Source organism: Paludibaculum fermentans (genome assembly GCF_051172195.1).
Classification (GTDB): Bacteria; Acidobacteriota; Terriglobia; order Bryobacterales; family Bryobacteraceae; genus Paludibaculum; species Paludibaculum fermentans_A.
On sequence record NZ_JBPJAQ010000001.1, the window covers coordinates 3,965,081 to 4,080,423 of the forward strand.

The following is a 115,343-nucleotide window of genomic DNA, read 5'->3' on the forward strand; positions in this document are numbered from 1 at the left end:
GCGCCCACGGAATTGCGAGAGCGAACGGGTGACCGGCTCACCCGGCACCTGAAAGCTGATATCGATGGGTTCCTTCGCGTTCAGGAACATCAGGCTCTGGGGGTTCATGAGGGCCCAGATGAGCCCAAGCACCACGATGGAAGGGATGATAATCGCGGCCGCCCAGAATCTGGGGGAAATAGGTTGCGGTTCGAGCTGGTTCACCAGGGCGTCCTTTACTGCAGCCGCGCCTTGAGCCGTTCCTGATCCACGAGTTCGTCGAACACAGCCAGAACCTGCCGCCGGAAGTGATAGACCCGCTTAATGTTTTCGCGGAACTCGCCGTCGTAGTGCGGGTGGGATAGCCACTTCTCAAAGGTGGATTTCGGGATTTCGATATCGCGGCGCAATTGTTCGGGCGAGTGACCGCGCAGAAAGAGGCCATAGAACATCGCGGCTTCGCGCTGGACGGCGAGCGGATCGAGGTCCTCGTACCACTGGAGCACCGGAGGTTGGAGCGGCGCACTTTCCACGGCTGGTTTCATCCCTCTCCAAGAAAACCCGAGTATAAACGGGGTGCGCCTCTGTGAGCAAGAGCGCCGTAAAGCTGAGGCAGACTCTAATTGGATGCAAAGTTTCCGCCGATAGTTTCCTGGGATCCTATATGCGCGTTTCCACGATCGTCATTGGCGCCGGCAGTCTGCTGGCTTTGCTGGTCTGCTGTGTCCCGGTGGAGGCAGCCGATGTGCCCAAGGCACCGGCGGCCCAATCCAAGGCTCCGGCGTTGCCGGTAATACCCTCCGCAACCGCGGCGAAACCGGCCGCTGCCGCGGCCAAGACGCCCGCAACCGCCGCTGCTCCGGTGAAGGCTGCGGTAGCCGCTCCGAAACCGTCCGCGCCGGTGGTGAAGCCTCAACCAGCCGTTCCCGTCACTCCGGTGGCGAAGGTTGCGGATTTGAACCTCTGGCAGTATGTGCACCCGTCCACGAACATGCTGGCCGGGCTCGACTGGCAAAAGGCGAAATCTTCGGCCACGGGCCGGATGTTCGCGCGGCAGTTCGCCGCACAGGCGGGCAAGCTGCAGGGTGCTGGACAGGCGATGGCGCTGCTGGATAGCGTGGACCGGATTCTGATCTCGACCAATGGCCAGTTAGCCTCCGAGTCCGGCCAGCCTCCTGTCGTCGTGGCGCTGGAAGGGCACATCGACCGGGCGCAAATGAAGAAGATGATGCCCCCTGGAACCGCACTGGAGCGCTTCAAGGGAGCGGACCTGCTGGTTCCCCCGGCCAGCAAGGAACCTGAGATGCTGGCGGCGCTGGTGAACGACCGGCTAGTGCTGATCGGCGACCGCGACTCGCTGGGCCGTGTACTGGAAGCCGGGTCCGGGACGCGGAATGTGGAACTTCTGGAGCGCGCGACCGCCCTGTCGGCGCAGTGCGAACTCTGGCTGGTGTCAGCCGTGTCGCCCTCGGTGGCCGCAGGCGGATCGATGCCTGGGATGAAGCAGTGGGACGATGTGGAGTCGATGGACTTTGGCATCGCTCTCCAAAAAGGCTTGGGGATCCGCGCGAACCTGGTCACCAAGAGTGAAGAATCGGCCAAGGGGCTGGCGACAATGACCCAGCTGATCGCCTCGATGGCCAGCCAGCAGTCGAAAGACTCGCCGGAACTGGCGAGCATTGCGCGCAACATGATGGTGAAGACCGATGGAATGAAGGTCCAGATTCAACTGGACGTCCCACTGGCACAGTTGGAACGCGGCATGGTTCAGATGCGCGCATCAGCGGCGACGACCGGCAAGCGGACGCTGGAATCGTTCCTGGGCATGCAGCCCAGCGGCCAGCTGCCGCCCGGCCTGCGTTCCGCCGTCAAGGGCCTGCCCGAGAGCGCAGCCATGACGCCGGTGGTGATGTCGGCTCCGCCGGTGCCGTTGGTGCCCCAGAAGCGGACCATCCGGATCAGCGGCATGGAAGACGGCCCGAAGGAGATCACGTACATGACCGGCGGGACGAAGAATTAGTCCAACTCCGGCCGTGGTTCGGGCAATCCAACCTCTACTCCAGGCCGTTAAAAATTGCTAATATGCGGGCATGGTCAGAGGCGGATATTCTTCGTTATTAGCGGGGATCGTCCTGCTGTCAAGCAACGCGGCGATTTCACCGGTCTGGGCCCAGGAGGCGGGGTCCGAGCCGGTATTCAAGGTCTCAGTCGTCTCCAAGAACACCAAAGCAATCAATTACAAAGTCCTTGGCGGGGCGACACGGGTGGACCTGACGGGCACCGCGATTATGCCTGGCGCTTCGGGCAAAGCGAAGGTCGAGAGCAAGCAGAGCCGCATCGATATCGATGCGAATGTCGAGAATCTGGACTCGCCCTCGAAATTCGGCTCCGAGTATCTCACCTACGTTCTGTGGTCGGTTTCCCCGGAAGGCCGGGCCACGAACCTGGGTGAAGTCCTGCTCGATAAGGGCAAGGGCAAACTTTCTGTTTCCACTGACTTGCAGGTATTTGCACTGATCGTGACAGCGGAGCCGTACTTTGCAGTGCGGCAACCCAGCGACCTTATCGTGCTGGAGAACGAGCTGCGCAAGGACACCAAGGGCCAGGTGTTCATCGTCGACACCAAATACGAGTTACTGCAGAAAGGGCAGTATTCGCGGCTGCCGAACCCTCTGGCGTTGACGGTGGATACGAAGACTTACCCATTGGAGCTGTATGAGGCGCGGAATGCCCTGTTCATCGCCCAGGAGTTTGGGGCGGACAAGTATGCGGCGGACGTCTATTCGAAGGCGAAGGGCGCGCTGCAGATGGCGGACAATGCCGTGCAGCGGAAGCTGACGAGGGGAGACATCGCGACCTCGGCTCGGCAGGCCGTGCAATTTGCGGAAGACGCCCGGGAGTTGGCGATCAAGCGCCAGCAGGACGAGGCGCTGGCGAACGAGCGGTCGGCTGCGGCGAAGCGGGAGTCGGATGCGAAGGCTCGGGCCGACGAGCAGCAGCGGCAGCGGATGCAGGCTGAGGCAGACCGCCAGGCGGAAGAGGCTCGGCGGGCGTTGGCTGACAAACAGCGGATTGAGGCTGAGCTAGCGGCCACGAAGGAAGCGGCGCGACGGGCTGAGGCCGAAGCGGCCCGGTTGGCGGCGGAGGCTGCCCAGCGGCAGTCCGACGAAAATCGTGCCAAGGCGGAACAAGCCAGGGCGGCAGCAGAGGCCGCGCAGGCGCAGGCCCAGGCGGCCCAGGCAGCGGCGCTGGCTGAGCAGGAAAAAGCTCAGAAGGCAGCCGAGCAGGCGGAGCGAGAGAAGGCCGAATTGCGCGCGAAGCTGCTGCAGCAGTTCAACCAGATTCTCGAAACCAAGGACTCCGAGCGGGGCCTGGTGGTGAACCTGGGTGACGTCTTGTTCGATACGGGGAAGTACACGATCCGGCCGCTGGCGCGCGAGAAACTGGCGCGGCTTTCGGGTATCGTACTGGCTTACCCGGGCCTGAAGCTGGAGTCGGAAGGCCATACCGACAACGTCGGCGGCGAGCAGTTCAACCAGAAGCTGTCGGAGCAGCGGGCGCAGACGGTACGCGATTACCTGGTCTCCCAGGGCGTGCCAGATGCGAACGTCACCTCGACGGGCAAGGGGTTCAGCATGCCGGTGGCTTCGAACGATTCGGCTGCGGGCCGCCAGAAGAACCGGCGGGTGGAGATCATCGTTTCGGGCGAAGTGATTGGAACTAAGATCGGCAGCAGGTAAGCTGGGTTCTTGCCGTTCCAACGTGATGAGTTAGTCGAGTACATCCGGCGGGCAGCCCGTCCGGAAGACAAATATGGCCATCAACCGCGGCTCTACAGCCTCGCCTGCGAGGTGGGCCGCGGTTTGGCTTTTGATGACGATGTCGTCTATGCGGCGGCCTGGCTGCATGACCTCGGAGTGTTCGTCGGGCACCGGCCCGAAGACCCGGCTTTGCTCGCACATTGGGATCATGTGGCGTATACGGTGGACCGTGTGCCTGGGATCCTCATTAGGGCGGGCTTTGAGGCGACCAAGATTCCGGCGGTGCTGGAAGTCATCCGGACGCACCAGCCGTTCGATGAGCCGGTGACCGTGGAAGCGACCATCGTCCGTGATGCCGATATTCTTGAGCAGTTGGGTTCGATTGGTATTCTGCGGGCTGTGGCAAAAGTCGGGCGGGATACCCGCTACCCGACGTTCACCAGCGTGCGGGCCGTGCTGGAGAAGGCGATGAAGACACTGCCTTCGCAGCTCCGGCTGGAGTCGTCGAAGCGCCTGGCCGAGGGCAAAGTCCGGACGCTTCAGGTTTTCCTGGAGTCCCTGGCTATCGAGGACCAAGGCTCGTTGTATTGACCGGCGCCGCGGTTGTTTCCGCGATTACCGTCGGCGGCGTTAGCAAGCCGTAGTCCAGGATGTCGTAGGCTTTGCCGGCTGGCTGGTGTTCGGGGAAGTCGGCCCAGGCGGCGGGCCAGGCACGCATGCGGGGCTTCACCGGATTGTGGAACGGCCCGAAGGTGTTGCGCGGCGTCGAGACGACCTTCAATGCCACGGTATGTTTGCCGGGGGTTGCCGGGATCGAGGCGGAGTAGGGCGGCCAGCCCAGCACTGCAGCCGATTTGCCGTCGAGCAGGATCTCAACCAGCGACCCCTGCCACTCCTTCAATTCAACTCGCAAGGCATTGCTGCCGGCCGGCACCTCTGCCGCAGCCGTGTAGACGACTGAGCCGGAATAGAACGGGTAGCCCTGGCCGGCCCAGGCTCCCATTTCCAGTGCCTTGGGTGGAGCGATCTGGAAGCCCTGCCTGACGGGAACGGCGGCGAACTGGCCGGTGATGTAGATGTTCTCCAGTTCCATGTGGACGTCGAAGGGCTTGGCCGTGATCTGGACGAAATTGACGCCGGGCTGGACCAGGGCGGAGATGGAAGCGGACAGCAGGTGCGGGTCGAGCCAGCGTTGAGCTGCCTGGAAGTCCACTGGCCTGCCATTCAAGGTGATGCGATAGAGTTCCGGGGTTTCGATAGCGAGCCGCAGGGACGCCGTGTCGACCTCCGTGCCGACCTCAAAGCGGAAGGTGGCCTGGAAGCCCGACTTGGCATCGAAGTGGTTGCGGTCGAGCACGGAACGTTTGTACTGGACAGCATTGTCCCAGGCCGGACGTTCGAAGCCGTGATGCTGCCAGATGAGCCAGTTGGCGCGCCAGGTGTTGATGTTCTGCCAGGATTCGGCTCCCACTTTCAGGTCGCAGTAGTCGAGGGCGAGGACGTTGGCGGAATCGGCCCTGGCTTGCCACTTCGGCTTGGGGATGGGGGTACGTGTCGCGGCCACTGTTTCGACCGGCTTGGCGGCAGAGGCGCGAGCGATGAGAAGCAGGGAAGCCGCCGGAGCGAGGTCGACCGGGAAGGTGGCCTTGCCGGCGGCGGGCGTCCACTGGGCAGTCGCGATGCGGCCGCTGGTGGTGTCCCAGGATTCCAGGGAGGCGGCCTCGACGGTAGCGGAGGTCTTTACGGCGGACAGGCCGCTGTTGGTGAGGAAGAGGACGCGGTCGCCATTCGGCAGGAACCGTTCGGAGAAGCCGATGGAGGCGGGGACGGCGCTGGCGAACGTGATGCGCGGGGCGAGGCGGCGCTGGAGTTCCGCGAGCAGGGCGGGGTTCGATGCGACGTCATGCCACTGAGCCTGGTAGCGGGTTTTGAGCGCCTGGGGTGCGGTGCTGGGGCGGCCGTCGACGAAGGCGGGTGCGGGAGACAGGGCCAGGATTTCGCCTCCGGCGGCGAGCCACTGCTCCAAGACGGGCAAGGTCTGTTTGCGGAGGTTGGTAAGGTCGGGCGGCAGGATGAGCAGGTCGTAGGAAGCCTGGCCGACGGTGAGCTTGCGGTTGGCGACCTTGGCGAACCACTCGAGCATGTACTCGTCGCCGAGGTCGTAGTCGACCATGTGCCCGGCGAGGTACTGGTTGAGGGCCGCGTTGTTCTCGCGCACGCGAGTGAGTTCGGGCGTGGCGGCGCCGCGGCGGGCGTAGAGGAAGCCGCTGGTGGTTTGTTGGAGGATGAGCGCGCGGTTGTGCGGCGTGGTGAGGCTGTTCAGATACGACACGCGGGCGAGGTGATCGTTGTGGGTGCGGTAGTAAGGGAACCAGGCGGAGACGTCGCTGAAGCTTTGCGGGTGGTCGCGTTTGCGGGCTCCGCGGACGGTGGTGAAGCTGAGGTGCTGGTCCATGAAGTTGATGCCGTGGACCATGAGCCAGTCGCCGAAGCGCTTGTAGTGCTCGAAGGTGCTGTCCCAACCGGCGACCCCGTAGGCCTCGCAGAAGGCGCGGCGGCCGAGCTGATGCGACACGCTGGCCACCTGTTTGATGGTGAACAGCATGTGCGGATCCTCACCGGTGAGGCGCAGGTTGGTGCCTTCCAGCATGTCGATGCCGGGCACGTGTTCAAAGGCGTAGAGCGAGGCGTCGGCGGGCGTGATCCAGGGTGCGGGCCACTCGTGCTCCATCCAGTGTCCGGTGAACTGCAGGTTGTTGCGGTCGCACCAGTCGAACATGGGCGCCATGAAGTTCTCTTTCCAGAGGTCGTGGAGGGTCTGCCAGTAGTCGAAGCGGACCTTCTGGAATTCGCCGGTGTCCCAGTAGAGGGAGGCGATGTGATCGGCGAGGTCGTAGCCATTGCGGAGGCGGAACTGGGCAAGCGTGTTGAAACTGAGGGGCAGGGCGTTGCGGGCGTTGTCGTAGGCGCCGCCGGTGGCGAGCAGGGGTTCGTCGGTGAAGGCCCATTTGACGCTCCTGCCGAACTCGGTTCCGATTTCGCGCTTATAGGCCTCGTAGGTGGTCTTGAGGAAGAGCGGCGTGGTGCGCGGATTGGTGAGATCGACGTAGGGGAACTCGCCGGTCCAGGGGTTGCCGGAGGCTCGGCGGAGGCGGAAGGCGACAACGGATTCGCCGGTTTCGACGTCCTGTTTCGTGGAGACGCGGCGGGCGGAGGAGATGGCTCCGGCGGCGTCTTTCCGGACGGCAAAGAAGGCGACGACGAGCGGATTGGAGGAGACGACGGAAGCGGGCTGGTCGACTTCAGCGACGACGAATTGCGAGGCGGTGTCGGGCGCTTCGGCGGGGACGTGGCCGCCGGCGAAGCCCGAGGGGTAAGAGTTCTCATCGTAGATGTTGACGAGCAGGCCGAGGCGTTTGCCTTCGTCCAGGGCGACGCGCCAGAGGCGGAACCAGTCGGTGCCGAGGTACTCGGTGATGAGGCCGGGCCGAGGGTGGATGAAGACTCCGCCAAAGCCCTGTTTTTTGTAGTCGGCCAGCATCTGGCGGATGCGGGGCTCGGTCATCTCGTCGTTCCAGACCCAGAGGGGCATGGGCCGGAAGTCGGCGGGCGGGTCGGCGAAGTGCTGGCGGAGCTCCTGCAAAGTGGCGGGCGGACGTGGCGGCAGAGCCTTGGGATGCAGGGTGGGTTGCTGGGCCTGGGCGAACGCGGCCAGGAGTGGGAGAGCGGTAAGGAGATAGCGCATGACGGCCTCGGCGTTTCGATGCTATCAATATTCGGAGTAGATTGAGTAGAGTATGCGGATCCTAATCTCTTTTGTATTGGCGGCCGGATTGTGGGCGCAGGGGCAACGGACGGCGTTCGAGCCCGGGGCGGTGTGGCCGGACACGGAGGGCAAGCCGATTCAGGCTCACGGCGGCGGGATCCTGCTGCACCAGGGCGTCTACTACTGGTATGGGGAAGACAAGACGCTGGGCAACTTCAACCGCACGGGCGTGGCGGTGTATTCCTCAAAGGATCTGCTGAATTGGAAGCGGGCGGGGTTGGCGTTGCCGAAGGATGGGGTGCCGGAACTGTTCCGCGAGTCGGGTGTGTGCGAGCGGCCGAAGGTGCTGTACAACAAGCGGACGAAGAAGTTCGTGATGTGGATGCATCTGGACGATAAGCCGTATGCGGTGGCCAGCGCCGGTGTGGCCGTGTCGGATACGGCAGTGGGTCCGTTTCGGTTCGAGGGCTATTCGCGGCCGGTGAAGTTCGACTTCGGGTATCCGGAGAAGGACCGTGCGAACCAGAAGGAGTTGGGTGGGACGTACCGGGATATGAACCTGTTCCTGGATGACGACGGGCGCGCGTATGCGTTCTATTCATCGGAGGATAACTGGACGATGTACGTGGTGCGGCTGAACGCGGAATTCACGGGTCCGGAGCTGCCGGTGGTGCAGGGCAAGACCTGGCAGCGGATTATGGTGAAGGATCAGCGCGAGGGTCCGGCGCCGTTCAAGTACAAGGGCAAATACTACCTGTTCAGCTCGGCGTGTACGGGATGGAAGCCGAACCGGGCGTCGTATGCGGTGGCGGAGAACATCCTGGGTCCGTGGACGGTGAAGGGGGATCCGAGTGTGGGTCCGGAGGCTGAGACGACGTTCCGGTCGCAGAGCACGTATGTGCTGCCGGCTCCGGGCAAGCGCAAGGACGCTTTCATCTTTATGGCGGACCGGTGGAATCCGGAGAAGCTGCAGGACTCGCGCTATGTGTGGCTGCCGTTTGTGGTGCAGCCGGACGACAAGATCGAGTTGAAGTGGGCGGACCGGTGGGACTGGTCGGTCTTCCAGAAGTGAGGCGGAGCCGCGCTGAGTGGCGGCTCCGCGCAGCGCCGGTTACTGTTTTTCGAGAATCAGCTTGTTGTCCATCTCGCCCATGTCGCTGGCAAAGTGCCGGTTGACGGTGAGGGTTTTGCCGTCCTCAGCGAGCTTCCAGCGGTCGACCATGGTGAAGTCGTTGTCGCCGAATTTGCCTTTGCTGGTGATGACCAGGACGTCGCCATCCCATTTGACCGCGCTCTTCATGGGGGTGCCGCGCATGTCGTGGGTGTACTCTTTGCCGTCGGTGGTGTAATCGCGCTCGAACTCCATGTCGCCCATGTCGCTGGACTGTTTCATGGCGATTTTGATCTTGGGTTCGTCGTGCGTGACGGTTTGGGTCATGCTGCTGGGGGCCGGAAACTGGCCGAAGTCGCTCTTGGAGGTATTGAGTTTCCAGGAGCCGGTGAAGTTGGGTGCGGCGGCGGCGCAGGCGGTGGTTAAGAACGCCAGGACGATGCCGGTAAGAAGTGTACGTGTGCGCATGCAAGTTCCTCGTTTGCGGACGCGGCTATGGCCCGACGGACGGTTCGGGCTGAAGATAGCGTATTGATATTGGAGGCTGGGGTCAAACTATCGAAGGTGGGTCGGACGTCCATGGCTGAATGGGTTTGCTCCGCCACGGAGGAAGGATTGAGCTGATGGTGGCCTCGACTTCGCGGTTGCGGATGACCCGGTGGGAGAACTGGCGAATGGGTTTGTTCACTCACGGAGGAAGGATTGGGCTGCCGGGAGGGCCGACTTCGGGGTTGCGGATGACCCGGTGGGAGAACTGGCGAATGGGTTTGTTCACTCACGGAGGAAGGATTGGGCTGCCGGGAGGGCCGACTTCGGGGTTGCGGATGATCCTGCGGGAGACCTGGTGAATGGGTTTGTTCACTCACGGAGGAAGGATTGGGCTGCCGGGAGGGCCGGCACCGGGGTTGCGGATGACTCGGTGGGAGACCTGGTGAATGGGTTTGTTCACTCACGGAGGAAGGCCTGGGTTGCCGGGAGGGCCGGCATCGCAGTCGAGGATGACCCGGTGGGAGACCTTGTGAATGGGTTTGTTCAGCCAAGGATGAGGGATTGAGCTGTCGGGAAGGCCGACTTCGCGGTTGCGGCCGGCGCTGTGGTGGGCGTTCGAAATGGGTTTGTTCAGCCAAATCGACGCGTTTATCTCTAGAAGTTGATGCCAACTTACGGACTGTCGCTGACAGCTTTGAGTCAACAACCGCTTCCTGGATAGTTCGAAAATCAGGAGAGATGTGGGCGCTGAAGTAGGTGCTCAAAGACTACGAGCGCCCCGGTCTTAGGGTAGGGCGGTTTTTTTGTCAAAGATCCAATTTTCGCCAGAGGCGGTAAGCCGCCTCACGAAGGTCTGGCGGAATTCAGTTTCCCGCCACGCGTAAAAGGATCGCACGCGCTCGCAAGGGTTTTCGGATGTTGAGTACTGAAGGACTTGAAAAGAAAATAGATATATTGCGTGGTGCCCATGTGACCGCCGTTTGTTCGCCTGGGGGTTTTCGCCCTGATCAGGCGCTATTCCAGGCCGGCGTTTGAATTGGCGCGTGGTGAGGGTCCTTTGCTGGTTGCGCGAATCCGTCGGGCTGTAAAGCAATGGACGCCGGGATGTCCAGTCCGTCCCCCGGCTCGACGGAAGGCCTTCGGCCACGGTCCGAAGGGACAGTCGGATCCGTCCCGGCGGGGTTTTCTGTCTGCTGATTGCGGACTGCTTTGTCCTTCTTGTGGGAGATGGCGCACCTCTGGCCAGTTTTTGACGGGCTGGCTTTGCCGGTCTGCGCACAGTGGGTGTCAAAGAGAGGGAAAGGATCGGAGATCAGGCTGCTCTGGCCGTGTTTTTGGGTGATTACGCCCGGCCGGAGACGTGATTTTGACGTTTTTCAGCGGGACGGGTCAGGAGCCTGTCGGAAATAGATTGCGCCCCGCCGTCGATTCGCTGAAGCCTCATTGGTCTTGGCTACATCCAAGTTATATCCCCCAATGAAGAGATTTCGGCCTTGTGATCTGGATCAGCCCTTTCTCCTTCCCCCTTCCCTGCAGGACTGGCTCCCCGAGGGCCACCTGGCTCGCTTCGTCGCGAACGTCGTCGATGCCCTGGATCTGAGCCCCATCCTCGACACCCATGCCCGCAAGGATGGCCGCGGCAAGGCCGCCTATCATCCGGTTCTGTTGGTTCGACTCCTGGTCTACGGCTATGCCGTAGGCAAGCGAAGCTCTCGTCAGTTGGAACGCGCCACCTTTGACGAGGTGCCCTTCCGCTACCTCGCCGCTGACCAGCATCCAGATCACGACACTATCTCCACGTTTCGGCAGGTCCACCTACAGGAACTCGCGAAATTGTTTCTGCAGGTTCTCGCTCTCTGCCGGAAAGCAGGGATGGTGCAACTGGGCCAGATCGCCATTGATGGCAGCAAGGTCGCGGCTAACGCGAGCCAACGGAAGTCGCACAGTTACGCGAAACTGAGCGAGCGTGAGCAGCAGTGGCTGGAGACTGTGGACCGGCTCCTCAAAGAGGCACAGGCGAAGGACGAACAGGAAGACCGCGAGTTTGGGCCGGGCCGGCGAGGCGATGAGTTGCCGGAGGAACTGGCAACAGCGCAACAGCAGTTGGCTCGGATTCGCGCTGCGAAGAAGGAACTGGAAGAGGAAGCCCGGCGACGTGCCGAACAGGCCGCGAAGGAGAAGGCAGCGCAGGGTGGCAAGGCGAAGGACCAATCACAGCGTAAGCGCTGGTACCGATCAGCCAAGGGCGTGCCGTCGCAGAAGGCGCTAGGCAATCTGACGGACCCGCAGTCGCGCGTGATGATTGATGGGGCTAGCAACCGCTATATCCAGGGCTACAACGCGCAAATTGCGGTGGATCAGAAGCAGCAAGTGATCGTGGCAGCGGAAGTGACCAGCCAACAAAACGACCGGCAACAACTGGCTCCGATGGTGGATGCGATGGAGGTCAATGTCCAAGCGAAGTGCGGGTTGATCGTGGCCGACAACGGCTACTGGAATGAAAGGGTCATTGGAGAATTGGGTGAGCGCGGCGTGGACGTGATGGTGCCGCCGGATGGATTCGCGACGTGGCGGCGGACCGGGACGTTGCCGCGCAACGGAGCCAGGGGACCGCTGGCGACCAAGATGAGGGATCGGCTGACGAGCGAACCTGACGCGACGCAGTACAAGAAGCGAAGTGGGATTGTGGAGCCGCTGTTCGGGCTCATCAAGGAGCTAAGACATTACCGCCGATTTCTGTTTCGAGGGCTGGAAAAGGTGAGAGCGGAATGGCAAATGATCTGCATGGCGATGAACGTGTGGAAGCTGCACCGCCACCAACCGCAAGTGGTGCTTGCATGAGGCTGAGATAAGGCCCGAATTCTTGAAAACACCGGCCTAATTTAGCGCTCAATCGCATCCGGAGGCGCAATTGGATCGGTTGTCGGAGGGAACGATCGCCGGGAGGCGCTCCGGCCGCCGCCTGGGTCGGGTTTCGCGGTGGATTTCATTCCGACAGGCTCTCAGGCTGTCCACCGGCCGAGAATGAATTCTGGGATGCCGACCCCGTGGACGTTAGGGGAAGGCTACACGCCGGCAGTCGATAGCGCGAGACCTCCGGTGATCCCACGTAGTCGTAGACCCCAGGCACGCTGAGAAACTGCATGCACGAGAACCGGGAGACCTCGTCGCTGGCTGCACGGAAACGGAGCAGTCCGGCCGGTGAAGGCGGCAGCCGCAAGACCGGCATGAATGGCGATGAGGAGTCGGATTGCGCCGTAGTATCGATGAACCCCTCGAACAAAGCAACGGAGCAACAGGCCGAAGCCGCGGAGAGGGAGGAGAAAAGGGCGCGAACCAAGGAGAACACTGACCCGACCCACACACCACCGGCACAGGACGGGAGAGGGGTGTCACAGGGTTTGGCCGGTGTGCGCAAAGTAGCGAAGGAAAGGAAGCAGGAGCAGTTCACCACGCTGCTGCACCATCTGACGCATGATCTGCTACGGACGAGTTTTTACGCGTTAAAGAAGAACGCGGCGCCGGGAGTGGACGGAGTCACGTGGCAGCAGTACGAGGAAGGGCTGGAAGGTCGGCTTGCCGATCTGAAAGACCGGATTCACCGGGGAGCGTACCGGGCGCAGCCTTCAAGACGGATCTACATACCGAAGGCGGACGGGCGGAAACGCCCGATCGGAATTGCGGCGCTGGAGGACAAGATTGTTCAACAGTCCGTGGTGACCATCCTCAATGAAATATACGAGGTGGACTTTGGGGGATTCAGCTATGGGTTTCGGCCCGGGCGGAGTCCGCACCAGGCGCTGGATGCCTTGAGTGTGGGCATCCGCCGGAAGAAGGTGAACTGGGTTCTGGATGCGGACATTCGCGGGTTCTTCGACCAAATGAGCCACGAATGGACGATCAAATTCATCCAACACCGAGTCGCCGATACGCGCATTCTACGCCTGATCCAAAAATGGTTGAAGGCTGGGGTGAGCGAGGACGGCGAGTGGTCGGAAACGAAGGTAGGCACTCCGCAAGGGGCGGTGATCTCGCCGCTGCTGGCGAACGTGTACCTGCACTACGTGTTCGATCTGTGGGTGGAGGCATGGCGCAAGAAGGAGGCGGAAGGCGACGTTGTCGTTGTCCGCTACGCGGACGATCTTGTGGTGGGGTTTCAGAGTCGGGAGGAAGCCGAGCGATTTCTGGAGGACTTCCAGACAAGGCTGGCCAAATTCGGGCTGGAATTGCACCCGGAAAAGACGCGACTGATCGAGTTTGGCAGATTCGCTCAGAACAACCGGCAGCAGCGCGGTGAAGGCGAACCGGAGAGCTTCACGTTTCTGGGGTTCACGCACCAGTGCGGGAGCAACAGTCTCGGGCGATTCACTATCTGGCGGCGCACGGCGAGGAAACGCTTGGAGGCAAAGCTGCAGCAAGTTAAGCAGACGCTTCGCGAGCGGATGCACGAGCCGGTGCCGAAAGTGGGGGAGTGGCTCGGGCGTGTGCTCAACGGTTTCTACCAATACCATGCAGTGCCGGGCAACTGGGCGAGCCTGGACCGATTCCGCGAGCGCATCGGACGTTATTGGTGGCGCGTATTAAAACGGCGCAGCCAGAAAGCCCGAGTGAGCGCGGCGCGGGCAACTCGACTCTTCGAGCGCTGGCTGCCGCGCCCCCGGCTACTGCATCCACATCCAGCAGTGCGCTTTGACGCCAGATATCCAAGGTAGGAGCCGTATGCGTGAGCAGCGCCAGTACGGATCTGTGCGGGGGGCGACCAGCGATGGCCGTCCCTACCGCGACCCCATCCTTTGTAACAGAGGGCACATACCTTAAGGTTTTCGTCAAATCGACCGGACGGCCGGGATTGGCGCCTCCGGGGGCAAGACTACGATCAGCGATAAATCGCACCGAACCGAATCCGGCCTGCTTGGGCTGCTCCAATACCTTCCGCTAGCCATTATGATGACGGTCGCCAATCCTCGGGCATCCGCTCCCCAAGCTCTACATTCTCGCCGGCCCGCCTACGCTTCACAAAATGATCAATTTCGTCTGTCGAGTTCTCGGCCGCATCAGCAACACCCGGGGCCGAAGTGTCTAGGCGCAGCTTTGCCAGGATCGGCTCTACGATATCGAGATCAACCTCTCCGTGAAACGCAGCAAGCAAACCAAAGCCAGAAGCTACTGTCCAGAGAACCTGCGGGTCATCATGTGCCGCGAAGCGAACTAGTTGTTTCTCCGCCCATTTCCAGTCTGGATCCCAGTAAGCGGCGCTGAGAAGAGCAGCCGCCATATCCTTTGCAGTACCACTAGAGAGAGTCTGCAAAATTTCATCTCTACTCTTTCGACGCACGGGAGCATAGTTGATGTTGTGCATTGATTTGCGCTCAGTGGCTCTCCTCCGGTACGATCTTTCCCCTTTGCGTCGCCAGTCCCGCCTTCTGAAGGGCAGCCCTTTGTTCATCTCGCAACCCTCCCCAACTCGTCTGGTACGCGTGGCTTTGACCATTCGAGTCGGTTCTATACACTACGAACTTGCCAGTGGACCTGTCAATCGCTACGCTGTTCCCTGGCTTTACCTCGATAGCGCCGGATGTCGGGACGTCCTGGCGTGTCCTCCTCGCATTTTGAGCCAGGGATTCAGGATGGCTGGTTCCTGTAACTTGTCGACTTCAGGCGCACCTACAGTTTTGAGCCCCTTGTGACCGTCATGCTTCGGCCCTCGGGCCCTCAAACTCCAACTGAGGGCGCCATCTGGTGCTCGCCCTATTGCGGAGATCCTAATGCTGACGGTGGAAATAGGCCATGGCAATAGCTATCCGCCAATCCGCACTGCCGAAAATCGATGCTTTCTGGGCAAACTAGGGAGTGACAGACCAGGACGTCCCCCATCCTGCAGGACGTCCCCCATCCTGATCGGGCGCGATCCCAGGCCGGCGTGCAATGGGTGTCGGGACGTCCCTATGTGTTCTCCTCTCATTTGAGCGAGGGATTCAAGATGGCTGACTCCTAAAACTCGTCGACTTCCGGCGCGCCTAAGTCCTTTTGAGCCCCTTGACCGTCATGCTTGGGCACTTGGGCCCTCAAACTCCAACTGAGGGCGCCTTCTGGTGCTCGCCCTATTGCGGAGATCCTTGGGCTCACGGGGGAAATAGTCCATGGGGACATCTACCCGCCAATCCGCGCTGCCGAGAATCGATGCATTCTGGCCACAATGCGGAGTGACAGGGCGGGACACCCCCGGCCACGGTACTCAGGCAGGCGAAACCGGCGATACCGGGTGCGAGCGCCATCACTTGTCCTTTTTCAGCAGTGTTCCCAGGGCGCTCCGCGCGATTTCATCTGCTTGCGCCTTACCCCGAGAGGGATGATGCGAAACGTCGAGCCACACTTGCAGGATATCGGCGCAAGGTACTCCGTCCTGCATGACAGCGGCGCGGAACACCGCCTGCGGGTTCGCGGGAATGCCAATGAATGCGTCTGGACTGTGTTCGGCACCCTCGACCGAAAGCCCGAGTCTGTGCAATACCCCCAGATCGAGCCGCTCCATGTAGATGTGTGGCGGCACGCCATGCACGAAGCCGAATCCTTGCGCGTCGGCCGCGGCGAAGAGGCCCAAACACATTCTGGGCTGGTGCCGACGCTCAGCGGCCGAGCCGACGACGGACGCAACGCCCGCGGAGTAGGACTTGAGCAACGCAGCGACCGCAGCCCGATCTCGTTTCACCAACCACCGGACTGGAAACTCCTGGATCGGCTCGCGCCAGGCTGACCAGCGGCTCAGCAGTTCGGGCACCCGCACCAACTCCAACGATTCCTCGTCCGGATCAACAAGGCCGTCATTTGCCAACTGGCGCACCAGACGGAAGGCGCTCATCACGGAAACCCCGGCAGCCCTCGCCAACTCGGTAGGATTTCTGTAGCGTCCTCTGGGCGCCGATAAGAGATGATGCGGTATCGACTCCGCCAGCAGAACCTTCAGCATCCACTGATTGAGATCTGAGAATAGGTGTGGCAAGCGCTTTCCGGCAAGCTGCCGGTGTGCGCGATTCTGCTTGGACGAGGGGTGTGCATTCAGGACCTCCAGTCCGTGCCCCCAGAACGCCCTCAACCCTCCTGCATCCACGAGACCGACCACCATCTGGGGCGCGACTCGGTCAGCGTAGCTTTGCACGGCATCGACGACAGCCGGAGGAATGTGTTGGGCTCCGACGATGGCGATAGGAACGACTGCCTCAGGAAACTGTCTGGCGAATGCCTGGGCTTCCAGGATGGCTTGCGAGAGCAGCGGTATGACCCGATCGCGACGTCCCTCCGAGGATCGCTTTATTTCCACGATGAACTTGCTGCCTCCACCTTCGACGATGAGGTCAGGCTGTGGTGCGTCGCCGGGCCGAGGACGATGGACGCGCCAGGATGGACGACGAAAAGCGTCGGCCACTAGTCGGTGGATCTCCTGTTCCTCTGCAGCCATGATGCCCTCGTACTCTCATGGCCATGATGGTTCACATGGCCACGTGATTTCACATGGCCATGATAGTTGTTTGTGGCCGCTCGTGTCAAATGGAAGGGTTTCGGCCACGGCTGGAAGGCAGGGACAGTCGGCCCCGTCCCGCCGGGGTTTTCCGTCTGCTGATTGCAGACTGCTTCGTACTTCTTGTGGGATATGGCGCATCTCTGGACCCTGTTTGAAGAGTTGGCGTTGCCGGTCTGCGCGCGGTGGGTGTCGAAGCGAGGGAAAGGATCGGAGATCAGGCCGCGCTAGCTACGTTTTTGGGCGATTACGCCCAGTCGGCAGCCGGATTTTGACGTTTTTCGCTGGGACGGGGCAGGCTGTCCACCGGCCCGGCCACCCCGGCCAAACATATCCCACGAAATCGCTGTCTCACCTGTTCGCTCCCGCCGCTGGCGGATTGCCCCGTTGATCGCCGACAACAATCGGCAGTCCCACCCTCCTTGTTATTTCCTCTCTGAGTGAGGTAAACGCACTCAGACTCATGGCTCGGTATACGGCAGATGCAGAACTCGCGCCAGTCCCGTCAACTGTAATATGTTGGGCTGGATTCGAACTAATCTCAAATGCATACTGATCAGAGTTATGGCCTGCGCACATTTCGATTCGCCAACGAAAGAGAATGCCAGGATAGTAAGCGCGGACACGCTCAGGTAGACCTCGCTCTTTAGTGTTATAGTAGAGGGCATCGCTCGGAAGCACCGTATAATCCACCGCAAGCCACATTGGGGGGAGCTGATCGGGACTTAGATGGAAGTCCAAGACCCCGTTCGGAATTACACTGCTGAAGGTTGTTATAAGCTCAGCTCCTATGGCGCTCTCTCTTGCGCGCATGTTCTGATCTGAGAATGCATCTCCTAAGTCTAGTATATGGTCAACATTGAATTTCTGCCCGATGCTCTGCTCAAGATTGGAAGGGAGTTGATTCTCTCCCTTGAAATATATCCCTACATCATACTGTCCGGTGCGATGAGCAAAGCTGAGCATCGCGATAATCAATGCCCTTGCGTTTGAGTCTTGGGCGAGTCGAGTATTTGAACGAGAGAACCGGGCAGCAGTCTGAGCGTATATCTGATCGAGTCGATCTTGGGCGTTTGAGGAGTATCGACCATTCGGTCTCTTCTTGAGATACCCGCGCATGGATTGCGCCGAATCAAAAGCTCTGGCGCTTGTCCATTGTCTAGTGTCTATGTAGTAGTCTTGTAGTCGTAGGCCGGGCCATATGACACACGCAGATATTACAGAGGACGCTAATGCTAGCCAGAGAGATCTGCGCATTTTGGAGCGACGAAAGTGCTTAGGTCCACTCTTGCTCTTGGTGTCCAAAACTAGGCTGAGAATGTGGTCCTCATGAAAGTATGAATCGTTTCCCTTTTGCGCCTCTGCATGTGCGCGAGCAATCGCCGAGCTGTATAGCTGTTGCAGATCCATGAAATGGCGGTGATTATAAATGCGAATGCGATGGGATATCTCGGAAAATTTAAATGTGGCGTCAGTGTAGTCAAATAACCCCGCGTAGTCGCCATCTTTTCTAGACATTGACTCGACGGACCAGATCGGCCAAGCCCAAATGGTATTGCCGCATGCTACTAGGATTGATCGAGGAGTGACATACAAGCCTGGTTTCATAGGCCCCTTCAAGATGAAGGTTAGTTGGATCACAGCTCGCAGTAGATGATACAACCCAATAAATAGAAAGGTAATAATCAGCACCCAAGTGCCATCGTAGTCTCCTTCCGTAATCCAGAAGGCAGTCGCTGCGAGGGCGCAGACGCCCGTTGCAAAGCGAAAAGCAAGGCTTCCTGGAGCAATTGATGGATAGAACCAAGCCGGTTCTGGATTGACGTTCTTTTGGAGCCTATCGAGATAGATTTGTACAGTTGGTGATAACGTCTTCCAATTCAACGCAGCACCGTGATATGTCTTGGCTGCGTGGCGCTCCTCGTGAGGTGATGCTGCATTTCCATCGGACGCTCCACCCGCAGAAGAATATGTGCTCTTGCTGGCCGTACCAGGAGATGAGCGTTCACTCGATGAACTGGGGTGCCGATCCCGTGACCTTGGCGTGCCTGCGGAATTTCGCTCATTTTCCTCTCGATTGGCTGAAGGACATGCCTCAACAAGAGCCTGGTACGCACTATTCAGATCTCGAAGCAACTCATTGGCCATTTCCCATTCAGCGGACTGTGCAGTTCTGTCGAACCGGTCAGGATGGCAGACGCGAACGAGGAGTCGGTACTTCTCTCTGATCTCTTCTCGGGTTGCATCGCGGTGAATGCCCAAGACCTCGAATGGATCGCGTTTGGACGATGGCATTTACAACTCCGTGCAATAGTCTAATGGAATTTGTAGTCTATCGCAGGACCTGGCGTGGTGGAGAGGACGCAAGTCGGGAAGTTCCCCAGCTTTCTTAGGGTGCATTACGCGCTGACCGTCCCATCTCGATTGGCAGCGATATACTTCGAACTGTAGCCGTGCGCTCAATAAATCGGAACGCCCCTCAGCCTGAGAGCCTGTCGGAAAATGGGTTGCGCCGCACCGACGATTCGCTGAAGCCCCGCAGCGCATGGCGGTATCCGAGGCGTATTCCTGATGAAGTGATTTAGGCCTTGTGATCTGGCCCAGCCCTCTCTCGTGCCTCCTTCCTTGCGGGGCTGGCTCCCCGAGGGCCACAGGCGGTAAAGATGAGGGATCGGCAGACGAGCGAACCTGACGCGACGCAGCACAAGAAGCGAAGCGGGATAGTGCAGCCGGTGTTCGGGCTAATCAAGGAGCTAAGACATTACCGTCGCTTTCTGTTTCGAGGTGCGAAAAGGTGAGGGCCCAGAGACAAATGAGTTGCTCGACGATGAACGTGTGGAAGCTGCACCGCCACGCAAGTGGTGGTCACGTGAGGTTGAAATGAGGATCCGATTCCCGACAACTGCGGCGTAATTTGGCGCACCAGCGATCCAGGGAGCGCCGTGGCTTTGGTTGTCGTCGATATTGACCGCCGAGAAGAGCTCGACCGCCGGCTAGGCCGGGTCTCGCGTTGACTTTCATTCAGACATGCTCTCAGGCTACCCACCGGCCATCCACCTGCCAAGCAGGAGCAATCGTGTTGCGAGCTGGAGAGGAACTTCGACGGGGATTACCATGGAGGCATGCTCTGGCTGCGCGGAGTGATTCTGGCAATTGTGGGGTTGGCGGTTTCGGCTGAGACCTTTGAGGTGCGCGGGCAACTGGTGCCGGCGGTGCGGGCTTCGGTTTCGCTGCATGGCGCGACTTCGCCGTTCCAGGCTTCCACTCTGAGCGATTCCTCGGGTCAGTTCAAATTCACTAGAATCGAGGCCGGTTCGTATTCGCTGATTATCTTTGTGCCTGGGAGTGGAGAGACTCGCAAGACGATCGATATTGGGCCCAGGGTCGCGGGCAAGGGGCGGCGGGTGGAACTGGCTGTGCGGCTCGATGAGGCGAAGATGACTCCGGACCGCAGTGCGGTGGTGTCGATGCGGGAGTTGTCGATTCCCGATTCTGCGCGAGCGGAATATGTGGCCGCCGACAGGAGACTGGGCCAGCGCGACGTGGATGGCGCGATTGCGCACCTGAAGAGGGCGGTGGAGATCGCTCCGCAATTTGCCTCCGCCTGGAACCACCTGGGCACGATTGCCTATCAGACGCGGAGGTACGACGAAGCGGAGGGCTATTTCCGGAAGTCGCTGGAGGCCGATCCGCAGGCGTACGAGCCGCTGGTGAACCTCGGTGGAGTGCTGGTGACGCTGGGGCGCATGACCGAGGCGTGGAGTTTCAACCTGAATGCGGTGCTGCGGCGGCCGAACGACGCGCTGGCTCAGTCACAGATGGGGATGACGTACTTCGGGCTAGGCAAGCTGGAACTGGCGGAGCGGTATCTGCTGGAGGCCCGGCGGCTGGATGGCGGACACTTCTCGCATCCGCAGTTGCTGCTGGCCGAGATCTACCTGCGGCGCGATGAGAAGCAGAAGGCGGCGGAGCAGTTGGAGGATTTCCTGCGGCATCACCCGGATTGGCCGCAGGGCGAGGAGATGAAGCGGGGGATCTCGCGGCTGCGGGGGAGTCCGGGGGCGTGAGCGGGGTTCAGCCTCCAGCCTTCGGCTGTTTGCTGAACAGCTATCAGCTTTCAGCTATCAGCTGTCAGCTTTTTGAGCCCGGGTTGGTGCGGATGAGGCGCAAGCTGATCGCTGACCGCTGATCGCTGATCGCTGACGGCTGATCGCTGATCGCTGACAGCTTTCCTGGTGGCTTAAGCTCACTGCGGGTGTTCCTTGAGGTACTCGTCCACTGTGTAGTACGTCTTGTCCTTGTATAGGCGCCCAGCGTCTTCCACGGGTGCCGTCCAGTTGTACTTCCACGCGTCGCCGGTGCGGCGCATCCAGGCTGCCAGTTGGGATTCCAGGGTCTGGCAGAGTTTGCCGGCGGACGGGTCCGCGGCTAGATTGTGCTCCTCGCTCGGGTCTTCCTTCAGGTCGTAGAGGACCCACGGTTTGTCTTCGAAGCGCGCGTATTTGTAGCGGGGGGTGCGGAGGCCGCGCCAGCCGGCGGGCGTCTGGTCTCCGGCATAGGGGCCGAAGATCTGGAGGAAGGCGGAGTCGGGGGCACGGCGGTTTTGGCCGGTGACGAGGCTCGAGAGATCGGCGCCTTGCATGGTCTTGGGGACCGGCACTCCGCAGAGGCTCAATAGGGTGGGCGCGTAGTCGACGTGGGAGAGGAGAGCTTCCTCACTGCGGCCGGGCTTGATGCGGCGGGGGTAGCGGAGGATGCCGGGGACGCGGATCGACTCCTCCCAGGGTTTGCGCTTCAACTTGGCTCCATGGGTGCCTAGCATGTCGCCGTGATCGGAGGAGAAGAGCACGATGGTGTCTTCTGCCAGGCCCAGGTCGCTGAGCGAGCGGGTGAGGCGGGCGACCTGGTCGTCGATGGCCGTGATGGCGGCGTAGTAGGCGTTCAGCGGCTTAGGCACGTTTTCATAGCGGCGCATGTAGGCGTCCGGGGCGGCGTAGGGATCGTGCGGGGGGCCCATGAAGACGGAGAGGAAGAAGGGGCGCGTGTCGCGCTTTGTGGTTTCGAGGAATTCGAGCGCCAGGTCGGTCCAGCCCTCGGGTTCGAAGCCGCGTACGGGCAGGGGCTGGGGTGTGTCGCGGAAATAGGTGTTTTTGAAGTGCTCGTGGGAACACTCGTTGGCGGCCCAGAAGTCGTAGCCGTGACGGCGCGGACCGGGCGGGACGAAGCCGGGCAGGCGGGGTCCGCCGTCGAGGTGCCATTTGCCGATGAAACCGGTGCGGTAGCCGTTCTGCTTCAGCAGGCTGGGCAGGGTGACTGACGATTCGCGCAGGCGCAGGTCGTTGGCGACCATGCCATTGGTGTGGCAGTACTGGCCGGTGAGGAAGATGGCTCGGGCGGGGCAGCAGACGGGTGTATTGGCGATGGTGTTGCGGAAGGTGACGCCTTCGGCGGCAAGCCGGTCGATGTTGGGGGTCTGGACGACGGTGTTGCCCATGCAGCCCAGGGCCTGGGCTCGGAGTTGATCCGGCAGGACGAAGAGGATATTGGGGCGGCGCGGGCGTTGGAAGGCCGCGGCGGAGGAGGCAACGAACTGTCGGCGGGAAAGCATGGGTCTGGAACTGGCGATGAGTGTATCACCCGACACCATTCCAAGCAGGACCCCATGCCACCACGGACCCCATGCCACCACGGACCCCATGCCACCACGGACCCCATGCCACGAACGGCAGGGCAGTGTTATCCCCTGCCGTTCGTGGGACCCCCAACACAGACCGGAGGAACCTAGGTGGCCAGCACGGCCTGATAGGCCGGATGGAGCCAGGCGTGATAGTCGGCGATGCGGCCGCGTGTGGCCTGCATGTAGAGTTCGCGGATGTGGCCGGTGACGAAGCCGATGTTGCCGCAGCCGACTGTGCGGTGATCCACCATGGTGACGGGCGCCACTTCGACGGCCGTACCGGTGAAGAAGACCTCATCGGCGACGTAGAGTTCGCTGCGATCGATGGAGCGTTCGATCACATCCATGTGCATTTCGCGGCGGGCGAGCGTGATGACGGAGTCGCGGACCAAGCCTTCCAGGATGTTGTCCGATGGCGGAGGTGTGATGAGCTTGCCGTGGCGCACGATGAAGATATTGCAGGTGGAGCCTTCGGCGACGTGGCCGTTCTGATTGAGCAGGATCGCTTCGTCGTAGCCGTGGTAGTGGGCTTCGGTGGTGGCGAGAACGCTGTTCACATAGGCACCGCAGATTTTGCCGCGGGCCGGCAATGCCTGGTCTTCGACGCGGCGCCAGGAAGCGACACCGGCGTGGATGCCTTTTGCGCTGTCGAGATAGACGCCGAACGGGATGGCCGCGATGGCGAAGCTGTGCTGCCCGTCGGGCCGCACGCCTACGCGGGCCGAGGACATATAGGAGAGCGGCCGGACGTAGATGTCGGTGCGGAAGTTGTTGCGGCGGACGAGCTCGGCCGTGATCTCAGTGAGTTCTTCGGCGCTCTTGGGCGGATCGATCTCCAGGATGCGGCAGTTCGCCTTCCAGCGGTGATAGTGGTCTTCACAGCGGACCAGGAAGAGTTCCTCTTCCTCGGGCACCCAGTAGCCGCGGATGCCTTCAAAGACGCCAGTGCCGTAATGCAGGCCGTGAGTCAGGATGTTCACATTGGCGTCGCGCAGCGGGACGAATTGATTATTGAAATAGATGAGGACGTCTTGGTTGTCAAACATGGACAGGTACCTCGGGAGACAGCAGGGAAGCTCCGCGGCGCAGGGCCTGGCGATCGATTTCGATCCACTTTTCGGCCTTGACCACGCGGGGCAGGGCGTGGTCGACCACTTCCAGCGGGAGGACGCCGGTAGCGGAAAGAAGAGCGCCGAGGACGACGATATTGCCGACCTTGGTACTGCCGAGTTCGTCGGCCACGGCGAAGAAGGGAATGGCGTGCATGCGCAGGCCGGGCCGCACGCAATCGGCCGGGATGGTGGTGCCGTTGTAGAAGACCAGGCCGCCGGGTTCCACGGTTGCGATGAATTTGCGCAGAGAGGGCTCGTTGAGCGCGATGAGGACGTTGGGGCAGGAGACGAAGGGCGAGTCCACTGGCGTATTGGAGAGCCGCACATGGCAGTTCGACGTGCCTGAGCGCATTTCCGGCCCATAGCTGGGCAGCCAGGAGACTTCCAGGCCATAGTCCATGCCGGCTTCGGCCAGCAGTTGACCGAGGAGCAGGACCCCCTGTCCGCCGAAGCCGGCAATTTTGACGCGGAAATCGACGGTTTCGTGGTGTGCGGGGGCCGTGGTGCTGGCGCCTTTGTCGAGCTTGAGGATACGCGGCAGTTCTTCCAGTGCCGGCGGTGGTACGGGTGCGGGCCGGGGCTCGGCTTCTTTGGTGCGGTCGCGCTTCGGGCCCAGCGGGTAGACGGCGGCGAGGCCTTCGCGCACGTGCTTCTGCGCTTCGACGGGGTCCATTTTCCAGATGGTGGGGCAGGGCGACAGGATCTCGACCATGGAGAAGCCCAGGCCCTTCATCTGCGTTTCCAGCGCCTTCTTGATCGCTTTCTTGGCCTGCAGGATCTGCTTGACGTTGCCGAGGGCGGCGCGCTCGACATAGGCGGGCGCTTCCAGGGTGGCGATGACTTCGGAGACGTGCAGCGGGTAGCCGTCGTTGAAGACGTTGCGGCCGAAGGGTGTCGTCGTGGTGCGGTTGCCCATCAGCGTGGTGGGCGCCATCTGGCCGCCGGTCATGCCGTAGATCGCGTTGTTGATGAAGATGGCGGTGTAATTCTCTCCGCGGTTGGCGGCATGCAGGATCTCGGCGCTGCCGATGGCGGCGAGGTCGCCGTCACCCTGATAGGAGATGACGATGGCTTCGGGATGGGCGCGCTTCAAGGCGGTGGCGGCGGCGGGCGCGCGGCCATGGGCGACCTGCACATTGCCGACGTCGAAGTAGTAGTAGAGGAAGACGGAGCAGCCGACCGGGGAGACCAGGATGACGCGGTCGCGGATGCCGAGCTCGTCAATGGATTCGGCCAGCAGCTTGTGCGCGATGCCATGGCCGCAGCCGGGGCAGTAGTGCGTCTGGTGCTGCGCTTCGCCCTTGCGCTCGTAGTGCTCGTAGAAGCAATCAGCTTTGCCGTGGATGCACTTCAGTTCAGACATGGGCGAAAACCTCCTCCACAATCTCTTCGGCAGTGGGAATGTTGCCGCCGCAGCGGCCGTAGAACTCGACGGACCGGCGGCCATCCACGGCGAGCCGGACGTCCTCCACCATCTGTCCGGTGCTCATCTCGACCACAAAGAACTGGTGGGCCTGGTTGGCGAGGCGGCGCAGTTCCAGGGTTGGGAACGGGTAGAGGGTGATGGGGCGCAGCAGGCCGGCTTTGATGCCCTGGGCCCGCAGCTTTTCGACCACCGATTTGAGGATGCGGGCCACGATGCCGTAGCCGACGAAGACGAGTTCCGCGTCGTCCGTGCGGTAGTTTTCCCAACGAGTTTCTTCGACTTGGGCGCGCTTGTATTTCGCGTCGAGCTTGAGGATGTGCTTTTCGAGGTCGTCCGGCTGGAGGTAGATGGACGAGATCAGGTTGGGGCGTGTGGCGGCGGTCCCGTCGACGGCCCAATCAGGCGTGCGGGGGGCGCGCGGAGTGTTGGGGAAGTCCACCGGCTCCATCATCTGGCCCAGGCAGCCGTCGGCGAGGAGGATGACGGGGTTGCGGTATTTGTCGGCCAGGTCGAAGCCGAGGAAGGTGAGGTCGCACATCTCCTGGGCGGAGGCAGGCGCCAGGACGAGGGCGTGGTAGCAGCCGTGGCCGCCGCCTTTCACGGCCTGGAAGTAATCGGACTGCTCGGGCGCAATGTTGCCCAGGCCCGGGCCGCCGCGCATGATGTTGGCGATGACGCAGGGCAACTCGGCTCCGGCGATGTAGCTGATGCCTTCGCACATGAGGCTCATGCCGGGGCCGCTGGAGGCGGTCATGGTGCGGACGCCGGCCGAGGCGCCGCCGTAGACCATGTTGATGGCGGCGACTTCGCTCTCCGCCTGGAGGAAGACGCCGCCGGCTTGCGGGATATAGACCGCGGCGGATTCCGCGATCTCATTGGCGGGTGTAATGGGGTAGCCGTAGAATGCGCGGCAGCCGGCCAGGACGGCGCCCTTGACCAGGGCTTCATTGCCTTTGATGAGTTGCTTGGGCATGAGGAGCTCTCCTGGAGGTTAGTCGAAGGCTTTGAAGACCTGGATGGCGCCCGGTTCGGGGCAGGCGTAGAAACAGAGCCCGCAGCCGTTGCACGGCTTTTCCTCGTTGGTGGCCGGGTGGTAGCCATAACGATTGAGCTGCGGCGAGAGGGTTAGCACCTTCTGCACGCAGGCGGCGACACACAAGCCGCAGCCCTTGCACTCTTCCGGATCGATGACGACATAGCCTTTGATATCGATGGCTTCTTCAATGGCGCAGGCAGGCATGGCTTGGACTCCTCAGCAGACTGGGACCAACTTGGGCCGCAGGTAACGGGCCTGGTAGGCGTATTCGGTGAGCATCTCGCGGAACGAAGGATGCGCGATGCGAATGAGTTCGACGGCGCGCTCGCTCAGGGTTTTGCCGTGCAGATAGGCGACGCCGAATTCGGTGACGATGTAGTGGACATCGCCGCGGGTGGTGACCACTCCGGCTCCGGGGTCGAGCATCGGAGCGATGCGTGAGACCGTGCCGCGGCAGGCGGTGGCCGGCAGGGCGATGATGGGGCGGCCGCCTTCACTGTGGGCGGCGCCTCGAATGAAATCCAACTGGCCGCCAAAGCCGCTGTACAGGCGCGTACCGATGGAATCGGAGCAGACCTGGCCGGTGATGTCGACCTGCAGGGCCGAATTGATGGCCACCATTTTGCGGTTCTGGCTGATGACGAACGGATCGTTGACGTACTTGATGGGGTGGAACTCGAACAGCGGGTTGTCGTCGATGAAGTCGAACAGGCGGCGGGTGCCCAGGACGAAACCGGCGACGAGTTTGCCAACGTGGATCGACTTGGCGGCTCCATTGAGGACGCCCTTCTCGATGAGCGGGATCACCCCGTCCGAGAACATCTCGGTGTGCAGCCCCAGGTCGCGGTGGTCCACCAGGCGGGTCAGGACCGCGTCGGGAACAGCGCCGATGCCGAGTTGCAGGGTTGCCCCATTGGGGATGAGAGACGCCACGTTGTCGGCGATGCGAAGTTGAGTCTCATCCGCGGGCTCCATGTGGAGTTCCGGCAGCGGACGGTCGACTTCGACGATGCGATCGACTTCGGAGACGTGGATGAAGGTCTGCCCCAGGGTGCGGGGCATGTTGGGATTCACTTCGGCGATGACCCGGCGGGCATGGCGGGCGGCGGTGAGCGAACAGTCGACGCCGGTGCCGAAGCTCATGTAGCCGTACTTGTCGGGCGGGGACAGTTGGAGCAGGCAGAAGTCCAGCGGGCGTTCGCCGGATTCGAAGAGACCTTCGATCTCGTGCAGGAAGATGGGGAGGTAGTCGGCACGGCCATCGCGGATGGCGTCGCGGACGTTGTCACCGATGAACATGGCCACCGTGCGGAAGGATGCTTCGTACTGCGGGTGGGAGTAGTCCGCGCAGCCGAGCGTTTTCATATGGATGATCTCGACGTCTTCCAGTTCGGGGGCGCGGTCGATGAGGGCGTGGATCAGGTCTTCGGGCGTGGCGCAGCTGGCGTGGACATAGACGCGGTCGCGGGAGCGAATCTCGCGCATGGCTTCGGCGGCGGTGGTGCGCTTTTGTAGGTATTCGTCGAGCCAGGAGGCTTGTGTCTCCGGCCGGTTTCGAATTTGTGATTTTAATACCTGCATAACCTGAACACGCAGTCCCAAGTCCGTTATCGCGCGTTCGGGCTGGGCTGTCAAGTCTTTTTTATGCAGGTATTTGCGGGACTCATCCGGTGAACACCACTGGACAGTGGTGAACATTGAATAAAGTCCCGCAATCCAGTGAGATGCGGCCATCCGTACGTGGTTGTACGATTACTCGTTGCGCAAGGCGCTGAGGGGATCGATGGCGGATGCGCGAAACGCGGGCAGGGCGCAGGCGGCGGTGGTGATGACGACCAAAGCGAGTGGGACCGCGGCGAGGGTCCAGGGGGAGAGCGGCCCGAGTCCAGCTAAAGCGGAGCTGAGAAGACGGAACAGGGGGACGCTGAGGACCAAGCCCACGGCTGCTCCAGCCAAGGTGATGCGCAGGCCCTGGCCGAGGATCATCCAGAGGATGCGCGGGCGGCCGGCTCCGATGGCGACGCGGATGCCGATTTCGCGCGTGCGGCGGACGACGGAGTAAGCTATGAGCCCGTAGAGGCCGACGACGGCGAGGGCGAGGCCGACGAGGCCGGTGACGGTGACCATCTGGAGGACGATGAGGGACGGTCCGAGGACCCCCAGTTCGTAGAACACTTCGATGGGGCGTGTGTTGAAAACAGGCTGGTTCGGGTCGATATTGCGGACGGTGCGCAAGACGGGGCCGGAGATTTCGCGCGGATCGCCGAAGGTGTGGATGAAGAGCGTGAGCTTGGAGCGCGGAGCCTGGGTGAGCGGCCTATAGAAGTAAGGCTGCGGCTTCTCGGTGAGGGACAGGTATTTGGCGGTTTTGGCGACGCCGACGATCTGGACGAATTCGCCCTTCAGGCCGAGGCGAAAGCGTTTGCCGAGCGGATCCTGATCGGGGTAGAAGCGGCGCGCGAACTCCTGGTTGACCACGGCGATGCGGGCGGATTCGGCGGTGTCGCGGAGGGTGAAGGCGCGGCCCTGGAGGAGGGGCGTGCCGACGGTTTCGAAGTAGTCCTCGCCGACGATGTTGGCGGCGACGGAGACGGTGGCTTTGCCGTCGGGCAGAGGCGCACCTTCGGGGATAATTTCCTCATCGGTGAAGTTTGGCCGGAAGGGGACACCGCGGCTGAGGGCGGCGGTGCGGACTCCGGGCAGGCGGCGCACTTCGTCGGTCAAGCGACGGTAAAACACGGTGGTTTGCGCGGGGGAATAGCGGAGCAGGGACGGGTCGAACTCGACCATCATCATGTGGTCGGTGCGGATGCCGGGGTCGGCCACCATCATCTGACGGAAAGCGTCAAGGAACGAGCCGAAGGCGACCAGCAGGACCAGGGAAGCGGCGACCTGGGCGCCCACGAGGAACTGGCGGCCGAGGGCGCGGCCCTTCTTCGGCTCACCGATTTCGCCGGATTTGAGGGTGGGCGAGACTTCCATTTTGGTGGAGTGCCAGGCGGGCACGACGCCGAAGAGCAGGGCGCTGGAGATGGAGACTGCGATGCTGAAAAGCAGGACGCGCCAGTCCAATTGGGCCGAGATCGCGATGGGCGTGTCAGTAGGCAGTTGAATCGAAGTGAGATAGCGTATGGCGCCCAGGGCAAGCAGGACGCCCGCCACCCCGCCCAGCAGCGCGAGCAGGACGCTTTCGGTGACCAGTTGCTGGAACAGGCGGCCGCGTCCGGCTCCGATGGCGAGGCGGATGGCGATCTCGCGAGAGCGGGCCCGAGCCCGTGCCAGCAACAGGTTGGCGACGTTGGCGGAGGCCACGAGGAGCACGAGGCCGGAGAGTGTCATCAGCAGTGCCATGGCGCCGACCACCGGCGGGAACTGCTGGACGCGCGATTCGAGCTCCGTGCGGACGGCCAGGCGGATGCCGCGGTTGGTGTCGGGGTATTCGCGGGCCAAGGCGGCGGCCAAGGCGTCGAGTTCGGAACGCGCCTGCTGGATGGTGGCGCCGGGCTTCAGGCGGCCGCGGAGGAGGAGGGAACGGGCGGAACGGTCCTGGAGAATGCCCGCCCCGGGCCGGTTGGCAAGGCGTCCGGCCATGGTGAGGGGGAAGTAGAGGGCCGGCCGGATGAGCGGGTCCATGCCGGTGAAGCTCTCGGGGGCCACTCCTATGATTGTGAAATCAAGGCCATTTAGGCGGAGAGTGGTGCCGACGGCGTGGAGGTCGGAGCCCAACTGGTTGCGCCAGAATTCATGGCTGATGACGATGACGGGTTCGCGGTCAGGAGAGGCGGTTTCCTCGTCGCGAAACGCGCGGCCCAGCACCGGCTGAATGCCGAGGGTCTGGAAGAAGCCGTCGGTGACGACCGCGCCCATCTTCCATTGGGCGATGTCGGCGGCGGTGCGGGCGACGCCCAGTCCATAGAGGTGGTAGCCGGCGACTGAGGAGAAGGCCCGGCTGCGGGCGCGGATCTCCTGCAGTTCGGGATAGGGCAGGCCCTCGAAGGCGTCGTGATCGCTGACGCCGGTGATCTGGACGAGTTCCGAAGGATTGTGCGCGGCGATGGGGCGCAGGAGCAGGGCGTCGGCCAAGCTGAAGCTGGCGGTATTCGCTCCAATACCCAGCGCGAGGGAGAGGATGGCGGTGAGGGCAAAGACGGGCGAGCGGCGCAGGGCGCGCAAGCCGAAGACGAGATCCTGTTTAAGACGTTCCAGATTGGTCCAGCCCCACATATCGCGCGTGACCTCCTTGATGAGTGCGACGTTGCCGAAGTCTTCGGGGATGGGGCTTCCGGCCCGGGCTACCTGTGCCAAGTGGAACTGGATTTCCTCGTCAAGTTCCTGCTCGCGGCGGCGCCGATGGAGAAACCAGCGGAAGAAGCTCATGCGGGATCGCCCTCGACTCCGCGGCTCAACATATCGGCCATGGCTTTGGAGAACTGATCCCAGCGATCGCGTTCGGCGATGAGTTGCGCGCGTCCGGCGACGGTGAGGCTGTAGTACTTGGCGCGTTGGCTGTTCTCGGTGAGGCGCCACTCGGATTGGATCCAGCCGCGCTTTTCCAGGCGGTGGAGGGCTGGGTAGAGGGAACCGGTTTCCACCTGGAGGAGGTCGCCGGAGCCAGACCGGATTGAGCTGCTGATGGCGTAGCCGTGCTGCGCACCCCAGCAGAGGGTTTGGAGGATGAGCAGGTCGAGCGTGCCCTGGAGCAGCTCAATGCGATTTTGGTAGCGGTCTGGCTTCGGCATAGCAGGGGTGTAGAAAGTCTACATGGTAAGGGTGTAGAGAGTCTACAGGGTTGTGCGGGTTCGAGTGTGTATTTACAGGTGTGAATTGAACAGCCCTCGCCAGGTGGGGTCGGGGTCGAGCCAGCGTTGCGGCCGGCAAGAGGTGGTGTTGAGGCGCAGATCGAGTAGACCCGTCGCGCTGCCTCGCCCCCATGTGGTTCCGGATCCGGACGGTTGACATGTGCTGCACATGTTTTTATGCTTTTGGCATGTCCAAGATGATCCAAGTGCGGGATGTGCCGGAGGCTGTTCACGGCACGCTGAAGGCGCGTGCCGCGCGGGAAGGGATGAGCTTATCCGACTACATCAAACGGGAACTGGAGCGGGTGGCGGAGCAACCGACGATGCGCGAATGGCTGGATCGGACGAGGGAGTCTAAGCCAATCGTTGGGAAGAAGTCGGCGGCCCAGGTGATCCGGGCGCTGCGGGACGACCGATGATCGTGCTCGATGCTTCCGTCGTAGTGGAACTGGTGACGAACGGGCCATTGGCGGAGACGATTCGAGGCGAGTTGGCGGCGAGCAGTGAATCCTTCATCGTGCCGCACCTATTGGACGTTGAGGTGATGAGCGCCCTGCGGAATCTGGCCGCCGGCCAGCGGATTGACTCTCATCGTAGCGACCAATTGCAGAGTGCGCTGTCGAGCCTACCCGCTGAGCGGTATGGCCACAGGTCGCTGATTGGCCGGATCTGGGCGTTGCGTCACAACTTTACCGCCTACGACGCGACGTATATCGCTTTGGCGGAAGCGACTAACTCCACGCTCTATACCTGCGATTCGAAGCTGCGGCGCGGCCATCGGGCTCGTGTGGTGATTTTCTCCCGGTAATGGCGCCCATCTAGTGAGCGGGCGGTGGGGTTGGGGCGGTGAAGCCACGGGAGAAGGGGTGCGGTAGGCTCAGATCATGCAAAGGACGCAGCGCCTGACGGCGATTATTGAGCGGGAAGACGATGGGTTCGTCTCGTTGTGTCCGGAGTTGGATATCGCGAGTCAAGGCGAGTCGATTGAAGAGGCTCGGGCCAACCTGGTGGAAGCATTGGCGCTGTTTCTTGAAGCATCGGACCCGTCTGAGGTCGATCGCCGGTATCACGAAGACGTGCTGCACCAATCTGAGGAAGACGGGAAGGATGCAGTGATGCGCCTGGGGTTGAATAGGGACGGGCTGTAACAGCTAGGCCGGATGGGCCATCCGCGAGGTGGCGACGACGATGCCGATGTACAGCAGGAAAAGGCCGGCGAGTGCGGCTTTGTCTCGCAGGGAGAGGCGGAGTTCAGGCCAGGGAAGAGGGACTCCCCGGCCTCGGATGGCAGCGAGGGCAAGGCCGGCGACGACCGACAGGACGGTTGCCGCGGTTAGGAAGGTGGCCAGCGCGTGCGAGTTTGGCTGCTGTGCCAACCGGCTGAGTTCGAGGGCCTCGAAGTTCGACTTGCAGGCTATTGCGAACGTGAGCGTCAGGAAGATGTTCGAGTAAGCGGCACGGCGAGCGGGGTTGGGGAAGTCGGCCGCGTGCGAAAGCATGAGCATCGCCATGAGCCCGTGGATCAGATTCATCGCCGGCACTCGAAACACCATGAAGAGAGACTTGGGCGCCATTGCGATGGCTCCGCCAAAGGGGTTTCGCAGGGCGGGGAGTTCTGCCGGCATTTGTGCATAGCCTGCGGCCACCAGCAGGAAAGGCGCGGCGAACAGGAGGAGAGCCGAGGTGAGTGTAGTTCGAGACATCGGTTTGAGTAGCGTCCTGCTGCGACCAGACTAGCAGTGGGGCGAATCGGACTGGAGGCGCGGTGCACGCCAGGGATCACGGGCAGGCAACCACGGCTGCGCCAGGCTCCCGCTGTTGGGATAGATTGGAGACCGTATGCTGATCCGCTGTACTTCCCTGATCCTGCTGGCCTCGCTGGCGGCGGTTGCTTCCGATCCGACTACGGTGGAGGGCGCGTATGGCCGCCTGTCCACGGACAAGTCGGCTTACCGGCCTTTGGACGTGGTAAAGGTGAGGGTCGGCGGCCGGGCTGCGGGCGACCGGAAGTGCCGGGTGAAGGTCGCTGATCCGGACCAGAAGGTTTACTTCGAGAAGGACGTCGACCTGGACGCCAATCAGGGAGGGGTGCAGTTCTCCGCTTCGGGCAAGCTGGGCGTCCACTATGTGTACCTGTGGTGGCCTGACGCGAAGAAGTACAGCCGGTATGTGAATTTCCGGCTGGATGCCGAGACGGGCGTCGAGTCCGGCGATCGGGACTTCGACACCATCTACCCGTTCACGCATGAGCGAGTGCAGCTGGGACGGCGCGACTACATGACGAAGCGCGGCCGGTTTGTGGGCTACATTTCGGCGGATACCAACCACTTCGACGGCATCTGGCTGCGCGACTGGATCTACACGCTGCCGGCCTACAAGTATTGGGAACGCGAGATGCAGTGCGGGCTCGACCGGTTCCTGGAGGTGCAGCGGGAGGACGGGCAGACTCCGGATGGCATTGAGCGTGATGGGCGGACGTGGCGGGTCGGGCTGGAGAGCGATGTCGAGTACATCCTGACGCTGGGTGTATGGGACACGTGGAAGGCGACGGGCGACGACGCATGGCTGCGGACGGCGATGCCGAAGCTGGAGAAGGCTCTCAACTATATCCGCAGCGATGCCAAGCACTGGGATGCGAAGAACCGGCTGATCCAGCGGCAGCACAGTTGCGATACGTGGGATTACGACATCGATGGCGCTACGGATCATGGGGCCAGCCGGCATGTGATTGCGAACTGCGACCAGAGCGGGTATGCGCTGGCGTTTCGCGGGATGAGCGAGATGTACCGGTATCTGGGCGACAACGCGGCGGCGGAGCGGTGGTCGAAAGAGGCCGGCGAGTATCGTGAGCGAGCAGTGAAGATGCTTTGGGACGGCACGAAGTTCCTGCATCACGTGCATCTCGATCCCATTGAACACGGGGATTTCGACGAGACGAAGCAGCTCACGATGGGCAATACGTGGGCGATGACTCGAGGGCTGGCGGATGAGAAGCAGTCGATCAGGATCATCGACGAATACCGGAGAAGGCAGAAGGAGACGGGTGACAAGTACCCGTGGTGGAGCCTGCAGCCGGGCTATCCGGATCGCCTGGGATATTGGAAGGACAAGTACCGGCTGGAGGGTGCGTACGCGAACGGCGGGTTGATGCCGTGGGTGGGGGGCGAACTGGCGCGGGCTTCGTTTTTCTATGGACGCGAGTCGTACGGAGTTGAGCTGATGCGGCAGTACGCGGAGCATCTGCGGCGGACTGGGGGTGCGCAGGTCTGGTATTTCCCCGATGGGACTCCGGGCTACCGCACGACGAATGAGGTGAACTACGCGGGTTGGGGGATGGCGCAATGGGTGGATGCGCTGGTGGAAGGGTTGGCGGGGATCCGGGATCCGCAGGGGAAGATGCGGGCCGTGGAGATATCACCACGCTGGGCGGCAGCGGGCGTGCAGGAAGTGCGGGCGACGGCGCGGTATGGAGCGTCGGACGCGTACTTCAGCTACAAGTGGGATGCCGAGCCGGCTTCGATTGAGATTGAATATTCGGGCTCGGGGGAGAAGGCGGAATTCCGGGTTTTGCTGCCGGCGGGGTTTGCTCCACGGGCGGTGATGGTGAATGGGACGGATGTGAGGTTTGAGCGTGAGGATGTGGGGTCGAGCGTGTACATTCGCTTCCAGCCCGCGAATGGGACGCGCGGCACGATTCGCATCGGCCGCGCGTGATGGTTGTCAGGCCACGGCAGGAGCCGGTTCTGAGGGCTTCATGAAGGACTTGATGCCGAAGATGAGCAGCAGTCCGACGATGAGGTAGACGACGCAACTGGCGCTGATGGCAGCGCCCATTCCGAACGTCTCGGCGGCGCGGGCCACGGCCAGAGGGGCTACGCTGCCGCCCATCCAGCCGATGGAGTTCATCAAGCCGAGCGCCGTGGCTCGGTTCTCCGGTTTCACCACGTCGTACAGGGATGCCCAGATATTGGCGTCATAGAGCCCCTTTGAGAAGCCGAAGCCGGTCATGCCCAGGACGAGCAGTGGAACGGAGAGGGTCCAGCCTGCCAGGAAGATGAAGGGAATGCCGAGGATGAGGCCGAGGGACTGAGTCCACATGCGGCCGGCGCGGCTGCGGCGGGCAAAGCGGTCGGCCAGGAAGCCGCCGGTCATGACTCCGCAGACGGAGGCGATCTGGATGTAGGCGGTGCCGCTGAGCCCGGCCATGGAGAGGCTCATGCCGAACTTCTCGAAGAGGAAGGTGGGCATCCAGGTGAGGAAGATCATGGCCACGAAGTTGGCGCCCACGAAGACCGTGATGAGGATGGGCACCATGCGGTGTTCAAAGGTGTGGCTGATGGTGGCGAACAGGTTCTTGTCGAGCTTCAGGGCGCCGTGTCCGCCGTCTTCCCCGGGCTGCTCGGACTGGCCGCGCTTGGGTTCCTTCAGCAAGGCGACGAGGACGATGCCCAGCACCGTGCCGAGGATACCGAACAGGTAGAAGCTGGAGCGCCAGCCGTAGTGCTGGCCCAGGTGACCGGCGACGGCTCCACCGGCGATGGTGCCGGCATAGACGCTGGACTGGTGGATGGCCATGGCTCGGGAGCGGGTGTCGCGGCCGTGATAGTCGCTGACGAGGGACATGGAGGCGGGGAAGTAGAAGGCTTCGCCCAGGCCTTCGAGGGCGCGGAAGAGCACTAGTTGCCAGTAGGTGGTCGAGAAGGCGGTTGCGACGGTGACGAGGGACCAGAAGATGAGCCCGCCGATGATGAGGGTTTTGCGTTGGAGACGGTCACCCACCATGCCGGCGAAGGGGCCGGAGAGGGCGTAGACCCACATGAACGAGCTGCCGACGATCGCGAGTTGCGAGGTCGTGAGGTTCATCTGGCTCTTCAGGAGCGGGAAGACCGAGTAGATGGCCTGACGGTCCGCGTAGTTGAAGAAGCAGACGAACCACAGCATGCCGACGACGAACCATTTGTACCGAGAGAGAACCATTCTTGTTAGGAATACCGCAACAGAGGGGGGGCGTGCAGTGCGGAGCGCTTACATTGCGTCCGGGCGCGACTCGGTGTTGGGCCGGCTGCCTTTTCCTGGCAGGGCAACATCCCAGGAATCGCATCTGTTACACGCGTGAACTCTCGCCCTCTCCCCTTGTATTCCCAGGGGACGTATGCGAATCTTCCATAGAAAGCACAGGGGAGCGGGATGGACAAGACGCAACTGGAACTCGTTCGCGGAACTCTCGACGTTCTAATTCTCAAGGCGCTGGTCTGGGGCCGGCTACACGGATACGCCATCACGAGCCTGATTCATCGCCAGACCGAAGAAGCGCTGCTGGTGGAAGAGGGTACGCTGTATCCCGCGCTGTGGCGGTTGGAGGCGAAAGGACTGGTGGAGGCCGAGTGGGGCCTCTCTGAGAACAACCGGCGGGCCAAGTTCTATCAGCTCACGGCCGAGGGGCGGCGGCAGTTGCGCGAAGAGACGAAGACCTGGGAGGCGTACTCGGCGGCGGTCAGCAAGATGCTGGGCGCTACGAAGCCTCCGGTGCCGGAGAAGGCTGGATGAGCCAGATACCCATGTGGCGGCGGTGGGCGCGCATGTTTGGCGCGGACCCGGCTCGCGATGTCGAGGATGAGCTGCAGTTCCACCTGCTGATGAAGGTGGACGATCTGGTGGAGCAAGGCTGGCCTCGGGATGAGGCGCGGAAGGAAGCCGAACGGCTATTCGGGGACTTGAGGAGCGTACGAGCCATGGGGGAACAAATGGGCCAGGAGATGCAGCGGTCAAAGGAACGCCGGGATTACTGGGGCGAGTTTGCGCAGGATCTGCGCTACGCGATGCGAACCCTGCGCAAGGAGCGCGGGTTCGCGATCATCAGCGTACTGATTCTCGCTTTGGGCATCGCCGCCAATACCGCGGTGTTCAGCGTGGTGAATGCGGTGCTGTTGCGGCCGCTGCCGTTCCCCGAATCGCAGAATCTGGCGTGGCTGCGGGCGGATCGAACGATGGACGATGAGGCGAGAGCGACGGCCGGGCTTTCCGCGGTGACCTATACGGTGGCGGCGTTTGAGGAGTATCAGCGGCACAACAAGTCGTTCCAGAGTGTGACCGGCTTCAATCCCTTCTATGGAAGCAGCGAATACACCATGACCGGGCGGGGTGAACCGCGGCCCGTGGTGGCGGTAATGGTGGCCGAGAACTTCTTCCCGCTGCTTGGTGTGAAGCCGATGCTGGGGCGGCTTTTCGTACATGAGGAATGTGTGAAGGGCGGGCGGCTCGCGGCGCTGATCAGCGAATCCATGTGGCGCAACCAGTTTGGCGCCGATCCCGGGCTGATTGGGCAGACCATCACGTTGAGCAAGATGGCCGTCACGGTGGTGGGGATTCTGCCGGCGAGTTTCGATTTCGGGGCGGTGTTTGCCCCGGGGCAGAGGATGGAGTTGTTCGTTCCCGCCCCCATGGCGGAAATTCGAAACTGGGGCAACACCATCTCGATGTTCGGCCGCCTGAAGCCGGGTGTGTCGGTGGCACAGGCCCAGGCGGAAGCCGATGTCCTGTTCCCGCAATTGCGCGAGGCGCATAAAGACTGGTACAGCGACTATGCCTCCACGGTGACCGGCCTGAAGGAGTATGTCAGCGGCAAGCTGAAGCGGTCGTTGGTGATGCTGTGGTGCGCCGTGGGCCTGATCCTGCTGATCGTGTGCGTGAACCTATCGAACCTTCAGATGGCGCGGGCCGCAGCGCGCAGCAAGGAATTTGCGGTGCGCAGTGCGTTGGGCGCAGGCCGAGCGAGGCTTTGCCGACAGTTGTTGACCGAGAGCATGGTGCTGGCAGGTGCAGGCGGCTTGCTGGGGCTCGGCTTGGCCTATGGCCTGACGTTCTACTTCGCGCATCAGGATTCCATCGCCCTGCCGTTGCTGAGCAGTGTGACGTTGGATTGGGTAGCGGTGGCCTGGACGCTCGGGATCGCCGTTTCGGCCGCCCTGGTTTTCGGGCTGGTGCCTGGGCTGCGGTTGTACTCCGGCAACGTTCAGGAAGCGCTGAGGAGCAGCGGCCAGGGGATGACTACGGGCCGCCGTCATGAGCGGATGCGGGCGACGATGGTGGTCTCCGAGATGGCTTTGGCCTGTGTACTGCTGATTGGATCTGGACTGCTGCTGCGCAGTTTCCTCAAAGTGCTGGACGTCGATCTGGGGTTCCAGCCGAGCCGGGCGGCCGTGATCAAGATCGATTTCGATGATGGAGGCAAGATTGAGCGCCGCGGCCCGATCGTGCAGGAGATTCTGCGTAATATCAGGGAGATCCCGGGCATTGAAACAGCAGGCATCGTGGATATGTTGCCGCTGGGGCGCAACCGCTCTTGGGGCTTGAGGGCCAAGGGTAAGCAGTATCCCAAAGGGACGGAGATGGGCGCCATCGTACGCATTGTGACGCCGGGCTATCTCGGCGTGATGGGGATGCGCCTGCGCACCGGCCGCGATTTCACCTGGAGCGACGGGCCCAAGAGCGATTCGGTGGTGATCATCAACGAGGCGGCCAGCCGCCGCTACTGGAACGGCGAAGATCCGATGAGCCGGCCGGCCCAGATCAATGGAAGGGATGCCAAGGTGATTGGGGTGATCGCGGATGTACGGGAGAACAGCCTGGAGGACGCCGCGGATCCGGAGATGTATCTGTCAACGATCCAGGCGGATCCGGAGGGTGCGGAGCTGGTGATTCGTACGAGTCAGCCGCTGGCGTCGTTGGCGCCCGCCATCATGAGGACACTGCGAACGCTGAATCCGGGGCAGCCGGCGGCGGAGTTGCGGCCGTTGCAGCACATTGTGGATCGCGCCGCGTCGCCCCGGCGGTTCTTCGTCATGCTGGTGACGAGCTTTGCGTTGCTGGGCCTGGTGCTGGCGTCGCTGGGGATTTACGGAGTCATTTCGTATTCGGTCACGAGGCAGACGCAGGAGATTGGTATCCGCATGGCTCTGGGCGCAAGCGGTGGTCAGGTGCAGGCCAAGGTGATTGGAAACGCGCTGCGATTAGCGGTGGCGGGCGCGGTGCTGGGCGCGATGGGGTCGTTCGTGATCGCACGTTCCATTGCCACGCTGCTCTATGGGACTGAGCCCTCCGACCCAACGACATTCATTGGGGTGATCCTGATGCTGTGCAGTGTGGCGTTGGCGGCTGGTTATATTCCGGCACGGCGTGCATCGCGGATCCATCCCATGACGGCGTTGCGCGAGGGCTGAGCTGCCGGGTCGGCGTTGCGGCGGGAGCGGGGGCAGTGCTGCAATGGTCGAGGCTTTGGCTCGTCCATGATCTTCTCTCACTCGCGCAAGCTGTTTATGACCGCGGCCGTGCCGCTGGCTGTGATCCTGTGCCTGTCCACAGAATTGGCGGCCCAGCGCAAAGGGCGCAGGTATCCGGCTGGGGTCGACGGGGCAGGGAACTCACTGACCGTGGTCGAAGTGAGTCATCCGAAACAGGCGCCGAGTGAGTCGCGGTGCCTGCCTGGCACCGAGTACATCCTGGAGAAAGCGCGTGCCGGACGGGTGGTGTCGTCGGAGACGGTGGTGACGCTTTGCCAGACGGATGATCAGGCGGACGTCACGGTGGCGGTGGAGCCGAACCGGATCGAGGTGAACCGCAACGGCGGTACGCAGGCCGGGTACTACAAGACGCATGCGTATCAGTTGTCTCCGTGGCGAGCGGTGTCGATGGAGGATTGCTCGTTTTACGGGAGTGGCGAGCATACGGTGGAGCGTTGGGATTATCTCGCGTTGCGCGGGGAAGCGTGGCACCACCCCGCCGGTGGGGAGGACGTCGGCATCTGTGAAGACAGCCCCTCCCTGTTTCACTACCTGATGGTGCCGAAGGTTGTTGTGGATTCGGCTGGACTGGAGAAGGGAAGAGGTCGGCTGGGTTCGTGCGCGCTGAGGCTGGATGCCACGGGGCAGCATGGTCAGGTGGTTTGGGGGAAGGCCGATCCAAGAGATCCGCTGGAGGTGAGGCTGCTGCAGGCGGGTGCGGGTGTGCTGCTGGCGCAGGTGATCGATCCGGCAATAAGTACGCATCCCGCGAAGTCCTGGGTGACGGCCGATCACTTTGAGGTCTGGATGGGTTCGCGGCTTGAGGGCGCGGGCGAGGATAGTGTCTGGCAATTCGGGATTCCCGTGGACGAAGGCCCGGTGCAAGTGGGCTACGGCAAGCCCAGCCGGTTGCCTGCCGTGCGGCGCTGGAAGGTGAACCTGCCTGATGGGCGCGCAGCGACTATGCTGCGTGTGGAGTTGCCGCCCCAGCCCAACGAGTACAGCGACGGGTTGACGGTGATCTATAGCCAGAGCGAACAGGGCCGGGCGCAGAAGCGAATGATCGCGACCAGCCGGATGAAGCGCGGGGTGGGTTCCACGATGGGGACGAGTGGGTCGGTCCTGATCAACAACTCGGTGGACGATCACGTGACTTGCGGGTTGGTGAACGGCGCCCTGGAGATCACCGGAGCGAAGAGGAAGCCCCTGGTCGTGCCTGAGTTTCCGGTGAACCGCTGAGTCTTACTTCATGGGACGAGCCGCCGTCGCTGAAAGTATGATGGGAGCCTGGGTTCGTTGCCCGCATTCTCATCGCTAAGAGATTAACCCATGCCTGACTGCTGCCCTGGCCGTGCTGTTCCCCTTTTCTGCCTGCTGGCTTTCACAACCGGAACTCTCTCCGCGCAGTCGGCGGAGCGAGCGGCGTTGCCTCCCCTGCCCGCGCCGATTGGCGTGCCGAAGCCGGGTCCTGTGACCGATGCGCCCTATGCGCCGCAGCCAATTCTGCAGGGCGGTGTCGTGGTGGCGCTGTATCCGCCGGGATCGCCGTTTCTCAAGTTGGACCGTGTGCGCGAGGCTGAGCAGTACAACCTCAGCCAGACCGTGCCCGGCCGGATCAATAGTATCGTTAACATCCACAATCCCTCGATTGAAGTGCACCTGGTGGATCGAAGCATCAATACAGGGGCGGCCGTGATTGTGGTGGCCGGGGGTGGGCACAACACCCTGAATGTTGGGAGCGAGGCGGCCGATTTCGTTCCGTTCTTTTACAACTACGGCATCAACACGGTGATCCTGCGGAACCGGTTGCGCCGCGACGGGTACAATCCGCAGACCGATGCGGTGTATGACACGCTGCAGGCCATTCGCCTGGTGCGCGCCTACGCCAAGGAGTGGAATCTGGATCCGAACCGGATCGGTGTGATGGGCTTCTCGGCCGGCGCGGAGCTGACCGCGGCGACGGCTGTGCGATTCGAGGAGTTCGACAAAGCGAACGGAGCGGCGGGCGACCCGCTGGCCGGCATTACGTCGCGGCCGGATTTCGACGGGATCATCTATCCCGGACCTTCGCCTTTTGCGAAGAACCGTGTTGCACCGGCGATTCCGCGCAATGTCCCGCCAGCGTTCCTGGTGTGCGGCGGTTCGGGCGACCGGGTCCACGCGATCTGGGCCATGGAATACTACAACGCGATGCTGGCGCTGGGGGTTCCGAATATCGAGATGCACCTGTATGGGAATGGGCGGCACCCGGGTGATCCGCTGCCTGACGGTACGCGCATGACCGGCGGCTTGACGGATCGCAATCACACTCCGTTTGGCACCTGGCAGTTCCGGTTCATCGACTGGTTTCGCGACTTGGGGTTCCTGCAGAAGGCGGGCGTGGAGACCAAGGCCGCGCACGATGTGGCTGTGTTTGTGACGCAGCCGCCTATCGTGGAGAGGCCGCCCACGCCGCCGGCCAAGCCCTGACCTCCCTACGGGAGCAGCATCCGGACGAGGCTGTTCTTCGACTGGCTGTAAGTATGGTGGCTTTGGGAGACCATTCGAACTGTAGGAAGCAGTACGGCACCCAATGGGAGCGTTGTGGAGGACTGAAATGGTCGGGGCGAGTGGATTCGAACCACCGGCCTCCTGGTCCCGAACCAGCAGATATCAATCACGTATAAGTATCTCTCACTGAAAACACAATACTTACGCGTCTGCGATTTGGACCCTGCTTGGACCCTGCACGGCGGTTTTCCGGCCGTTGGACCCTGGCGGGACCCTGCTTTCCACGCTGGTAATCCTCATGCCCCTACGCGCACCCACGGGGTTCGCCCGCATTTTTGAAAACCTGATCAAACTGTGTTGCTCAGACAGGTTTTCGAATTTTCCTATAGGGGCACATCCCCACAACGGATCGGTGCCATGATTTGGACATGCCTACCGCGCTTCCACTGGCGCTGACGCGCCAGACGCTCCGCACGCAGATCGACCGCGCGCAGTACATCCGTCTGTAAGGGATAAGCGAAATGAAGGTTCGGGACGTAATCAAGGCGATGGAAAAGGACGGTTGGGTGATCGGCCGGACACGTGGCGACCACCAGCAGTACCTGCACCCCGGCCGCCCGGAAGCAGGAACGGTTACGGTCCCCGGCCACCCCGGAGACGATATGCCTGCCGGAACGCTAAACTCTATACTGAAGAAGGCAGGGCTGAAATGAAAGAGTATGCCGTCGTCTTTGAAAAAGCGCCGAACAATTGGGCGGCGTATGTGCCGGATCTCCCCGGTTGCGTCACCACTGGCAAGACGCTGGAGGAAACGCGCCGGCTGATCGCGGAAGCGATCGAGTTTCACATCGAGGGGATGCGACTGCACGGCGAAACCGTTCCCGAGCCGACCGCGGTGGCGGAATCGATCCCAGTCCGGGCGGCGTGAGCATGCCATCAGGGACAGGCTGATAAGCGAGAGTCAGATCATGAGCGGCCAAGAGGCGCCATCGAGTACCGCTGCCTAGTCCAATTCCGAAGATTCAGTTTCGGTCACTGATCTTGCCGTCCAGCTCGGCAAACGGAAGCAGACCGTTTTCAGAGTTATCCGGCGGCTCCGCATCGATCCCATGAAGCGCCGCAGCGCTGGTCGTCGTGGCCAACTCGTCTCGTATGTTACAGCACAGGAATCTCGCCTGATAGCGGCCGAATTGCGCTCTCTAGCTCCGCGCTCAAGAACCGGCGGCACCCTTACAACCCCGCCCGAGTATCTACCAGATGACCAGGGCGTGTTTTACCTGCTCCAACTGGAACCCGAACACGATCCGGGACGAATCAAAGTTGGGTCTGCCGTGAGCCTGCCTGAGCGGCTTCGCACGTTGCGGTGTTCAGCTCCGTTCACGATAGTCGTACAGACTTGGCCATGCAAGGTGTTGTGGGAAAGAACGGCCATCGAAAGCGTTACGGATGGCTGCAAGCAACTTCACACCGAAGTGTTTCGCACCGCTTCGATTGAGTCCGTAGTCCAACGATGCGATCAGTTTTTCGACCTAATGCCCAAGCTTCAAGGCCGGATGGCCACGGAATAACTCTGACCGCAACCCGGAGTGGTCCAAAGCACAACAAACGCGACGGCCACCCCAAGGAACCGCAATTGTAATCAGACCAGCCCCGTTACATATCCGCGCACATCACCAGACCTCCTGGTCACGGCCCAAGGGGTCGGCGAAGTCGTCGGACAGCACGTTGATCAAAACACGGCGGCAGCGACCAACGGAGTGCAAGGTCCGGGTCCGAGTAGGGTCCATTTTGAGCCTGCGTGGACCCTGGCATTAGGTGCGAGTGTCTGTAAGTGAATGAGGAATTTGGTCGGGGCGAGTGGATTCGAACCACCGGCCTCCTGGTCCCGAACCAGGCGCTCTACCAGGCTGAGCCACGCCCCGACGATCTACTGCGGAATGAGGCGCTCGGGAGGCACTCTCAACTCTTTGATTGTAGTCTGTCGTCCGCCGTACCGCAAGCTTCCTCCGGCAACAGCGGCCTGCTAACATGGCCTCATTCCTGATCTGGAGGGCCGCATGCCTACACTAGACGACTTCAAGAAGAAGTATGAGTCTGTACTCGAACTCATTCCAAAGAACAATGTCCGCCTGGACCATCTGCATGTCGCCAACGACAAGCTTGTGATCACCGGCGCCGCGCCATCGGAGAAAATTCGCAACAAAGTATGGAATCAGATCAAGACGGTTGATCCGATCTTCGCCGACCTGCAGTGCGAGATCGCTATCGACCCCAGCCTGCCGGAGCCCATCCGGACCTACACTGTAGTTGCGGGCGATTCCCTCTGGCGCATCGCCCAGAACCACTACGGCAACGGGGCTCTCTACCCGAAGATAATTGCCGCCAACCCCGGAAAACTGAAGGACGACAAGTCCGTGATCCACCCCGGCGACGTCCTCGCCGTCCCGGAAGACTAATCTTCGAGCGCCACTTCATAACGGCCGGCACGGCGCGCCCGATTCATCGACCGGTGGGGTGCGCCGGGGCTGGCCGTTGTGTTTTCAAGGGCCTGGCGACGGGCCTGATTGTGGCACGCGTATCGCCGGGCGCGCCCTCTGGCATATCAATCGGCCCGGAAATCGAACTGAAACGTCCCGTTCTGGTATGCTGGGGTTGAGCGTTTCATTCCTACTAAGAGAGAGGTTACTCCTTAAATGGCTGTCAAAGTCGCGATCAATGGGTTCGGCCGCATCGGACGCAACGTCCTGCGCGCGGGTATCAACAATCCGGGCATCGAATTCGTCGCCACGAACGATCTCACCGATACCAAGACCCTGGCGCACATGCTGAAGTACGACTCGGTGCTGGGTCCCCTGCACGCCGATGTCAAGGCCACCGAGGACTCCATCGTTGTCAACGGCAAGGCTATCCGAGTGTTTTCCAGCAAGGATCCCGCCGCGATCGACTGGTCCAGCCTGGGCGCCGAAATCGTGATCGAATCCACCGGGCGCTTCACGGATGCGGAGCAGGCCAAGGCCCACCTGAAGGGCACCGTCAAGAAGGTCATCATCTCCGCACCTGCGAAGAATGAAGACATCACCCTGGTGCTGGGCGTCAACGACGACAAGTACGACGCTTCCAAGCACAACATCATCTCCAACGCGAGCTGCACCACCAACTGTCTGGCTCCGTTCGTGAAGGTCCTGCACGAGAAGTTCGGCGTGGACCGTGGTTCGATGACCACCATCCACAGCTACACGAACGACCAGAATGTGCTCGACTTCCCGCACAAGGATCTGCGCCGCGCCCGTGCCGCTGCCATCAACATGATCCCCACTTCCACTGGCGCCGCCAAGGCCATCTCCCTGGTGATGCCCGAGTTGAAGGGTAAGCTCGACGGTTATGCCATGCGCGTGCCGACGCCCGACGTCTCCGTGGTCGACCTGGTGGTCATCCTGAACACGCCCACCACCGCCGAAGCGATCAACGCCGAGCTGAAGGCCGCCGCGGAAGGCCCGCTCAAGGGCATCCTGGCCTACACCGAAGATCCGGTGGTCTCCACCGACATGCTGAAGAACCCGAATTCGTCCATCGTCGACGGCCAGCTCACGAAGGTCATCGGCGGGACGCTGGCCAAGGTTGTTTCCTGGTACGACAACGAGTGGGGCTACAGCTGCCGCGTAGTCGACCTCTGCGTCTTCCTGGCCAACAAGGGCCTGTAAGCGGTAATAGTTTGATCCCGAAGCGCCCCGGACGGCTACCTGCCGCCCCGGGGCGTTTCCCATTTCACGTGTCCGCCCTGGCGCTCATGCTGGCGCGCGGGGCTACGCGAGTCGCATAATCATCGTTTGGTCAACGAATCATCATGCCCTTGAATGTCCGCTCACTCACGCTCGGCTTGCTGGGCTGCCTCGCGCCGGCCTCCGCCCAGACGATGGACGCCCTGAACAGCGTTGCCTGGACACAATCCTCGGTCGAGTTTCGCGGGAACGCTCTGCAGGCGTGGCACTCCGCCCGCGTTGCGCTACCGAAGGCCCTGAAGGACAAGAGGTGGACGGCCGCTGTCGAGCAGACTGGAAACTTCAGGAAGTTGCCGCCGGCGATCATTGTGGATATCGATGAGACGGTGCTCGACAATTCGCCGGGGCAGGCGCGCTTCCTGTTGGAAGGCAATGGCCGCTACTCGATGGATGTGTGGATGAAGTGGACAGCAGAGCGCAAGGCGAAGGCGATTCCGGGTGCGGCCGAGTTTCTGCGCGATGCCGCCGCAAAGGGTGTCACCGTGTTCTATGTCACCAATCGCGGCCCGAAGGAGGAGGCGAATTCCCGGGCGAATCTCGAGGCGGAAGGCTTCCCCCTGAAGAACGCCGCCCTGGGCGCCATTGGCGACACGGTTCTCACGGCTGGAGAGAAACCGGAGTGGACTTCCGACAAAGGCATCCGGCGAACACTCATCGCCAAATATTACCGGATCATCCTGCTTTGCGGAGACGACCTCAACGACTTCATCCCCGCGCGCCTGACGGTGGCGGAACGTGCTACCAAATCGAAGCCATATGATTCGTGGTGGGGTGAGCGCTGGATCATCCTGCCCAACGCGGCGTACGGATCCTGGGAGGACACTCTGTTTGGCTTCGACCGGACCCTCTCTCCGCAGGTTATCCAGGAACGCAAGGTGAAGTCGCTGCGACGCGACTGACCGTTGCCTGATATGCGCTCCAGTCGTCCCAAATCGCAGCCTGGCCTGGCAGGAGCCGCCGCCGGATGACCCGGCGTATCACACCTGGCCTGGCGTACGGTTTGCTGGCCGCCGGAGCCGCTCTCGTGTCGCTGCTGGTATCGTGGACGGCCTTGGCCGCACAATTCGACAACAACGTCTACGATTTCATCTTTCGAGTGCGGCCGACAGTGAGGGCCGATGTGGGCGCGGTGTTGCTTGCCTTGGATGAACGCACCATGCAGCGCAATGGCGGCATTGGCGGGATGCGGCGTGCCCTTACGAAAGCACTCGAGCAGATGTCGCAGGCGCCGCCGCGTGTCGTGGCCGTTGATCTTACGCTCACTGATCCGGGGAACGACGCGGAGGATAAGGCCCTGCAGGCGGCCTTCGCGAAGACGCAGGGCCTGGTTCTTGGTTGTGAGATGGAGCCGGACGCCGGCGGCTGCTCAGGCTGGCAGGATCCCGTGGAGGGTTTCCGCCTCAGAGCCGCGCTGGGCCACGTACACGCCTTGGCGGGGCCGAACGACGAGATCAACCGCCGGGTCACACTTGAACGCGCGTGCGGTCGCGAAAGGCGATGGGCCCTGTCGCTGGAAGCGTTGCGGATCTTCAGGCATGCCGATGTGATTGAGAGTTCACCCACGGATATCTCCGTCGGAGGATTCACCATTCAATCCCGCTGGGATGCGGGGCGGCCTCTCTGGGTCCGCTACCGTGACGCGGCCAAGGTCACCAGGGTTTCCATGGATGAAATCATTGCCGGCCGCGGGCTGGAGCGTCTGCGCGGACGGGTGGTCTTTGTCGGCGTCACTGCGCAGTCCGCGGTGAAGGACCGTCTCTTCACGCCTCTTTCGGGTGGGCTGCCCATGCCCGGAGTTGAGATCCACCTGCAGGCATTCGAGACGATGGCGGCTGCTGACCTGCTGTACGAGATGGGGCCGCTGGTTCCTTTGCTGCTGGCCCTGCTGGTGGTGGCCTTGTCCGCGGTCATCTTCACATTCCTGCGCGGTTGGATTGCCATAGTTTCCGGAGGAGTGTTGCTACTGCTGGCGCATCTCGCTCCGTTCGTTTTTTTCACACAGGGCCTGATCCTCGACGCTTTCGCCCCAGTAGCCGCGTCGTGGCTGGGTGTGTTGGGATGTGCCAGCTTCCAGTACTTCTATGTCCGCCGTAGGCTGACGGTGAGTGAAGCGACTACCGCCCGCTATCAGCAGGCCTTTCACTTCGTCGCGCACGAAATGCGCACGCCGCTGACGGCCATTCAGGGCTCCAGTGAACTGATGACCCGCTATAACCTGCCGGAACTCAAGCGGAAAGAGCTGGGCCAGATGATCAACAGCGAGTCAAAGCGGCTGGCGAAAATGATCACGACGTTCCTCGATGTCGAGAAGCTCGAAGCCGGACAACTCGAACTGCGCCGCGCGGTGTTTGCCCTGCAGGAGGTGGTCGACACCTGCTACCAGCGGGCGATGCCGCTGGCCGAGCGTAAACAGATACGAATCACCTCCGAGGTTCCCGAAGACCTGGTCATCAATGCCGACCGTGAACTACTGGAATACGCGATTTATAACCTGATGACGAATGCGGTGAAATACTCCGCGCCGGAAACCGATGTCCTGATCTCAGCGGCGCAATCCCCGGCTGGTGTCACAATTTCGGTACGCGACCATGGCATGGGCATGGATGCGGGCGAAGTGAAGAATCTCTTTCGAAAGTTTTACCGCACGCGTAAAGCGGAACAGTCGGGCGAGGTGGGCACGGGCATTGGTCTCTCCATCGTGCAGCAGATCATCGTTTTGCATGGTGGGCATGTGGAAGTGGAGAGCGCGCCCGGCGCGGGGTCGACATTCACGGTTGTCCTGCCCGCCACGCTACACTGAGGACTGGTATGCCCCCGGTGCTGTTGGTGGAAGACGATCCCTCGGTTCGATCGACTATCTCCACATTTCTCGAATTGGAAGGCTATGCCGTGGAGGCTGTATCCTCCACGCGTGAAGCGTTCCTGCGTCTGAACCACGCGAGTTATCCCATCGTGATCTCGGATATTTACATTGACGAGCGAACGGGAATTGACATCCTGAAGGCCGCGCGGCTGGCCAATGACACTTGCGCCGTGATCCTCATGTCGGCACGCGGAAGCATGGAAACCGTCATGGCGGCGACGAGAGGCGGCGCATTCGACTATCTGGCGAAGCCCTTTGAGCTGGATGACCTGCTGTCCATCGTGAAGCGGGCGGAGGGTGCGGCGGACGAAGAAGGGGATGAGGACATCGATCCCGACGAGCCGCTCGCGACCGAGATGATCGGCAGCTCCGCCAAGCTCATCGAAATCTACAAGACCATCTCGCGAGTGGCGCCCACTGACGCACTGGTACTGATCGAGGGAGAAACCGGCACGGGGAAGGAGCTAATTGCGCATCTTTTACACGCAAATTCGCGGCGCTCGACCATGCCTTTCCTTCCTGTTGACTGCGCCTCGCTGGCACCTTCGCTGGTGGAGAGTGAGCTCTTTGGGGCTATGAAAGGCGCCTATACGGGCGCTGACCGCGATCGTACCGGCGTGTTTGAGGCAGCCAACGGCGGCACAGTGTTCCTGGACGAGATTGGTGAAATTGATCTCAATTTCCAGTTGAAATTACTGCGATTTCTGCAGGAAAAAGAGATTCGTCCCCTGGGCTCGTCACGCCCGCGCAAGGTAGATGTGCGGATTCTCGCCGCCACCAATCGCAATCTTCGCAAGATGGTCGAGGAAGGAAAATTCCGGGAGGACCTCTGGTACCGCCTGGATGTCGTGCGCATTGGAGTTCCGCCGCTGCGCGAGCGCCATGGCGATGTACCGCTGCTGGTAGGCGCATTCCTCAAGCGCTATAACGAACGGTACGGGTTGGAAACCAGGATTACCGAAAGTGGGATGAAGGCGCTGGCCGACTACACCTGGCCAGGAAATATCCGCCAGTTGCAGCACATGATGGAGCGGATGGTGATTCTGTCACCTGGCGCCCGAATCACCGAGGACACGGTGGACGATGCCATTCGCACGTCCAGTCCCAAGGAGCAGGGCGGGGAGTCGCTGGCTGATACCGAGATGGAGCAGATCCGGAAGGTGCTTGCGGCCACTGGCGGGAACAAGAGCCGGGCGGCGAGGATCCTCGGTATTGAACGGAAGACTCTGTATCGCAAACTGGAACGGATGGGTCTCGCGTAAGGGCTGCTTTGCCCAGTCCCTGGGGGTGTAGAAATCCTCTACAGGCGACCAAGCGGGGGATTGAGAGGCGCCGGCTCGGCGTATAAAAGGCAATTCAGAGGCCGAAGTCCTGGACTCCCTACCCTTTCCAGATTTCAAGTCATTGAAAACACTAGTAATATTTGTTTGACCAAATGGAGTGATTCGGCGTTAGAATGAGGCTGCTCGGCATCAGATACGGTTTGTACCTTAGTCCGTAGACGGGAGGTCGCTTCCATGTTCGAGTCCCTCGACGAGCAGATGAAACACGACGACGAAATGGTAACCACGCCAAGAGAGAAGTATCTCAAATGGCTACTGGTTGGTGTTGTCTCCGTGTTGTTGTTCGGAGGCCTTTATATGGGCGTCCGGCTGTTGGAATAACAGTCCGCACGCGGCAGAGAGGCCTTCCTAAACGAGCAAACACAATAGCTACGATTCAAGCAGGCGGGTCCTATTGGACCCGCTTTTGCGCTAGAAGCCAACGGCTGGGGCCAGTTCGGCTGGTCCCAGTTGATTCATCACGGCTTTAACCGCTTTCGTGTATTCCCGCCTGGGATTGTACAGTTTCAAAACCTGATCCACGTTCTTCTTCCTGTACATCCGGGATTTTCCGAGCTTCGAAGCAATCCGGTAGATCCCTTCCCGCGTCGACCTGAACTTCAGCTTACAGTTGTCCCACCCGAACATGTTGTTGTTGTACGCGACTTTGCCGCCACCTGATTCAATGAAGGACAGGCTTGGCAGCAGCCGCCAGTCCAAGTCATGCTGGTCCGCGGCTGTAATAAAATCAGCGGCATAGACCTGAGCTGGACAATCGCGGTCCTGGAAGAACTGTTTGACTCGGGTCAGGCGCGGGTCGGTTTTGCTGACGGCCATATCTGCCGGGCGGGGGTCGGGGTCCGCTGCCGTTTGACCGGCCAAAAGACCCGCAATCACCACCAAGCCTCTCGATAATGCCTTTGTCATCAAAAACAAGCTCTCCTTACAGGTTCTGGTTACCAGTTCCGAACTTCGTACGATTTCGGTGTAGTTGAGCCGGGTCGCAACTCCGGCGTTTTTTTCCCTGGCCTCCGAGCCAGGTCACTGCTGCGGCGAATTCGCCGGTTCACTGCTCCGGCCGATTGGTCCGGAGTTTCTCTAGGACGGCTCACGCGTGTCGAAGGCAACAGGCGGGGTCCTTCGAATCGAGGTAGGACGCCGCGCGTTGCAGCTTCACGGGCTATCGCGGAGTGGCTGGCCGATTCCGGCTCCCTTGCGTCCTGCGCATGAGGACCATTATACCATAGGGAGGGCTCTCGTCCAGCACTCTAAGTTGTTGATTTTATTGACATTGTATTTTTTAGAACTGTTTGGTACTCCGCATTTGGGGACATCCCCAGGCCTCCGAAACGGCCTCTCAACGGGTATCGCGCCCACCCCGGTTGTGATACCGTGGGAGTTTCTGGAAGTTCACTCAGTCGTGCCCGTCGGGAGGTTCAATGGAAGCCCTTGGAATGATCGAAACGAAAGGCTTGATCGGCGCGATCGAAGCCGCCGACGCGATGGTTAAGACCGCCAACGTCACGCTTACCGGCAAGGAATATGTAGGCGCTGCTTACGTTTGCGTGACCGTCCGCGGTGACGTCGGCGCAGTGAAGGCAGCCACCGATGCCGGAGCCGCAGCCGCCCGCCGCGTAGGTGAACTGATTGCCGTCCACGTCATTCCGAACCCGCATGAGGAGACCGAGAAGATCCTGCCTGTCCCGAAAAAGAACGACAAGGTCGGATAAGCCGGCGGCATCCTTATAGAGGAAGACGCGCTGACCCGCGCGCGCTTGCATTGACGACTGGTTGTGTGGGGGAATGGCATGCTGCACGATGCGGACCTGGTCTCGGTCCAGGAGGTCCGGGAAAAAGTTGACAGAGCTTACGCCGCCTGGCAGACCTATCGGAATTTCACCCAGGAGCAGATTGACGCCGTAGTGGAAGCCGTGGCCGCCAAGGGGCGTGCTCATGCCCGGCGTTTGGCTGAACTTGCAGTTAGTGAAACCGGCATGGGCAACGTCGAGGACAAGTATGCCAAGAACATGCTGTGCTCCGACACTCTCCTGCGCGCTATTCGCGGTATGAAGACCGTTGGCGTGTTGCATGAACTGCCGGAGCAGAAGATCACCGAGGTGGGGGTTCCGCAAGGAGTCATCGCCGCTATCTGTCCCACCACGAATCCGACGTCTACTGTTTTCTTCAAGACAATCATCGCCCTCAAGTCCGGCAATGCGATCGTCCTGAGTCCGCATCCCCGTGCGAAGGAGTGCACCTGCGCCGCGGCCGCTCTGCTAGCAGAAGCCGCAGCCGAAGCCGGTGCACCGCCGGACATCATCCAATGTGCGACCAATTCCACGTTGGAAGGTACGCAGGCGTTGATGAAGCATGCCAAGACAGGTGTGATCCTCGCCACTGGCGGAGCGGGCATGGTCCGCGCCGCTTACTCCTCCGGTAAGCCCGCTTTCGGAGTCGGGCCAGGTAACGTGCCCGTCCTGCTGGATACCTCAGCCAACCTGGCGCAGGCCGTCGCGCGCATTGTCAGTGGCAAGAGTTTCGATTTCGGTACGGTGTGCTCCAGTGAGCAGACCGTCGTGGCCGAACGCGGACTGCGCGATCGCATGCTTGCCGAGTTCAAGGCCCGCAAAGCGTATATCCTCAATGACCAGGAACGCGCGGCGGTCGAACGCACGCTGTTCAGCAGCGGCACCACGGTGCGCGCCGATTGCGTGGGCAAGTCGCCGCAGACCATTGCGCAACTCGCCGGCATCACTATTCCGGCCGATGCCGCTATTCTGGTTGCCGAGATTCAGGGCGTGGGCCGCGATCATCCGCTCTCCGCTGAGAAGCTGTCACCTGTCCTGGCAATGCTCTTTGTCGATTCCTTCGAGGCCGGCCTGGATGCGTGTGAAGCGATCCTGAAGTTCGGCGGACTGGGCCATACCTGCGTGATTCATGCAGGCGACGAATCCAAAGTCCGGCGGTTTGGCCTCCGCATGCCGGCATTCCGGGTTCTCGTGAACACGGCTTCGCCGCAGGGCTCGGTTGGCATCACGACGAACGTTCAGCCTTCCATGACACTCGGCTGCGGAGCCATCGCAGGCAACATCACCAGCGATAACGTCGGTCCGCAGCACCTCATCAACATCAAACGCATCGCCTGGGCCGTGCGCGATCCTGAGCCCGCTCCGGATCAGCCGGCCAGCCTCAACATCGACAAGGCCGCGCTGGTAGCCGCGGTGGAACGTTACCTCGCAAAGCGTGGCGTAAATGTCAGCGAAGCTACGCTGTCCGCGGCGGTTGCGGCTGCTTTGCCGTCGCAGACGCCTACTGCTCCGCCTTTGCCGAAACCAACGCTCCACAGCGCCGTAGCTGGCGTGGTGGATCGATTTCTCGGTGCCAGGGAAGCTCAGGCCGCGGCTGCAGTCCAGCCGCCCGCGCCTTCCTGCGGCTGCAGTATCAAGCCAGCCGAAGCCGCATCAGCGGGACCCGCGACTGCGCCGGCACCAGCGCAGATTCCTGCACCCAAGATTGAAATCGCTCCCTTCGTTTGCGAAGCAGATGTTCGCGAAGCGATTGCGAAAAAGAAGAAGATATTCATCGGCCCCAAGACAATCGTCACCCCATCGGCCAAGGACTTGGCCGGGCCCGATGAGATCCTGGTGAGGGCCGAGCGCTAAACGCGCTGGAGAACCCATCCGTGAGACCAAACCTCGATTCGTTGACAGAAGAGATCCAGCACTACCTCGAAACCGAACACTTCGTCGTGTACCGCTCCATGAGCCGCGCTACCGACGACGGCCGCTTTGTCTATTGGGACACGGGCCGACTGCCAGACTACCACCGGTTTCTGGAATGCGCGCTGCAATTAGGTATTCGCCTCGTCCATTTTCACACCCGCGAGTTCCGCTCCCATCACCGTGAAGAGGCATTGGAACTACTGGAAGAATCCGAGATGCCGCGTGATGACAAGCGCGATCTTGAGCGGCGCATCCGTGAGCTCTCCATCTATGAAGGGTTTATCTGCGCCATCGAACTGAGTTTCGATTTCGAAGGCCGCATCTACCTATTTGAACTCCAGACCGAATGGTATGAAGAATGGCACGATATTCTCGATCGACTCGAGGATGCCGGCCCGGATGGACCTGAGGAAGCCGGCGGCTACGGCGGCTTCTACTCGAACAATTGAGAATGATGCAAACGCAGGCGCGCTGGTCACTCGCCGATACATCAGAGAAGGAAGTGGCGGCGCTGGCCGCCCGATGTGGGCTCCAACTGCCCGCGGCCCGCGTCCTATGGTCGCGCGGCTTCCGAACCCAGACGGATGTTGAACATTTCCTACATCCGCGGCTCACGGACCTGACGGATCCATTCCTGATGGCCGGCATGCAGCAGGCCGTGGACCGTATCCGCCGCGCTGTCGACCGCAAGGAGAAGATCCTGGTCTACGGCGACTATGATGTCGACGGGGTCTCCAGCGTCGTGATCCTCAGCAAGATGCTGGAGTTCATGGGGCATGCGCCTGAATACCATGTGCCCGACCGCCTGAAGGACGGCTACGGCATGCAGGTATCGGTGGTCGAGCAGGCGGCCCGCGAAGGTGTCAACCTCATCATCAGTGTGGATACGGGGATCCGCGCCATTGAGGCGGTGAAGGCGGCTGTGGCGGTGGGTGTGGACGTGGTCATCACCGATCATCACCTGCCCGAGGAAGAGATGCCGCCAGCCGTCGCCATCCTCAATCCGAACCGCCCCGACTGCCTCTACCCCAACAAGAACCTGTGCGGCGCTGGTGTGACGCTCAAGCTGATTCAGGCCTTGATGGAAAGCCTGAACTGGCCGCCCGACCGGATCGTCCGCTATTCCGATTCGTTCCTGGTTATGGTCGCCATAGCGACGGTCGCCGACGTGGTCCCGCTCACCGGGGAGAACCGGGTGATCGTCAAGCGCGGTCTCGACGGACTCTCGAAGACCCGCAACCCGGGCCTGCGCGCCCTGCTCGAGGCCAGTGGAGTGGAGCCCGGCACCGCCATGAGCGCGACTGATGTCGGCTTCCGCGTCTCGCCGCGCATCAATGCCGCGGGCCGCATGGACAACGCGCGTGAAGTGGTGGAGATGTTCCTCACCAGTGACGAGGAGCGCGCCCGTGCGATCGCCACGCGCCTCGACGGGCTCAATCTTGAACGCCAACGGACCGGTGAAGCTATCGTCAAAGCGATTCTCGAGGAGTGCGGCGAAACAGGCCCTGGCCCGGAACGTGCCGGCCTGGTCTTCTATTCCCCCGACTGGCACCGAGGCGTCGTTGGCATCGTAGCGAACCGCGTCGTCGAGCTCTTCCACCGGCCTGCGATCGTGCTGGGCCGCGATGAGAATACCGGCTTGGCGCAAGGCTCCGGCCGCTCTATTCCCGGTTTCCATCTACTGGATGCGCTGAACGGCATGGCCGAAGTGTTTATCCGTTTCGGAGGACACCGCCAGGCTGTGGGCGTCACCTTGGAAGAGGCGCGCGTCGATGAGCTCAGGCAGCGGTTCAACGCCTTCGCGAGAGAGACCCTCACTGATGAGGATCTTGCGCCAGAGCGCCTGCTGGACGCCGAGGCCACCATCGACGAACTGAACGACACCGCCGTCGACGAAATCCTGCACCTCGCGCCATTCGGACTCGGCAACCGTGCGCCGCTCTTCCTGCTGCGCAATGTGGAGATCCGCCAGACGCCCGAAGTCTTCGGCAAGGACCGCGACCACCTGCGCATTCGCATCTTCCAGGGCAACCGTTCACTCTTCGCCAAAGCCTGGCGTTTCGCTGGCCGCATTGGAGAATTGCAGCAGGGATCCCGCGTCGACGTTGCTTTGACCGTGGAGGCCGATGCGTTCAGCGCCAAGCGCGGCTACAGCCCGTGGAGCGCCACTATTCGCGACATCCGGCCGGTGGACTAGCCGGGCGGGCCGCCCCGCCGTGCGTTGGGCTCGTCAACGGTAGTCCTCATACCGGCCCTCATGGCCTGCTTCGCGGATCTCTGTGAGAAAGCGCCACACGTCCGGGCGCGATCCATCGACATCTTCAAAGCCGTACTCACGGGCCAGCTCGCCGGAACTGACTGAACGCTGGTTCCACCTGGAGCGCTTGGGATCACAAGCCAGTGCGGTCACGGCTCGCCCCACGAATCGCGGCGTCTCTGACAGTGCGAAATCCGGTGGAGCACCCGGACCAGTGCGCTCGCCGGCCTCTTTCAACGAATCCCGCCAGTTCTCTTCAGTCACTCCGAAATGTTCGAGCATGATCTCTGAACGCATCCAGCCCGGCGTGATCGCTACCGCTGTCCCGCCATGCTGGGCGAGTTCGTGCCCCTGCGAGAAGGCCAGACGGTTGACAGCGGTCTTGGCCAGATCGTAATAGACGGAGATGCGATAGTGCGTGTCGTTATAGTCCTTCGTTCCGTCAGTGACCTCCACCAGCAGTCCGTCTGGCTGGTTGATCAGCAACGGCAGAAGAAAATGCGACGTGATCAGATGAGTATCCACGGCGAGCTGCAGGATGCGCAGTCCTTTGGCCAGGTCGTGCGCCCAGATTGGCGTATTCCAGTCCGCGGGTCCGCCTTTCAGGATCTCCGCACCCCAGATATCGTTCACCAATATGTCGATGTGTCCATAGTCCTTACGAATCCTCTCCGCCAGCTTCTCGACCTGTAGGGGATCCAGGTGATCCATCGCGACAGCAACGCCCGTTCCGCCCAGGCTCGTCACGAGCTCAGCCGTCTCCTCGATCGTCTCTGGACGGTCATATTCAGACCGGCTGCCGCGCGTGCTGCGACCTGTGCAAATCACTGTGGCCCCCGCCTCGCCCAATGCTGCTGCGATGCCGCGTCCGGCCCCACGCGTTGCGCCCGCCACCACGGCCACCCGGCCCCGCAGTGCGTTCGGATTCAGCGACCAGTTCATGTCAATCATTCCGTTCCTCCACTAGTAGCAGAGATGTCCTGTGATATTCGTCAATCTCCACGGCAACAGGGAGCAGCACGGGGCGAACGTCCGGCGTGGACTGTCTGGAGACTGCCTGCGCTAAAATTGACTTCAGATGTGGTGCCCCTCGTTCTCCCATGCGGCACCGCGCCGCGCCTTCAACTGGGTCGCGCTGGCGCTCCTGCTCCTTGTATCTGCGGGCGGCCTGGAACTCCGCGCCCAGCGCCCTCTGCGCGATGAGGATATCCTTCAATACCTTGCCCAGACCACGGCGTGGTTCCGGGATGTAGCAGCGCTAGCCCAATCTCCGGACGACTCAACCCAGACCGTCCTGGCCGGCGCGCTGAAGCAGAATTCCGCGGAAGCGGTCCGGCTCGCATTCGAATTCGCCAAGGCGCAGGCCGCGATCCCGTCGTCAAGCCCAGCCGAGAATCAACCGCAGGGGAATTCCCGTGGCCGCACACTGGCGCAGTCGGCTGCAGCAGCGGCCCAGCGTGTGGAGCAATCACAGGCGGAACTAGACCGACTAAATGCGCAATTGCAGACCGCCACAGGCGCTGCCCGCGCGCGCTTACAGGCGCAACGTGACGAGGTGACCAGTGAATCGAATTTTGCCAAAGCGCGCCGCGATGCTTTGCGCACGCTCATTGGGTTTCTCAGCGCACCGGACGAAGGCGGGCTTAGCGCGAAAATCGCAGCCATGGAACGGACAATTCCTGAGGCCGGCGCGTCCCAGAAAGCGATGGCCGAAGCGGCCGCCTCACGGCCAGCCGCCGCGCTGGACTTCCATCCCGAATCCTCTGGGATTGTCGGTCTCACAGGCGAAGCCTTCTCCGTATCCCAACGGATAGGGCGCCTCGATCGCCTCGCCGAAGAAACAGAGGCCCTGCGCCAGACCGCTGAGAAGCTGCGCGGGCCGTTGCGCACTGCATTGCGGGACGTCATCCGCCGGGGCGATGCCTTGGCCCAATTACCCGAGTCCTCCAACATCGACGCGTTGAATGCGCAGCGCAAGCAGATCGACGAACTGCTGGCGCGGTTCAAGCATCTATCCGCTTCTTCTTCTCCACTCAGCGAGCAATCAGCCCAGATCAATGCCAGCCGTGGCCGCATCGCGGAGTGGCGCCGAGTGCTGGGTGAACGCTACAACTCGGCCTTGCGGTATCTTCTGCTTCGGATCGGCATGCTGTGTGTCACCCTCCTACTGCTCTTTGGCCTGTCTGAACTCGCACGGCGCGCCACCGTCCGCTACGTTCAGGACCTGCGCCGCCGCAGGCAATTCCTCGTCCTGAGAAGGATTGTGGTTGGCTGCGCGGTCGCGCTCCTGCTCACGCTCAGCTTCGTCACCGAGTTCGGATCGCTGGCGACGTTCGCGGGCTTCTCCGCGGCCGGCATCGCCGTGGCCATGCAAAGCGTTCTCGTCTCTGTTGTTGCTTATTTCTTCCTCGTCGGCCGCTGGGGTGTCCGGGTCGGTGACCGCGTCACGGTCTCCGGTGTGACTGGAGAAGTGGCGGATGTCGGGCTCTTCCGGCTCTACCTGCTGGAACTCGGCGGCGCTGGACCTGTCCTGAAACCCACCGGGCGCATCGTTGTTTTTCCGAATGCTATCTTTTTCCAGCCTTCGGCGATGTTTAAGCAACTGCCCGGCATTGACTATGTCTGGCGCGCCGTAGTGCTCACGTTCTCCGGAAGGGCGGACTATGCGCAGTTGGAGCGCAAGCTGCTGGAAGTGGTGGAGGGGATTTGGGGCGAGTATAGAGGTATTGTCGAGCGGCAACACGACAACTTCCAGTCCTCCATGCTCGTGCATACCGACGCCCCGCGTCCGGAGAGCCGCCTGCGCTTCATCGACGCAGGCCTCGAAATCACCATTCGCTATCCGGTGGAGATTCAGCGAGTGGGCGAGATCGATGACCGCATCACCAGGGCGTTCATCCAGTTGTTGGACGCGGAACCCGCGCTATCCGGCAAAGAGGATGCCAAATTTAAAATCGAGTCCGTAGCAGGGTAGGGCAGCATCCTGGTGCCGCCTCACTCCAGGTTCGGAGCTGGCAGCAGCTTTGAATCCATCCAACCCGTGGCTGCGACCTCGAATCGCCCGACAAAGACTATCCCGATGCTCGGGAGGAAGTCCGCACCTGCGCAAATCCATGCCCCCCCCACGCCACTTCTCCTTCAATTTCCCCATTAAGCCATCTTCATTCACAGGAGTTAAAAATCTTTTTATCCTTTATTCTCAACACCGGCTTCCCAAAACCATCCCATTCCTCTTGACCCACCCCTTACTCTGGAATCGCGCCGGCCACGAAGCCGGCCGTTTTCATTTACAAGGAGATTCACATCATGGCGACCGCAGCTCAGATCAACGCCAACCAGGCGAACGCGAAATATTCCACCGGACCCGTGTCCCCCGTCGGCAAGGCCCGCGCCTCCCAGAACGCCCGCAGCCACGGCTTCACCGCCCGCAACCTCGACATCACACCCGAGGACCGCGCCGAGTTCAATGCCCTCCAGGCCACACTGCGCCTCGACACCCGCCCCTTCGGCTGCCTCGAAGAGGAGATCTTCCACCGCGTCCTCTCCCACACCTGGAACCTCCGCCGCATCGAGTTCTTCGAATCGCTCATCCTTGCCGAAACGGACCCATTGGCCGAGACAGACCCCCACGCCGCCAAACTCGACCGCTATGCCCGTTACCGTCGCGACCTCGAACGCGGCCTGTACCGCGCCATCAAAGAGCTCAGCAAACTGCAAACCGAACGCGCCGCCCTCGGGCAGCAGCACCCCGACGTCGTCAAAGGCATTCGCGAGAACGTCCCCCTCGCCGAAGTCTCGCGCCTGACCAAGAACACCGAGGAACTCTTCTTCTATGAAGGCTATGGCCGCCCCCGCCGAGCCCTCGAACACCTCACCACCGGCATCGATTCCAACCACCCCGACAACCAGGACCCCATCGCCGATCTCCAGCCGGTTCGCGTTCCACGGAACGAAGCCAACCTGGTCGGCCCGGACGGACTGCCCAACCTGAACTACGACGTCGCTGGCCTCTGAACGCCACGTCCAGGCAGCGTCGCCGCGACTTGACGAATCGAAGCCAACCGGACTCGCCCCTCCGGACCGGATCTTTGACAACCTCACCTCAATCCCCCTTCCGGGGCGTCCCTTGCAGGTCGCCCGGGCGGGCCCAACCCCAGTCCCGGAACGCAAGCGGCGGGCGACCCGCGTGTCTTCCACGGAGTCCCGCATGCCCCTCCACGCCGCCGAAACGACGGAAGCCGCAACGAACCACGATCGTCAAGGAGCGGGCAACACCCCAAAAACCTCACAAACCAAGCAAACCCAAACCCCAAGCGCGGAGCCTGAGCGATGGACTCCCCAAAGGCCACCCGTTGCACTAGCCCGTTGCAGCTCCTCGACGAAACGAAGCCACAAACCCACCACACCGGGACGGCGGACGCCCTCGTCCGCAGCCCGCCCCCTGGCCGACCCATCAGGCCCTTCTACGGCCTCGGCCGTTCATGCAGGATCATCCACGACGTGCCAAACCTGTCTCGCAGCATGGCGAACCGGAAGGCGAAGAAGGTCTCCTCCATCGGCATGAAGACCTGGCCCCCCTCGGACAGCAACGCGTAAATGCGCTCAGCCTCTTCCGTGCTGTCGACACTGAGGGAAAGATAGGCGCTCCGCATGGGCTGAAAGCGGTCAGGCGGTACATCGGAACCCATCAGTTCCGTCTCCCCGATGTCCATTCGGGCATACATGATGGAATCACTCCACTCTGGCGGAGCGCCCTCCGGATTCGGCTGCTGCCCGCGGGTCAGCATCATTGAGATCTGCCCGCCGAGGTGCTCTTCGTAGAAGCGGAACGCCTGCTGGCAATTTCCGCCATAGTTCAGATAGGTGTGCAGTTTCATCACTTGTTCAGCTCCTTCCTGCCATCCTGACTGCCCGGCCGGAATACTTCGCGGGCGTCCGCCCCTTATCATCCCCAATCCGCCGCCGCCTATTTCGCAATCCGCTACCTGGGCAACGGATGCGTTCGCCGCCAGAATGTGGAACCATCGGTCGGATGCAGGCTGGGAAGTACCATGAAAGCTGCCGTCTACTCTCGTTACGGACCTCCAGACGTGATCCACATCGAGGAGGTTGATAGGCCCATCCCGAGGGACAACGAAGTCCTCGTTCACATTCACGCCGCCACCGTCTCCGCGGCTGACTGGAGGATGAGGAAGGCGGACCCCTTCCTCATCCGCTTCATGAATGGCCTCCGTCGTCCGAAAAAGACTATCATCCTCGGGATGGAATTCTCCGGAACCGTTGCTGCGATAGGCAGGGCTGTGACACTCTTCGCACCGGGCGACAAGGTCTTTGGCGGCACCGGCTTCCAATTCGGCGCCCACGCCGAATACGTCTGCCTGCCGGAAGGCGGCACGCTGGCCGCGAAACCGGAGAATATCACCATGGAAGAAGCAGCCGGCGTCCTCTTCGGGGGTTTTTCAGCGCTTCATTTCCTGAGAAAAGGCAACATCCAGGCTGGGCAGAACGTGCTGATCTACGGGGCGTCCGGCAGTGTCGGAACTTTCGCCGTCCAACTCGCGGTCCATTTTGGAGCGCGAGTCACCGGAGTCTGTAGCTCCGCCAACATGGAACTGGTTCGATCGCTCGGCGCGGCCCACGTGCTGGACTACACCAGAGAAGACTTCTCGAGTGCCGGCCCTGTGTACGACATGGTGTTTGATGCGGTGGGCTACAGCGGCTTCGAACGCAGTCTGAGAGCGTTGAAGCGCGGTGGTTACTACGTTCGGGTTGGCGGTTCCGGGAAGCTCCTGGCCATGTTGCGGGGCGCCTTCCAGAGTATGTGGACTTCCATCACTGGAGCCGCCAAAGTCGTTGGTGGTGTGGCTGCCGGCAGCCGCGAGGATCAACTGTTCCTGAAAGGGTTGATTGAGTCCGGAAAGCTGCGGACCGTGATCGACCGTTGCTACCCCTTGGCTGAAATAGCCGAAGCCCACCGGTATGTGGAAGCAGGCCACAAGAAGGGGCAGGTGATCATCCTGATCGAGCCGGCCATCCTTCCATCCTACGTCGCCGCCTTTCGCGAAAATACCTGCTAACCAGCCCCCCAGTTCGTCGTATTAGCTTATGTTCGGGAACACTCGCTGCGCCCAGAGCGCAGAGCAAAGGGGACTCCCATGCAAACTCTCGCCCAAGACCTGCGGTACGCCCTCCGGACCCTGCTGAGATCGCGTGGATTCGCGTTGACCGCCGCCCTGACCCTGGCCGCCGGTATCGGGGCCAACACCGCCATCTTCAGCATCATGGATGCGGTTCTCCTGCGCCCACTGCCCTATCAGAATCCTGATCAACTTGTGCGGCTTTATGAGACCGAAGCAGCGCCCGGCAAATATCCGTTCACCGGGCCCGACTTCCTCGACTGGAAGAGCCAGAACAGTACCTTTTCCGATATGACCCTGTACTCCTGGCCCAGCGACATGAACCTCAGCGGGCAGGGTCAGCCGGATCCGGTGCGCGCCGTACCCACGGAATCCAATTTCTTCTCCCTGCTTGGCGTCACCCCCGTCCTGGGGCGGTCCTGGGCGCAAGGTGAAGATCAGCCAGGCAAGGACGACGTGGTCATTCTAAGCTACGCGCTGTGGCAAACGCGGTTCGGCGGGAACCCAAGCGTCGTCGGCCAGGTGCTGGAGTTGAATGCCCGCAAGCGAACCATCGTCGGAGTGATGCCGGCAGGCTTCTCCTTTCCGGCCGACGCACGGCTCTGGATACCCCTCGATATGTCCGGCAAAGGGCTGGGCGAACGCGGCAGCCACTCCTACAATGCCATCGGGCGCATGAAGCCCGGCATCACCGTCCAGCAGGCGCATGCGGACCTCTCATTGATCGCCGCACGACTCGAAAAAGCTTTCCCCAATACCAACCACAAGGTGAGCGCCATCGTCGTGCCGCTGCAGGATGACTTGGCCGGCAAATCCAGGACCTCACTGCTGATGATGCTGGCCGCCGTTGGATTGGTGCTGCTCATTGCCTGCGCCAACATCGCCAACTTGTTGCTCTCCCGGGCCGTGGGCCGGCAGAAGGAGATGGCGGTGCGCAGTTCGCTGGGTGCCTCCCGGATCCGGCTGCTGCGCCAATTGCTCACTGAGAGCCTGTTGCTCTCCCTAGTGGGTGGCAGCCTGGGCGTTCTGCTCGGCTGGGGACTCATCGCCTTGCTGCCGAAGATCAAGAGCTTTGCATTGCCTAATTTCAATACCATCAGCCTGAACGGCTCCGTGATGCTCTTCGCCCTGGGGTTGACGGTGCTGACCGGGATCCTCTTCGGGTTAGCCCCTGCCTTGCAAGCCGCCCGTCCCGATCTGTTCGAGGAACTCAAGGGCGGAGCCGGCAGTTCCATCAGTCCTAGCCGAGGGCGCCGACTTATGAGCAATGGACTCGTTGTCGGCGAGATCGCCCTGTCGATGATTCTCCTGATCTCGGCCGGACTGCTGCTCAAGGACCTCGTCCGCGTCCGCGGCGTCGAGATTGGAGTGCGGCGCGAGGGGCTCTGGACCGGCGCGGTCCAACTGCCTGAGGCGATCTACAAGACAGAGCAGCAACGTGCCGGATTTGCGCAACAGCTTCTTGACCAGGTGCGCAAGATCCCCGGAATCCAAACCGCCTCCTTGAGCGACCGGTTGCCGTTGGAAGGCGGCAGCAACTACTATGTCCAGCTGCGTGGCCGCGTCTCGCAGAAGATGAGCGGGCCCCTGGTCGAATCGCACAGGGTGACGCCTGAGTACTTCCGCACCATGGGGATTCCTGTCCTGAAAGGCCGGCTGCCAACAGCTACGGACACCCGGAACGCGATGGAGCTGGATACCCGCCGCCGCGAGGCCTGGGAGAAGGGCTCCCAACTCCCCGCTGAACAGCGCAACCTGATGGTATACGCCACCGTCATCAACGCAACCATGGCCCGGACCCTCTGGCCGGACGAGGATCCGCTGGGGCGTATGTTCTCTGGCGGCGGTGGCGACGAGAACGGACCCTGGCGTCAAGTGGTCGGCGTAGTGGGGGACGTTCGGCAGTGGGGTTTGACTGAAAAACCGCAGCCCGAAGCCTACGATTCCCTTTACGCGCCCAGTCGCGTATTCCTCACGCTGCACACCAATGTTCCGCCATACAGTATTGCCCCCGCTGTGCGCCGGGCCCTGGCCGGCATTGACCCCAGTCTCGCCCTCTACCGCGAACGGACGATCTCAGATGTGGTCGACGACAACTCAAAAGGGCAGCGCTTCCTGAGTTCTCTTGTGGGCTCGTTTGCGCTGCTGGCCGCACTCCTCGCCGCCATTGGGATCTATGGAGTTCTTTCCTACGTGGTTACGCAGCGTACTCGCGAAATCGGCATCCGGATGTCGCTGGGGGCGACACGGCTGCGCGTGTTGGGCGACATCCTGCGCCAGGGTATGTCGCTGGCGTTCGTCGGATTTGGCCTGGGCATCGCTGGAGCTTTCGCCATGGGCCGGGTCATGGCGAGCCTGCTGCACGAGGTGGAGCCGGATGATCCCCTCATCTTCCTGGTCACGGCGGCATTCCTGGCACTGGTCACGTTGCTGGCCTGCCTGCTGCCCGCCCGCCGGGCCGCGAGGCTGGACCCGATCCGTGCATTGCGGTATGAGTGACGGGGTCCTGCCTACTCCAGGGATTCGTCACGAACTGGACCGAGAACGAAAATCGTATTGCCCGACGGATCCTCTAAGCCGAAAGTCCGCGCGCCCCACTCTTCGTTCTTTGGCGCGCGCGGCACAGCCACCCGGGCGCTCCACTCGCGGTAGTACATATCAACATCGTCCACATGCAACGACACGCAGGCATTCCGGCCATGGCCGTTCATCGGGCAATCGAGGGTGAGCTCGATGCCCCCGCGCGCAAGTCCCAGAAGTCCCGTGTGGCCGTCCTCGGAAGCTTCGAACGTGACTTGAAAGCCGAGTCCGTCGACGTAGAACACTTTCGCAACGGCAAGATCTTCGGTTGGAAGGATAGCGATCGCCCGATCCATATTTCGCTAGGCTAGCGCACGCCGCCATCTTGGAGCAATTTACCGCTGTTTGGCGCCTGAGCGAGAATAGTTCCAATGAAGATCGTCCTGGCACTCCTCATTTTTATGCTGGCTGTCCGTGCGCAAAGTAAGAGCTTCGACGATCTGAGTAGACTTTTCCACAACGACCCAAGCCAGTCTCACGACCTCAAATTGTCGCCAGCGAAGAGAAGTCCTGGCGTCCAGGCGTTCGATATCTCCTTTGCCAGTCCGGTCTCCGGCCGGGTTCCCGGGATTCTAATCACACCTGATCGGCCGGGGCGGTTCCCGTTGATCCTGTTCGGCCACTGGATGATGGCTGGGTCCCCCATGCGGAATCACACGGAGTTTCTAGAGGAAGCCACCGTCTATGCGCGTGCCGGAGCCGTATGCCTGCTGCTGGACACTCCATTGGTGCGCACAGGCGTTGTAGAAGATCAGGATTTCACTCATGGCCAGGAACCCAAGGCTGCACTCCAGATGGCCCGCGAATGGAGGCGTGCGCTCGACATCCTGCTGCTCCGCGAAGACGTGGATTCCAAAAGAGTGGCCTATGTCGGCCACAGTTTCAGCGCGGGCGTTGGGGCTAAACTCGCGGGTGTCGAGAAGCGCATTCAATCCTTCGTGCTCTTGGCGAATACCTACTCGCTGCGGGATTTCATCTATGACGAGCAGAACGTTGAACTGAAAGCCTGGCGGAAAAAGGTGGGAGAGGCGGCGATTCAAGGCTATCTCCGGCAGTTCCCCTGGGACGACTCATTACCCTTCGCTCGCCACGCGGCGCCCTCCGCTGTGTTTTTGCAGAATGGCCGCTCTGACAGCGACCTGCCTGAGAAGACTGTGCGCGGGAGCCTGGAGTACTTCAACGGCCCCAAGCAACTCGAGTTCTACGACGCCGGCCACGCCCTGAACTCCGCGGCCCGTCTCGACAGGGCCCGGTGGCTCCAGCAGAGACTTGGCGTTACTTCACTCGATCTGCGGGCTCTCGGCTCCATTCCTCAACTGCATTAGCGGGCTTGCCGTCCGGGTCCAGCGGATCCTGCCCTCGAGAGGGAAGCGTCCTGCCGGTCCACTGTCCTGCCCGGAAATCAGAGATCCTGGAAGCATGCATCGCCGCTCATTTCTCAAAGGCGCCTCTCTCGCCGCCTTCACCGCCACCGCCACGACGGCTCAAACCCCGCCGCAAAGCCTTCGCATTGCCTACGGCGGCATCGCCATCGAGTGCAGCACCTATAGCCGGCTCCTGACCCGTCTGGACGAGTTCACCATTCTCCGCGGCGAGGAACTCACCGCCAGCCCCCGGTTCAAGTTTCTAAAGCGCTACCCCACCACCTTCATGCCGACCCTGGTCGCCTCGGCTGTTCCCGGTGGCCCCGTCGAGCGCAAGACCTACGACACGATCAAAGCCGAATTCCTGAAGCGCCTCGAAGCGCTCATGCCCCTGCACGGCCTCTATCTGCCGATGCACGGCGCCATGTTTGTCGAAGGCATGCAGGACGCTGAGGCCGATTGGTATCAGGCGGCTCGCAAAGTAGTCGGGCCGGACTGCCTCATCTCCGCCAGCTACGACCTCCACGGGAACATCAGCCAGACCATCATTGACAACATCGACATGATGTCTGCATTCCGTACCGCGCCCCACATCGACCGCGAAGAGACCATGCTTCGTGCCACCGATATGCTCATGCACTGTCTCCGCGAGAAGATCCGCCCTACCTTGATGTGGGCGCCGGTGCCCGTTCTCATGCCCGGCGAGCGCAGCAGTACGGAGTGGGAACCCGGCAAGCGGCTGTGGGCGCAACTGCCCGCTCTCAATCGCGAATCCGGTGTCCTCGACGTCAGCATGCTCGTGGGCTATGTCTGGGCCGATGAGCCCCGTTCCACCGCGTCCGTAGTCGTCACGGGCACAGCTCCCGCTAATCAGCGCAAAGTCGCAACGAACCTCGCCCAGCAATATTGGGACGCGCGCAAACAGTTCCAGTTCGGCACGGAGACCTGCACCGTGGACGAATGCGTCCAGCGCGCCATGGCCGCGAAGACCCAGCCCGCGATCCTGGCCGACTCCGGCGACAACCCCACCGGCGGCGGCAACGGCGATCAGGCCACGGTTCTCGAATCCTTGCTGCGCCACAAAGCGCAGCACGTCGTCTTCGCCGGCATCACGGACCGGCCTGCAACGGAAGCCTGCTACAAAGCTGGCGTGGGCGCTCGTATCCCGCTCTCCATCGGCGCGACCCTCGATCCCAAGGCCAGCAAGCCGGTCAAGGCGGAAGCTGTCGTCAAACACCTGCTTGCGGATGCGAAGCCGGCACGCCGCGAAGCGGTCGTCGAAATCCAGGGCATCACCCTGGTCCTTTCCGCTTACCGGCGGCCCTACCATGACATCAAGGACTTCACCCGCTTTGGCCTGGATCCCAAATCCTTCAAGATCATCGTTGTGAAGTCGGGCTATCTGTCGCCGGAACTGGCGCCCATCGCCAACCCCAGCCTCATGGCGCTCTCCGATGGGTCGATCAACCAGGACATCGTCCACCTGCCGCCGAATCGCTATCGCCGGCCGAGCTACCCCTTCGTAGACAACCTGACCTTCACCCCGAAGGTCTACCCGTCCGCGCGGAACCGGTAGTAACAGCCTTCAGCAGGGACCAAGGGCGCAGTAGTCGGAGATTGGGAGGGGCATAAATCCCCCTCCCGTCTCGCATGGCTGTCGCGCCTCGACGCTATGTATTATTGCCCTGCAGGTGAAAGACATACTCCCACGCTGCGCTATGGAATCCCGTTTGCTCCGCCACCGGAGTCAGCACTGCCTTTCCAGGACTCATGGGGTAGCCGCCAGGTAGATACGGAATCCCAAACCGTGCCTGCGTTACGGCGAACGGACCCGCCGGCAGGCACTCATCCCGTTCTAGTTCGACCGCCCCGCCCTTCAAGACCGGCACCGTGAGCCGATTGCTCTCCATGGGCTCGTCAAAGAAATACGGATTCCTCGTCTCGTCGACGCCCAGTAGCCAGGGACCATGCCACAGCGTGAACTGCGCATCGCGGCCCGCTCGTTCGCTGCGTGAGCGCATGTCGTAGCGGACCTCGACCCGGTCTCCCACCTTCCAGGCACGGCTCACCGCGCGGTAGCCATCGCGAAGCTCCGTCGCCATCGCTGATCCGTTCACAGAAAGCTGGACCGCCCGTGCCCAGGCCGGCTGCCGGACCAGCAACGGCGCCGCTTTGCCGCTCGCCGCCTCGATGGTGATGCGAGCCATTGCCTCCGTCTCCAGCATGGACACCGATGCAAAGCGGCAGCCTGCGGCTTCGCACGAGCCCTCCAACGGCAAGTCATAGGAGACTCTGTCGCCCTGCACTCGAAATACGTGCGCACGGACGTCAGGGAACGCGCGGAGCCCATGCAATGTACAGCACCACCAGGCGCGCGCCGTCCCTCCGCCCTCGTCCATTCCGCCCAGGGGTGAGCCGGTTCGGGAAACCACGCGATGGCCGAAATCCCCTGTATCGAACTGGTTCATGGAGAACTCATTGAACAATGTGCGTTCAGCCTGCTCCAGATACTGTGGTTGGCCCGTGAGGCCCCAGAGTCGCAGGCTGAGCCGCAGCCAGTCGGCCTCCGCACACCCCTCGGTCCGGCGCGCTTTCGGCTTCCACGCCTCAGGGATGCTGCCCGGAACGAGCAGGTTGCCGCTGTCGATGACACTCTTCCATTCGAGCTTCGCGCAGTCGAGCAGCGCCCGCTGGCCAGTAACCTCGTACAGGTCCACAACCCCGCGCAGCGACGTAAGGAACCCATGACTGTGCTCGCCAGGCTTGCGCTCCGTCCGCTGTGCCATCGCTTCCGCAACGCTCCGGTACTGGGGCGCGCCCGTCACGCGGTGGAGTTCCGACAGACCTTCGATGATCTGAGTCCAGCAGATGTACCCCATGGCGAAAGCGCCGGATTCAAACTGGGCTTTGGTCTTGTCCGAGTTGAGTTCCGGAGCGATGCGCACAATGAAGTCGCCCAGTTTCCGCGCCGCTGCCAGCGCCTGGGCGTCTTTCGATTGCCTGGCATACTCCATCAAACCGATGAGCAGCCGCCCGTTGCCCCACAGCAGGGCCATGTCCTGCTTCGATACACCTTCCGCCGGAAAAGACGCTCCGAAGTAACCCTCAGGTTTCTGCCTGCGGAACAGTTCCTCGACAAGTGGCCGCAGTTCCGGAAACTCCTCGTGGCGGTCAGCTGATACAGCCGCCAATGCACCGATATACCGGCCGGAAACATCGCCGCTGAATTCGGTGAATCGCCGTCCGGGTTCCGGGATTGTATCGGCCAGAACCAGCTTGCGCGAATACTCCGGTATGCTCTTTCCGCGGACCCGATCCAGGGTCAGGTTATAGCGTCGGCTGAAGTGATTCGAAGTCGGTGCGGGCTGCGTGGCAGGGGCGCCAATCAAGCGAGGTAGGCTCGGCGCCAAGGCCGCCGCCGTACCCAAAAGCGTGCGTCGGGTCATAGCTGTCTCCTTTTTATCACCTGAGGAGATCTTGCATAAATGGTCAGGAATTCGGGCCCCGTGAAGGGTTATCGCTCGTTCCTGAACCGGGCCGCCATCGCTTCAACGGCCTGTGGAAACCCGGCAATCCCGCCCGCTGCGCGCGTGGACAATCCCCCGCAGAAATTGGCCAAACGGAGTGCCTGTTCCATCGGGAAACGGCTCAGTGCCGCGTACAGGAATCCGGCATTGAAGCAGTCACCCGCGCCGGTCGTATCCACCACGTCTACCGGCACCGCAGGCACGTGGCAGAATGTGCCGCCATCCAACACCGCTGAGCCCGCCGCTCCCAGTTTTAACACCACGCCGCGAGCGCCCCTCCGCCGGAACCACGCCAGCATGCGCCTGGGGTCCCCCTCACCGGTGATCCGCCCAGCCTCATGCTCGTTCGGCAGGAACCAGTCGACTTCGCTGAGTGCTGCCAGTACCATCGGATCGTCCAGCCATCCCTGCTGCCAGCCGACATCGATCGACACCCCAATCCCCTCGCTGTGCAGCCACACCGCCAGCTCCCGCAGCAGTGCCGGCGCAACGGGAAATCCGAAGTGCACGTGCCGTGCCCGTTGGAAACGGCGCCATTGTTCGCGGTCCGCCAGTAGTTCCGCGAACAGAGCGTTGGCGCCATAGTAGGTGTAGAAGATCCGGTCCGCCGGAGTCGAAACCGCCACAGTCAATGCCGTTGGTTCCGTCGGATGTTCGATCAACAGGGACGTGTCTACTCCGAGTTCGGAGAACCGCTCTTCCATCCAGCCCATCGAATCCGCGCCCGCCACTGCGAATACCGCGGATCGCAGGCCCAGCCGCGCCAGGCCACTCGCCGTGTTGGCCGCCCCGCCGCCCGCCTCCCGGTGACAGGCCGAAGCAAATCCCTCTTCACCCAAGCCCGGCAGCGCTGGGAAGCCAGTCATCACCAGATCGATGAATAGATCGCCTGCCACGATCACATCCAGGTCCGTGCTCCCCGTCATGCGCCGGCGAAAGGCCACTCCCTTCGCTGCCGCGCCAGCACCATGTAGGCCCCGATGCCCACCAGTAGGATCGCGAACCCAAGCGCGATGAACTGCCAGCCGCTCGACAGCAGAATCCAAGCCCACCCGCAGAACGCCAGGACATTCGGCACGGGATACAGCCACATACGGAAAGGCCGCTGAATGTCCGGCCGGTTTCGCCTGATCATGGTCACCGCAATCACCTGCGGCATGAACTGCGTCACAATCTGGATCACCATCAAAGCGCTGATCAGGGCGTCCAGCGGGTACACGCACGCGATCATCGCCGTGAAGCCGATGAAGAGTAAGGAAAACGTCGGAAAGGCCTTGGTCGGATGCATGCGGGCAAATGCCCGGAAGAACCGTCCGTCGACGGCCGCGGCATAGGGTACCCGCGAATAGCCCAACATAATAGCGAAAACGCTCGCGATGCTGGTCCACAGGATCAGGGCCGTCATCAGATTCGCGGCCCAGTGCCCAAAGATGCGCTCAATGAAGTCCGACACGATCGACGTTGAATGAATCGCCTCCCGCCACGGCACCACCCCCACGATCGTCACACTCATCAACACGTAAATCACACCCACACCGAGAATCGCGTACAGGATCGACCACGGAATCGTCCGCGACGGGTTCTTCACCTCACCGCCGAACAGGCACACGTTGAAGTAGCCGCCATAGCTGTAGATCGCAATCAGGGACGCACCGCCCAGCCCCGCCAGCCACTTTGGCGAGAGATCGAAGGCATGAGGCGGAAAATCGAAAACTCGGCTGAACTGGAAGTTGAGCAGCCCGGCGATCACCACCCAGGCCACCGTTGCCATCACCACCACCCACATCACCACCGACAGCCGGCCCACTTCCCGAATGTCCCGGTAGAGCAGCACCATGCACAGCAGGCACACCAGCATCGCTACCAGCTTCGCCTGCCAGGGTCCCATTGCCGGCCAGTAGAACTTCACATACATCGACAAGCCCACCGCGCCCGATGCCAGCGAGATCGGCGCAATCACCGTCGTCTCCCACAGGAACAGGAAGCTCATCATCCGCCCCAGAGACTCCGGTCCAAACGCTTCTTTCAAGTAGTGATACGGCCCGCCCGCCCCTGGCATCGCCGCGCCCAATTCCGCCCACACCAGCCCATCACATACGGCCAGGATCCCGGCTATCACCCAGCCCAGCAGCGCCTGTGGGCCATTCATGGTTGCCAGCAGTATGGGAATCGTGATGAACGGGCCGATCCCGATCATCTCCAGCATGTTCGTCGATGTCGCCTGGAACAGGCCGATGCCCCGCCGCAGTTCCGGTTGTGAATTGGACATGGAATCTACGCCTTCAGGCCAGGTAGCCGAGATGCTCGGGGTCGCGCTGCACCAGTGCCTGCAGCAGCTCGCGCGCCAGATCCCACTGGCCGATCAACGGATACTCGAGCATCGCCAGCTCCGCCAGACGGCCCGATTTCTCGACTGCCGCCCGAATCGTCGCGCGCTCATATGCCTTCACCGCCAAGACCAGCCCGCGGACACTCTCCGGCAGCCGGCCAACCGGTTTCGCCACAACTCCTCTGCGGCTGATTGCGCAGGGCACTTCGACGACGTCCTCGGCTTCGAGGTCCATTACCGCGCCTCGATTTGCGACATTCGCCACCACCGTCCGATCCTCATCCGACTCCAACGCCTCCAACACCGCCACAGCCACGCGGTGGTAGCCCGTCGCCGTCTCGAATGGATCCTCCGTATGGCCGCTGTCGCCGAACACCGACCCGGCTTCCGTCTCCAGTTTCATATACGATGCGTTGCGCCTCCGCAGGTAGTTCTTATAGATGTCCAGGCCGTGCGCCGAGTCCACACGCCCCAGTTGCTGGAACAACTCGACATTCAGCTGCGCAATCTCACCACCCCGGCTCGCGCCCGCACGCATCTGGTTAGCCAGTGCCCGCCGCTGCCGGTAATAGAAGAACAGGTACTCGCTGGGGATCAGCCCAAGGGCTTGCATCAGTTCGGGATCGAACGTCGTGTCCGGATAGACTGCCCGCAGCCGCGTCTCATCGCGCAACAGTCGTTTCGTCACATCTTCCCCGCGCAGCCGCACCTGCCTCACCCAGCCGAGATGGTTCAGTCCCGCGTAGTCGAACTCCATCTCTTGAACCTGTGCGCCCAATGCCCCTGCAATTCGGTGGAATAGCTCGATCGGCGTATCGCAAATTCCCACCGCACGCACGCCGCTATGCTCTAGCAGCGCCTGCGTAATGAGTCCGGCCGGGTTCGTGAAATTCAGGAACCACGCCCGCGGAGCCACCCGTTCCACCGTCGCCGCATGCATCAGCGTCACCGGGATCGTTCGCAATGCCATCGCGACCCCGCCCGGGCCTGTCGTCTCCTGGCCCGCGAGCCCGTGCGCCATCGCCACCTGCTCATCGGCTGCCCGCGCCGTGATGCCGCCCACGCGGATGCTGTTGAATACGACGCCCGCTCCTTCGGCCACGGCAGCCAGGTCCGTGGAGACGCCGATCCGGACACTCGCTCCGGCGCGCTGCACAATCTCGCGACCCAGTGCCGCGATCATTTCTGTCCGCGCTTCATCGGCGTCGAACAGCATCACCTCGCTCAGTCCACGAAGCCCCGCGGCATGCACCAGTCCGTGGATCAGCAGGGGTGTGCGCACACCACCCCCGCCCAGAATCGCTGCTTTCATCGCTTCTTCACCGGATCTTCGGATTCTTCGCCAGGCTCAGCATGTTTGCGAATATCCGGTACGCTCCATCCACACCCTCCGGCAGCTGCCGGTAGAACGCGTAGGCGTTGTAGATGTACACGCCCTTGCCGTACTTCGCGTACAGCAGGCCGCCCTTCTGCGGCGGCTGGTCTGCATCGTGAGTCTCCAGCAGCGCCTCATACTTGGAGTCCCACGACTTCATCCACTTCGAGCCGCGTTCTTCCACCCACCCCTCGAAGTCCTTGGCGGTGATCTTGTTTGGCCAGGCAAACAACTCATGCTCGGGCTTAAGAATCTCCACCTTCGATGCTTCGTCCGTTACCTCTTCCGGGTTCCGCCCCATCTCATACGGGAACGGCCCGAAGTTGTGGTCGAACTCCGGTGTGTTGTACTGCACGATCAGGACGCCGCCCTGCTTCACAAACTCCAGTAGCCGGTTGTTCGACACGCTCAGCTCCGGCCGCGCCGCATACGCGCGGACGCCCAGCAGGATCACGTCGAAGCGGCTCAATTCGCCTGACACCACGTCCGACGCCGAGAGCGAGGTCACCTTCACCCCCAGGTGCTCCAGTGAGGCCGGTACATCGTCTCCGCTTCCCATCACATAGGCCACCTTCAGGTCCGGCGCCATCTTGACGTCCACACCGCTGGTCTTGTACGTCGCCGGATGATACAGGAAGTACGGCCGCAGGCCCGCATAGCCCGTCAACTGGTAGCCCTCCTGATATCTCTTCCCTCCATACTCCGCCGTTGCAGTGATCTGATACGCTTTCCTGCTCAACTGTGCAGGCGTCACGGCAAAGGTCACTGACTGGTCCTGCCCCTCGGCCGCGGTCTGGAATTCGCCTACCGCCGGCTCTGACTTCCATCCTTCGGGCAGCTCCAGCCGTACCGCGCCTTTCGCCGGACCCTTCACATTGCTGTGCACCGTCACCTTCACTGGGAATGTCTTCGCCTCCAAAGGCACCACTCCTGCCCGTGGCTCGATCGCCACCCCAACCGCCGGACCCACGGCCAGCGGTTCGAACACCGGCCCGAAGCCGTTCTCCCGCTTCACCGTCTGCACCACCTGCCCAATCCGGATCGGTACACCTTCATAGCGGAACTCCGCCCACGCCGCCAGGGGATAGGGCGCCAGCGGCTGGTTCGTCCAGCGAGAATCGTCCATGTTGTAGAACGGCTGCTCCAGGTCGGGCCGCGAAAAGTAGGTGCGTGTATATGAGGCGTCGCCAGGAACTTTCACTGAGAACTTCGCATCCACCGGCTTGTTGCCCGAGATCGTTCCGGTAGATCCGCCCGCCACCTTCGATACCATCCAGTTCTGCTTCTGTTCGTAGGCTTCCACGCTCAGGCGCTCCAACGTCACAGGAGTAGTACTCGGATTCACCACCCGCACGTTCACTCCGAAGGTCTGCCCCGGAATCGCCATCCGCATCGTATCCGGATCGCCCATGAACATCGCGTACATCGGATCCGGCTCCTTCTCAGGAGCCACCGTCCCATACACCGTCAAGCCCAGAGCCTGGGCAAGTGCGTTGTTGAACTGCACCTGCTTGATCCGCAGCTCGTGCAGCACGTTGTACTTGGAATCCGCATCGAGGCCGCTTTTCTCCACCGCCTCAATCAGCGCCACCGTTGCCTTCAGCCCTGCCGCCAGCGACGGCGCCACGAGCTCCGGCTTCACCGCCGAGAACTTCGCTATCGAATCCTCTACAGCCGTGTTCACCCTGGCCAGGCCCGCCTTCAGGAACGCCGCGTCTCCGCCTTTGGCCAGCGTCGCGATCCCCCCCAGTGTCACATCGATCCCTTCGAAGAAGCCCTCTTCCGTATCCTTGGCCTCGATCGTCGCGCCGAACCGGTGGTACGCGCTGCTCACTTCACCGGCCTTCGGCATCGCTCCACCGCCGTTCTGCGACTTCTGCAGACCCAGCCCTTCCCGCGCCACCTGCACATACGAATACCCCAGCACCGGATCGTACGTGCCTGCCGGGATCCGCACGTTCGCCGCGAGCTCACTGCCGCCTCTCCGCCCGAACGGTACCCGGGCATAGTCCTTCACGGGCGACCATGGCCGCAATCCCGCCTGAATCTGTTCCGGGAACATCTTCGGGTCGCCGGCCGCACGGAACACCTCCTGCGCCATTGCCCCCGCTGTCTGGTGATTCCCATGTCCGTCACTGGGCCCGCCCACAAACACCGATGTGATGACCAGGGGTCGTACCTCCCGCACCACCTTCACGACATCGGACAACACCCGGTCGTGCGTCCACTTGCCGATGCTCTCGGCCTTAGTTTTCGAGAACCCATAGTCGACCACACTCGTCCAGAACTGGTCGACTCCGTAGTACCGCCCCGCCTGCAGCAACTCCATCGTCCGCACCAGGCCCAGGGCGTCGAAGTAGTCGGGCGACATCACGTTTGCGCCGCCCTCACCTCGGTTCAGTGTCAGCAGCGACACCCTCGCACCTTGTCCCCTCGACTCGTAGGCCAGCATGCCGCCGTCCTCGTCATCGGGGTGTGCGGTGACCATCAGCAGGCTGGCCCGCGTCTGCAGCTTTCTCAAGCTCTGCCACAATGCGGCCGAGCCGCGATTCACGGAAATCTCGTGCTGCACCACCGACGGCCGGATCGAAGTCTCATACGGCGCTTGAGCCCAGGTCAGGCCGACGGTCAGAAGAATAGCAACGGCTCTCATAAGTCCCTCGTGAAGAAGATGGCCGGCCCCGTGGGATTCCATCGCGGCCGGCCTGCATAGCTAAAAATACAACTTCAGGGCGAACTGAAACTCACGCGGGTCTGTGACTGTGCTCGTCACCTTGCCAAACGACCCGATGCTCGCCGACGTGATACTCGCACTCGGATTACCGAACACTGGATGGTTGAACGCGTTGAACGACTCCGCCCGGAACTCCAGCCGCCAGGCTTCCCTGATCGCGAACACCTTGAAGATACTCAGGTCCACGTCCTGCATGCCCGGCCCCGCGAATCCACGAGGCGCCACGTTCCCGAAGGTCCCCAGGGCCGGCGTCGCAAAAGCAGCCGGGTTCAGAAAGAACCCCGGAGCTCTCGTCCCCGCGTACAGCGAGTGATCCGTGGTCCGTCCCGCATAGGGATCCCCAACGATGTTGGCTCGGCTCTGGTGTGCGCTGCCCGTGGCGCTGTTGTCCACCGCCGTCACCGTGAATGGCAGCCCGGTCTGCAGCGTCACAATCGTGTTCAGCTGCCAGCCACCCAGCAGCCGGCTCGCTAACCCGTCATTGTTCAGCAGCACGCCGCCTTTGCCAACTGGAATGTTCCACACCGCGTTCGCGACGAACTTATGCCGGACATCGAATGGCGAATTGCTCCGTTCCAGGCTGTAGTTATACGCGTTCGCCGGGGTCGATCCGCCTGTCAGGTTGTCCACAAAGTCCGCGAAGTTGTGGCTCCACGTATAACTCACTCCATACGACAGGCCCTTCGAGAAGCGTCTTCGCAGCGACACCAGCAGCCCGTTGTAATTCGTGTTCCCGTCGTTCGTCGCGTATTCGAGAAACGCGTGATTCCCGCCGAGGGTATTCAGGTTGGAGTTCAGGTTCGCGTAGGGAAACAGCGTCACCGGAGCCCCGTTCGTATACCCCGTCACCAAACCTTGATTCGCATTCCTCAGCCGGTTCATCTTGCGTCCGAAATTCCCGACATACGAGATATCCAGGTTCGTGTCATCGGTGAGCTGAATCTGCGGACCGAAACTTACCTGCGATACATAGCCCGACCGCTGGTTCGGATCCTGTGCCCGGATCTGCGTCCGTGTTAGGTCCGCCGTCGCCCCGGCAAAGCTGCCGGAAGGGAACCCATTCTTCAGGAAGAACACCGGTGTCGTGCTGCCATTGCTCTGTGTCACATTGCCGTCGATGATGAACGGCGGATTCAACGCCACCACGCTTTCGCTGCCGATACGCACCGTGTGCTGGTAAAACACGCCATAGCCGCCCCGCAGCACCACCCGGTCCATCGGCTGGTAGCTGAATCCGAATCTCGGCGCGAAGTCGTTCTTGTCCGGATGGATCGTGCTCCGCGCAAACCAGTCGCCGCTCGCCGCGCTCAGCAAGCCCCCGCCATTGGCTGGCGTGAAGTTCGCCATCGCGTCCTGATGATTCAGGATCGGAGAGAACAACTCGTACCTCAGCCCCAACGTCAGCGTCAGCTTGGGCCTCACACGCCAACTGTCCTGCGCGAAGAGGCTGTTCGCATACATGTAGTTGTGCACCACGGAGGGTGTCGTCAACTGCGCCGTGCTCATGTTGCCCAGCAGGAAATCCGCGGCGCCCAGCCCGGTATTGCCGGTGTAGATCCCGCTCGCCGTCATTTGCCCCTGCGGCGATTGCAGATCCAGGAAATTGTTGCTCGTGTGCCGGTGTTCATAGCCGAACTTCAGGCTGTGGCTCCCTTTCAGCCAGCTGAAGTTGTCCAGGAACTGCCATACCTGTGCCACCTGGAACTGCGGACGCCACGGCGATGTGCCCATACGAGTCAAGCCGCTGATGTTGATGGGCGGCAGGCCCGACGAGTTCGGCGTCACCGGGATTCCTGTCAGTCCATAGTCGCTTGCGAACGACTTACCCAACTCGACCCCAATCGGATCGCTGTGCGCATAATCTCGGTTGAAGCCCGCGCGCATCTCGTTCAGCATCGACGACGAAAGCGTGTCTGTCCACGAGAGCGCCAAGCTACGGCCTCGAATCCGGTACTGTGTTGCGAAATTCCCGTTGCCTACCAGGGGATTCGATGTCCACGGCGCATCCTGCCGGTCTACCACATAGTTGCTGTACCGCCCGAAGATCCGGTTGGAATTGTTGATCGTGTGATCGATACGCGTATCGAACGAGGTCGTATCGGTCGGCACGGAGTACTGATACTGGTAGTTCGCCCCGCCGGTCCAACTACCTGCCTGGCCTTGTCCCGCCAACGCCGAAGGAATGTTCGGGTCGGGGAACAGCGAGAGCAGCTTCACTCCTGTCGGGTCCAGGCAGGAGGCCGAGATGACCTTGCCGCTGATGCACCCCGTCTGCCCCGGCACCACGGAATCCGTCAGGTTTGCCTTCAGTTCCGTGAAGTTCCCCTGCTTCATCAACGGTGTCGGCACCACCGAGTTCACGGTAGTCGCCTTCCGGCTGGTGAATGCCTGCGCATCGAAGAAGAAGAACGTCTTGTCCTTGATTACCGGTCCGCCAATCGCGCCGCCAAACTGATTCTGCGTGTAGTGCCCCTTCGGCACGCCGTTCAGATTGTTGAAAAAGCTATTCGCCTGAATCTCGTTATTCCGCAGGAACTCCCAAACGCTCCCGTGAATCTGGTTCGTTCCGCTCTTAATCGACGCGTTGATCACCGCGCCCGCGGACGTGCCGAACTCCGCTGAGTACGTCCTGGTCTGTACGCGGAACTCCTGCAGCGCATCCGGGGGCGGTTGCACCACCTGCACCGAGCCCTCCTGCAGGTTCGTCGACCCCGAGTTATTGTCCACTCCATCCAGGGAGAAGTAGTTCTGCGTCTCCAGGTTTCCATTGCTGCTGAACCGGTCAGGAGCCATGTTATTCTGGTTCACCAGATTCTTCTGAACGCCAGCCTCCAGCAGCGCCAGATCCGCATAGCGCCGCCCATTGAGAGGCAACGATTGGATCTGGTGCTGGGCCACGACGCCGCCCACATCCGCGCTCTCCGTCTGCAACATCACTGAGCCGCCCCGGACTTCCACTATCTGGTCGATCTGGCCCACCCGCATCGTCAGGTCTATGGAGGGCCGCGACTGAACGTGCAATTCGAGATTGTCCACTACCTGTGTCGCAAAGCCCGCCGCTGAGCCCTTCAATGTATAGAGACCCGGCTGCAGCCCGATGAACTGGTACTCGCCCGACGCATTCACCTGCGTCGTCTGCACCACGTTCGTTGCTTTGTTGGTCACCGTGACTGTGGCATTCACCACTGTCGCGCCACTGGAATCCCTAACTGTGCCTACGATCGAACCTGTGTCGATCTGCGCGAAACTCGCCGCTGGCCACAATAATGCGATTCCAACCGGCAGCATTCTCAGAACCAGCAATAGATTCCTCATAACTAACCACCTCTTTATGCATGTGTTCGATGCAGGTGTTTGCGTGTCGCCGTGGACCCGTTGGCTTCACCCCGAGGCACCCAAGTCGCCAAAATCGTATCGTGTGGGATTATGGAATCAACCCGGATTCGCTACAAGTCCGATGGCGTTTCAGTGCCTGTTACAACGTGATGTAACAGTGGGCAAAACAGTGTGGAAACACCACGTTAGACACTCTGGCGAGGTAACCTTGAATTCATGGTGACGAAGGGCCCGACTCCTGGGGAGGTGCTGGAACAGGTTCGCCGCATTGCCTCCAGCAACACCTTCATCGGCTCTGATCCCACACGTGTGCTCCTGCTCTACCTGGCCGAACATAGCGCCGCCCATCCAGGAGAGTCCGTCAAGGAGATCACGCTCGCCAGCGAAGCACTTGGCAAGGGGACCGACTACGACCCCCGCACCGACTCTTCGGTCCGCGTTCTCGCCAGCCGCCTCCGCTCCAAACTCGCCGAATACTATACCCAGGAAGGCGCCCGCGATCCGCTTCTCATCGCCATCCCCAAGGGCTCCTACTCGATCATCAGCACCTATCGGGCCGCCGATCCCGCCCCGGTTCACACGCCACCGGAACACCCCGTACGCCGTGGGCTCACCGCGCTGTGGATCAGCCTGGCCCTGGTCGCAGTCGTCCTCGCTGCCGCCCTAGGGTTCTGGTTTGGACGCTCAGCCTCCGACACCCCCGTCGTGGCGGGTTCCGACCGCGCCTTCTGGAGCCACTTCCTCACTGGCGAATCACCCATCATCGTGTTCTCCAATCCACGCTTCGTCGGCGACCCAACGGGCGGCCTTCGCCTTTTCATTCCTGACAAGCGACCCGTGGCCGGCCCTGTCAACGACCAGTTCACAGGCGTAGGAGAGGTCATTGCCGTGCACGACGTCGTGCGTTCCCTCCGCGGCCTCGGTCGCGAAGCTCGGGTCAAACGCGCGCAGCTCTTCAGTTGGGACGACGCCCGAACCAGCGACATCATCCTCGTAGGCGGACACGAAGAGAACCTGCCCGCGGCCCAATTGCCGCCGCTCGAGAAATTCAATCTCAAAGCCGAATCGCAGGAACCCTTCCCGAAGCTCGGCGCAGTCCACAACAGCGCTCCCCTCGCCGGCGAGAAACCCTACTACTTCACCGGAAGCGATCCGGACAACGGCACGGAGTATGCGATCGTTGCCCTGACTCAAGGCGTCAACCCCAGCCGCCGCGTTCTCGTCCTGGCCGGCGTCCACACCTTCGGAACCGAAGGAGCGGCCGCTTTCGTGTCTACCCCGGCCCTGATCGCCGACCTCTATCGCAAACTTGGCCTTCGTGCATCCGAGGAGATCGTGCCCTTCGAAGCCCTCATCGAACTCCCGGTCCGGGGCGGCTCACCGCTACCGCCAAGGCTCGTCCTGGTCCACCGCCGCCGCGAAGCCCCAGCCGCACAGTAACGGGGGACGGCTGGGCAGAGGCAAGAGGACACAGGAAAATGCCATTCTTCTACACGACCGGAGAAATGATCCTACCCGGTGATCGCATTCTCCTCCACGACAACCCTGGCGAGATCGAACTCATCGCGGATCCGGATGAGAACTCCGCGGACTGGTACGTCGAGAACTTCGGGGGCGGGGTAATGGTCGTCGAACCGAGAGTCTTCGGCCGGCTCTTCCTGGCCTCAAGCGACGACGATTTCGCGGACATGAAGTTCGTAGCCCGCCGGCTGGAACCCACCTCATGACCGCAGTCAACTTCGCCCGCCCGAACGCAAAAAAAGGCTGGCCCCCACCCAGGTAGGGTAGGGACCAGCCGGTTGGACTCATCCGTTACCGGACGAGCTGGGTCAAACTAGAACGAATAACGCAGGCTGAGCTGCATCGTCCGGTTGCTGCTCTTCGTCGTCACCTTGCCGAACGCCGAGTTGGTCGGGTCCGTCACCGGGGCATCCCAGTTGGGGTGATTCGGGAAGTTGTACATCTCGGCGCGGAACTGGACGCGCTGCTGTTCCGTGATGCTGAACGCTTTGAACAGCGCCACGTTCCAGCTCTGCGATCCCGGCCGGTTGTACTTGTTGCGATTGTTCTGGGTCGTGAACGTGCCCGCCGCCGCCCGCTGGAACAGCGCTGTGCCGTCAGCAGCGGTCGTCCGGAACCAGTAGTTGCTCGCGCCCGTCCAGTAGGCGAACTTCTGATCGCCGCTGTCCAGTTTCGCGTCACCCTTGATGTCCCAGATCTGGTTGCCGCTGCCAGTGCCGACGCCAGCCACATCCTGGCTGGTGGACACCGTGAACGGCGTACCCGTCTGGAACTGGTTCACGCTCGAAAGCTGCCAGCCGCCCAGCAGCTTGCCGCTCAGGTTGTTGTTCCGGAAGACAGGCAGCTCATAGATGAAGTTGACCACCAGCATCTGGCGCACGTCGAAATCGGACGGACCCCAGAAGGTGTGGGCATCGTAGGCGTTCGGTAGAATGGTGCGGCTGCCCGAGGCATCGTCGGTCGACTTGCCGTAGGTATACGCCAGACCATAGCTCAGGCCCTTGCTGAACCGGCGGTTCACGCTGACCTGCAGGGCGTTGTAAGTGGAAGACGCTTCGTTGTTCGTCACGCGGATCGTCGCATAGCCCTTGTAGGGCCGCAGCGTATCCACGTAGGACGTGCTGCTCTGCAGCGTGCCGGGCTGTAGTTGGTTGATGTTGCGTTCACGTTGCAGGTGCAGTCCGCGGCGGCCGACATAGGAAACTTCCACCGTCGTCGCCCAGGGCAGTTCCCGTTCTACCGCGGTATTCCAGCTCCACGCGCTCGGCATCCGGAAGACCGGATCCTGCGTCGTCACGAACAAGGGCAGGCGCGCATTGGCCGCGGCCGCACCCGGATTGTCCACACTGCCGTTGGCCACTGAGGCGTTCGGCTGGAACGGTGCATTGGCGCCCAGGAACACTGAATCGCTCACACCGGTGCGGGTGTAGAAACGGCCGCCGCCGGCGCGAACCACCATCTTCGGGCTCACCGAGTAGGCAATACCCAGACGAGGCTGGAAGTCCGCATAATGGATCTTCGAGTACTCCTTGTTGCCCTTGAACAGCGAGTTGTATTCGCCGCTTGTGGCGATCGGCACACGGCCCTTGGCCGAATCCGGCCAGCCATCACCCGGGATGATCATGCCGTTCAGGTAGTTGCCACTGAGGATGGCGCCGTTCTTCGGATCCTGTACCACCGCCTTTGAAACATCGTAGGAGGCCGGATCGAAAACCGCCATGTTCCGCCACTGGCTGTAGTACGGCTGGATGATGCTGTGCCGTAACCCAAGCTCGAGGCGCAGCTTGTCGGTCACCTTCCAGGAGTCCTGTGCGAACCATTCGAACATGTGCGAGCGATACGGAGTGTACGGACGCGCGCCCAGCTCAGCGTAGTTGCTGAACAGGCCCATCGCCGCATTCGCCACCGCCAGGCCCGTGAACGAGCCGTCGTTGAACTCGAAACGGCCGTTCTGGTTGTTCGTGCCGCCCGGTACGCCCGTCACGTTGATCTGGTCGAAGTCGTTCTGCCCGGCGCGCTCGTACAGGCCGCCGAACTTGATCGTGTGCGTGTTCTTGATGATCGTGAAGTTGTCCGACAGCATGTAGATCGGGCCCGCCGACTTGGCCGGGTACGGACCGCCGTTGATGCCCGTAAAGCCGGCAATCGCCGCCGTCGGGATCTTGTTCGTGATCTCCTTGCGATCGGGGAAAATGTAGGGATAGTTGATTCCGTACTTTGTCCGGTCGAATACACCTGTGCTGGTGTCGATGCCGATGAACACCTGGTCGACGCTGGTGGTTGCCAGCAGTTCGTTCACCATCGTCGGGCCGACGGTCCAGATGTAGTTCAATGAGAAGCTCTTGTTCGGACGGTCGAAGATACGCGGCGTGTGGCCGCTGCCGTCGAACGGAGAGTAATCCCAATAGCTGTAGACCATGCTGCGGAAACGCAACTGGTGGCTGCTCGAAGGGTTGAAGTCGACCGAATAGGTCTCTTTCCGCTGATTCGTCGGAGCGCCCGTGGCCGAGTAGTAGTTGTTGCTGCCGCTAAGGAAGCCCGGTGTCGGCAATTGGGAAGCGCTGAGGATGCCCACACCGTTCGTGCTCAGGCGCGATTTCGGGATGATGTTCCCTGCAAACGGGCTGTTCGTCGTCGGATCGTTGATCGTCCGCGCGCCCGCATAAAACGTGTTGGTCGGGTTCAGCAGCCCGCTGAAGTCGCCCTGCCGCATCGCCGCTGTCGCCACAGTCTGTGTCGTGCTGGCCGTGCTGCGCTGGCGCACATACTCCTGGCTGAACAGGAAGAACAGCTTGCTCTTGTCCGTGTTCCATTTGCCCGGAAGGTAGACCGGACCGTTCACGTTGTAACCAAACTGGTTGTAGCGGAACGGCGACGGCCCGCCGCTGATGCTCGGATTCGAGTTGCGGTTGCGGTCCCACGTATTCGCATTCAAAGCCGAATTCCGGAAGTACTCATACAAGGAACCATGGAACTGCTGGCCGCCGCTGCGCGTGATGATACGCACCTGGCCGCCAATGGATCGGCCATACTCAGCCGGGAAAGCTGACGTAAGGATCTGGATTTCAGCCACCGCGTCCATGTCCGCCGCGCCGATCGCCGTACCGTCCGCGCCACGCGTACGCAGGCCAACTGCGCCGTCCGTGGTCACCGTGCTGTCGGACGAACGCGTGCCGTTGATGTTCGCAATGTTCGCCATGCCAAAGCCGCCGCCGGTCACGGATTGACCGGTCACGCCGGGCTTCAGCAGCGCCAGGTACATCGGGTTGCGGCCCGTCACCTGAATGGATTCAAACTGCGCCCGGTCCACCACGCGGCCCAAAGCGGCCGTATCCGTCTGGATTCGGGTGGCGGAAGCCGTGACTTCCACCGACTGGCTCAGATCACCAACTTCCAGCGTCAGGTCGATGCCTGCCGCCATGTTGGAGTCGATCTTGTTCTTTGTTTTGTTGGTCTTCTTGAAGCCCGCGGCTTCGGCCGAGACCGTGTAGACGCCCGACGGAACGGGAGTAAAAATGTAGTACCCGTTGTCTCCCGTCTTGGTTTCGCGTTCAGCACCCGTGGCTGTATTAGTCAGGACGACCCGGACTGCGGGGATAGTAGCGCCTGTCGAGTCTCTGACAAAGCCCGAGACGCTGGCGTTATCCGATTGTCCGAGTAGGATGGCGGAGGACAGGACAAACATGGCGACGAGCAACCAGGCCCGGCGCAACTGCCCTGTATAAGGAATAGACATGAAGTTCTCCGTTTGTAGTTGGAGTTGTGCAAACTGATCGCGTCAGCGGTGATTCGCGGTGCCGGACACGGCGCCACCACTCCAAGCGCGACCCCCGTGCAAACTGTTAAAATTGTAGAAAGTAATAAGATAAACAGGGAGTAATCCCGCAGTAATGACGGGGTAAGCAAATGCAGGTTACTCGTCCCGAGGCCTCTCCGGACGATCGTTTCAACGTCAGAAACACCGCCCTCGAGGAACTTCAGAAAATCCTGGCCAGCGACGGCTTCGCCAAGTCCGAACGCATGCGCCGTTTCCTCTCCTATGCCGTCGAACATTCGCTGGCTCAAGACCTTGGACAGTTGAAGGAGAGCGTTATCGGTGGTGCGGTCTTTGACCGTCCGGCCTCCTATGACCCAAAAGCGGATCCGATAGTCCGGATTGAGGCGCGCCGCCTCCGCGAGAAGCTCGCTGCTTACTACGCGAAGGAGGGTAAGGACGATCCCATCCGCATTAACCTCCCCAAGGGCGGCTATGTAACGTCCTTCGAGGTCAATCGGAAGCCGCGCAACCTCTCCACCCCGGCGATCCTTGACCTAAAAATAGGCGTTCAGGCTCCGAAAACCCTAAAGAAGCCTAATCCACCAACGGAATCCGGACTCCTTCCTGCAGATTTACCGGCTCCTCCGCTGCCTAGTGCACCGGTCGAGGCAGCACCCGTCCCGATTCGACTCCGCCCCAGCTTCTCGCTTCGCGTCATCGGCCTGTCTCTCTTCGCCGTGGCCGTCCTGGTCGTCGCAGTTTGGAAGATTGCCGCCTCGCGTCCAGGCCCTCCGCCGCTCGAAGTCCGCACCTTCACCAGTCTGCCCGGAGCCGAGTTGCAGCCCTCCTTCTCTCCCGATGGCACCAAGGTGGCGTTCCTGTGGAACGGTTCAGAAAGCGGCCGTCGCAACATCTACGTCCAGAATGTCGGCAGCTTCTCGCCCGTCCTCCTCACCAAAGAGGCCGAAGGCGAAGTGTCCAGCCCCGTCTGGTCCCCCGGGGGCCGGGAGATTGCCTTCCTCCGCCCCACTGGACCCGACCATCTGGGCATCTTTGTAATGGATCTCGCCACCCGCGATATCGTCCGCCGCGCCGTCATCGAATCCGCCCCCAGTCCCGTCGGCCCGTCCGTCCTCATCGACTGGTCGCCGGACGGCAAATACATTGCCGCGACGGACCGCCGGGATCTCGTCTTAATCTCTACCGCCAATGGGACCATCACCCGCATCACCACCAGCCCGGAGCAGATCCTTGGTCACTACGAGCCGGCTTTCTCCCCCGATGGCCGCAGCATCGCCTTCCGCGAATCCCTCAGCCACGGCGTCGACCAACTCTCCGTCGTGATCCTGGCGACCGGTCGGATCACCCGTCTCACCACGGGCCCTCACCCCTTGATGGGCCATTCCTGGACTGCCGACGGCAGCGCGCTGGTCTTCGCCCGGCAACGCAGCCTCTGGCGCATTTCCGCCGCTGGCGGCGAGCCTCAACGCCTCACCGATGGCACCGTCACCGCCCGCCATCCGCGCGTCGCCCACACCGGAAACCGCATGGTGTTCGCCAGCCCTCGGCAGACCATCCGTATCTGGCGACAACCCCTCCCGGCCGGTAAACCCGAACTGGTGCTCTCCTCCACCCTGACCGATGTGAGCCCCGACATCGCCCCCGACGGCCGTCGCATTGCCTTCCGCAGCGACCGTAGCGGCACAGACGAAATCTGGGTATCCGATATCAACGGTGCGGCTCCGCGCCGGCTTACCCGTTTCGGCAGGACTCTCACCGGGTGCCCGCGCTGGTCCCCCGACGGGCACTCCATCGCCTTGGATTCCCGTACGGGCGACAACTCCGACATCTTCATCGTGAACGCGGGGAACGGCAAACTGCGCCGCTTCACTCGCGAGAGCTACGACGAAGTAGTCCCCAGTTGGTCCCGCGACGGCCGCACCATCTATTACTCGGCCAACACCAGTGGCACCTGGCAGATCTGGAAACGCCCCTACATCGGCGGTGCGGCCACCCAGGTGACCCAAGGCGGCGGTTTTGGCGCCTGGGAATCCACCGATGGCCGCTGGCTCTACTTCACAAAAGACCGCGGCGGCCGCGCAATCTGGCGCCTGCCCGTCGCCGGCGGCCACGAAGAAGTCGTGTTTGAAGGCCTCGATGCCGGCATGTGGGGCAACTGGCGCCTCTTCAACGACACCATCTTCTTCGCCGGCGTCAAGCCGCCGTATTCATTGCGCGCATTCGACTTGAACACCCGCAAAGAGACCAGCCTGGCCGAACTGCCCAATCGGCCACTGGTCGGAGACGCCGGGCTGGCCGTAGCACCCGATGGGTCCGCCATCTTCATCTCCCTGGCCGACCCGATAGCCAGTGATCTCTTCCTCGTCGAACAATTCCATTAGCCCGCATTTCACCCATCGCTGAGCCGCCAACGACGGGTGAAAGATGCGGCGCTCCAACATGCCTATTTTTTGTGCAGAATCCCGTCCAGCAGCAGATACCGTTGCCGCGTCTCAGGCACAGCGCAGGACTCCGCATTCAAGCTCATGATCTGGAACCCCGAGCCAGGCGCGTAGGCCGGCCACTTCGGCAGCCCGGCACCATTGGGATCGCCGGTCTTGACGAAATTCGCAAAGTAGCCTTCCATGACCTCCGACAGCTTGTAGTCGGCCGGCTCCCAGGCATAGTGCTTGTTCGTGGCCAGGTTGCCCAAAGCGTACTCGATCTCGGCGGAGTGCACGGCTCCACGCCATTTCGGAACGGAGGAAGCCGCAGCCGCATTGGTGATGATCCCGCCCGCGGTGCCAGGCAATTGGTCGGCCCGCCCCAGGAACTTTGGCCTCGGCCGCCCGTAAAGGAATCGGAACACCGCCTGTCCGCTCGACTGCCGGTGACCCTCTGCCAACCGCCACATGTTGTAGCCCATCCCACGGTCCGTTGCCAAAGTCTGGGCCGCATCCAACACCTGATCCGCTGTCTGCCCGGCCGGATACGATGCCAGCACGCGATCGGCATCCGCTCCGAACAGTTTGCGTACTGCCGCGCTATACCCCTCGGGTGTCGCCGGATTCTCGCCCAGCAACGACTGTGCGTTCCGGTCTTCCGTCACCCAGCCCAGCAGCAACGGCACCCGCGCCAGTTCCCCTTTGTCCGCGCATTCGATCAGGTCCTTCGCCGCCACCTGGTAGCCATCCGCGATTGCCTCGAAACGCGTCCAGGCCGGCTGCGCGGTCATCGCCAGCACCTTCTCCGCGGGGATCGCCCGCAGATCCTTCAACGACTTGGCGCCGGCTGCCGCCATGAACTCCAACCCGCGCTTCTCGGCATCCGCCAGGGACAGCGGCTTCACCGCACTCACCATGCTGCCGCTTTCCAGAATTGCGCCCGAGAACAAACCCTTCGATAAGGGCGAGAGCAGTTGCACACTCACGGAACGCGATCCGGCCGACTGGCCCGCAATCGTCACCCGCTTGGGATCGCCTCCAAATGCCGCGATATTAGCCTGCACCCACTGCAGCGCCATGTTCTGATCCAGGAAACCGTAGTTGCCCGAAGAGTGATAGGCAGCTTCCGCGGTCAGTTCCGGATGAGCCAAGAACCCAAATACCGAAAGTCGATAGTTGATGGTGACCGAGACGATGCCCTTCGTCGCCATGCTCTCGCCGTCGTAGCGGTACTCTGACCCGTCGCCAGCCATCAGCCCGCCGCCAAAGAAGTACACCAGCACCGGCAGCTTCTCCGAAGCCGTCTTGGCCGGCGTCCACACGTTCAGGTACAGGCAATCCTCGCTCGTACCCTTGCCGCGGAACTCCATGTCTCCAAAGATCGGCCGCTGCATGCAGCTCGACGCGAAATCTACCGCCGGGCGGACGCCCGCCCACTTCTTCGCCGGCTGCGGCGCCTTCCAGCGCAACTCGCCCACAGGCGGGGCGGCAAACGGAATCGCCCGGAACATCCGGACCCCGGACTGTGCGGTGATCCCTTCCACCACACCATTCACGGTCTTGACGCGGGGACCGGCGGGTGCTCCCTGGACTGCTACCAGGCCCGCCACCGCACAGAAGCAAAGGCTCATCAACAACTTCATGGTTCTGCTCCGATCTGGAGGAAGCATCCGCGCCGCCGGCGCTCCGCGCGAATCCACTTCAGCGTCGCCTGGAGGGACACGTTGCTTCGTTCAGCCACCTAGATCATATACAGCCTGTTGACCCAGTGCGCGCCGGAGCTCAAAGTCCGGCTAACGCCCCTCGCCCACCACTTCCGTCGAGAACGTCACATAGGGAAACACTTCCGGGATGTGCGAGTCGTAGTGCCCGTGCTGATTCCACGTCCAGCCCGCGCACGGATCCAGCACCTCGCCGTTCCGGCCGATCTTCTCAAACCGGCTGCAATCGATCCGCCAGACATCCCCGTCCTTCGGCGGCAGCGACCGCCCGTCACGCAGCAACTCCAGCCCCTTCCAGGGAAAGGCCAGTTCCGCCGTCCAGCCCCGGTCTGTCTTGTCCCTTCGGTTCACCACACCATCCACATGCACAGCCGTCCGCAGGCCCGGATAATCCCAATCCAGGAACCCCCACCGCTCGCCCCGTTCGTGCACATGGCCGCCTACTCCATCCAGCACCATAGTCCTCTGCGTGGCGGGATCAAACTCCGGCCGCCCAAAATACTTCGACCCCGGCAGGAAGATGTCCTTCCAAACCCAGAACACTTCATACACCGTGTTCAGCGCATTCATCTCAAACTCGTAGTACGCGTCCTGGGCGCCGATGAACAACTCAAGGTCGTTCTCTTCATAGATCTTCGAGTCCCGCTCAGTCAGCGTGCCCCAGACGTCGTTCTCTTCCGCCCAGAACCCGAAGTAGAGATTCTCGTCGTCCCAGAGCAGTGCCGTGCGCGTGTCAAACCACGCCGGTTCCCCAGTGACGATATCCACAAAGGGCGTCGATTTCGGGGCCGCCAGCCACGACGGCTCATTCAGCTTGCCATCGATCGTCAGCGGTCCGTTGGCCCGATAGCAGGTGTAGCGCGCAGGTTCAAAAGGATACATGGGTTGCTCTCGAATTATAGGCCGAACCCCGGGCGGCCGTGTCGCGCGACCGGCCCGAACCTCAACCTTGTAAGACGTTTGGCCCCCCATCTGAAAAACTTCACGATTTAGTACAAAATGGAAGCAGAGATGCCGGAAGCACCAGACCAAAGCCTGCTGGACGCCCTGCTCGACTCCTGGGACCGCAACAATACCATCCTCGTCAACCTCCTCCACGCCATCCCGCCCAGCGGCTTGGAAGCACGTGCGACGCCCACCAGCCACACCGTCTCCGAGATGTTCACTCACCTCCACCATGAGCGGATGGTGTCAGTTCTTGAAGAGGCTCCAGAGTTCGCTGGAGAGGTGCCGTCACAGGAGTGGGTTTTCGAGCCCGACCCTCACCGTATCGCCGGGATGCTAAACGAAAGCGCCGGGCGTGTCCGCGACGCGGTGCGGGGCAGGGTAGAAGCCGGCCGAGCCTTGGACTTGCACTACGACCATCCGATCCTGCTCGTTCAGCTCCTGATCTTCCACGAGTCCTACCACCACGGCCAGATCAAGCTGGCCCTCAAACTCTCCGGCCGCCCAATCTCCGACGATGAGGCCGGCCCGCTCACCTGGGATGTCTGGAGAAAGCGGCAGGGTCACGGCTAGCAGGCGAAGTCAATTTGCGTTCGCCTGCAGAAACGCCAGCAGCCACGCCTGCACCTCAGCCACCTGCTCCGGAACATTGTTGTGACCCGTCTCCAGGGCCAGCATCAGCTTCTTCTGCCCCGGGATCACGTTATACGCCGAGTACATTGAGGTCGGTGGGCACGTTTCATCGTTGAAGCCCCACGAGTACAGCCCGGGCACCTTCACCCGCCGCGCGAAATTGACCACGTCGTAGTAGCGCGACGTCTCGATCTTGTCCTGCGACCGGTGGGCCATCGGACCCTCAGTCGCGCGGAACATGTGCGGCCAACCGCCGGCCCGATTCTGCAGATACCCGGTGACATCCGATAACGCCGGGTAGTACGCAGCCAACCCCTTGACCCGCGGATCCAGCGCTGCTGTCACAATCGAGAGCGCCCCACCCTGGCTGCCGCCAGTCACGACGAGATGCACCCCATCCCATTTCGCAAGGCTGGTCAGGTAATCGTTGGCACGGACACACCCCAGGTAAACCCGCCGGAAATAGTACCGGTCCCGGTTGTCGAGGCCGAACGTGTTGTAGTTCGCCAGCGCCCCGGCGCCCAACGAATCGTACACCGTCTGGTCCATCGTCACCGGAATCCCATGAATCCCCACCTGCAGCGTAATCACACCGCGAGCCGCCATCTCCGCCATGCCGCGGTAGGGCCGCACTCCAGCGCCCGGCACACTCAACAACGCCGGATACTTGCCCGGTGCCTTGGGCTCGCACAGAATGCCGTAAAACCGCGACGGCGCATTCCCCATGCCGACGTTCTGCAGGTTCACCTGATAGCAGTCGGCCTGCGCATTGCCATATTCGGGCAGCGGCGTGATTCTGGCGTCGATCGGCAGTTTCGCCAGTGCCGCCTTGCCCGCAGCCCAGAACTCGTCGAAGTCCGCCGGATCCTGCTGTGTCGGCTTGATCGACTCCGGCTGGAATGCAGCGGTCGCCAGGCCGCGATAAGTCTTGCCGTTCTTCTCCACCGTGGCGATGCACCGCAGGAAGCCGGGTTCGTTCATCGTCCCGCCCTCCACCGTCAGGCTCTCGCCCGTAATCGTCGCCGTCTGGTCGATCTTCGGCGGCATCATCTCCGGACCAATCCGGTAAGTCACCTTCACCCCGCTCAAAGCGTGGCCGTCCTGCACGGCCGTGATCTGGAACTTCACCGGCTTACCGGGCTCATACCGCCAATCCGTATGGTCGGTGGCGACCCGAACCTGAATCGTGCCGACACGATCCTGGGCGGCGAGTGAAAAAGCGAGTAGGGAAAGTAGCGCGAATCGGAGCATAGCTAACCAAACACAATATCGCGGATGGCCCTCTCGCTGTTCGCTGCACAAACGCGGAGGCCCGCCTCCGCACCGTACACTACACACATGTCCCTTCGCCCATCACCCCGAGCCGTGTGGGCCCTCACCCTCGCGGGCATCATCGCGGCCGGCATCGTATCCCGCCTCCATCAGACCGGCTTCGTCCTAATCGACAAATACCTCGGGGACGCCCTCTATGCTGCGATGTTCTACGTCCTCCTCCGCCCCTTCTGGAAACCCTCCACCACTGCGATCTGCGCCATGGCCGCCATGACCGCCATCGAACTCTTCCAACTCACCCGCATCCCCGCCCAACTCCTCACCAGCGAACACGGGATAGTGCGGATCGTGGCCCGCCTCCTCGGCACCCAGTTCAGCTTCTTCGACCTCGTAGCCTACGCCGTAGGCATTGCCTCCATTTATCGCGCCGACACTGCCCGATCCTAATGCCCAGCCCAGGGGACCTCCGCCGCAGCCGGAACCACCCCTGACAAATCCAAACAAAAAAGTACAAATTAGGCGTCCTCGACCCTGCTGACGCACCCCGAATCTATCTGTATCTTCTCGTCTATATTTAAGCAAACAAGGTCTTAAAAACTCTATTGACAATACCGGAGAAAAAGACTCTAATTTATCAAGGTTCGCCAAATGCAGTTGACTCGCGCAGCCGATTACGCAGTCCGGGTGATGCTTCACCTGGCCACTGTTCCCGTCGGCGGGCGCGTCACTCTCACCGAGTTTGCAAACTTCGGCGATGCCCCCGAAGCCTTCCTCAGCAAAGTCCTGCAGGCCCTCACTCGCGCCGGACTCACCCTCTCCCATCGCGGAGTCTCCGGCGGCTACACCCTTGCCAAGCCGGCCGAGTCCATTACTCTCCTCGACGTCGTCGAAGCCCTGGAAGGCCCGCTCCAACTCAATGCCTGCATCGGCCCCGAAGGCTTCTGTGGCCGCAGCGACTGGTGCAGCGTCCATGTGGTCTGGCAGGAGGCGCAGGATGCGCTGACCGCCGTCCTCCGTGCTCACACGATCGCTGCCCTGGCCGCCCGGACCCCGGCCACCGGCCCCATCTGCGGGGTGCCCAAATGGAGCTGACCTGGGTCGCCCTCGCCGCCAGCCTCTTTATGGGCCTCGGCGCTGCGTGTGTCTTTGTCTTTGCCGTGAAGCGCGACTATTTTCGCGACCTCGAAGACGCCAAGTATCAGGTCTTCTGGTCGGACATTCAAGAACTGGTAGATCAACCCAAGGAGTCGGATGAAGATGGCGGGAAATCCCAAATTCGCTCATAACAAGGATGCGGCCGGCGAGCCGGGCATGAACCGGCGCCGCATGCTTGCCTGGTTCAGTGGTTTTGGACTGTTTGGCTCGGCGATCCTGAGCGCTTTTTCGAATCTCGTGTTCATCAAGCCGCGTGCCACCTACGGGCAGCCCCAGCGGTTCAACATCGGCAAGCCGGAGGAGTTTCCTTCCGGCACTCGCATGGCTCTCGACACCCGCCGTGTGTGCGTTGTGCGGGAGGGAGACAAGCTTGCCGCCATCTCTACCACCTGCACCCACCTCGGCTGCATCGTCAGCGTCGCCGACACCGGCTTCTCCTGCCCCTGCCACGGCTCGCGCTACGACCAGGATGGCAACGTGACCGGTGGACCCGCTCCCAAGGCCCTCCCCTGGTACAAGGTGAGCCTCGCCCCGAACGGCGAAATCGAGATCGACAAGGATACTGAGGTCGAGCCTGGGAGCTACCTGAACGTATGAGCCAGGCAGTCAAACCCCCCTCGCTGTGGACGAACATGCGGGAACTGCCGGCAAACGTCTGGCACTCGCTATTTCGTAACCCGCTCCCCACGGACGATCTGCAGCGCTCCTCCACCAGCTTCACCAATTTCTTCCTTCACATCCACCCGGTGAAGGTCAATAAGAACACGCTCCGGCCCATCTACACCATGGGCCTGGGCCTCATGTCTTTCTTCCTCTTCCTGATCCTGGTCGTCACCGGCGTCCTGCTGATGTTCTACTACGTGCCGTCCACAACGCAGGCATACGATCGCATGTTGGACCTGCGCGGCACGGTCGCCTTCGGCATCTTCCTGCGCAACATGCACCGCTGGGCCGCTCACGGCATGGTCGGCGTCGTTGCCCTCCACATGTGCCGGGTCTTCTTCACCGGCTCCTACAAGAAGCCCCGTGAGTTCAACTGGGTCATCGGCGTCCTGCTCTTCCTGCTCACTCTCTTCTCCAGCTTCACCGGCTACCTGCTTCCCTGGGATCAGCTGGCTTTCTGGGCCATCACCGTCGGCACCTCCATCGCCGCTTACGCCCCTGTCGTTGGCAAGGACATCCAGTTCCTCATGCTCGGCGACGCCACCGTCGGACAGGAAGCGCTGCTTCGCTTCTACGTCCTCCACGTGGCTGTCCTGCCGGTCATCGTCACTCTACTCGTCGCCATTCACTTCTGGCGGATCCGCAAAGACGGCGGACTCTCCCGTCCCGAAGAGACCTCGGTCCCTGTCGCCGTCAGCATCAAGGCTGTCGAACTCAACAAAAACAAGACCTACGGCCTGCAGGGCTTCGTCCGCGGACCCTTCACCAAGATCGGCAATACGCCCGACAACTCAGTCTTCGCCTGGCCCAATCTGCTCATTGCCGAGCTGTTCGTGTTCATCCTCACCCTCGCCGCCATCCTGACGCTTTCCATGATGTTCAACGCGCCGCTCGAAGAGCCCGTCAACGTCATGCATCCGCCAAATCCGGCCAAGGCGCCCTGGTACTTCCTGGGCCTGCAGGAGATGGTCAGCTACTCCGCCTTCTGGGGCGGAGTCGGCATCCCCACCATCTTCGTCCTGCTCTTATTGGGTACACCCTACCTCGACCGGCGCACCGCCGGCGTCGGCAAGTGGTTCGCCCGTGAGCGCCTGCTCGCCAATACGATCTTCATGACCTTCCTGATCGTCAACGTGGTGTTCGTCATTATCGGGACCTTCTTCCGGGGACCCAACTGGGAGTTCGTCTCCCCTTGGAAATGAGGTGACTTCATGAGACTCGCACTTGCTATCGCCAGTTTCGTGGTCCTCATCGTCCACGGGCTCGTCTTCTACCAGCAGTTCTTCCACAAGTGGGAGAACTACCAGACCGCCTATTTCGACCAGGCGCGCGCCCTCTCCAAGACTGATGCCGAGAAGGCCGCCCTCACCGCCCGCTCACCCCGCATCGAGCAGTCGCTCGTCACCAAGTTCGGTGACAATCGCGTCGATCGCTGCATCACCTGCCACCTCGCGATGGACGATCCCCGCTTCAAGGATCACGCCCAGCCGCTGCGCACCCACCCCTACACCGCCGGCATGGGTGACGTCCAGGTCAACGGAAAATGGGAGCGCCGTCACAAGTTCGCTGACTTCGGCTGTACCGTCTGCCATGACGGCCAGGGCCGCGGCCTGCAGGAGCACTTTAGCCACGGTGAAGACGAATACTGGCCTGATCCGCTGGCCGGCTACATTGTCCAGGCCAACTGGCGCAAGGATTTCGCATCCAAGCTGAAGGGCAAGGACTACATGCAGTCCAACTGCGCCCAGTGCCATACCGAAGAGAACTTCGCCGGCACCGCTCTCGTCGATCGCGGGCGCAAGCTCTTCTTCGCCAACAACTGCTACGGCTGCCACCGCATTGAAGGCCTCTCCGAAGGTACCCTCGGTCCGGATCTCTCCGAGATCGGCCATAAGTTCAAGATCGACTACCTCTGGGAGTCCATCGTCGACCCCCGCGCCAACCTCGCCACCTCGTTCATGCCCCAGTTCCATCTCAGCGAACCCGACGTCAAGGCGCTCGTCATCTTCCTGAAGAGCCGCCGCGGCGTCAACTTCTCTGAGACTTCCCTCCAGCGCTACCGCGCTTCGCTCAACGCGAAACGGCCGCCGGAAGGCGCCGCTGAACCCGTCGTGCTGCAGGGCGCCGCCCTCATCTCATCGGGAGAAAAGCTGGTTACCGACCACGCCTGCACCGCCTGCCACAAACTCGGCTCGCGCGACGGCGGTATTGCCCCCGACCTCAGCTTCGAAGGTCTCATGAAGCCCGAACCCTGGATTCTCGAACACTTCAAGAATCCGCCCGCCTTGATTCGGGACTCCATCATGCCCACCTTCCGCTTCCCCGTGGCTGACTTCCAGGCCATGAGCACCTATCTGGCCAGCCTCAAGACTCCGCCGCCCATGCCCACCCCGGCCGATACCTTTAAGGAGCTCTGCCAGCGCTGCCACGGCGAGAAGGGCGACGGCCACGGCCCCATCGCCATCTACCTCGACCCCTACCCCCGCGACCTCACCAAGGCCGGCTTCATCAACAGCAAGCCCCTCAGTCGTCTCCAGGATTCCATCAAGACCGGCGTCGCCGGCACCTCCATGCCCGCTTGGGGCCAGGTGCTTAACGATAGCCAGATCCAGGGCGTCCTCCAGTACGTCTTCACCACCTATACGAAGGAGCCGCGCAAAGAGGTCACCGCCCGCAAAGTACCCGAGAAGAATCCCGTCGCTTCCAGTTCCGAATCCATGGCGCGCGGAGAAGATACCTTCATCCGCCGCTGCTCCGGTTGCCACGGCCGCAAGGCCGACGGCAAAGGTCCGAACTCCCTCGACATCCTGCCGCGGCCCCGCAACCTGCGCAATACGGCTTTTGTCGAGAGCATTTCAGACCACCGGATGTTCGATTCCATTCTCTACGGCGTGCAAGGCTCCGCCATGCCGTCGTGGATCGACTACGGTCTGTCCCAGAACGAAGTTGGCGACCTCGTCAACTTCATCCGCGGCATCAATGCCCGGAGTGCCGCCCGCAAGTAGTTCATGAGGAGTATCAATGCCTGAGGAAATCAATAAGAGCGTCGATACGCGCTCCTCGGCGGCCTCCGGGCCCGCCCTGGTGCACGACGACACAACGGCCAAATGGTTCCTGATCAGTTCCATCGCCTACTTCTTCATCGTCGGGATCATCGCCGTCACCATTGCAGCCAAGTTCGTCTGGCCCAGCCTGTTGGGGACGGTGCAATACCTCACCTACGGCCGCCTGCGCCCGCTGCACGTCAACGGCATGCTGTTCGGCTGGCTGCTGGCCGCCGATATGGGCCTCTCGTTCTTCATGGTGCCCCGGCTCTGTGCCGTTAAACTGTGGAGCGAGAAGCTCGGCATCGCTACCGCCATACTCTGGAACGCCATCATCCTGGGGGCGGTCGTTTCCCTCCTCATGGGCTGGACCCAGGGCCTGGAGTACGCGGAACTGCCCCTGCCGCTCGACGTCGCCGTCGTCGTGGCCTGGATCATGTTCGGCGTGAATATCTTCATGACGGTCGCCTCCCGCAAGTACGACCAGATGTACGTCTCCATCTGGTACATCATGGGCACCATCCTCTGGACCGCCTTCGTCTACCTCACGGGCAACTTCGCCGTCCTCTTCGCCACCGGCACCAACCAGGCCAACCTCAACTGGATGTACGTCCACAACGCCGTGGGCCTCATCTTCACGCCCGTCGGCCTCGCCATCGCCTACTACTTCATTCCGAAGGCTTCCAATACACCGCTCTACAGCCACAAGCTCTCCATGATCGGGTTCTGGTCGCTGGCCTTCGTCTATGTCTGGACCGGCGCCCACCACATGCTCCACGGACCCATCTCCCAGTGGCTGCAGACCATCTCCATCGCCTTCTCCGTCATGCTCCTCATCCCGGTCTGGGCCGTGGTCTACAACTTCTTCGCCACCATGAAGGGCCAGTGGCATCAGCTCAAGGACAACGTCCCCCTGAAATTCCTTATGTCGGGCGTCGTCTTCTACCTGCTCACCTGCTTCCAGGGACCCATGCACAGCCTGCGTACTGTGAATGCCATCGTCTCCAAGACCGATTGGATCCCCGGTCACGCCCACATGGCCGTCCTCGGGGCCTTCAGCTTCTTCGCCATCGCCGGTTGCTACCAGATGATCCCCAGGGTCTTTAAGACCACCATCTTCTCCGAGGCGCTAGCCAACTGGAGCTTCTGGTTCCTCATGTTCGGCGGCCTCGGCTTCTTCGTCACCCTGTGGCTCGGCGGCTTCTGGCAGGGCTGGCAGTGGAACAACCCCTCCATTCCCTTCATCGACACCGTCATCGCGCTGAAGCCTGTCTGGATTGTCCGGTTCTTCTCCGGCATCCTCATGTTCCTCGGCATCGTCAGCTTCGGCTACAACATCATGGCAACCATCCTCGGGGCGAAGGACCGGCCCGCGGCCGCTTAGTCCGCAAGGAGCAACGAATATGCTAAGAAAAGCGGATTCCAATTTCGGCTTCGCCATCGGCGCCGCGCTAGTCTTCTTCTTCATCGGCGGCACTCTCACCACCATCGTTCCGCCGCTGGTCGACAAGACCTGGGGCAAGGCGTTCGAGAACACCGATCCCGCCAAGGGCCCCACGGGCAAGCTCAAACCCTATACCGAAGTCGAGCTCAAGGGCCGCGCCGTCTACGTGCGCGAAGGCTGCTGGTACTGCCACACCCAACAGACCCGCACCCTCCTCGCCGACACCAAACGCTCCGGCTGGAAGGGCGTCGACTCGCCCATCTCCACCCCCGACGAGTTCGTCTACGACACGCCCCACATGTTCGGCACCAAACGCACCGGCCCCGACATCTCCCGCGTCGGCGGCAAGTACGACAGCCAGTGGCATCGCACCCACTTCCGCAATCCCCGCGACCTCGTGCCAGGTTCCATCATGCCGCCCTTCCCCTGGATCGCCGAGAATCCCGAGGAACTGCGCGCCCTCACCGCCTACCTCCAAACCCTCGGCCGTTCCAAGAACTGGCGGCCTGACAACGACTTCGAGAAATAGAGGCGCGATATGAGAGATTACGTCTATCCCAGCATCTACTTCTCATACTTCCTCTTCGCCCTGCTGGCCGGCGGTGCGCTCTACTTCTTCGTGAAGTCGCTCAAACACGGCTATCTCAGCGGAAACACCGAAGAGCCCAAGTACAGAATGCTCCACGACGACGAACAGCCGGAGGTTCGCAAATGAGTGATAAGAAGAACGAGCTCAAGGAATACGCCGGCGGCTGGATTACGGAACGCCAGGGCACCGAAGTGCCCGGCTTCCTCAAGGTCGCCTTCCCCATCATCGGCCTCGGCTGCGTGTCCTACTTCATCTTCTTCATGAACGGCGAGGTCAATCACGAAGACCGCGGTCCGCTTGTCCAGAAGATGAATCAGGCCACCACCTCGGCCGACGGCCTGATGTATTTCGTCGCCGCCCTGGCGCTGATCTTCGTCGTCACGGTCGTGCTCTTCGCCATTCGCAAGTCCGATCACCACGAGTAAGTTGGTATGAACAACGGCTTCTACCAGATTCGGGTTCCTGACCCGACTGACTACTGGGTGGAGATGGTGAAATGCCGCCATGCCTGCCCCGTGCACACCGACGCGTGCGGCTACGTCAATGCCATCGCGGAGGGCCGCTACGAAGACGGTTATCGCATCGCCCGCGCCACCAACCCGTTCGCGTCCATTTGCGGACGCGTTTGTGGCGCCCCCTGCGAAGCCAACTGCCGCCGCGGCGACCTCGATGAACCCGTGGCCATTCGCGCCCTCAAACGCTTCGTCACCACGCAGTTCGGTCCCGAAACCGGCGACTACGCCATGCACCGGGATGCCTGCAACAAAGCCATGCTGCCGCCCAACCGCGGCGATTACGAACGCATCGCTGTCGTCGGCGCTGGCGTCTCCGGCCTCACCGTCGCCCACGACCTCGCCCAGATCGGCTACAAGGTCACTGTCTTTGAAGCCGACTCCGAACCCGGCGGCATGCTCACCGTCGGCGTCCCCATCTTTCGCCTGCCACGCGACCTCGTGCGCCACGAGATCCAGGCCATCCTCTCGCTCGGCGTCGACCTGAAGTGCAATATGCGGCTCGGCCGCGACTTCACCATCCAGAGCCTCCGCCAGGATGGCTTCCGCTCCATCTTCCTCGGCATCGGCCTGCCTAAGGGCCGCCGCCTCCAACTCCCCGGCGGGGAAACCGAAGGCGTCTACGACGGCATGGACTTCCTCCGCGCCTTCAACGCCGGCACTCCTCTCCCGCTCGGCAAACGCATCGTCGTCATCGGTGGCGGCAACGTAGCCTACGATGTCGCCCGTTCCGCCGTCCGCCCCTTCGAAGCTATGCAGAAGGGCGAGGCCCTCGCTGAAATGGAGCGTGGCGAACAGGTCGCCTACGACGTGGCCCGCTCCGCCCTCCGCATGAGCGGCGACAAAGAAGTTCACGTCGTCTGCCTGGAGTCCCGCGCCGAAATGCCCGCCGACGAGATCGAAGTCGAAGAAGGCGCCGAGGAAGGCATCCGCCTCCACAACAGCCGCGGCCCCCGCGAAGTGCTCAGCGAGAACGGCCGCGTCACCGCACTCCGCGTCGTCACCTGCACCTCGGTCTTCAATGCCGAGGGGCGCTTCAGCCCAACCTTCGATGAAGCTCAGGTCGAGGACATCCCCGTCGACACCGTCCTCTTTGCCATTGGCCAGACCTCCGATCTCTCGTTCCTCGCGCCCGAAGACGGCGTCGAGAGCGACCGCGGCCTCATTAAGGTGAACCGCGAAACCTACCAGACCACGGCCCCCGATGTCTTCGCCTGCGGCGATATCGCCCACGGCCCGCGTCTCTTTATCGATGCCATCGCCTCGGCCCAGATCGCTGCCCGGTCCATGCACGACTTCCTCCGTGGCACCCGCACCGATATTGCCCTGCGAAAGAATTGGAAGCCGGCCACTTACGCCATGGCGGAAGGCTGGCAACGCTTCGAGCGCGCCAATCCGCCTGCGCTCGAAAGCAGCAGGCGCGCCTCCTCGATGGAGATCGTGGAGGAGGTTTACCCCGAGCAGGAGGCGCGCCATCAGGCCGCCCGCTGCCTGCGCTGCAACGTCAACACCATCTTCGACACCTCCATCTGCGTCGCCTGCAACGGCTGCGTCGATGTCTGTCCGGAAAACCTCATCCGCCTCGTCGGCCTCAGCCAGCTCATCTCCGATCCCAACTATCTGGAAATGGCCGCCGATGCCCTGCTCGTCCCGCCGGAGAAGGTCAAAGACCTGCCCGCCGAGGATCTCGACGCCCTGGGCGGCGTAATGATGAAGGATGAAACCACCTGCATCCGCTGTGCCATGTGTGCCAGCCGCTGTCCCACACACGCCATCACGATGAAGCACTTTGAGTTCTACCGCGAGTGCGTCTCCGTACCTGTGCAGAACTCGAAGATCCTGTACACAAGATGAACCCCCTCGACCTGGCAGTGCCCCTTGGCTTCGGAATCGTCTCCAGCCTCCACTGCTCGCAGATGTGCGGTCCCATCGTCCTGTCTTATTCACTTTCGGGGGGAGGACGGCCGGCGTCTCATGTGCTTTACAACGCCGGCCGTATCCTGACTTACGCCCTGCTCGGCGCCCTTGCCGGAACTGCCGGCAACGCTGTCGGACTGCTCGGCCGCCTCGCCGGCTTCGAACGCACAACGGCCCTCGTCGCCGGCGCCCTCATGATCCTCGCCGGCATCCTCATGTCTCCGCTCATCCCCAGGTCCGGCCTCGTCCGCATCGAACGCTTCGGCATCAGCCGCTACTTCAATCGCTTCCTCGGCCCGCTCTTCCGCTCCCCTCGGCCCCTCGCCCGGCTCGCCCTGGGAGCCATCATGGGCTTCCTGCCCTGCGGCCTCCTCTATGCCGCCGTCCTCCAGGCGGCCGCCACTGGATCCGCGCTCCACGGTGCTTTGTCCATGGCCGCTTTCGGCCTCGGCACCGCCGGCTGCCTGCTCGCCATCGGCCTCTTCTCCACCAGCATCGGAGCGCGCCTGGGCCGCTGGAACCTCCTCCTCCCCGCCATCAGCATGGTCATCATGGGCGTCTTCCTGCTGTGGCGAGGCCTCATGCCCGGTCCTGCAATGTCGATGGGCAACTGCCATGGCCACTCCTGAAACCTCAAGCCGGCCGACCAAATCCTGCGGCCACAATACCAATCCGCCGCCTCCGCGGCCCCACTATCACCGGGTCCGCAAACTCGTTCACCTCACCTGCTTCCTCATCTTCGTCCTGCTGCCGTTCTTCAACGTGATGCGCTTCGACATCCCCCGTCAGCGCTTCTACTTCGCCGGTTACGAACTCCTCATCAGTGAATTCGGCATCATCTTCTTCGCGCTCATGTTCCTGATGTTCGTCATCGTCGTATCCTCGGTGGTCTATGGGCGCATCTACTGCGGCTATATGTGCCCGCAGATGATCTTCAGTGAAGCCAGCCTCGAAACCGAATCGTGGATCAAACGCAAGGTCACCAAGTACCTCATCAAATGGCCCGCCGCTCGCCGCAACCTCCTCGCACGCGGCCTCTTCTACGCCGCCGTCGGCTTGGCCAGCGTCTTCCTGTCCTTCATCTTCATCTCGTACTTCGTTACGCCCTCCGATCTCATCCGCCGCCTGGCTAGCCTCGACATGCACACCGCCGGCGGCATCTCCGGAGCCGTCGTCACCCTCATCACCTTCCTCGACTTCACCCTGCTCCGCCAACGCTTCTGCACCACCGTCTGCCCCTACGGCTACCTCCAGGGCATGCTCGGCGACGGCAATACCCTCCTCGTTACCTATCGCGACGAGAACCAGGAATGCATCGAATGCAAGAAGTGCGTGCGCGACTGCCTGATGGGCATCGACATCCGCAAATCGCCCTACCAGATCGAATGCGTCCATTGCGGCGAATGCATCGACTCCTGCGCCGACATCCTCGGCAAGCTCGGTAAACCGGGCCTCATCCACTACACCTGGGGCGAAACCGGCAACGTCGTCGAGAACGAAACCGCCTGGTATCGCAAACTCGGCATCCGCGACTCCAAACGTGTCGTCGTCCTACTCGTCACCCTCTTCTACCTCTCCGGGCTCTACGTCGCGCTCTCCATGCGTCGCACCATCCTTGTGCAACTCCAGCCCGTCCGCACCAGCATGTTCCGCCTCGGCAGCGACGGTACCGTCTACAACACCTTCCGCGTCAAGCTGTCCAACCGTGGCTCCAGCGACGCCAGCGTCGCCTTCTGGCTCGAAGGCCTGCCTTCCGGCGCCCTCACCCTGCAACCCAGCCCCGTGCCCCTCAAGGCCGGCGAGACTATCGACCGTCAGTTCGAGGTCGCTGTCCGGCCCTTTGCCGGAGCCAACGAAGTGAACCGCTTCCGGATCCTCGCCTCCACCGGCGAAAAGGATCCAGAGGTGTTCGAAGAAACCTTCCTCATGCCACAGGAGAAGAAGTCCCAGTGACCCCGAAACCAACTCGTTCCGCCTGGCCTTTTCTATCCAAGTTCCTCGGCTTCATCGTCGTCCTCTTCATCGGGATCCTCATCGGCGCCTATCTCATCTCCCGCCAGGTCGACCCCGTCATCCTCGATGACCACGGCAACTACCGCTCCGGCGGGCATGGCTCGGCCCGCTGATGAACTGCGATCTCTGCGGCCTCCCAGCAGGCCCGCAGCCGCTCAGCCTCCAGGTCGCCGGCACTCACCGCGCCTTCTGCTGCCAGGGCTGTCTCAACGTCTATACGATCCTCGCCGAGAGCGGAGTCATCGCCCGCGGTGAGGACTTCCGCAGCAGTGAGGTCTACCGCGAAAGCCTCCGCCTCGGCCTCATCTCGAATAGCCAGGCCGCCCGCGTCGAGATTCCCGAGGGCGCCGAAACCCGCGAATCCACCTACCAGCTCTCGGGCCTCTGGTGCTCCTCCTGCGGCTGGCTCATCGAGCACGCCCTCGCTTCCGAACACGGCATCGTCTCCGCCAACGTCCTCTTTGCCTCCGACCTGCTAAAGGTCCGCTACTGCCCGCAATACCTGCCGCCCGGCCGCATCACCAGCCGCGTCCAGGCCCTCGGCTACAACGCCTCCGAATACTCCGGAGAGACTGATCGCGACCGCGGCGAAAAACGCGACCTCCTCCTCCGCATCGGCATCGCCGCCTTCCTCTGGATGAACGTCATGCTCCTCAGCCTGGTGATCTACGCCAGCTACTGGGAGAACATCTCCGACGCCGCGCGCCGCATCGTGCCCCTCGCCCTGGCCGGCCTCACCCTGCCCGCCGTCTTCTACTCCGCCTGGCCCATCCTCCGTGTCGCCTTCCTCGGCCTCAGGGCGTTCACCCTCCGCATGGAGGCCCTCCTCGCCCTCGGCATCCTCGCCGCCTTCGGCTACAGTTGCGCACAGGCCGTCGCCGGCGGCCGCCACTTCTACTTCGACACCGCCTGCGCCATCATCACCTTGGTCCTGCTCGGCAAACTCCTTGAACGCGGAGCCAAAGAGCGCACCACCCAGGCCATCACCGCCCTCTACCGCATGATGCCCAGCAAGGCCCGAATCTTCAACGAGGGCCGCGAATCCTTCGTCTCCATCGAAGCCCTCCAGCCCGGCTCCCTCTTCGTCGTCAAAGCCGGCGAACGCATCCCCGCCGATGGCACCGTCGTCGATGGTGAGTCCGATGTCGACGAATCCATCCTCACCGGCGAGTCCGCGCCCCGTCCCAAGACGCCCGGCGTGAACGTCATCGCCGGCAGCCTCAACGGCGGAAGCGTCCTCCGCATCCGCGCTCTCCGCACCGCCGGCGACAGCACCCTCCACCACATCATCCGCTCCGTGGAACAGGCCATGGCCAGCCGCGCTCCCATTGAACGCACCGTCGATAAGGTCGCCCGCGTCTTCGTGCCCGTCACCATCGCCATCGCCCTCATGACCCTCACCGGCTGGCTGCTGGCCGGCGCCACCCTCTCCGACGCCCTCATGCGCGCTATCGCCGTCCTCGTCATCGCCTGCCCCTGCGCCCTCGGCATCGCCACACCCCTCGCCATCACCGCCGCCGTCGGAGCCGCCTCCCGCCGCGGCATCCTCATCCGCGACGCTGCCGTCCTCGAACAAATCGGCAACATCGACGTCCTCGTCCTCGACAAAACCGGCACCGTCACCGAAGGCGACTTCAATGTCCTCGACTGCCTGCCGGCCAACCTCCCCTTCGGTCCCCTGGCCGCCCTCGAAACTCTCTCCGAACACCCTCTGGCTCGCGCCGTCGTCCGCCGCGCCGGTCCTGCTCCACTGCCCACCGCGACACAGGTCCAAGTCCACAAGGGCCACGGCATCAGCGGTCAGGTCCATGGCCAAGCTCTCTCCATCGGCAATCGTGCCCTCATCGCCAGCCAGTGCATCCCCGACGTCCTCAACCATTTCGCCCAACACTGGGAAGCCACCGGAGCCACCGTAGCCTTCGTCTCCGAAAACAACCAGGTCACCGCCGCCATCGCCTTCGGCGACCGTATTCGTGCCGATGCCCGCGAGACCCTCCTCAATCTCCAGCAGCACAACATCGCCACCCTGCTGCTCTCCGGTGACGCCGTGGAAACCACCCAATGGGTCGCCTCCGCCATCGGAGCCGGCAGCTTCCGCGGAGCCGTCCTTCCCGACGGCAAGAAGGCCCTCATCGACGAAATGAAAGCCCAGGGCCGCAAAGTCGCCATGATCGGCGATGGCGTCAACGACGCACCAGCCCTCGCCGCCGCCGACCTCGGCATCGCCCTCGGCTCAGGAGCCGACCTCGCCATGCAGGCCGCCCCCGTCGTCCTCATGTCCAACTCCCTCGCCCATCTCTCCGTCGTCTTCGAAATCGCCCGCGCCACGCTCCGCGTCGTCCGCCAGAACCTCTTCTGGGCCTTCTTCTACAACGCCGCCGGCATCACCCTCGCCATCACTGGAGTCCTCAACCCCATCCTCGCCGCCGCAGCCATGGTCCTCTCCAGCCTCTGCGTCATCGGTAACTCGTTCCGCCTCCGCAACGCCATCGCTCACGACTGACCCTCACTTGCTCCGCCCGCCCGCCCGGGCATAGCATCAGGACACGAGAGCCATGTCCCACCCACTGCGCCTTGCGCTCCTTCTCCCCATGGCCCTCTGGGCCGCCGCCCCCACCATCCAGTGGCAGCGCCTCACCAGTCGTCTTGGCGAGCTTCCCGTGCCCGGTCCCTCCATTGAGCAAACCGGAGCCCTGCCCGTCCGCATCGATCCCCAGGCCGGCACCGACTTCGTCATCAGTTGCCGCAAAACCGCCCCCGCCCTCACCTGGTTCCGCCACACCCCGCAAGGCTGGACCCGCTACGTCCTCGAAAGCGAGTTCCTCCCCGTCGAAGCGGGCGGCGCAGCCTACGACATCGATGGTGATGGTGATCTCGACCTCGTCTTCGGAGCCGACTACCAGGGCCGCCAGGTCTGGTGGTGGGAGAATCCCGCGCCCGCGTTCGATCCCGACGTCTCCTGGAAACGCCACATCATCAAGGACAGCGGAGCCAACCAGCACCACGACCAGATCTTCGCCGACATCAAAGGCACCGGCCGCGCCCAGCTCATCTTCTGGAACCAGAAGGCCAAGACCCTCTTCCTCGCCGAAATCCCCAACAACCCGCGCGACAGCGGCCCCTGGATCCTTGAGACCGTCTACTCCGGTCTGGCAGGTGAGGGAGGAGCCAACGCCGCAGCCTACGCAGAAGGTGTCGACGCGGCCGATATCGATGGTGACGGCCATCCCGACATCCTCGCCGGCAACTATTGGTTCAAATACCAGGGGGCAGGGAAGTTCCTCCCCATCCGCATCGGCAATATCGGCGGGCGCATCCGGGCCGGCAAGTTCATGCGCGGCAAGACGCCGCAGGTCGTCATCGCCCCCGGCGACGGCAGCGGCCCCCTCAAAATCTACGAGTGCCACGGCAACCCCGCCCAGACAGATTCCTGGAGCAGCCGTACCCTCCTCCCCCGCGACATGGTCCACGGCCATACCCTCGACATCGGCGATATCAACGGCGACGGCAAGCTCGACATCTTCGCCGCCGAGATGGCCAAGTGGAGCAATCAGCCCATCGAATCGGACAACCGCGACGCGCGAGCCTGGATCCTCTACGGCGACGGCAAGGGCGGCTTCGAGGTCACTGTCTTCAAAACCGGAGACGGCTGGCACGAGGGCAAGCTCGGCGACTTCGACAACGACGGCGACCTCGACATCCTCAACAAGCCGTACACCTGGCAAACCCCGCGCCTCGACCTCTGGCTCAACAACGGCACCGGCCTCAAAAAGCGCTAGCCCGTCACGGCCGTCCCAGATCGAGAACCTGCTGCCGGAACTGTGGCTCTTTCCGCATCAGCTCCAGATACCGGATCTCCTCCGGAGCCGCCTTGGCCTTCTCCAGTGCCCGCGGCAGCTTCGGCGCCGTGCCATCCGCCGTCCTCAGCCCCATGCGCCGCAGTTGGAACTGATCCCAATCCCCCGCCTCATGCCCGGGCAGCTCATACACCATCGCAGCCGCCACCAGCCGCTTCAGCGTCTCCACCGGAGTCCGGTACCGCGCATCTCTCTTGATCCGGGCCTCTTCCTTCGCGATCAAAGCCCCAATCGCCGCATCCGTCGATCGATACCCCAGCTTTCGGTAAAACCAGAACGCCCCCGACTCCAAACCTTCCGGATTCTCGTGCCCCACCTGGTACGGGTCCAGCACGAACGTCGTCACACCCAGCATCTGGTGGCACGCCTGCAGCACCTTCGTATACAGGTAAGCCGTCTCACCCGCCCGGAACGTGTAGTAGAGGTTGAACCCCGCCTCCATCCGCTCAAACAACGACAGCCCCTCGAAATACCCCACAGGCACGCCGTTCTTCCACAGCGACATCGAATGGCACGCCCGCAGCGGCAGCCTGTGAGCCGGCAGCACGCTCGAGAAATAGAACTTCAGCCCGCGCCCGCCGTCGATCTCGTACACATGCCGCGGATCGCCCCAGGTGAATCCATGCAACTCCCGGTACCGCACCGCCGACGTGTCGCGCGCCAGCGCCAGCATCACCGCCCCCAAAGCCCGCGGCAGCTTCCGCACAGCCAGCGCCGGCAGCTTCGGAATCGCATCCAACGACACATCCTTCCGTGTCAGATACGGCTCAGTGTGCAGGAACAACTCACGCCCCGGCAGCCGCATCAACGTCCGCGTCGCCGTGGATACCCCGAAATTCCAGCGCAGCGGCAACTGCAGCGCGTCATACCGCTCCGCCCGCTGCCGCGACCCCCGCCACCGCGCCTCAATCGCCTCCACTAACCAGGCCAGGTCCGATCGCGTCCCCGCCGCCGCATGCACCCAATCGCGGTACGGGACATGCGCCTCCACCAGCGCATCCTCCGCCGACAGCGGCAGCAACTGTGGCAGCAGCCGACCCAGCGGGTCCCGGCAGTCATACGCGTCCCACTCGATATCCACCGCGTCGCCGTGCGCCCTCAATAGATGCCGCGCCACTCCATAGCTGAAGACCGCTGTGATGCCCGATCCGGCAATCCCGCAGGTGTCGTACTCCTCCAGCGGCGTCAGGTCCCGCCCGCTGGCTCGCAACGCCTCCACCTGCCCCGCGATTTGCGACAATTGCCGGTCCGCCGCAAGTGCTTCCTTTTCAGACCCCGGATAGGCCCTCTGGAACAGCAACTCCTCGTGACGGCGGGCTAATGCTTTCGGTCCCGCACTGCGCATAGTGTGCTAGTGTAGCGCGCCGTTCGCGCCGGCAGCAGCCTCCCACGCTAGACGTTCTTCGGCAATTCGTAGCCCTTTCGCCTCGGCCGCGCCAGCTTCCGCGAAGCCTCCGCGTCGTCAACGAACTGCTCCTTCAGCGGATCCCACTTCAGCTTCCGGCCCAACTCCCTGCACACATTCGTGAGATGGCACACGCTGGTCGACCGGTGCCCCGCCTCCACCCACGCGTTGGGCTGCTTCCGCGTCCGGATGCAATCAAAGAAATTGGCGATATGGAAGCTGTTCTCGCCCGGCCCTTCCACCGTATCGGGCGGCGCGTCCTTCAATAGCCCCGGATCCGCCACCAGCGTCCCGCGCTTGATCTCCAGCGTCCCTTTCTCGCCCACAAAGATCGCACCCAAATCAGAATGATCGGGCCGCGGCTTCCCGTTCATCTTCAATACCGTCCCCGACGCGTACTTCATCATCACCGCCGGCCGTTCGCCCTCGCCTTCCAGCCAGATCTCCACCGGCCCCGTCGTATCCGTGCCCAGCGCGCACTGCACCTGGTCCAGCGCATGCGTACCCCATCCGCTCACGCCCCAGCTCTGCCCGCCGCCGTCGTAATCCCAATACCACGCCCACCGCCCGCGCAGCTCTTCATGAAATGGCCGCAGTTCGGTCTGGTTGCACCATAGATCCCAATCCAGTCCGGCGGGCACTGGCTGCTCAGGACGCGCCGTCCACGCCTTCGGCGGCTCGAAGTTGCAGGCGATCACCTCCCGCACCTTCCCCAAGCCGCCCTCCCTAATGAACTTGCTGGCCCACGCGTTGATCGGAATCGACCGCTGCTGCGTACCCGTCTGCAGCACCCGTTTGTACCGCTCCACCGCCCGCACCAACAGTTGTCCCTCTTCCACCGTCAACGTCAGCGGCTTCTCCGCATACACGTCTAACCCCAACTGCATCGCCTGCAGCGCAATCAATGCCCGCGCATGCGTCGTAGTCTCAATGAAGACCGCGTCCAGCTTCTCTTGCTCCAGCAGCTTCCGGTAGTCCTGATACTTCGCAACCTGTGCGAACTCCGGCTTCAGCGCCGCCGCCTTGTCGCACTGCGGCAGGAAACAATCCGCCATCGCGACAATCTCCGCGCCCGGAAACTTCTCGTTCTCCAGCAGCCAGCGCGCCCGCCCGCCCAGTCCGATAAAGCCAATTCGTAAAAGATCATTCGCCCCGAATATCCGAGATGATGACAAGGCTGTCGCGAGAAAGAGCCGGCGGTTCATATGGTCCAAACCCTATCCATCCGGCTGCGCGGTGTCAAGCAGCAGGCCGCGGCGCAACGTCCACGGCCCTGCATCCCCACCGGCCCTACCAGTTCGAAACGGTCCCGTCCGGCAGGTACATCAACTCATCGCGCCACGCCACCTTCGTCTTAGCTGCCTTCTCTACCTCCGCCCAATTCACCCGGATCCCCAGCCCCGGACCCTCCGGCACCGTCAGGTGTCCGTCCGCATCCACCTCAAACATCGGCCAGTCGCGCTCGTCCAGATACCGCAGCCATGGATCCACTTCGCCCGTCGCCCCACTAGCGTTGTAGTGAATCCCCTTCGACCACTCCAGAATCCACCCCGCCCGGCATTGCACCACCACATGCAGGCACGCCATGAACGCAATCGGCGACAGCGGACAGTGCGGAGCCAGCGCGATCCCATTCGCCTCCGCCAGCGCCCCCACCTCCGCGGTATTCGAAATCCCCCCAATATGCACGACATCCGGCTGCAGGATGTGCGCGCCGCGTGCCGCCACCACATCGCTGAATTCCGCCACCGTACACATCCGCTCGCCCGTCGCGATCGGCACATGCGTGATGCCCGCAACCTCCGGCAGCCAGCGGTTGTAGTCCGGCCGCACCGGTTCCTCATAGAACAACGGCTTGGCGAACTCCAGTTCCTTGGCCAGCTTCCGCGCCATCGGCACGTTGCAGCGCCCGTGGAAATCGAAAGCGATCTCCACCTCCGGCCCCACCGCCTCCCTCACCGCCTCCGCGCGCGCCACCGCCGCCCGGATCCCGCCGTAAGTATCAATCGCGGCCAGCGGCGGGCAGGCATTCATCTTGATCGCCCGTGCCCCTTCCGCCACCACCTTTGCCGCTTCTTCTGCCGCCGCCCCCGGAGCGTTATTGTTGCCCCCAGCCCACCGGTAGACCTTCACCCGGTCGCGTACCTTGCCGCCCAGCAGCTTGTGAATCGGCTGGCCCACCGCCTTGCCCGCCAGGTCCCATAGCGCGATCTCGATCCCGCCCAGCGCACTCATATAATGAGCGCCGCCGTGGTAGAAGTTCCGGTCGTACGCCCCGCGGATCAACCGCTTGATCTCGCCTGCGTCCCGCCCTGTAAATTCTTCGGCAAACTGCCGCACCGCCGCCTCGGCGCTGCCAATCTGCCCCTCCACCGTGTACTCGCCAAATCCCTCGGCGCCATCCTTCGTCACCACGCGCAGCAGCCCCCACCTGGGAGCAACCTGGGCCGTATCAATGCGTTCGATAATCATGCGTCCTAAATTGTACGTGAACCCACGCCCCAGTGCGGTCCCCACTCCACCCCACGCAACTCACTATCACTCGCTGAGCGGCGCCCAGGCACCGGTAACCCGAAGAAAGGCCTATTTTCATTTGATGCGGAATTGTCTATACTGATTCTTTGCAAGTGAGTTGCGAATACCAACTTCAGTCCGGCTCGGACCCGCGACACCCGGCCTGAAGCCCGCTGGCAAGAAAGAGAGCCCGTCATGAACGCACAGGCGAAGTGTGTCTACACCCTTTTGCTCCTCCCCATATTGCTCCCCGCCCAATCCGCAGAGGTGCACGGCGTCGTTCACCTCCGGGGCGGACTCGGAGTTTCCGCCGCCAAAGTCACTGCCGAATGCTCCGGTGCTTCCACCTCCACCGACGAGCGCGGCGCCTTCACCCTCCCCCAGGTGACACCCACTTGCCGTTTGCTCATCTCCGCCGACGGTTTTCAGTCCACTTCCACTTCTGTCGCTGACACCGCCACGCCTCTCGACATCGAGCTCGCAATCGACCCGCTCCGCCAGACCGTCACCGTGCTCGACTCCAGCCCGCTCGTCAACACGAACCCCGAAATCTCCACCGCCATCGATACCCGCACTCTTTCCGAACTGCCTTCCTCCATCCGCGACATCAACCGCTTCGCCATGCTCGACCCGCGCGTCCGCAACACCGGCTCCCTCGGCACCGACGGCATCTACGGCACCCGCCTCACCATCAACGGCCAGCTCTTCCGCTTCACCCAATACCAGATGGATGGCCTCTCCAACTACGAACCCGCTCTCGGCAACGGCCCCCAGCAGGTTCTCTCCATCGCCTCCGTCGCTGAGTATAAGGTCCTCGTGAACCAGTACAGCGCCGAGTACGGCCGCTCCAGCGCCGGCGTCATCTCCGCCATCACCCGCACCGGCGGCGATGCCTGGCATGGCGAGTCCTTCTACTTCCTCCGCCCCAGCGGCATCCAGGCCGCGCCCCCCGTCTCCACCTTCCGCCTGCCCAACGAACGCCATATGTGGGGCGCCGCCGCCGGTGGACCCGTCACCCCCACCTTTCACATCTTTGCCAGTGTCGAAGGTAACCAGCAGACTCGCGGCGCCTTCATCCAGTCCCCCGCGCCCACCTTCTACCCCGGCCATCAGAAACAGTGGTTCGGCCTCGTCAATATGGATAAGCGTTTAAGCGACACCCAGTCGGTCTACCTCCGCCTCAATGCCCATAGCTCCGTCGGCGACAATTCCAACGATGCCGTCGGCGGCTTCGTCCAGCCCAGCGCCGCCCGTCGCGACTCCGGCCAGAACTACGGCTTCCAGGCCACCCATCGCTGGATCATGTCGCCCACCCGCGTCAACGAACTCCGCATCGGCTCCTCCAAGAGCGTGCCCCTCTCTTACTACGCACTCAATCCCCAGACCCAGATCGTCCGCCCGTCCTATTCCACCGAAGGCCTCTCCGACTACTTCGATTCGCGCGTCCTCACCTGGCAGGCCAACGACCTCTACACCTGGCAGCTCGGCCGCCACCAGCTCCGCCTGGGCGGCGACTTCATCCGCAATAAGTTCCGCGATATCTCCACCAGCCTGCACGGCAGCTACCGCATGGCCGCCGGAGCCCCGCGCCCCGGTGAGACGCCCGTCCAGTTCACACAGACCTTCGGCGGCGCACCCGTCCGCTACGGCGACACCCTCGCCTCCGCCTTCGTCCAGGACGACTGGCGCCTCCGTCCCCGCATCACCCTCAACCTCGGCCTGCGCTACGACTACCAATCCACCACCGGCGACCTCAACAACGTCGCCCCTCGCTTCGGCTTCGCCTGGGATGTCTTCGGTACCGGCCGCACCGTCGTCCGTGGCGGAGCCGGCCTCTACTACGACCAGATGTTCCTCCAGGTCGTCCGCGGAGCCTTGCAGCAGGGGCCCGCGTCGCAACAGGCCACTTACACCCTCCCTTACGGCGTGGCTGGCTTCCCCACATTCCCCAATTCCCTCACCGCCCCGCCCACCGGCGCCGGTGACCGCCGCGCCCTCGCCGTCTTCCCCGGGAACCGCCTGAACCCCTACACCGGCCAGTTCTCCTTCGGCCTGCAGCAGGTGCTCGGCCGCGACTGGACCCTCTCCATGAACGTCAGCCACATGCTCAGCCGCAAACAGCAACGTGTGCTCGACATCAACGCGCCCACCCAGTTCCTCCGTACCGCCGCCGGACAGCGCCGCACTGCCGCGGCCGCCGACGCCACCCGGCCTTACGCCACCTACGAGGGCATCCCGGTCCGCACCGTCGGCGTCTTTGAGAACACCGGCAGCAGCCGCTACACCGCCTTCGACGCCCAACTCTCCAAGCGCTTCACCCGCCGCTTCCAGATGAACGCCCACTACCTCTACAGCTCCTCCATCACCTACGTCTTCTTCACCGGCGGAGCCAACACAGGCGTGCCCTCCGACTGGAGCAATCGCGGCATCGACGAACGCGGCCCCAACGACTACTTCCAGCGCCACCGCTTCACCGCCCAGGGCATCTACGAACTGCCTCACGGCTTTCAGCTCAGCGCCTTCCTCATCGCCGCCTCCGGGCTGCCCGTCAACCCGCTCACCGGCGTCGACAACAACGGCGACGGCAACGTGCTCGACCGGCCTGTCGGCCTGGGCCGCAACAGCTATCGAGCCCCCTACCAGAACACCGTCGACGTCTCCCTCCTCAAGCGCATCTCCATCACGGAAAGAGTCCGCGCGGAACTGCGCGTCGAAGGCACCAACCTGCTCAACCGCTCCAACTACCTGAAGGTCAACGCGACCTACGGTGACACAGCGCTCCCCCTGGCCACCTTCCTCCAGCCCGTGGCCGGCCTTGCCAACAGCGACCCCGCCCGTCAGTTGCAAGTGGGTGTCCGCTTCATCTTCTAGTCATGAGCGCGTTCAACCGGTTGTTGCATCAGCCCCGCCAATCCGTCCTGCGCAAGGTACTGTTCCAGGTCCACCTCTGGGTGGGCCTGGGCTTCGGTCTCTACATGCTCGCCATGGGCATCACCGGCTCCACGCTGGTCTTCGCCGACGAACTCGAAGGCTGGCTCCATCCCGGGATTCAACACGTCCAGCCGCATGAGGGATCACCGGCGTCCGCCTCCCAGTTGTTCACCGCCGCCCGCCGTGCCTTCCCGGAACGCCAGCCCACAGCTCTCTACGCCCCCACCGCGGATCGCCCCACCCCCGTCGTCTACATGAAGCAGGGCGACGAAGTCCTGCACGCCTATTTCCACCCCGTCACCGGTGAACTGGTCGGCTCCACCACTCCATCCACTTCGCTAGTCCGCTGGCTGCAGGATCTCCACTTCAACCTCTTCTCCGGCCGCACCGGGCGCACCGTGAACTCGGTCGGCGGCCTCCTCCTCTTCCTGCTCTGCCTCTCCGGTCTCTTCGTCTGGTGGCCGGGCATGAGCCGCTGGACCACCGCCCTCACCATCGACTTCCGCCGCAACTGGCGCCGTGTCAACTTCGACCTGCACTCCGCCGCCGGTTTCTGGACCGCCGCCGTCCTCGCCATGTGGGCCCTCACTGGCGCCTACTTCGGCTTCTCCCAGCAGGTCAACGCCTTCATTAACCGCCTATCGCCAGTGAGTTCCCTGGCCATACCCGAATCCAGGCCGGCCCCCGCCAAAACCAAGCCCAACCTGGAAACAATGGTCGCCGAGGCGGCCCGCCTCGCCCCCCAAAGCCATTTCTTCGGACTGCAACTGCCCGCCGGCAAGCGCTCCACCTACATCGTCTTCATGGCGCGGAACGAACCCGGCACAAAGCAGAACTGCGACTACCTCTACTTCGACCGTTCATCCGGAGCCCACCTCGGCACCTGGCGCCGCGGCCTCAGCGCCTCCGCCGGAGACGAAATCATCCGCTGGATCGTGCCACTCCACTTCGGCCTGGTCGGCGGACTGCCTGTCCGGATCCTCTGGACACTCCTCGGGCTCACGCCGGCCCTGCTCTTCGTCACCGGTGTCGTGATGTGGTCGAACCGCGTCCTGCGGCGCAAACTCGTCTCGGCCCGTCAGCGCGCCGTAGTCGTGCCCGGCGCCGCGAAGCCCTTCGAGGCATCGTCCAGCACCAGCACCCAGTCGCTGCTGAAGCCTTCCGACGGCGGCACGAACTCCGCTTCCCCGCTGTTCTGAACCGTGCCCGCATCCTCGGCCGAGCCATTGCGCGGGTTGTACCACCACGCCTTCACGCTCGTGCCCGAAATCTTGCCCATCCGGACCTTGAGCTTCCGCCCCTGCGCGCTGTAGAACATCGCATACCCGTCGCCCCGAGTCGCCGCAATGTGATCCGCCCCTTCCAGTGCATCCACCAGCAGCGACTGGTCCGGCACCCGCGAAAGATACGGACGCGACTCCAGCAACGTCCGGACATACTGCATCTGCGCCCCGCCGGGCCGCAGCACCGCTTGCTCCCAATACATCAGGGGACCATTTACCCTCTTCCGGCCCGGTTGGAAAAACTGCCAGATCGCATGGTTCCCATACGTGTGCCCGCAGGCCCCCGAGAACGTGTCCCAGTAAGCGTATTGCCGCACATGCGCGTCCAGCGAATACCCAAACTCCTTGGCCCGGAACGCCAGCGGATGATCCTCATACAGCGGCTCCCCATCCAGCACCGGCTTCACCGGCGTCCGGTTGTAGTCCGCCGCCACCTTCTCCCACGACTTCGCGACTCCGGGAATCCCGTGCCCGTCCTGCTGCATGTTGAAGTCCAGCCACTGGTCGTTATGGAACTCCGTCGACGAAGTCTGTCCGCCCCGTGGATGGAATGTCATCAGCACCGCGTCGTAGTCCTCCTTGCCGCTCACCCCAATCGCGATCCCTTTCGCCAGCGCCCGCCACGTCGCCTCCACCCCGGCCGGATTCCGGTCCCCGCCCAACACCCAGATGATGCCCTTCTGCCCATACCGCTTCCCCAGGAACTCGCCATACCCCTGCGCATTCTGCGGCGTGATATAGGCATGGTCCCGAGTCCCGCCCTCCCGCGTCCAACTGCCCCACGTCGGCAGCAGCGCGATGTACATCCCCCGTGCATTGGCCTGGTCGACAATGTAGTCGACGTGATCCCAGTAGTCATACTGCTTCGGATCACCCGGCTTGTTCCCAGGTGTCACTGCCGGTTTCAAAGGGTCGGTATCGATCAGCGGCAATTTCCCATATGCATTGGGCTCCGTG

88 protein-coding genes, 1 tRNA gene and 1 pseudogene (2 of these 90 running past the window's edge) are annotated in these 115,343 nt (G+C 62.2%); 54 read left to right on the top strand and 36 right to left on the bottom strand.

Annotated elements, in window-relative coordinates; all coding sequences use genetic code 11:
• On the bottom strand, window positions 1-204 hold the beginning of the coding sequence (locus ACR9Y2_RS16090) for a TlpA family protein disulfide reductase (protein ID WP_435042427.1). It extends 330 nt beyond the left edge of the window; the window shows 204 of its 534 coding nt (coding positions 1-204); it begins with the start codon at window positions 202-204; its stop codon lies off the left edge, out of view.
• 11 nt (window positions 205-215) lie between these two features.
• On the bottom strand, window positions 216-524 hold the full coding sequence (locus ACR9Y2_RS16095; RefSeq protein WP_194452304.1) for a hypothetical protein: 309 nt from the start codon (window positions 522-524) through the stop codon (window positions 216-218).
• Window positions 525-643: 119 nt separating this feature from the next.
• On the opposite strand from ACR9Y2_RS16095, the gene ACR9Y2_RS16100 reads away from it, so the two are divergent.
• The 3 genes from ACR9Y2_RS16100 to ACR9Y2_RS16110 all read left to right on the top strand — a co-directional run bounded on the left by ACR9Y2_RS16100 (window position 644) and on the right by ACR9Y2_RS16110 (window position 4,331).
• Entirely contained in the window at window positions 644-1,999 is a 1,356-nt protein-coding gene (locus tag ACR9Y2_RS16100; protein WP_435042428.1) for a hypothetical protein, read from the top strand.
• Between the two features lie 70 nt (window positions 2,000-2,069).
• Window positions 2,070-3,719 (top strand): OmpA family protein, encoded by a 1,650-nt coding sequence (locus ACR9Y2_RS16105; protein WP_435042430.1) that lies wholly within the window; start codon window positions 2,070-2,072, stop codon window positions 3,717-3,719.
• Window positions 3,720-3,728: 9 nt separating this feature from the next.
• Window positions 3,729-4,331: an HD domain-containing protein gene (locus tag ACR9Y2_RS16110; RefSeq protein WP_435042431.1), complete on the top strand. Its 603-nt coding sequence runs from the start codon at window positions 3,729-3,731 to the stop codon at window positions 4,329-4,331.
• Here the strand turns inward: ACR9Y2_RS16110 and ACR9Y2_RS16115 are convergent.
• Window positions 4,303-7,485 (bottom strand): glycosyl hydrolase, encoded by a 3,183-nt coding sequence (locus ACR9Y2_RS16115; protein ID WP_435042433.1) that lies wholly within the window; start codon window positions 7,483-7,485, stop codon window positions 4,303-4,305. The genes ACR9Y2_RS16110 and ACR9Y2_RS16115 overlap by 29 nt on opposite strands.
• Window positions 7,486-7,537: 52 nt before the next feature.
• Here ACR9Y2_RS16115 and ACR9Y2_RS16120 point away from each other — a divergent pair, with 52 nt between their 5' ends.
• Window positions 7,538-8,578, top strand: a complete 1,041-nt coding sequence (locus ACR9Y2_RS16120) for a glycoside hydrolase family 43 protein (protein ID WP_435042435.1) — start codon at window positions 7,538-7,540, stop codon at window positions 8,576-8,578.
• Between the two features lie 39 nt (window positions 8,579-8,617).
• On the opposite strand, the gene ACR9Y2_RS16125 is transcribed toward ACR9Y2_RS16120, so the two are convergent.
• Complete coding sequence (locus tag ACR9Y2_RS16125; protein WP_435042437.1) at window positions 8,618-9,085, bottom strand: hypothetical protein; 468 nt, start codon at window positions 9,083-9,085, stop codon at window positions 8,618-8,620.
• Between the two features lie 1,497 nt (window positions 9,086-10,582).
• On the opposite strand from ACR9Y2_RS16125, the gene ACR9Y2_RS16130 reads away from it, so the two are divergent.
• Entirely contained in the window at window positions 10,583-11,947 is a 1,365-nt protein-coding gene (locus ACR9Y2_RS16130; protein ID WP_435042438.1) for an IS1182 family transposase, read from the top strand.
• A 386-nt stretch (window positions 11,948-12,333) separates the two neighbouring features.
• Window positions 12,334-13,818 carry a group II intron reverse transcriptase/maturase gene (ltrA, locus tag ACR9Y2_RS16135; RefSeq protein ID WP_435044871.1) on the top strand — a complete coding sequence of 495 codons (1,485 nt, stop codon included), beginning with the start codon at window positions 12,334-12,336 and terminating at the stop codon, window positions 13,816-13,818.
• Between the two features lie 230 nt (window positions 13,819-14,048).
• On the opposite strand, the gene ACR9Y2_RS16140 is transcribed toward ltrA, so the two are convergent.
• The 3 genes from ACR9Y2_RS16140 to ACR9Y2_RS16150 all read right to left on the bottom strand — a co-directional run bounded on the left by ACR9Y2_RS16140 (window position 14,049) and on the right by ACR9Y2_RS16150 (window position 18,917).
• Entirely contained in the window at window positions 14,049-14,465 is a 417-nt protein-coding gene (locus tag ACR9Y2_RS16140; RefSeq protein ID WP_435042439.1) for a hypothetical protein, read from the bottom strand.
• A 915-nt stretch (window positions 14,466-15,380) separates the two neighbouring features.
• Entirely contained in the window at window positions 15,381-16,562 is a 1,182-nt protein-coding gene (locus ACR9Y2_RS16145; RefSeq protein WP_435042440.1) for a hypothetical protein, read from the bottom strand.
• Window positions 16,563-16,973: 411 nt separating this feature from the next.
• Complete coding sequence (locus tag ACR9Y2_RS16150; RefSeq protein ID WP_435042441.1) at window positions 16,974-18,917, bottom strand: J domain-containing protein; 1,944 nt, start codon at window positions 18,915-18,917, stop codon at window positions 16,974-16,976.
• An 827-nt stretch (window positions 18,918-19,744) separates the two neighbouring features.
• On the opposite strand from ACR9Y2_RS16150, the gene ACR9Y2_RS16155 reads away from it, so the two are divergent.
• Window positions 19,745-20,689: a tetratricopeptide repeat protein gene (locus ACR9Y2_RS16155; protein ID WP_435042442.1), complete on the top strand. Its 945-nt coding sequence runs from the start codon at window positions 19,745-19,747 to the stop codon at window positions 20,687-20,689.
• Between the two features lie 179 nt (window positions 20,690-20,868).
• On the opposite strand, the gene ACR9Y2_RS16160 is transcribed toward ACR9Y2_RS16155, so the two are convergent.
• The 8 genes from ACR9Y2_RS16160 to ACR9Y2_RS16195 form a co-directional block, all read right to left on the bottom strand.
• Window positions 20,869-22,230 (bottom strand): sulfatase family protein, encoded by a 1,362-nt coding sequence (locus ACR9Y2_RS16160; protein WP_435042443.1) that lies wholly within the window; start codon window positions 22,228-22,230, stop codon window positions 20,869-20,871.
• A 173-nt stretch (window positions 22,231-22,403) separates the two neighbouring features.
• Window positions 22,404-23,345, bottom strand: coding sequence for a branched-chain amino acid transaminase (locus tag ACR9Y2_RS16165; RefSeq protein ID WP_435042444.1), 942 nt, complete (start codon window positions 23,343-23,345; stop codon window positions 22,404-22,406).
• Window positions 23,338-24,774: a 2-oxoacid:acceptor oxidoreductase family protein gene (locus tag ACR9Y2_RS16170; protein WP_435042446.1), complete on the bottom strand. Its 1,437-nt coding sequence runs from the start codon at window positions 24,772-24,774 to the stop codon at window positions 23,338-23,340. Before ACR9Y2_RS16170 ends, ACR9Y2_RS16165 begins: the two co-directional genes overlap by 8 nt.
• On the bottom strand, window positions 24,767-25,810 hold the full coding sequence (locus ACR9Y2_RS16175; RefSeq protein WP_435042448.1) for a 3-methyl-2-oxobutanoate dehydrogenase subunit VorB: 1,044 nt from the start codon (window positions 25,808-25,810) through the stop codon (window positions 24,767-24,769). Before ACR9Y2_RS16175 ends, ACR9Y2_RS16170 begins: the two co-directional genes overlap by 8 nt.
• Before the next feature lie 18 nt (window positions 25,811-25,828).
• The gene (locus ACR9Y2_RS16180) at window positions 25,829-26,077 is read right to left on the bottom strand and encodes an ATP-binding protein (protein ID WP_435042449.1); all 249 of its coding nucleotides are present in this window, start codon (window positions 26,075-26,077) and stop codon (window positions 25,829-25,831) included.
• 12 nt (window positions 26,078-26,089) lie between these two features.
• Window positions 26,090-27,454 (bottom strand): acetyl-CoA hydrolase/transferase family protein, encoded by a 1,365-nt coding sequence (locus ACR9Y2_RS16185; RefSeq protein WP_435042451.1) that lies wholly within the window; start codon window positions 27,452-27,454, stop codon window positions 26,090-26,092.
• A gap of 171 nt (window positions 27,455-27,625) precedes the next feature.
• Window positions 27,626-30,250: an ADOP family duplicated permease gene (locus ACR9Y2_RS16190; protein WP_435042453.1), complete on the bottom strand. Its 2,625-nt coding sequence runs from the start codon at window positions 30,248-30,250 to the stop codon at window positions 27,626-27,628.
• Entirely contained in the window at window positions 30,247-30,612 is a 366-nt protein-coding gene (locus tag ACR9Y2_RS16195) for a PadR family transcriptional regulator (RefSeq protein WP_435042454.1), read from the bottom strand. Before ACR9Y2_RS16195 ends, ACR9Y2_RS16190 begins: the two co-directional genes overlap by 4 nt.
• Window positions 30,613-30,860: 248 nt before the next feature.
• Between ACR9Y2_RS16195 and ACR9Y2_RS16200 the strand changes: the two genes are divergently transcribed.
• The 3 genes from ACR9Y2_RS16200 (at window position 30,861) to ACR9Y2_RS16210 (ending at window position 31,820) form a co-directional block, all read left to right on the top strand.
• On the top strand, window positions 30,861-31,091 hold the full coding sequence (locus ACR9Y2_RS16200) for a FitA-like ribbon-helix-helix domain-containing protein (protein ID WP_435042455.1): 231 nt from the start codon (window positions 30,861-30,863) through the stop codon (window positions 31,089-31,091).
• Entirely contained in the window at window positions 31,088-31,480 is a 393-nt protein-coding gene (locus ACR9Y2_RS16205; RefSeq protein ID WP_435042456.1) for a type II toxin-antitoxin system VapC family toxin, read from the top strand. The genes ACR9Y2_RS16200 and ACR9Y2_RS16205 overlap by 4 nt, the downstream gene beginning before the upstream one ends.
• Before the next feature lie 76 nt (window positions 31,481-31,556).
• A complete protein-coding gene (locus tag ACR9Y2_RS16210) occupies window positions 31,557-31,820 on the top strand; it encodes a type II toxin-antitoxin system HicB family antitoxin (protein WP_435042458.1) in 264 nt (87 codons plus the stop codon).
• Window positions 31,821-31,823: 3 nt separating this feature from the next.
• Here ACR9Y2_RS16210 and ACR9Y2_RS16215 read toward each other — a convergent pair whose 3' ends face one another.
• Entirely contained in the window at window positions 31,824-32,375 is a 552-nt protein-coding gene (locus ACR9Y2_RS16215) for a hypothetical protein (RefSeq protein WP_435042460.1), read from the bottom strand.
• A 136-nt stretch (window positions 32,376-32,511) separates the two neighbouring features.
• Here ACR9Y2_RS16215 and ACR9Y2_RS16220 point away from each other — a divergent pair, with 136 nt between their 5' ends.
• Window positions 32,512-34,386 (top strand): hypothetical protein, encoded by a 1,875-nt coding sequence (locus tag ACR9Y2_RS16220; RefSeq protein WP_435042461.1) that lies wholly within the window; start codon window positions 32,512-32,514, stop codon window positions 34,384-34,386.
• A 6-nt stretch (window positions 34,387-34,392) separates the two neighbouring features.
• Here the strand turns inward: ACR9Y2_RS16220 and ACR9Y2_RS16225 are convergent, their stop codons facing one another.
• Window positions 34,393-35,649, bottom strand: a complete 1,257-nt coding sequence (locus tag ACR9Y2_RS16225) for an MFS transporter (protein WP_435042463.1) — start codon at window positions 35,647-35,649, stop codon at window positions 34,393-34,395.
• Window positions 35,650-35,859: 210 nt separating this feature from the next.
• Here ACR9Y2_RS16225 and ACR9Y2_RS16230 point away from each other — a divergent pair, with 210 nt between their 5' ends.
• The 6 genes from ACR9Y2_RS16230 to ACR9Y2_RS16255 all read left to right on the top strand — a co-directional run bounded on the left by ACR9Y2_RS16230 (window position 35,860) and on the right by ACR9Y2_RS16255 (window position 42,369).
• Window positions 35,860-36,219: a PadR family transcriptional regulator gene (locus tag ACR9Y2_RS16230; protein WP_435042464.1), complete on the top strand. Its 360-nt coding sequence runs from the start codon at window positions 35,860-35,862 to the stop codon at window positions 36,217-36,219.
• Window positions 36,216-38,891 carry an ADOP family duplicated permease gene (locus tag ACR9Y2_RS16235; protein WP_435042466.1) on the top strand — a complete coding sequence of 892 codons (2,676 nt, stop codon included), beginning with the start codon at window positions 36,216-36,218 and terminating at the stop codon, window positions 38,889-38,891. Before ACR9Y2_RS16230 ends, ACR9Y2_RS16235 begins: the two co-directional genes overlap by 4 nt.
• A gap of 66 nt (window positions 38,892-38,957) precedes the next feature.
• Window positions 38,958-40,190 carry a hypothetical protein gene (locus ACR9Y2_RS16240; protein WP_435042467.1) on the top strand — a complete coding sequence of 411 codons (1,233 nt, stop codon included), beginning with the start codon at window positions 38,958-38,960 and terminating at the stop codon, window positions 40,188-40,190.
• 90 nt (window positions 40,191-40,280) lie between these two features.
• A complete protein-coding gene (locus ACR9Y2_RS16245) occupies window positions 40,281-41,420 on the top strand; it encodes an alpha/beta hydrolase (RefSeq protein WP_435042469.1) in 1,140 nt (379 codons plus the stop codon).
• Between the two features lie 542 nt (window positions 41,421-41,962).
• Window positions 41,963-42,154: a type II toxin-antitoxin system HicA family toxin gene (locus ACR9Y2_RS16250; protein WP_435042470.1), complete on the top strand. Its 192-nt coding sequence runs from the start codon at window positions 41,963-41,965 to the stop codon at window positions 42,152-42,154.
• Entirely contained in the window at window positions 42,151-42,369 is a 219-nt protein-coding gene (locus ACR9Y2_RS16255) for a type II toxin-antitoxin system HicB family antitoxin (protein WP_435042471.1), read from the top strand. Before ACR9Y2_RS16250 ends, ACR9Y2_RS16255 begins: the two co-directional genes overlap by 4 nt.
• A 917-nt stretch (window positions 42,370-43,286) precedes the next feature.
• On the opposite strand, the gene ACR9Y2_RS16260 is transcribed toward ACR9Y2_RS16255, so the two are convergent.
• A tRNA-Pro gene (locus ACR9Y2_RS16260) sits at window positions 43,287-43,363 on the bottom strand.
• A 135-nt stretch (window positions 43,364-43,498) separates the two neighbouring features.
• On the opposite strand from ACR9Y2_RS16260, the gene ACR9Y2_RS16265 reads away from it, so the two are divergent.
• The 5 genes from ACR9Y2_RS16265 to ACR9Y2_RS16285 all read left to right on the top strand — a co-directional run bounded on the left by ACR9Y2_RS16265 (window position 43,499) and on the right by ACR9Y2_RS16285 (window position 49,345).
• Window positions 43,499-43,897 (top strand): LysM peptidoglycan-binding domain-containing protein, encoded by a 399-nt coding sequence (locus tag ACR9Y2_RS16265; RefSeq protein WP_435042472.1) that lies wholly within the window; start codon window positions 43,499-43,501, stop codon window positions 43,895-43,897.
• A gap of 237 nt (window positions 43,898-44,134) precedes the next feature.
• The gene (gap, locus tag ACR9Y2_RS16270) at window positions 44,135-45,142 is read left to right on the top strand and encodes a type I glyceraldehyde-3-phosphate dehydrogenase (RefSeq protein WP_435042473.1); all 1,008 of its coding nucleotides are present in this window, start codon (window positions 44,135-44,137) and stop codon (window positions 45,140-45,142) included.
• Between the two features lie 143 nt (window positions 45,143-45,285).
• Entirely contained in the window at window positions 45,286-46,119 is an 834-nt protein-coding gene (locus ACR9Y2_RS16275; protein WP_435042474.1) for a 5'-nucleotidase, lipoprotein e(P4) family, read from the top strand.
• 65 nt (window positions 46,120-46,184) lie between these two features.
• Window positions 46,185-48,020 carry a CHASE2 domain-containing protein gene (locus ACR9Y2_RS16280; RefSeq protein ID WP_435042475.1) on the top strand — a complete coding sequence of 612 codons (1,836 nt, stop codon included), beginning with the start codon at window positions 46,185-46,187 and terminating at the stop codon, window positions 48,018-48,020.
• An 8-nt stretch (window positions 48,021-48,028) separates the two neighbouring features.
• Complete coding sequence (locus ACR9Y2_RS16285) at window positions 48,029-49,345, top strand: sigma-54-dependent transcriptional regulator (protein WP_435042476.1); 1,317 nt, start codon at window positions 48,029-48,031, stop codon at window positions 49,343-49,345.
• Between the two features lie 492 nt (window positions 49,346-49,837).
• Here ACR9Y2_RS16285 and ACR9Y2_RS16290 read toward each other — a convergent pair whose 3' ends face one another.
• On the bottom strand, window positions 49,838-50,332 hold the full coding sequence (locus ACR9Y2_RS16290; RefSeq protein WP_435042477.1) for a hypothetical protein: 495 nt from the start codon (window positions 50,330-50,332) through the stop codon (window positions 49,838-49,840).
• A 512-nt stretch (window positions 50,333-50,844) separates the two neighbouring features.
• Here ACR9Y2_RS16290 and ACR9Y2_RS16295 point away from each other — a divergent pair.
• The 4 genes from ACR9Y2_RS16295 (at window position 50,845) to recJ (ending at window position 55,324) form a co-directional block, all read left to right on the top strand.
• On the top strand, window positions 50,845-51,135 hold the full coding sequence (locus tag ACR9Y2_RS16295; protein ID WP_194449214.1) for a BMC domain-containing protein: 291 nt from the start codon (window positions 50,845-50,847) through the stop codon (window positions 51,133-51,135).
• A 78-nt stretch (window positions 51,136-51,213) separates the two neighbouring features.
• On the top strand, window positions 51,214-53,067 hold the full coding sequence (locus ACR9Y2_RS16300; RefSeq protein ID WP_435042479.1) for an aldehyde dehydrogenase family protein: 1,854 nt from the start codon (window positions 51,214-51,216) through the stop codon (window positions 53,065-53,067).
• Between the two features lie 20 nt (window positions 53,068-53,087).
• A complete protein-coding gene (locus ACR9Y2_RS16305) occupies window positions 53,088-53,576 on the top strand; it encodes a hypothetical protein (RefSeq protein ID WP_435042481.1) in 489 nt (162 codons plus the stop codon).
• A 2-nt stretch (window positions 53,577-53,578) separates the two neighbouring features.
• Window positions 53,579-55,324, top strand: coding sequence for a single-stranded-DNA-specific exonuclease RecJ (gene recJ / locus ACR9Y2_RS16310; protein ID WP_435042482.1), 1,746 nt, complete (start codon window positions 53,579-53,581; stop codon window positions 55,322-55,324).
• Window positions 55,325-55,357: 33 nt separating this feature from the next.
• On the opposite strand, the gene ACR9Y2_RS16315 is transcribed toward recJ, so the two are convergent.
• On the bottom strand, window positions 55,358-56,326 hold the full coding sequence (locus ACR9Y2_RS16315) for an SDR family oxidoreductase (protein ID WP_435044872.1): 969 nt from the start codon (window positions 56,324-56,326) through the stop codon (window positions 55,358-55,360).
• A 136-nt stretch (window positions 56,327-56,462) separates the two neighbouring features.
• On the opposite strand from ACR9Y2_RS16315, the gene ACR9Y2_RS16320 reads away from it, so the two are divergent.
• Window positions 56,463-58,358 (top strand): hypothetical protein, encoded by a 1,896-nt coding sequence (locus ACR9Y2_RS16320; protein WP_435042483.1) that lies wholly within the window; start codon window positions 56,463-56,465, stop codon window positions 58,356-58,358.
• 332 nt (window positions 58,359-58,690) lie between these two features.
• On the top strand, window positions 58,691-59,398 hold the full coding sequence (locus ACR9Y2_RS16325) for a hypothetical protein (RefSeq protein WP_435042484.1): 708 nt from the start codon (window positions 58,691-58,693) through the stop codon (window positions 59,396-59,398).
• Between the two features lie 449 nt (window positions 59,399-59,847).
• Here the strand turns inward: ACR9Y2_RS16325 and ACR9Y2_RS16330 are convergent, their stop codons facing one another.
• Window positions 59,848-60,261 carry a VOC family protein gene (locus ACR9Y2_RS16330; RefSeq protein ID WP_435042485.1) on the bottom strand — a complete coding sequence of 138 codons (414 nt, stop codon included), beginning with the start codon at window positions 60,259-60,261 and terminating at the stop codon, window positions 59,848-59,850.
• Window positions 60,262-60,435: 174 nt separating this feature from the next.
• Here ACR9Y2_RS16330 and ACR9Y2_RS16335 point away from each other — a divergent pair, with 174 nt between their 5' ends.
• Entirely contained in the window at window positions 60,436-61,461 is a 1,026-nt protein-coding gene (locus tag ACR9Y2_RS16335) for an NAD(P)-dependent alcohol dehydrogenase (RefSeq protein ID WP_435042486.1), read from the top strand.
• A gap of 78 nt (window positions 61,462-61,539) precedes the next feature.
• Window positions 61,540-64,020, top strand: a complete 2,481-nt coding sequence (locus tag ACR9Y2_RS16340; protein ID WP_435042487.1) for an ABC transporter permease — start codon at window positions 61,540-61,542, stop codon at window positions 64,018-64,020.
• A gap of 11 nt (window positions 64,021-64,031) precedes the next feature.
• Here ACR9Y2_RS16340 and ACR9Y2_RS16345 read toward each other — a convergent pair whose 3' ends face one another.
• On the bottom strand, window positions 64,032-64,397 hold the full coding sequence (locus ACR9Y2_RS16345; RefSeq protein WP_435042489.1) for a glyoxalase superfamily protein: 366 nt from the start codon (window positions 64,395-64,397) through the stop codon (window positions 64,032-64,034).
• A 348-nt stretch (window positions 64,398-64,745) separates the two neighbouring features.
• Between ACR9Y2_RS16345 and ACR9Y2_RS16350 the strand changes: the two genes are divergently transcribed.
• Both ACR9Y2_RS16350 and ACR9Y2_RS16355 read left to right on the top strand, forming a co-directional pair.
• Window positions 64,746-65,426, top strand: coding sequence for a hypothetical protein (locus ACR9Y2_RS16350; protein WP_435042490.1), 681 nt, complete (start codon window positions 64,746-64,748; stop codon window positions 65,424-65,426).
• A gap of 94 nt (window positions 65,427-65,520) precedes the next feature.
• Window positions 65,521-67,041 (top strand): M81 family metallopeptidase, encoded by a 1,521-nt coding sequence (locus tag ACR9Y2_RS16355; RefSeq protein WP_435042491.1) that lies wholly within the window; start codon window positions 65,521-65,523, stop codon window positions 67,039-67,041.
• A 94-nt stretch (window positions 67,042-67,135) separates the two neighbouring features.
• On the opposite strand, the gene ACR9Y2_RS16360 is transcribed toward ACR9Y2_RS16355, so the two are convergent.
• The 6 genes from ACR9Y2_RS16360 to ACR9Y2_RS16385 form a co-directional block, all read right to left on the bottom strand.
• Complete coding sequence (locus tag ACR9Y2_RS16360; protein WP_435042492.1) at window positions 67,136-68,911, bottom strand: beta-L-arabinofuranosidase domain-containing protein; 1,776 nt, start codon at window positions 68,909-68,911, stop codon at window positions 67,136-67,138.
• A gap of 68 nt (window positions 68,912-68,979) precedes the next feature.
• Window positions 68,980-69,888: a carbohydrate kinase family protein gene (locus tag ACR9Y2_RS16365; RefSeq protein ID WP_435042493.1), complete on the bottom strand. Its 909-nt coding sequence runs from the start codon at window positions 69,886-69,888 to the stop codon at window positions 68,980-68,982.
• Window positions 69,889-69,914: 26 nt separating this feature from the next.
• Complete coding sequence (locus tag ACR9Y2_RS16370; RefSeq protein WP_435042495.1) at window positions 69,915-71,261, bottom strand: APC family permease; 1,347 nt, start codon at window positions 71,259-71,261, stop codon at window positions 69,915-69,917.
• 13 nt (window positions 71,262-71,274) lie between these two features.
• Window positions 71,275-72,633: a 6-phospho-beta-glucosidase gene (locus tag ACR9Y2_RS16375; protein WP_435042496.1), complete on the bottom strand. Its 1,359-nt coding sequence runs from the start codon at window positions 72,631-72,633 to the stop codon at window positions 71,275-71,277.
• Between the two features lie 7 nt (window positions 72,634-72,640).
• Window positions 72,641-75,349, bottom strand: coding sequence for a PIG-L family deacetylase (locus ACR9Y2_RS16380; RefSeq protein WP_435042497.1), 2,709 nt, complete (start codon window positions 75,347-75,349; stop codon window positions 72,641-72,643).
• A 60-nt stretch (window positions 75,350-75,409) separates the two neighbouring features.
• Window positions 75,410-78,745 carry a TonB-dependent receptor gene (locus ACR9Y2_RS16385; RefSeq protein ID WP_435042498.1) on the bottom strand — a complete coding sequence of 1,112 codons (3,336 nt, stop codon included), beginning with the start codon at window positions 78,743-78,745 and terminating at the stop codon, window positions 75,410-75,412.
• 237 nt (window positions 78,746-78,982) lie between these two features.
• Between ACR9Y2_RS16385 and ACR9Y2_RS16390 the strand changes: the two genes are divergently transcribed.
• Both ACR9Y2_RS16390 and ACR9Y2_RS16395 read left to right on the top strand, forming a co-directional pair.
• Entirely contained in the window at window positions 78,983-80,206 is a 1,224-nt protein-coding gene (locus ACR9Y2_RS16390) for a hypothetical protein (protein ID WP_435042499.1), read from the top strand.
• 38 nt (window positions 80,207-80,244) lie between these two features.
• Window positions 80,245-80,493 (top strand): hypothetical protein, encoded by a 249-nt coding sequence (locus tag ACR9Y2_RS16395; protein ID WP_435042500.1) that lies wholly within the window; start codon window positions 80,245-80,247, stop codon window positions 80,491-80,493.
• A 107-nt stretch (window positions 80,494-80,600) separates the two neighbouring features.
• On the opposite strand, the gene ACR9Y2_RS16400 is transcribed toward ACR9Y2_RS16395, so the two are convergent.
• Complete coding sequence (locus ACR9Y2_RS16400; protein ID WP_435042502.1) at window positions 80,601-84,023, bottom strand: carboxypeptidase regulatory-like domain-containing protein; 3,423 nt, start codon at window positions 84,021-84,023, stop codon at window positions 80,601-80,603.
• Window positions 84,024-84,193: 170 nt separating this feature from the next.
• On the opposite strand from ACR9Y2_RS16400, the gene ACR9Y2_RS16405 reads away from it, so the two are divergent.
• A complete protein-coding gene (locus tag ACR9Y2_RS16405) occupies window positions 84,194-86,446 on the top strand; it encodes a hypothetical protein (protein WP_435042504.1) in 2,253 nt (750 codons plus the stop codon).
• Window positions 86,447-86,508: 62 nt separating this feature from the next.
• Here the strand turns inward: ACR9Y2_RS16405 and ACR9Y2_RS16410 are convergent, their stop codons facing one another.
• Together ACR9Y2_RS16410 and ACR9Y2_RS16415 are read right to left on the bottom strand one after the other, a co-directional pair.
• Window positions 86,509-88,131, bottom strand: a complete 1,623-nt coding sequence (locus ACR9Y2_RS16410; RefSeq protein WP_435042506.1) for a carboxylesterase/lipase family protein — start codon at window positions 88,129-88,131, stop codon at window positions 86,509-86,511.
• A 150-nt stretch (window positions 88,132-88,281) separates the two neighbouring features.
• A complete protein-coding gene (locus ACR9Y2_RS16415) occupies window positions 88,282-89,091 on the bottom strand; it encodes a carbohydrate-binding family 9-like protein (protein ID WP_435042508.1) in 810 nt (269 codons plus the stop codon).
• A 129-nt stretch (window positions 89,092-89,220) separates the two neighbouring features.
• On the opposite strand from ACR9Y2_RS16415, the gene ACR9Y2_RS16420 reads away from it, so the two are divergent.
• Window positions 89,221-89,727, top strand: coding sequence for a DinB family protein (locus ACR9Y2_RS16420; RefSeq protein ID WP_435042509.1), 507 nt, complete (start codon window positions 89,221-89,223; stop codon window positions 89,725-89,727).
• 9 nt (window positions 89,728-89,736) lie between these two features.
• On the opposite strand, the gene ACR9Y2_RS16425 is transcribed toward ACR9Y2_RS16420, so the two are convergent.
• Window positions 89,737-91,038: an acetylxylan esterase gene (locus ACR9Y2_RS16425; RefSeq protein WP_435042511.1), complete on the bottom strand. Its 1,302-nt coding sequence runs from the start codon at window positions 91,036-91,038 to the stop codon at window positions 89,737-89,739.
• Window positions 91,039-91,125: 87 nt separating this feature from the next.
• On the opposite strand from ACR9Y2_RS16425, the gene ACR9Y2_RS16430 reads away from it, so the two are divergent.
• The 16 genes from ACR9Y2_RS16430 to ACR9Y2_RS16505 all read left to right on the top strand — a co-directional run bounded on the left by ACR9Y2_RS16430 (window position 91,126) and on the right by ACR9Y2_RS16505 (window position 106,175).
• A complete protein-coding gene (locus tag ACR9Y2_RS16430) occupies window positions 91,126-91,506 on the top strand; it encodes a DUF2809 domain-containing protein (RefSeq protein WP_435042513.1) in 381 nt (126 codons plus the stop codon).
• Window positions 91,507-91,707: 201 nt separating this feature from the next.
• Window positions 91,708-92,151: an RrF2 family transcriptional regulator gene (locus ACR9Y2_RS16435; RefSeq protein ID WP_435042514.1), complete on the top strand. Its 444-nt coding sequence runs from the start codon at window positions 91,708-91,710 to the stop codon at window positions 92,149-92,151.
• Window positions 92,142-92,345: a hypothetical protein gene (locus ACR9Y2_RS16440; protein WP_194452968.1), complete on the top strand. Its 204-nt coding sequence runs from the start codon at window positions 92,142-92,144 to the stop codon at window positions 92,343-92,345. The genes ACR9Y2_RS16435 and ACR9Y2_RS16440 overlap by 10 nt, the downstream gene beginning before the upstream one ends.
• Window positions 92,311-92,811 carry a ubiquinol-cytochrome c reductase iron-sulfur subunit gene (locus tag ACR9Y2_RS16445; RefSeq protein WP_435042515.1) on the top strand — a complete coding sequence of 167 codons (501 nt, stop codon included), beginning with the start codon at window positions 92,311-92,313 and terminating at the stop codon, window positions 92,809-92,811. Before ACR9Y2_RS16440 ends, ACR9Y2_RS16445 begins: the two co-directional genes overlap by 35 nt.
• The gene (locus ACR9Y2_RS16450) at window positions 92,808-94,079 is read left to right on the top strand and encodes a cytochrome b N-terminal domain-containing protein (protein WP_435042517.1); all 1,272 of its coding nucleotides are present in this window, start codon (window positions 92,808-92,810) and stop codon (window positions 94,077-94,079) included. Before ACR9Y2_RS16445 ends, ACR9Y2_RS16450 begins: the two co-directional genes overlap by 4 nt.
• A gap of 9 nt (window positions 94,080-94,088) precedes the next feature.
• Window positions 94,089-95,882, top strand: coding sequence for a c-type cytochrome (locus tag ACR9Y2_RS16455; RefSeq protein WP_435042518.1), 1,794 nt, complete (start codon window positions 94,089-94,091; stop codon window positions 95,880-95,882).
• Between the two features lie 16 nt (window positions 95,883-95,898).
• On the top strand, window positions 95,899-97,305 hold the full coding sequence (locus tag ACR9Y2_RS16460; protein ID WP_435042519.1) for a cbb3-type cytochrome c oxidase subunit I: 1,407 nt from the start codon (window positions 95,899-95,901) through the stop codon (window positions 97,303-97,305).
• 19 nt (window positions 97,306-97,324) lie between these two features.
• Entirely contained in the window at window positions 97,325-97,894 is a 570-nt protein-coding gene (locus ACR9Y2_RS16465; RefSeq protein ID WP_435042521.1) for a cbb3-type cytochrome c oxidase subunit II, read from the top strand.
• A 9-nt stretch (window positions 97,895-97,903) separates the two neighbouring features.
• The gene (locus ACR9Y2_RS16470; protein ID WP_435042522.1) at window positions 97,904-98,080 is read left to right on the top strand and encodes a cbb3-type cytochrome oxidase assembly protein; all 177 of its coding nucleotides are present in this window, start codon (window positions 97,904-97,906) and stop codon (window positions 98,078-98,080) included.
• Window positions 98,077-98,379, top strand: coding sequence for a hypothetical protein (locus ACR9Y2_RS16475; RefSeq protein ID WP_321472308.1), 303 nt, complete (start codon window positions 98,077-98,079; stop codon window positions 98,377-98,379). The genes ACR9Y2_RS16470 and ACR9Y2_RS16475 overlap by 4 nt, the downstream gene beginning before the upstream one ends.
• Window positions 98,380-98,385: 6 nt before the next feature.
• The gene (locus tag ACR9Y2_RS16480; RefSeq protein ID WP_435042525.1) at window positions 98,386-100,320 is read left to right on the top strand and encodes an FAD-dependent oxidoreductase; all 1,935 of its coding nucleotides are present in this window, start codon (window positions 98,386-98,388) and stop codon (window positions 100,318-100,320) included.
• On the top strand, window positions 100,317-101,012 hold the full coding sequence (locus ACR9Y2_RS16485) for a sulfite exporter TauE/SafE family protein (protein WP_435042527.1): 696 nt from the start codon (window positions 100,317-100,319) through the stop codon (window positions 101,010-101,012). The genes ACR9Y2_RS16480 and ACR9Y2_RS16485 overlap by 4 nt, the downstream gene beginning before the upstream one ends.
• Window positions 100,999-102,336, top strand: a complete 1,338-nt coding sequence (locus ACR9Y2_RS16490; RefSeq protein ID WP_435042529.1) for a 4Fe-4S dicluster domain-containing protein — start codon at window positions 100,999-101,001, stop codon at window positions 102,334-102,336. The genes ACR9Y2_RS16485 and ACR9Y2_RS16490 overlap by 14 nt, the downstream gene beginning before the upstream one ends.
• A complete protein-coding gene (locus tag ACR9Y2_RS16495) occupies window positions 102,333-102,509 on the top strand; it encodes a hypothetical protein (protein WP_435042531.1) in 177 nt (58 codons plus the stop codon). Before ACR9Y2_RS16490 ends, ACR9Y2_RS16495 begins: the two co-directional genes overlap by 4 nt.
• On the top strand, window positions 102,509-104,899 hold the full coding sequence (locus ACR9Y2_RS16500; RefSeq protein WP_435042533.1) for a heavy metal translocating P-type ATPase: 2,391 nt from the start codon (window positions 102,509-102,511) through the stop codon (window positions 104,897-104,899). The genes ACR9Y2_RS16495 and ACR9Y2_RS16500 overlap by 1 nt, the downstream gene beginning before the upstream one ends.
• 52 nt (window positions 104,900-104,951) lie before the next feature.
• The gene (locus tag ACR9Y2_RS16505) at window positions 104,952-106,175 is read left to right on the top strand and encodes a hypothetical protein (protein WP_435042535.1); all 1,224 of its coding nucleotides are present in this window, start codon (window positions 104,952-104,954) and stop codon (window positions 106,173-106,175) included.
• Window positions 106,176-106,179: 4 nt separating this feature from the next.
• Here the strand turns inward: ACR9Y2_RS16505 and ACR9Y2_RS16510 are convergent, their stop codons facing one another.
• From ACR9Y2_RS16510 to dgoD, 3 genes are all read right to left on the bottom strand, one after another.
• The gene (locus ACR9Y2_RS16510; RefSeq protein ID WP_435042537.1) at window positions 106,180-107,598 is read right to left on the bottom strand and encodes a hypothetical protein; all 1,419 of its coding nucleotides are present in this window, start codon (window positions 107,596-107,598) and stop codon (window positions 106,180-106,182) included.
• Window positions 107,599-107,645: 47 nt separating this feature from the next.
• Window positions 107,646-108,863 (bottom strand): Gfo/Idh/MocA family protein, encoded by a 1,218-nt coding sequence (locus ACR9Y2_RS16515; protein ID WP_435042539.1) that lies wholly within the window; start codon window positions 108,861-108,863, stop codon window positions 107,646-107,648.
• An 85-nt stretch (window positions 108,864-108,948) separates the two neighbouring features.
• Window positions 108,949-110,130, bottom strand: coding sequence for a galactonate dehydratase (gene dgoD / locus ACR9Y2_RS16520; RefSeq protein ID WP_435042541.1), 1,182 nt, complete (start codon window positions 110,128-110,130; stop codon window positions 108,949-108,951).
• Between the two features lie 237 nt (window positions 110,131-110,367).
• Between dgoD and ACR9Y2_RS16525 the strand changes: the two genes are divergently transcribed.
• A complete protein-coding gene (locus tag ACR9Y2_RS16525) occupies window positions 110,368-113,043 on the top strand; it encodes a TonB-dependent receptor (protein WP_435042543.1) in 2,676 nt (891 codons plus the stop codon).
• A 2-nt stretch (window positions 113,044-113,045) separates the two neighbouring features.
• Window positions 113,046-114,140, top strand: a pseudogene (locus tag ACR9Y2_RS16530) (PepSY-associated TM helix domain-containing protein); the annotation flags it as partial.
• Window positions 114,141-114,181: 41 nt separating this feature from the next.
• Here ACR9Y2_RS16530 and ACR9Y2_RS16535 read toward each other — a convergent pair.
• Window positions 114,182-115,343 carry the 3' portion of a glycoside hydrolase family 140 protein gene (locus ACR9Y2_RS16535; protein WP_435042545.1) on the bottom strand. It continues 269 nt past the right edge of the window, so only the last 1,162 of its 1,431 coding nucleotides appear in the window; its start codon lies beyond the right edge, outside the window — the gene reads right to left on this strand; it ends in the stop codon at window positions 114,182-114,184.

What these genes read in the sequence shown, in the direction of transcription:
- ACR9Y2_RS16465 (WP_435042521.1), top strand. Translation starts at nt 97,325, where the DNA reads ATGCTAAGAAAAGCGGATTCCAATTTCGGCTTCGCCATCGGCGCCGCG.
- ACR9Y2_RS16470 (WP_435042522.1), top strand. Translation starts at nt 97,904, where the DNA reads ATGAGAGATTACGTCTATCCCAGCATCTACTTCTCATACTTCCTCTTC.
- ACR9Y2_RS16505 (WP_435042535.1), top strand. Translation starts at nt 104,952, where the DNA reads ATGTCCCACCCACTGCGCCTTGCGCTCCTTCTCCCCATGGCCCTCTGG.
- ACR9Y2_RS16150 (WP_435042441.1), bottom strand. Translation starts at nt 18,917, where the DNA reads ATGCCATCGTCCAAACGCGATCCATTCGAGGTCTTGGGCATTCACCGC.
- ACR9Y2_RS16480 (WP_435042525.1), top strand. Translation starts at nt 98,386, where the DNA reads ATGAACAACGGCTTCTACCAGATTCGGGTTCCTGACCCGACTGACTAC.
- ACR9Y2_RS16500 (WP_435042533.1), top strand. Translation starts at nt 102,509, where the DNA reads ATGAACTGCGATCTCTGCGGCCTCCCAGCAGGCCCGCAGCCGCTCAGC.
- ACR9Y2_RS16420 (WP_435042509.1), top strand. Translation starts at nt 89,221, where the DNA reads ATGCCGGAAGCACCAGACCAAAGCCTGCTGGACGCCCTGCTCGACTCC.
- dgoD (WP_435042541.1), bottom strand. Translation starts at nt 110,130, where the DNA reads ATGATTATCGAACGCATTGATACGGCCCAGGTTGCTCCCAGGTGGGGG.
- ACR9Y2_RS16295 (WP_194449214.1), top strand. Translation starts at nt 50,845, where the DNA reads ATGGAAGCCCTTGGAATGATCGAAACGAAAGGCTTGATCGGCGCGATC.
- ACR9Y2_RS16380 (WP_435042497.1), bottom strand. Translation starts at nt 75,349, where the DNA reads ATGAGAGCCGTTGCTATTCTTCTGACCGTCGGCCTGACCTGGGCTCAA.
- ACR9Y2_RS16200 (WP_435042455.1), top strand. Translation starts at nt 30,861, where the DNA reads ATGTCCAAGATGATCCAAGTGCGGGATGTGCCGGAGGCTGTTCACGGC.
- ACR9Y2_RS16430 (WP_435042513.1), top strand. Translation starts at nt 91,126, where the DNA reads ATGTCCCTTCGCCCATCACCCCGAGCCGTGTGGGCCCTCACCCTCGCG.
- ACR9Y2_RS16350 (WP_435042490.1), top strand. Translation starts at nt 64,746, where the DNA reads ATGCGGAATCACACGGAGTTTCTAGAGGAAGCCACCGTCTATGCGCGT.
- ACR9Y2_RS16515 (WP_435042539.1), bottom strand. Translation starts at nt 108,863, where the DNA reads ATGAACCGCCGGCTCTTTCTCGCGACAGCCTTGTCATCATCTCGGATA.
- ACR9Y2_RS16390 (WP_435042499.1), top strand. Translation starts at nt 78,983, where the DNA reads ATGGTGACGAAGGGCCCGACTCCTGGGGAGGTGCTGGAACAGGTTCGC.
- ACR9Y2_RS16250 (WP_435042470.1), top strand. Translation starts at nt 41,963, where the DNA reads ATGAAGGTTCGGGACGTAATCAAGGCGATGGAAAAGGACGGTTGGGTG.
- ACR9Y2_RS16220 (WP_435042461.1), top strand. Translation starts at nt 32,512, where the DNA reads ATGCTGATCCGCTGTACTTCCCTGATCCTGCTGGCCTCGCTGGCGGCG.
- ACR9Y2_RS16445 (WP_435042515.1), top strand. Translation starts at nt 92,311, where the DNA reads ATGAAGATGGCGGGAAATCCCAAATTCGCTCATAACAAGGATGCGGCC.
- ACR9Y2_RS16170 (WP_435042446.1), bottom strand. Translation starts at nt 24,774, where the DNA reads ATGTCTGAACTGAAGTGCATCCACGGCAAAGCTGATTGCTTCTACGAG.
- ACR9Y2_RS16415 (WP_435042508.1), bottom strand. Translation starts at nt 89,091, where the DNA reads ATGTATCCTTTTGAACCTGCGCGCTACACCTGCTATCGGGCCAACGGA.
- ACR9Y2_RS16285 (WP_435042476.1), top strand. Translation starts at nt 48,029, where the DNA reads ATGCCCCCGGTGCTGTTGGTGGAAGACGATCCCTCGGTTCGATCGACT.
- ACR9Y2_RS16335 (WP_435042486.1), top strand. Translation starts at nt 60,436, where the DNA reads ATGAAAGCTGCCGTCTACTCTCGTTACGGACCTCCAGACGTGATCCAC.
- ACR9Y2_RS16245 (WP_435042469.1), top strand. Translation starts at nt 40,281, where the DNA reads ATGCCTGACTGCTGCCCTGGCCGTGCTGTTCCCCTTTTCTGCCTGCTG.
- ACR9Y2_RS16230 (WP_435042464.1), top strand. Translation starts at nt 35,860, where the DNA reads ATGGACAAGACGCAACTGGAACTCGTTCGCGGAACTCTCGACGTTCTA.
- ACR9Y2_RS16275 (WP_435042474.1), top strand. Translation starts at nt 45,286, where the DNA reads ATGCCCTTGAATGTCCGCTCACTCACGCTCGGCTTGCTGGGCTGCCTC.
- ACR9Y2_RS16370 (WP_435042495.1), bottom strand. Translation starts at nt 71,261, where the DNA reads ATGTCCAATTCACAACCGGAACTGCGGCGGGGCATCGGCCTGTTCCAG.
- ACR9Y2_RS16235 (WP_435042466.1), top strand. Translation starts at nt 36,216, where the DNA reads ATGAGCCAGATACCCATGTGGCGGCGGTGGGCGCGCATGTTTGGCGCG.
- ACR9Y2_RS16265 (WP_435042472.1), top strand. Translation starts at nt 43,499, where the DNA reads ATGCCTACACTAGACGACTTCAAGAAGAAGTATGAGTCTGTACTCGAA.
- ACR9Y2_RS16330 (WP_435042485.1), bottom strand. Translation starts at nt 60,261, where the DNA reads ATGAAACTGCACACCTATCTGAACTATGGCGGAAATTGCCAGCAGGCG.
- ACR9Y2_RS16100 (WP_435042428.1), top strand. Translation starts at nt 644, where the DNA reads ATGCGCGTTTCCACGATCGTCATTGGCGCCGGCAGTCTGCTGGCTTTG.
- ACR9Y2_RS16195 (WP_435042454.1), bottom strand. Translation starts at nt 30,612, where the DNA reads ATGCCGAAGCCAGACCGCTACCAAAATCGCATTGAGCTGCTCCAGGGC.
- ACR9Y2_RS16255 (WP_435042471.1), top strand. Translation starts at nt 42,151, where the DNA reads ATGAAAGAGTATGCCGTCGTCTTTGAAAAAGCGCCGAACAATTGGGCG.
- ACR9Y2_RS16340 (WP_435042487.1), top strand. Translation starts at nt 61,540, where the DNA reads ATGCAAACTCTCGCCCAAGACCTGCGGTACGCCCTCCGGACCCTGCTG.
- ACR9Y2_RS16475 (WP_321472308.1), top strand. Translation starts at nt 98,077, where the DNA reads ATGAGTGATAAGAAGAACGAGCTCAAGGAATACGCCGGCGGCTGGATT.
- ACR9Y2_RS16425 (WP_435042511.1), bottom strand. Translation starts at nt 91,038, where the DNA reads ATGCTCCGATTCGCGCTACTTTCCCTACTCGCTTTTTCACTCGCCGCC.
- ACR9Y2_RS16440 (WP_194452968.1), top strand. Translation starts at nt 92,142, where the DNA reads ATGGAGCTGACCTGGGTCGCCCTCGCCGCCAGCCTCTTTATGGGCCTC.
- ACR9Y2_RS16320 (WP_435042483.1), top strand. Translation starts at nt 56,463, where the DNA reads ATGTGGTGCCCCTCGTTCTCCCATGCGGCACCGCGCCGCGCCTTCAAC.
- ACR9Y2_RS16395 (WP_435042500.1), top strand. Translation starts at nt 80,245, where the DNA reads ATGCCATTCTTCTACACGACCGGAGAAATGATCCTACCCGGTGATCGC.
- ACR9Y2_RS16095 (WP_194452304.1), bottom strand. Translation starts at nt 524, where the DNA reads ATGAAACCAGCCGTGGAAAGTGCGCCGCTCCAACCTCCGGTGCTCCAG.
- ACR9Y2_RS16160 (WP_435042443.1), bottom strand. Translation starts at nt 22,230, where the DNA reads ATGCTTTCCCGCCGACAGTTCGTTGCCTCCTCCGCCGCGGCCTTCCAA.
- ACR9Y2_RS16455 (WP_435042518.1), top strand. Translation starts at nt 94,089, where the DNA reads ATGAGACTCGCACTTGCTATCGCCAGTTTCGTGGTCCTCATCGTCCAC.
- ACR9Y2_RS16215 (WP_435042460.1), bottom strand. Translation starts at nt 32,375, where the DNA reads ATGTCTCGAACTACACTCACCTCGGCTCTCCTCCTGTTCGCCGCGCCT.
- ACR9Y2_RS16290 (WP_435042477.1), bottom strand. Translation starts at nt 50,332, where the DNA reads ATGACAAAGGCATTATCGAGAGGCTTGGTGGTGATTGCGGGTCTTTTG.
- ACR9Y2_RS16385 (WP_435042498.1), bottom strand. Translation starts at nt 78,745, where the DNA reads ATGAGGAATCTATTGCTGGTTCTGAGAATGCTGCCGGTTGGAATCGCA.
- ACR9Y2_RS16180 (WP_435042449.1), bottom strand. Translation starts at nt 26,077, where the DNA reads ATGCCTGCCTGCGCCATTGAAGAAGCCATCGATATCAAAGGCTATGTC.
- ACR9Y2_RS16205 (WP_435042456.1), top strand. Translation starts at nt 31,088, where the DNA reads ATGATCGTGCTCGATGCTTCCGTCGTAGTGGAACTGGTGACGAACGGG.
- ACR9Y2_RS16225 (WP_435042463.1), bottom strand. Translation starts at nt 35,649, where the DNA reads ATGGTTCTCTCTCGGTACAAATGGTTCGTCGTCGGCATGCTGTGGTTC.
- ACR9Y2_RS16400 (WP_435042502.1), bottom strand. Translation starts at nt 84,023, where the DNA reads ATGTCTATTCCTTATACAGGGCAGTTGCGCCGGGCCTGGTTGCTCGTC.
- ACR9Y2_RS16130 (WP_435042438.1), top strand. Translation starts at nt 10,583, where the DNA reads ATGAAGAGATTTCGGCCTTGTGATCTGGATCAGCCCTTTCTCCTTCCC.
- gap (WP_435042473.1), top strand. Translation starts at nt 44,135, where the DNA reads ATGGCTGTCAAAGTCGCGATCAATGGGTTCGGCCGCATCGGACGCAAC.
- ACR9Y2_RS16405 (WP_435042504.1), top strand. Translation starts at nt 84,194, where the DNA reads ATGCAGGTTACTCGTCCCGAGGCCTCTCCGGACGATCGTTTCAACGTC.
- ACR9Y2_RS16165 (WP_435042444.1), bottom strand. Translation starts at nt 23,345, where the DNA reads ATGTTTGACAACCAAGACGTCCTCATCTATTTCAATAATCAATTCGTC.
- ACR9Y2_RS16240 (WP_435042467.1), top strand. Translation starts at nt 38,958, where the DNA reads ATGATCTTCTCTCACTCGCGCAAGCTGTTTATGACCGCGGCCGTGCCG.
- ACR9Y2_RS16315 (WP_435044872.1), bottom strand. Translation starts at nt 56,326, where the DNA reads ATGAACTGGTCGCTGAATCCGAACGCACTGCGGGGCCGGGTGGCCGTG.
- ACR9Y2_RS16190 (WP_435042453.1), bottom strand. Translation starts at nt 30,250, where the DNA reads ATGAGCTTCTTCCGCTGGTTTCTCCATCGGCGCCGCCGCGAGCAGGAA.
- ACR9Y2_RS16210 (WP_435042458.1), top strand. Translation starts at nt 31,557, where the DNA reads ATGCAAAGGACGCAGCGCCTGACGGCGATTATTGAGCGGGAAGACGAT.
- recJ (WP_435042482.1), top strand. Translation starts at nt 53,579, where the DNA reads ATGATGCAAACGCAGGCGCGCTGGTCACTCGCCGATACATCAGAGAAG.
- ACR9Y2_RS16490 (WP_435042529.1), top strand. Translation starts at nt 100,999, where the DNA reads ATGGCCACTCCTGAAACCTCAAGCCGGCCGACCAAATCCTGCGGCCAC.
- ltrA (WP_435044871.1), top strand. Translation starts at nt 12,334, where the DNA reads ATGAATGGCGATGAGGAGTCGGATTGCGCCGTAGTATCGATGAACCCC.
- ACR9Y2_RS16345 (WP_435042489.1), bottom strand. Translation starts at nt 64,397, where the DNA reads ATGGATCGGGCGATCGCTATCCTTCCAACCGAAGATCTTGCCGTTGCG.
- ACR9Y2_RS16185 (WP_435042451.1), bottom strand. Translation starts at nt 27,454, where the DNA reads ATGCAGGTATTAAAATCACAAATTCGAAACCGGCCGGAGACACAAGCC.
- ACR9Y2_RS16410 (WP_435042506.1), bottom strand. Translation starts at nt 88,131, where the DNA reads ATGAAGTTGTTGATGAGCCTTTGCTTCTGTGCGGTGGCGGGCCTGGTA.
- ACR9Y2_RS16485 (WP_435042527.1), top strand. Translation starts at nt 100,317, where the DNA reads ATGAACCCCCTCGACCTGGCAGTGCCCCTTGGCTTCGGAATCGTCTCC.
- ACR9Y2_RS16375 (WP_435042496.1), bottom strand. Translation starts at nt 72,633, where the DNA reads ATGAAAGCAGCGATTCTGGGCGGGGGTGGTGTGCGCACACCCCTGCTG.
- ACR9Y2_RS16510 (WP_435042537.1), bottom strand. Translation starts at nt 107,598, where the DNA reads ATGCGCAGTGCGGGACCGAAAGCATTAGCCCGCCGTCACGAGGAGTTG.
- ACR9Y2_RS16120 (WP_435042435.1), top strand. Translation starts at nt 7,538, where the DNA reads ATGCGGATCCTAATCTCTTTTGTATTGGCGGCCGGATTGTGGGCGCAG.
- ACR9Y2_RS16175 (WP_435042448.1), bottom strand. Translation starts at nt 25,810, where the DNA reads ATGCCCAAGCAACTCATCAAAGGCAATGAAGCCCTGGTCAAGGGCGCC.
- ACR9Y2_RS16355 (WP_435042491.1), top strand. Translation starts at nt 65,521, where the DNA reads ATGCATCGCCGCTCATTTCTCAAAGGCGCCTCTCTCGCCGCCTTCACC.
- ACR9Y2_RS16450 (WP_435042517.1), top strand. Translation starts at nt 92,808, where the DNA reads ATGAGCCAGGCAGTCAAACCCCCCTCGCTGTGGACGAACATGCGGGAA.
- ACR9Y2_RS16155 (WP_435042442.1), top strand. Translation starts at nt 19,745, where the DNA reads ATGCTCTGGCTGCGCGGAGTGATTCTGGCAATTGTGGGGTTGGCGGTT.
- ACR9Y2_RS16525 (WP_435042543.1), top strand. Translation starts at nt 110,368, where the DNA reads ATGAACGCACAGGCGAAGTGTGTCTACACCCTTTTGCTCCTCCCCATA.
- ACR9Y2_RS16105 (WP_435042430.1), top strand. Translation starts at nt 2,070, where the DNA reads ATGGTCAGAGGCGGATATTCTTCGTTATTAGCGGGGATCGTCCTGCTG.
- ACR9Y2_RS16280 (WP_435042475.1), top strand. Translation starts at nt 46,185, where the DNA reads ATGACCCGGCGTATCACACCTGGCCTGGCGTACGGTTTGCTGGCCGCC.
- ACR9Y2_RS16360 (WP_435042492.1), bottom strand. Translation starts at nt 68,911, where the DNA reads ATGACCCGACGCACGCTTTTGGGTACGGCGGCGGCCTTGGCGCCGAGC.
- ACR9Y2_RS16460 (WP_435042519.1), top strand. Translation starts at nt 95,899, where the DNA reads ATGCCTGAGGAAATCAATAAGAGCGTCGATACGCGCTCCTCGGCGGCC.
- ACR9Y2_RS16435 (WP_435042514.1), top strand. Translation starts at nt 91,708, where the DNA reads ATGCAGTTGACTCGCGCAGCCGATTACGCAGTCCGGGTGATGCTTCAC.
- ACR9Y2_RS16300 (WP_435042479.1), top strand. Translation starts at nt 51,214, where the DNA reads ATGCTGCACGATGCGGACCTGGTCTCGGTCCAGGAGGTCCGGGAAAAA.
- ACR9Y2_RS16145 (WP_435042440.1), bottom strand. Translation starts at nt 16,562, where the DNA reads ATGGCTGCAGAGGAACAGGAGATCCACCGACTAGTGGCCGACGCTTTT.
- ACR9Y2_RS16115 (WP_435042433.1), bottom strand. Translation starts at nt 7,485, where the DNA reads ATGCGCTATCTCCTTACCGCTCTCCCACTCCTGGCCGCGTTCGCCCAG.
- ACR9Y2_RS16125 (WP_435042437.1), bottom strand. Translation starts at nt 9,085, where the DNA reads ATGCGCACACGTACACTTCTTACCGGCATCGTCCTGGCGTTCTTAACC.
- ACR9Y2_RS16325 (WP_435042484.1), top strand. Translation starts at nt 58,691, where the DNA reads ATGGCGACCGCAGCTCAGATCAACGCCAACCAGGCGAACGCGAAATAT.
- ACR9Y2_RS16140 (WP_435042439.1), bottom strand. Translation starts at nt 14,465, where the DNA reads ATGCACAACATCAACTATGCTCCCGTGCGTCGAAAGAGTAGAGATGAA.